This window comes from Roseovarius marisflavi (assembly GCF_900142625.1).
GTDB classification, from domain to species: Bacteria; Pseudomonadota; Alphaproteobacteria; order Rhodobacterales; family Rhodobacteraceae; genus Roseovarius; species Roseovarius marisflavi.
Genome location: NZ_FRBN01000008.1, coordinates 1 through 113575, shown reverse-complemented (window position 1 = coordinate 113575; position 113575 = coordinate 1). Strand labels below are relative to the sequence as shown.

110 protein-coding genes and 1 pseudogene (1 of these 111 cut by a window edge) are annotated in these 113575 nt (G+C 59.6%); 55 read left to right on the top strand and 56 right to left on the bottom strand.

Features of this window, described 5'->3' with window-relative positions; all coding sequences use genetic code 11:
- Positions 1-353 carry the start of a cyclase family protein gene (locus BUB78_RS09475; RefSeq protein ID WP_073197436.1) on the bottom strand. It extends 460 nt beyond the left edge of the window, so the window shows 353 of its 813 coding nt (coding positions 1-353); the start codon lies at positions 351-353; its stop codon lies off the left edge, out of view.
- A 117-nt stretch (positions 354-470) separates the two neighbouring features.
- Between BUB78_RS09475 and BUB78_RS09470 the strand changes: the two genes are divergently transcribed.
- Entirely contained in the window at positions 471-737 is a 267-nt protein-coding gene (locus tag BUB78_RS09470) for a hypothetical protein (protein ID WP_073197434.1), read from the top strand.
- Positions 738-747: 10 nt separating this feature from the next.
- Positions 748-1329: a DUF1523 family protein gene (locus tag BUB78_RS09465; protein WP_073197432.1), complete on the top strand. Its 582-nt coding sequence runs from the start codon at positions 748-750 to the stop codon at positions 1327-1329.
- A 46-nt stretch (positions 1330-1375) separates the two neighbouring features.
- Here BUB78_RS09465 and BUB78_RS09460 read toward each other — a convergent pair whose 3' ends face one another.
- The 12 genes from BUB78_RS09460 to BUB78_RS09405 all read right to left on the bottom strand — a co-directional run bounded on the left by BUB78_RS09460 (position 1376) and on the right by BUB78_RS09405 (position 15905).
- A complete protein-coding gene (locus BUB78_RS09460; RefSeq protein WP_073197430.1) occupies positions 1376-2248 on the bottom strand; it encodes a dimethyl sulfoxide reductase anchor subunit family protein in 873 nt (290 codons plus the stop codon).
- 1 nt (position 2249) lies between these two features.
- Positions 2250-3032, bottom strand: coding sequence for a 4Fe-4S dicluster domain-containing protein (locus BUB78_RS09455; protein WP_073197428.1), 783 nt, complete (start codon positions 3030-3032; stop codon positions 2250-2252).
- Positions 3033-3141: 109 nt separating this feature from the next.
- Positions 3142-5967, bottom strand: a complete 2826-nt coding sequence (locus BUB78_RS09450; protein WP_073197426.1) for a molybdopterin oxidoreductase family protein — start codon at positions 5965-5967, stop codon at positions 3142-3144.
- 127 nt (positions 5968-6094) lie between these two features.
- A complete protein-coding gene (pta, locus tag BUB78_RS09445) occupies positions 6095-7108 on the bottom strand; it encodes a phosphate acetyltransferase (protein ID WP_073197424.1) in 1014 nt (337 codons plus the stop codon).
- 22 nt (positions 7109-7130) lie between these two features.
- Positions 7131-8906, bottom strand: coding sequence for a sulfoacetaldehyde acetyltransferase (gene xsc, locus BUB78_RS09440; protein WP_073197422.1), 1776 nt, complete (start codon positions 8904-8906; stop codon positions 7131-7133).
- Positions 8907-9138: 232 nt separating this feature from the next.
- Positions 9139-10623, bottom strand: a complete 1485-nt coding sequence (gene pdxR, locus BUB78_RS09435; RefSeq protein WP_073197420.1) for a MocR-like pyridoxine biosynthesis transcription factor PdxR — start codon at positions 10621-10623, stop codon at positions 9139-9141.
- Between the two features lie 86 nt (positions 10624-10709).
- Positions 10710-11324: a tetratricopeptide repeat protein gene (locus tag BUB78_RS09430; protein WP_245813430.1), complete on the bottom strand. Its 615-nt coding sequence runs from the start codon at positions 11322-11324 to the stop codon at positions 10710-10712.
- The gene (locus BUB78_RS09425; RefSeq protein WP_073197523.1) at positions 11275-11982 is read right to left on the bottom strand and encodes an ABC transporter ATP-binding protein; all 708 of its coding nucleotides are present in this window, start codon (positions 11980-11982) and stop codon (positions 11275-11277) included. Before BUB78_RS09425 ends, BUB78_RS09430 begins: the two co-directional genes overlap by 50 nt.
- Positions 11972-12739, bottom strand: coding sequence for an ABC transporter ATP-binding protein (locus BUB78_RS09420; RefSeq protein ID WP_073197416.1), 768 nt, complete (start codon positions 12737-12739; stop codon positions 11972-11974). Before BUB78_RS09420 ends, BUB78_RS09425 begins: the two co-directional genes overlap by 11 nt.
- Entirely contained in the window at positions 12736-13689 is a 954-nt protein-coding gene (locus BUB78_RS09415) for a branched-chain amino acid ABC transporter permease (protein ID WP_139279300.1), read from the bottom strand. Before BUB78_RS09415 ends, BUB78_RS09420 begins: the two co-directional genes overlap by 4 nt.
- Positions 13682-14551, bottom strand: a complete 870-nt coding sequence (locus tag BUB78_RS09410) for a branched-chain amino acid ABC transporter permease (RefSeq protein ID WP_073197412.1) — start codon at positions 14549-14551, stop codon at positions 13682-13684. Before BUB78_RS09410 ends, BUB78_RS09415 begins: the two co-directional genes overlap by 8 nt.
- Before the next feature lie 64 nt (positions 14552-14615).
- Positions 14616-15905 (bottom strand): ABC transporter substrate-binding protein, encoded by a 1290-nt coding sequence (locus BUB78_RS09405; RefSeq protein WP_073197521.1) that lies wholly within the window; start codon positions 15903-15905, stop codon positions 14616-14618.
- A gap of 374 nt (positions 15906-16279) precedes the next feature.
- Between BUB78_RS09405 and BUB78_RS09400 the strand changes: the two genes are divergently transcribed.
- Positions 16280-17008: a FadR/GntR family transcriptional regulator gene (locus BUB78_RS09400; RefSeq protein WP_073197410.1), complete on the top strand. Its 729-nt coding sequence runs from the start codon at positions 16280-16282 to the stop codon at positions 17006-17008.
- Positions 17009-17015: 7 nt separating this feature from the next.
- Here BUB78_RS09400 and BUB78_RS09395 read toward each other — a convergent pair whose 3' ends face one another.
- Positions 17016-18317, bottom strand: a complete 1302-nt coding sequence (locus BUB78_RS09395) for an ABC transporter substrate-binding protein (RefSeq protein ID WP_073197519.1) — start codon at positions 18315-18317, stop codon at positions 17016-17018.
- A gap of 157 nt (positions 18318-18474) precedes the next feature.
- On the opposite strand from BUB78_RS09395, the gene BUB78_RS09390 reads away from it, so the two are divergent.
- Positions 18475-19824 (top strand): flavin-containing monooxygenase, encoded by a 1350-nt coding sequence (locus tag BUB78_RS09390; protein WP_073197408.1) that lies wholly within the window; start codon positions 18475-18477, stop codon positions 19822-19824.
- A gap of 110 nt (positions 19825-19934) precedes the next feature.
- Here BUB78_RS09390 and BUB78_RS09385 read toward each other — a convergent pair whose 3' ends face one another.
- From BUB78_RS09385 to BUB78_RS09365, 5 genes are all read right to left on the bottom strand, one after another.
- Positions 19935-20663, bottom strand: a complete 729-nt coding sequence (locus tag BUB78_RS09385) for a DUF1194 domain-containing protein (RefSeq protein WP_073197406.1) — start codon at positions 20661-20663, stop codon at positions 19935-19937.
- A gap of 5 nt (positions 20664-20668) precedes the next feature.
- Complete coding sequence (locus BUB78_RS09380; RefSeq protein WP_073197404.1) at positions 20669-21736, bottom strand: heme-dependent oxidative N-demethylase family protein; 1068 nt, start codon at positions 21734-21736, stop codon at positions 20669-20671.
- A gap of 63 nt (positions 21737-21799) precedes the next feature.
- Entirely contained in the window at positions 21800-22762 is a 963-nt protein-coding gene (locus BUB78_RS09375; protein WP_073197402.1) for a PDR/VanB family oxidoreductase, read from the bottom strand.
- The gene (locus BUB78_RS09370) at positions 22759-23355 is read right to left on the bottom strand and encodes a dimethylamine monooxygenase subunit DmmA family protein (RefSeq protein ID WP_073197400.1); all 597 of its coding nucleotides are present in this window, start codon (positions 23353-23355) and stop codon (positions 22759-22761) included. The genes BUB78_RS09375 and BUB78_RS09370 overlap by 4 nt, the downstream gene beginning before the upstream one ends.
- A gap of 53 nt (positions 23356-23408) precedes the next feature.
- Complete coding sequence (locus tag BUB78_RS09365; RefSeq protein WP_073197398.1) at positions 23409-24557, bottom strand: aminomethyl transferase family protein; 1149 nt, start codon at positions 24555-24557, stop codon at positions 23409-23411.
- 254 nt (positions 24558-24811) lie between these two features.
- Here BUB78_RS09365 and BUB78_RS09360 point away from each other — a divergent pair, with 254 nt between their 5' ends.
- A complete protein-coding gene (locus tag BUB78_RS09360; RefSeq protein WP_073197396.1) occupies positions 24812-26176 on the top strand; it encodes an ammonium transporter in 1365 nt (454 codons plus the stop codon).
- An 18-nt stretch (positions 26177-26194) separates the two neighbouring features.
- Positions 26195-26407 (top strand): hypothetical protein, encoded by a 213-nt coding sequence (locus tag BUB78_RS09355; protein ID WP_073197394.1) that lies wholly within the window; start codon positions 26195-26197, stop codon positions 26405-26407.
- 94 nt (positions 26408-26501) lie between these two features.
- On the opposite strand, the gene BUB78_RS09350 is transcribed toward BUB78_RS09355, so the two are convergent.
- Positions 26502-27584, bottom strand: coding sequence for a DMT family transporter (locus BUB78_RS09350; protein WP_342742314.1), 1083 nt, complete (start codon positions 27582-27584; stop codon positions 26502-26504).
- Positions 27585-27602: 18 nt separating this feature from the next.
- Between BUB78_RS09350 and BUB78_RS09345 the strand changes: the two genes are divergently transcribed.
- From BUB78_RS09345 to ade, 13 genes are all read left to right on the top strand, one after another.
- Positions 27603-29972, top strand: a complete 2370-nt coding sequence (locus BUB78_RS09345) for a trimethylamine N-oxide demethylase (protein ID WP_073197392.1) — start codon at positions 27603-27605, stop codon at positions 29970-29972.
- Positions 29969-30334 carry a hypothetical protein gene (locus BUB78_RS09340; RefSeq protein WP_073197390.1) on the top strand — a complete coding sequence of 122 codons (366 nt, stop codon included), beginning with the start codon at positions 29969-29971 and terminating at the stop codon, positions 30332-30334. The genes BUB78_RS09345 and BUB78_RS09340 overlap by 4 nt, the downstream gene beginning before the upstream one ends.
- The gene (locus BUB78_RS09335) at positions 30331-30741 is read left to right on the top strand and encodes a group II truncated hemoglobin (protein ID WP_073197387.1); all 411 of its coding nucleotides are present in this window, start codon (positions 30331-30333) and stop codon (positions 30739-30741) included. The genes BUB78_RS09340 and BUB78_RS09335 overlap by 4 nt, the downstream gene beginning before the upstream one ends.
- Positions 30742-31030: 289 nt before the next feature.
- On the top strand, positions 31031-31972 hold the full coding sequence (locus tag BUB78_RS09330) for an ABC transporter substrate-binding protein (protein WP_073197385.1): 942 nt from the start codon (positions 31031-31033) through the stop codon (positions 31970-31972).
- Positions 31973-32043: 71 nt separating this feature from the next.
- Entirely contained in the window at positions 32044-33066 is a 1023-nt protein-coding gene (locus BUB78_RS09325; protein ID WP_073197383.1) for a quaternary amine ABC transporter ATP-binding protein, read from the top strand.
- Positions 33063-35039, top strand: coding sequence for an ABC transporter permease (locus BUB78_RS09320; protein WP_073197380.1), 1977 nt, complete (start codon positions 33063-33065; stop codon positions 35037-35039). Before BUB78_RS09325 ends, BUB78_RS09320 begins: the two co-directional genes overlap by 4 nt.
- A gap of 149 nt (positions 35040-35188) precedes the next feature.
- Complete coding sequence (locus BUB78_RS09315; protein WP_245813429.1) at positions 35189-35662, top strand: hypothetical protein; 474 nt, start codon at positions 35189-35191, stop codon at positions 35660-35662.
- A 92-nt stretch (positions 35663-35754) separates the two neighbouring features.
- Positions 35755-36105, top strand: coding sequence for a RidA family protein (locus BUB78_RS09310; protein WP_073197378.1), 351 nt, complete (start codon positions 35755-35757; stop codon positions 36103-36105).
- A 155-nt stretch (positions 36106-36260) separates the two neighbouring features.
- Positions 36261-37607 carry a 3-phosphoshikimate 1-carboxyvinyltransferase gene (gene aroA / locus BUB78_RS09305; RefSeq protein WP_073197375.1) on the top strand — a complete coding sequence of 449 codons (1347 nt, stop codon included), beginning with the start codon at positions 36261-36263 and terminating at the stop codon, positions 37605-37607.
- 105 nt (positions 37608-37712) lie between these two features.
- The gene (locus tag BUB78_RS09300; RefSeq protein WP_073197373.1) at positions 37713-38861 is read left to right on the top strand and encodes a CaiB/BaiF CoA transferase family protein; all 1149 of its coding nucleotides are present in this window, start codon (positions 37713-37715) and stop codon (positions 38859-38861) included.
- An 82-nt stretch (positions 38862-38943) separates the two neighbouring features.
- Positions 38944-39609, top strand: coding sequence for a hypothetical protein (locus BUB78_RS09295; RefSeq protein WP_245813428.1), 666 nt, complete (start codon positions 38944-38946; stop codon positions 39607-39609).
- Between the two features lie 119 nt (positions 39610-39728).
- Positions 39729-41777: an ASKHA domain-containing protein gene (locus tag BUB78_RS09290; protein WP_073197369.1), complete on the top strand. Its 2049-nt coding sequence runs from the start codon at positions 39729-39731 to the stop codon at positions 41775-41777.
- A 102-nt stretch (positions 41778-41879) separates the two neighbouring features.
- Complete coding sequence (ade, locus tag BUB78_RS09285) at positions 41880-43574, top strand: adenine deaminase (protein WP_073197367.1); 1695 nt, start codon at positions 41880-41882, stop codon at positions 43572-43574.
- Here ade and BUB78_RS09280 read toward each other — a convergent pair.
- The 3 genes from BUB78_RS09280 to BUB78_RS09270 form a co-directional block, all read right to left on the bottom strand.
- Positions 43571-43807 carry an Lrp/AsnC ligand binding domain-containing protein gene (locus BUB78_RS09280; RefSeq protein ID WP_073197365.1) on the bottom strand — a complete coding sequence of 79 codons (237 nt, stop codon included), beginning with the start codon at positions 43805-43807 and terminating at the stop codon, positions 43571-43573. The genes ade and BUB78_RS09280 overlap by 4 nt on opposite strands.
- A gap of 72 nt (positions 43808-43879) precedes the next feature.
- Entirely contained in the window at positions 43880-44296 is a 417-nt protein-coding gene (locus tag BUB78_RS09275; protein ID WP_073197363.1) for a L,D-transpeptidase, read from the bottom strand.
- Positions 44293-44718, bottom strand: a complete 426-nt coding sequence (locus tag BUB78_RS09270) for a tellurite resistance TerB family protein (protein ID WP_073197361.1) — start codon at positions 44716-44718, stop codon at positions 44293-44295. Before BUB78_RS09270 ends, BUB78_RS09275 begins: the two co-directional genes overlap by 4 nt.
- A gap of 120 nt (positions 44719-44838) precedes the next feature.
- On the opposite strand from BUB78_RS09270, the gene BUB78_RS09265 reads away from it, so the two are divergent.
- Positions 44839-46413 (top strand): lysine--tRNA ligase, encoded by a 1575-nt coding sequence (locus tag BUB78_RS09265; protein WP_073197359.1) that lies wholly within the window; start codon positions 44839-44841, stop codon positions 46411-46413.
- A 124-nt stretch (positions 46414-46537) separates the two neighbouring features.
- Positions 46538-46939 carry a c-type cytochrome gene (locus BUB78_RS09260; protein ID WP_073197357.1) on the top strand — a complete coding sequence of 134 codons (402 nt, stop codon included), beginning with the start codon at positions 46538-46540 and terminating at the stop codon, positions 46937-46939.
- Between the two features lie 12 nt (positions 46940-46951).
- Here BUB78_RS09260 and BUB78_RS09255 read toward each other — a convergent pair whose 3' ends face one another.
- From BUB78_RS09255 to BUB78_RS09220, 8 genes are all read right to left on the bottom strand, one after another.
- Positions 46952-47803, bottom strand: a complete 852-nt coding sequence (locus BUB78_RS09255; protein WP_073197356.1) for an ABC transporter permease — start codon at positions 47801-47803, stop codon at positions 46952-46954.
- A 13-nt stretch (positions 47804-47816) separates the two neighbouring features.
- Positions 47817-48674, bottom strand: coding sequence for an ABC transporter permease (locus BUB78_RS09250; protein WP_073197354.1), 858 nt, complete (start codon positions 48672-48674; stop codon positions 47817-47819).
- A complete protein-coding gene (locus BUB78_RS09245; RefSeq protein WP_073197352.1) occupies positions 48674-49777 on the bottom strand; it encodes an ABC transporter ATP-binding protein in 1104 nt (367 codons plus the stop codon). The genes BUB78_RS09250 and BUB78_RS09245 overlap by 1 nt, the downstream gene beginning before the upstream one ends.
- Before the next feature lie 76 nt (positions 49778-49853).
- Entirely contained in the window at positions 49854-50933 is a 1080-nt protein-coding gene (locus BUB78_RS09240; protein ID WP_073197351.1) for an extracellular solute-binding protein, read from the bottom strand.
- Positions 50934-51344: 411 nt separating this feature from the next.
- Positions 51345-51962, bottom strand: a complete 618-nt coding sequence (locus tag BUB78_RS09235) for a hypothetical protein (RefSeq protein WP_073197349.1) — start codon at positions 51960-51962, stop codon at positions 51345-51347.
- Positions 51959-53914 carry a DNA topoisomerase IV subunit B gene (gene parE / locus BUB78_RS09230; RefSeq protein ID WP_073197347.1) on the bottom strand — a complete coding sequence of 652 codons (1956 nt, stop codon included), beginning with the start codon at positions 53912-53914 and terminating at the stop codon, positions 51959-51961. Before parE ends, BUB78_RS09235 begins: the two co-directional genes overlap by 4 nt.
- Positions 53911-54783 (bottom strand): glucokinase, encoded by an 873-nt coding sequence (locus BUB78_RS09225; protein WP_245813427.1) that lies wholly within the window; start codon positions 54781-54783, stop codon positions 53911-53913. Before BUB78_RS09225 ends, parE begins: the two co-directional genes overlap by 4 nt.
- On the bottom strand, positions 54773-55546 hold the full coding sequence (locus BUB78_RS09220; RefSeq protein WP_073197344.1) for an aldolase/citrate lyase family protein: 774 nt from the start codon (positions 55544-55546) through the stop codon (positions 54773-54775). The genes BUB78_RS09225 and BUB78_RS09220 overlap by 11 nt, the downstream gene beginning before the upstream one ends.
- Positions 55547-55653: 107 nt before the next feature.
- Here BUB78_RS09220 and BUB78_RS09215 point away from each other — a divergent pair, with 107 nt between their 5' ends.
- Complete coding sequence (locus BUB78_RS09215) at positions 55654-56541, top strand: DMT family transporter (RefSeq protein WP_073197342.1); 888 nt, start codon at positions 55654-55656, stop codon at positions 56539-56541.
- Between the two features lie 10 nt (positions 56542-56551).
- On the opposite strand, the gene BUB78_RS09210 is transcribed toward BUB78_RS09215, so the two are convergent.
- Positions 56552-57361 carry a division plane positioning ATPase MipZ gene (locus tag BUB78_RS09210; RefSeq protein ID WP_073197340.1) on the bottom strand — a complete coding sequence of 270 codons (810 nt, stop codon included), beginning with the start codon at positions 57359-57361 and terminating at the stop codon, positions 56552-56554.
- Positions 57362-57566: 205 nt separating this feature from the next.
- Between BUB78_RS09210 and BUB78_RS09205 the strand changes: the two genes are divergently transcribed.
- The 13 genes from BUB78_RS09205 to BUB78_RS09145 all read left to right on the top strand — a co-directional run bounded on the left by BUB78_RS09205 (position 57567) and on the right by BUB78_RS09145 (position 70525).
- Complete coding sequence (locus BUB78_RS09205) at positions 57567-58193, top strand: acyl-homoserine-lactone synthase (protein WP_073197338.1); 627 nt, start codon at positions 57567-57569, stop codon at positions 58191-58193.
- Between the two features lie 67 nt (positions 58194-58260).
- Positions 58261-59784, top strand: a complete 1524-nt coding sequence (locus BUB78_RS09200; RefSeq protein ID WP_073197336.1) for an AAA family ATPase — start codon at positions 58261-58263, stop codon at positions 59782-59784.
- Complete coding sequence (locus BUB78_RS09195) at positions 59781-60515, top strand: SDR family oxidoreductase (RefSeq protein ID WP_073197334.1); 735 nt, start codon at positions 59781-59783, stop codon at positions 60513-60515. Before BUB78_RS09200 ends, BUB78_RS09195 begins: the two co-directional genes overlap by 4 nt.
- Positions 60516-60674: 159 nt before the next feature.
- Positions 60675-61571, top strand: a complete 897-nt coding sequence (gene ttcA / locus BUB78_RS09190) for a tRNA 2-thiocytidine(32) synthetase TtcA (RefSeq protein WP_073197332.1) — start codon at positions 60675-60677, stop codon at positions 61569-61571.
- A gap of 42 nt (positions 61572-61613) precedes the next feature.
- Complete coding sequence (locus BUB78_RS09185; RefSeq protein ID WP_073197513.1) at positions 61614-63137, top strand: putative bifunctional diguanylate cyclase/phosphodiesterase; 1524 nt, start codon at positions 61614-61616, stop codon at positions 63135-63137.
- Between the two features lie 112 nt (positions 63138-63249).
- Complete coding sequence (gene yidC / locus BUB78_RS09180; RefSeq protein WP_073197330.1) at positions 63250-65076, top strand: membrane protein insertase YidC; 1827 nt, start codon at positions 63250-63252, stop codon at positions 65074-65076.
- Positions 65076-65822, top strand: coding sequence for an MOSC domain-containing protein (locus BUB78_RS09175; RefSeq protein ID WP_073197328.1), 747 nt, complete (start codon positions 65076-65078; stop codon positions 65820-65822). Before yidC ends, BUB78_RS09175 begins: the two co-directional genes overlap by 1 nt.
- Positions 65822-66475 (top strand): ribosome biogenesis GTP-binding protein YihA/YsxC, encoded by a 654-nt coding sequence (gene yihA, locus BUB78_RS09170; RefSeq protein WP_073197511.1) that lies wholly within the window; start codon positions 65822-65824, stop codon positions 66473-66475. The genes BUB78_RS09175 and yihA overlap by 1 nt, the downstream gene beginning before the upstream one ends.
- Positions 66476-66545: 70 nt before the next feature.
- Positions 66546-67406 (top strand): acetylglutamate kinase, encoded by an 861-nt coding sequence (argB, locus tag BUB78_RS09165; RefSeq protein WP_073197326.1) that lies wholly within the window; start codon positions 66546-66548, stop codon positions 67404-67406.
- A gap of 69 nt (positions 67407-67475) precedes the next feature.
- Positions 67476-68270 carry a sterol desaturase family protein gene (locus tag BUB78_RS09160; RefSeq protein WP_073197324.1) on the top strand — a complete coding sequence of 265 codons (795 nt, stop codon included), beginning with the start codon at positions 67476-67478 and terminating at the stop codon, positions 68268-68270.
- A 2-nt stretch (positions 68271-68272) separates the two neighbouring features.
- On the top strand, positions 68273-68908 hold the full coding sequence (locus tag BUB78_RS09155; protein WP_170865047.1) for a ferredoxin: 636 nt from the start codon (positions 68273-68275) through the stop codon (positions 68906-68908).
- Entirely contained in the window at positions 68905-69396 is a 492-nt protein-coding gene (locus BUB78_RS09150; protein ID WP_073197320.1) for a SixA phosphatase family protein, read from the top strand. The genes BUB78_RS09155 and BUB78_RS09150 overlap by 4 nt, the downstream gene beginning before the upstream one ends.
- A gap of 13 nt (positions 69397-69409) precedes the next feature.
- Positions 69410-70525, top strand: coding sequence for an acetoin utilization protein AcuC (locus BUB78_RS09145; protein WP_073197318.1), 1116 nt, complete (start codon positions 69410-69412; stop codon positions 70523-70525).
- On the opposite strand, the gene BUB78_RS09140 is transcribed toward BUB78_RS09145, so the two are convergent.
- The gene (locus BUB78_RS09140; RefSeq protein WP_073197316.1) at positions 70522-71502 is read right to left on the bottom strand and encodes a GlxA family transcriptional regulator; all 981 of its coding nucleotides are present in this window, start codon (positions 71500-71502) and stop codon (positions 70522-70524) included. The genes BUB78_RS09145 and BUB78_RS09140 overlap by 4 nt on opposite strands.
- A gap of 117 nt (positions 71503-71619) precedes the next feature.
- Between BUB78_RS09140 and BUB78_RS09135 the strand changes: the two genes are divergently transcribed.
- Complete coding sequence (locus BUB78_RS09135; RefSeq protein ID WP_073197315.1) at positions 71620-72000, top strand: RidA family protein; 381 nt, start codon at positions 71620-71622, stop codon at positions 71998-72000.
- A 138-nt stretch (positions 72001-72138) separates the two neighbouring features.
- Here the strand turns inward: BUB78_RS09135 and BUB78_RS09130 are convergent, their stop codons facing one another.
- From BUB78_RS09130 to crcB, 8 genes are all read right to left on the bottom strand, one after another.
- Positions 72139-72906 (bottom strand): amino acid ABC transporter ATP-binding protein, encoded by a 768-nt coding sequence (locus tag BUB78_RS09130; protein ID WP_073197313.1) that lies wholly within the window; start codon positions 72904-72906, stop codon positions 72139-72141.
- Between the two features lie 14 nt (positions 72907-72920).
- Positions 72921-74210 (bottom strand): amino acid ABC transporter permease, encoded by a 1290-nt coding sequence (locus tag BUB78_RS09125; protein ID WP_073197311.1) that lies wholly within the window; start codon positions 74208-74210, stop codon positions 72921-72923.
- Between the two features lie 3 nt (positions 74211-74213).
- Complete coding sequence (locus BUB78_RS09120) at positions 74214-75428, bottom strand: amino acid ABC transporter permease (protein WP_073197309.1); 1215 nt, start codon at positions 75426-75428, stop codon at positions 74214-74216.
- 120 nt (positions 75429-75548) lie between these two features.
- Positions 75549-76568, bottom strand: coding sequence for an amino acid ABC transporter substrate-binding protein (locus BUB78_RS09115; protein ID WP_073197509.1), 1020 nt, complete (start codon positions 76566-76568; stop codon positions 75549-75551).
- Between the two features lie 175 nt (positions 76569-76743).
- The gene (locus BUB78_RS09110) at positions 76744-77484 is read right to left on the bottom strand and encodes an ATP12 family chaperone protein (protein ID WP_073197307.1); all 741 of its coding nucleotides are present in this window, start codon (positions 77482-77484) and stop codon (positions 76744-76746) included.
- Between the two features lie 4 nt (positions 77485-77488).
- Positions 77489-78163, bottom strand: coding sequence for an HAD-IA family hydrolase (locus BUB78_RS09105; protein ID WP_073197305.1), 675 nt, complete (start codon positions 78161-78163; stop codon positions 77489-77491).
- Positions 78160-79203, bottom strand: a complete 1044-nt coding sequence (locus tag BUB78_RS09100) for an RluA family pseudouridine synthase (RefSeq protein ID WP_073197506.1) — start codon at positions 79201-79203, stop codon at positions 78160-78162. The genes BUB78_RS09105 and BUB78_RS09100 overlap by 4 nt, the downstream gene beginning before the upstream one ends.
- A complete protein-coding gene (gene crcB / locus BUB78_RS09095) occupies positions 79200-79577 on the bottom strand; it encodes a fluoride efflux transporter CrcB (RefSeq protein WP_073197504.1) in 378 nt (125 codons plus the stop codon). Before crcB ends, BUB78_RS09100 begins: the two co-directional genes overlap by 4 nt.
- 201 nt (positions 79578-79778) lie before the next feature.
- Here crcB and BUB78_RS09090 point away from each other — a divergent pair, with 201 nt between their 5' ends.
- Together BUB78_RS09090 and BUB78_RS09085 are read left to right on the top strand one after the other, a co-directional pair.
- Entirely contained in the window at positions 79779-81047 is a 1269-nt protein-coding gene (locus BUB78_RS09090) for a glycerate kinase type-2 family protein (RefSeq protein ID WP_073197304.1), read from the top strand.
- A gap of 94 nt (positions 81048-81141) precedes the next feature.
- On the top strand, positions 81142-81525 hold the full coding sequence (locus BUB78_RS09085) for a hypothetical protein (RefSeq protein ID WP_073197302.1): 384 nt from the start codon (positions 81142-81144) through the stop codon (positions 81523-81525).
- A 40-nt stretch (positions 81526-81565) separates the two neighbouring features.
- Here the strand turns inward: BUB78_RS09085 and BUB78_RS09080 are convergent, their stop codons facing one another.
- Positions 81566-82309 (bottom strand): SDR family NAD(P)-dependent oxidoreductase, encoded by a 744-nt coding sequence (locus BUB78_RS09080; RefSeq protein WP_073197300.1) that lies wholly within the window; start codon positions 82307-82309, stop codon positions 81566-81568.
- 121 nt (positions 82310-82430) lie between these two features.
- On the opposite strand from BUB78_RS09080, the gene BUB78_RS09075 reads away from it, so the two are divergent.
- On the top strand, positions 82431-83597 hold the full coding sequence (locus BUB78_RS09075; RefSeq protein ID WP_073197503.1) for a M20 aminoacylase family protein: 1167 nt from the start codon (positions 82431-82433) through the stop codon (positions 83595-83597).
- Positions 83590-84735 (top strand): M24 family metallopeptidase, encoded by a 1146-nt coding sequence (locus BUB78_RS09070; protein ID WP_073197299.1) that lies wholly within the window; start codon positions 83590-83592, stop codon positions 84733-84735. The genes BUB78_RS09075 and BUB78_RS09070 overlap by 8 nt, the downstream gene beginning before the upstream one ends.
- A 70-nt stretch (positions 84736-84805) precedes the next feature.
- Here the strand turns inward: BUB78_RS09070 and BUB78_RS09065 are convergent, their stop codons facing one another.
- Complete coding sequence (locus BUB78_RS09065; protein ID WP_073197296.1) at positions 84806-85381, bottom strand: TlpA family protein disulfide reductase; 576 nt, start codon at positions 85379-85381, stop codon at positions 84806-84808.
- A 24-nt stretch (positions 85382-85405) separates the two neighbouring features.
- Between BUB78_RS09065 and argH the strand changes: the two genes are divergently transcribed.
- From argH to BUB78_RS09040, 5 genes are all read left to right on the top strand, one after another.
- Entirely contained in the window at positions 85406-86797 is a 1392-nt protein-coding gene (argH, locus tag BUB78_RS09060) for an argininosuccinate lyase (protein WP_073197294.1), read from the top strand.
- Positions 86794-86979, top strand: coding sequence for an argininosuccinate lyase (locus tag BUB78_RS09055; RefSeq protein ID WP_073197292.1), 186 nt, complete (start codon positions 86794-86796; stop codon positions 86977-86979). The genes argH and BUB78_RS09055 overlap by 4 nt, the downstream gene beginning before the upstream one ends.
- Positions 86976-87296: a DUF2834 domain-containing protein gene (locus tag BUB78_RS09050; RefSeq protein ID WP_073197290.1), complete on the top strand. Its 321-nt coding sequence runs from the start codon at positions 86976-86978 to the stop codon at positions 87294-87296. Before BUB78_RS09055 ends, BUB78_RS09050 begins: the two co-directional genes overlap by 4 nt.
- Positions 87297-87371: 75 nt before the next feature.
- Positions 87372-88637 carry a diaminopimelate decarboxylase gene (lysA, locus tag BUB78_RS09045; RefSeq protein WP_073197288.1) on the top strand — a complete coding sequence of 422 codons (1266 nt, stop codon included), beginning with the start codon at positions 87372-87374 and terminating at the stop codon, positions 88635-88637.
- 37 nt (positions 88638-88674) lie between these two features.
- Positions 88675-91272 (top strand): TIGR02302 family protein, encoded by a 2598-nt coding sequence (locus BUB78_RS09040; protein WP_073197501.1) that lies wholly within the window; start codon positions 88675-88677, stop codon positions 91270-91272.
- Positions 91273-91359: 87 nt separating this feature from the next.
- On the opposite strand, the gene BUB78_RS09035 is transcribed toward BUB78_RS09040, so the two are convergent.
- The 4 genes from BUB78_RS09035 to BUB78_RS09020 all read right to left on the bottom strand — a co-directional run bounded on the left by BUB78_RS09035 (position 91360) and on the right by BUB78_RS09020 (position 95004).
- Entirely contained in the window at positions 91360-92301 is a 942-nt protein-coding gene (locus BUB78_RS09035; protein WP_073197286.1) for an ABC transporter substrate-binding protein, read from the bottom strand.
- Positions 92302-92493: 192 nt separating this feature from the next.
- Complete coding sequence (locus BUB78_RS09030) at positions 92494-92703, bottom strand: type I restriction enzyme endonuclease domain-containing protein (protein ID WP_245813426.1); 210 nt, start codon at positions 92701-92703, stop codon at positions 92494-92496.
- 164 nt (positions 92704-92867) lie between these two features.
- Positions 92868-93788 carry a LysR family transcriptional regulator gene (locus BUB78_RS09025; RefSeq protein ID WP_245813424.1) on the bottom strand — a complete coding sequence of 307 codons (921 nt, stop codon included), beginning with the start codon at positions 93786-93788 and terminating at the stop codon, positions 92868-92870.
- A 91-nt stretch (positions 93789-93879) separates the two neighbouring features.
- Positions 93880-95004 carry a zinc-dependent alcohol dehydrogenase family protein gene (locus BUB78_RS09020; RefSeq protein ID WP_073197281.1) on the bottom strand — a complete coding sequence of 375 codons (1125 nt, stop codon included), beginning with the start codon at positions 95002-95004 and terminating at the stop codon, positions 93880-93882.
- 375 nt (positions 95005-95379) lie between these two features.
- Between BUB78_RS09020 and BUB78_RS09015 the strand changes: the two genes are divergently transcribed.
- From BUB78_RS09015 to BUB78_RS08985, 7 genes are all read left to right on the top strand, one after another.
- Complete coding sequence (locus BUB78_RS09015; RefSeq protein ID WP_245813423.1) at positions 95380-96651, top strand: ABC transporter substrate-binding protein; 1272 nt, start codon at positions 95380-95382, stop codon at positions 96649-96651.
- Between the two features lie 121 nt (positions 96652-96772).
- Positions 96773-97678 carry a branched-chain amino acid ABC transporter permease gene (locus BUB78_RS09010; protein ID WP_073197275.1) on the top strand — a complete coding sequence of 302 codons (906 nt, stop codon included), beginning with the start codon at positions 96773-96775 and terminating at the stop codon, positions 97676-97678.
- Between the two features lie 14 nt (positions 97679-97692).
- Positions 97693-98649 (top strand): branched-chain amino acid ABC transporter permease, encoded by a 957-nt coding sequence (locus BUB78_RS09005; protein ID WP_073197273.1) that lies wholly within the window; start codon positions 97693-97695, stop codon positions 98647-98649.
- The gene (locus tag BUB78_RS09000; RefSeq protein ID WP_073197271.1) at positions 98646-99392 is read left to right on the top strand and encodes an ABC transporter ATP-binding protein; all 747 of its coding nucleotides are present in this window, start codon (positions 98646-98648) and stop codon (positions 99390-99392) included. The genes BUB78_RS09005 and BUB78_RS09000 overlap by 4 nt, the downstream gene beginning before the upstream one ends.
- A complete protein-coding gene (locus tag BUB78_RS08995) occupies positions 99392-100072 on the top strand; it encodes an ABC transporter ATP-binding protein (RefSeq protein ID WP_073197270.1) in 681 nt (226 codons plus the stop codon). The genes BUB78_RS09000 and BUB78_RS08995 overlap by 1 nt, the downstream gene beginning before the upstream one ends.
- On the top strand, positions 100072-101523 hold the full coding sequence (locus BUB78_RS08990) for an aldehyde dehydrogenase family protein (RefSeq protein WP_073197499.1): 1452 nt from the start codon (positions 100072-100074) through the stop codon (positions 101521-101523). The genes BUB78_RS08995 and BUB78_RS08990 overlap by 1 nt, the downstream gene beginning before the upstream one ends.
- 10 nt (positions 101524-101533) lie before the next feature.
- Positions 101534-102283, top strand: coding sequence for an SDR family oxidoreductase (locus tag BUB78_RS08985; RefSeq protein ID WP_073197497.1), 750 nt, complete (start codon positions 101534-101536; stop codon positions 102281-102283).
- A 22-nt stretch (positions 102284-102305) separates the two neighbouring features.
- Here BUB78_RS08985 and BUB78_RS08980 read toward each other — a convergent pair whose 3' ends face one another.
- Together BUB78_RS08980 and BUB78_RS08975 are read right to left on the bottom strand one after the other, a co-directional pair.
- Positions 102306-103796, bottom strand: a complete 1491-nt coding sequence (locus tag BUB78_RS08980) for a fumarate hydratase (RefSeq protein WP_073197268.1) — start codon at positions 103794-103796, stop codon at positions 102306-102308.
- On the bottom strand, positions 103793-104578 hold the full coding sequence (locus tag BUB78_RS08975) for an HpcH/HpaI aldolase/citrate lyase family protein (protein ID WP_073197266.1): 786 nt from the start codon (positions 104576-104578) through the stop codon (positions 103793-103795). Before BUB78_RS08975 ends, BUB78_RS08980 begins: the two co-directional genes overlap by 4 nt.
- Positions 104579-104774: 196 nt before the next feature.
- On the opposite strand from BUB78_RS08975, the gene BUB78_RS08970 reads away from it, so the two are divergent.
- Both BUB78_RS08970 and BUB78_RS08965 read left to right on the top strand, forming a co-directional pair.
- On the top strand, positions 104775-105899 hold the full coding sequence (locus tag BUB78_RS08970) for a CaiB/BaiF CoA transferase family protein (protein WP_073197264.1): 1125 nt from the start codon (positions 104775-104777) through the stop codon (positions 105897-105899).
- Between the two features lie 192 nt (positions 105900-106091).
- A pseudogene (locus BUB78_RS08965) lies at positions 106092-106238 on the top strand (transposase); the annotation flags it as partial.
- Positions 106239-106362: 124 nt separating this feature from the next.
- Here the strand turns inward: BUB78_RS08965 and BUB78_RS08960 are convergent.
- The 7 genes from BUB78_RS08960 to BUB78_RS08930 all read right to left on the bottom strand — a co-directional run bounded on the left by BUB78_RS08960 (position 106363) and on the right by BUB78_RS08930 (position 112347).
- Positions 106363-106560 carry a hypothetical protein gene (locus BUB78_RS08960; RefSeq protein ID WP_073197260.1) on the bottom strand — a complete coding sequence of 66 codons (198 nt, stop codon included), beginning with the start codon at positions 106558-106560 and terminating at the stop codon, positions 106363-106365.
- Positions 106561-106628: 68 nt separating this feature from the next.
- Positions 106629-106991: a terminase small subunit gene (locus BUB78_RS21555; protein WP_073197258.1), complete on the bottom strand. Its 363-nt coding sequence runs from the start codon at positions 106989-106991 to the stop codon at positions 106629-106631.
- 1013 nt (positions 106992-108004) lie between these two features.
- Positions 108005-109381: a DUF3987 domain-containing protein gene (locus BUB78_RS08950; RefSeq protein ID WP_170865046.1), complete on the bottom strand. Its 1377-nt coding sequence runs from the start codon at positions 109379-109381 to the stop codon at positions 108005-108007.
- Between the two features lie 106 nt (positions 109382-109487).
- Complete coding sequence (locus tag BUB78_RS21550; RefSeq protein WP_425442166.1) at positions 109488-110186, bottom strand: DUF7146 domain-containing protein; 699 nt, start codon at positions 110184-110186, stop codon at positions 109488-109490.
- 297 nt (positions 110187-110483) lie between these two features.
- Entirely contained in the window at positions 110484-110672 is a 189-nt protein-coding gene (locus BUB78_RS08940) for a helix-turn-helix transcriptional regulator (protein WP_073197252.1), read from the bottom strand.
- Between the two features lie 84 nt (positions 110673-110756).
- Positions 110757-111350: a hypothetical protein gene (locus tag BUB78_RS08935; protein ID WP_139279299.1), complete on the bottom strand. Its 594-nt coding sequence runs from the start codon at positions 111348-111350 to the stop codon at positions 110757-110759.
- A gap of 373 nt (positions 111351-111723) precedes the next feature.
- Positions 111724-112347, bottom strand: coding sequence for a dienelactone hydrolase family protein (locus BUB78_RS08930; protein WP_073197248.1), 624 nt, complete (start codon positions 112345-112347; stop codon positions 111724-111726).
- 581 nt (positions 112348-112928) lie between these two features.
- Here BUB78_RS08930 and BUB78_RS08925 point away from each other — a divergent pair.
- A partial coding sequence (locus BUB78_RS08925; protein ID WP_170865045.1) for a helix-turn-helix domain-containing protein occupies positions 112929-113575 on the top strand: 647 nt, incomplete at its 3' end.

Genomic DNA, 113575 nt, shown 5'->3' with positions numbered 1-113575 from the left:
AGAGTGCCAAGGGGGATTTCATCGACCGAGGCGCCATCGGCCGAGAAATGCAGCGGCGCATCGACATGGGTGCCGGTATGTTCGTTCACCGTCAGCGTCATCAGGTTGAGCCCGTGTTCGGCGAAATTGAAGTTTTGTTCGGTCGAAATGCCGGGCACGCCGAAATAGGTTGGGAAATCGGCGTCATAGGTATGGGTCAGATCCTCGACGCTGCCGTGACCGGCGGCCATGGCCGGGGGCGCCGTGAAGGGCCCGAGCGCGGTCGCGGCGCCAGCGGCGGCAGTTGCGGTGAAAAAGGCGCGGCGCGACAGCATCCTGTCTTTGACCGCGTTGATGATGCATGCGTCACACATGGAAGTCTCCTTTTTAGCTGGTGCAGGGTGCACCCTAGCATGATTCTGCGTTAAGACGCGTCAGGATTGCTGCGACTTTGGTCGCGAGTCGCGGTTTTGGATCGGGGAAACACAAAGATGTTGGCATTGCTGCGTTTGGTTATCTTTGGCTTTATCATCCTGACAGTGATTTATGTCAGCATTTCCCTCTATTCGCGATCGGTGCGGCGGCGCAAATTACTGAAAGACTGGCAGGACACGGGTAGGCCCGGCGACAAGGATGCCTATATAGAGACTGGAATGGCGCAATATCAGCACTCGCTCAGGCGGCGTTTGATCTGGCTGGTCTATATCGTGCCGATCACGATGATCGCGGCGATCATCTATTTTACGAATTTTATGTAAGGGGGCCGCAATGGGCTATGTGAAATGGACGATACGAGGGCTGTTCTGGCTGCTGGTGATTGCGTTTCTGCACTATACGTTGCCACAGCACGATGTGGCGCGGATCACCGACACCTATGAAAAGCGGGTCGATCCGGGCAGCAATGCGATGTTCTGGTCCAATGCCGACACCGGCGAGGCCACCGATGTGACCGTGCGCGATGTGTTTTTCATTCAGGCCTTTCGCACCAATGACAAGCCGATGATCTATCGAAACGAGGATACCGGCTGGGGCTGGCCGCCCTATTTCAAGTTCGACACCAGCAATCTTCAGGCCGAAGCATCGGATCTTATTTCCAAGAAGAACGATGCCAAGCCGCAATGGGTGGTGGTGCGCCACTATGGCTGGCGCAATGAATTCCTGTCGATCTATCCCAATGCGGTCAGTGTCTGGGCGGTGGATGGTCCGGATGTCAGGATCATCCCGTGGTTCAAGATCGTGTTTTTGACGGTTCTGGCGGCGCTTTTCTGGGCGATCCGGGTGCGTTGGATGCGGTTTCGCAAGCGGCGGATCGAACCCAAGGTCGATGAATGGACGGATGGCTGGGCGTGATCGGCCCGCTCATCCGCCCTGACAGGCGGCCTCGCGTTCGGGCCGCCTAGCGCTTGCCGTAATAGAGGCCGACCACATGCTCGGCCTCGGCAAAGAACAACCAGCGTGAGGCGACGATGCCTGCCACATGGCTCGTGACGGCAAACAGAGCCATGGCATGTGTGAATGGCACAAGCAGCATCAGCACCGGCAGGATAAACCCAAGCCCAAGCGCGATCGCGCGCAGTTTCTGGGCATGTTTGCGCCCGACCTCATGCACCATTTCGCGCATGAGGTAATTGGTCCCGGTATGTGGCGCCTCGAAGGCACGCACGCTGCCGATGCTGCCAAGCCCGGTCGCGCTTGCCATATTGGTGCCGCTGGCGGCAAAGGCGCCGTCGCCACGCACCCACCAGAGCACCTGTATCACCCCCGCTACCGGCAAGAGGATCAGCGCGGCGCTGACCTGACCGGCCAGAAGCGCGCCGCCAGCCAGAGAGATTGCCACCAGCAAAGCGGGCGTCAGAGGGGTTTTCCAGCGCGGGATGGTCGTAAGCTGGGCATAGATCATCGAGGTGGTGAACACGGTGGCAAGCGACAAGAGCGCACCAAGCCACCCGAGGATCGCAATCCGGGTGTCGAGAAACACCAGGGCGGCGGCATAGAGCCCCATCACCAGAAGAGCACCCACGGCGCAGACGCCTTCGCGGCTAAGCCAGCTTGAGCGCCACTGGCTAAACGCCTTCATGGCGCGTTCGGGGTGGCCAAGGTGAAAGGTCGAGGCCAGGAGCCCGCCGACAGCCAAACCATAGGCGATGACAAAAAAGGCAAAAGCCACCCAGCCGGTGACCGCAGGCATGCCGAGCCCGAGCCATACCAAAAGGCCAAAGCCAAGACCGGAGAGGGTTGTGAAGACGATGACAGAAGGAGCGGGATGCATCTCAGATTCTCTCCAGAGCTTTGTCGAGCCAGCCAAGGAAGCCCTTGGGTTCGTCCATGACCGGGGCCAGGAAGGGGGCAAGAATGTCGATTTCGCCAACCGGTTTGGGTTGGTCGAGCTGATCCTTGGCGCGGGGTGGCAGGTATTGGTTAACGGGTTTGGTGCCCTGTTCGGGCATCAGATCCATGCCGCCACGCTCGGCCGTCAGTTTGCTGACATTGCTGTCGGGGTCGGCGAAATCACCGAAATGGCGCGCCCCGGCCGGACAGGTGCGCACGCAGGCGGGCTCGCGATCCACCTCGGGGAGGTTTTCGTTATAGATGCGGTCAACGCAGAGCGTGCATTTCTTCATAACGCCCTCGGCGGCATCAAGTTCGCGCGCGCCGTAGGGGCAGGCCCAGGCACAGAGGCCACAGCCGATGCAGTCGGTCTCGTTCACCAGAACGATGCCATCCTCGACCCGCTTGTAGCTTGCCCCGGTGGGGCAGACGGTGACGCAGGGCGCGTCTTCGCAATGCAGGCAGGATTTGGGGAAATGTACCAGTTGCGCGGCGGGGTGCGGCATGGTCGAGGTGGCCAGCGGCTGAACCTCGTAGCTGTGAACGCGGTTGAGGAAGGTGCCCGAAGGATCGGCGCCATAGGGGTTCTGATCGCTGAGAGGCGCACCGTAATTCTCGGTGTTCCAGCCTTTGCACGACACCACGCAGGCGTGACAGCCAACGCAGGTATCAAGGTCGATCACGAGGCCCAGCTTGCGGGTGGTTTGTGTGGGTAGGGTTGTCATTGGACCACCTCGGAATTGCGCGGTGTGAGCGGGGATTGGGGGCGCTGCCCCCGTCGCGCAGAGCGCGACCCCCCCGGGATATTTAGGGCAAGAAGAAACGTAGAGCCGGTCATTTGCCCACCTTCCATTCGAGGTGATCGGGGCCTTGGGGGACCGGGGATTTAAGCGGTTTCATCGCCGGTTGGCTCTCAGTCGGGGCATCGGTCTTTTCGACCTTCACGCGCAGGTCGAACCAGGCGGCCTGACCGGTGACCGGGTCGGAGTTGGTCCAGCGCAAGCCATCGCCCTTGGGCGGCAGGAGTTCATGGATCAGGTGGTTGAGCAGGAAGCCTTTGGTCGCCTCTGGCGCGTCCTCGGAGAGGGCCCAGGCGCCTTTGCGTTTGCCGATCGCGTTCCAGGTCCAGATGGTGTTTTCGTTGAGCGCCGCCATATGCGCCACCGGCACGGTGATCTCGCCATGCGCCGAGGTGACGCGCGCCCAATCGCCGTCGGCAAAGCCGTTCTTTTCCCACAGTTTGGTGGGCAGGTAGAGCGGGTTATGGCCATGGATCTGGCGCAGCCAGGCGTTCTGGCTTCCCCAGGAGTGATACATTGCCATCGGGCGCTGGGTCAGGGCATGCACCGGGAACTCGGTGGTGTCGACATGGTCATCCTCGAACGGCGGATACCAGATCGGCAGCGGGTCGAGCGTTGCCTTGATCCGCTCTCGCAGATGCTCGGGCGGCTGGCGCTCGCCATGGCCTTCGGCGGCGAGCTGAAACTTGCGCAGGGGTTCGACGTAGAGGTCGAAAATATAGGGCTGGGGCGCGTCATAGATGCCCATGCCGACGGCCCAGTCCTGATAGGCGGTGTTCCAGGGTTTGTAGTAATTCGCGCCCTCGGGGATGTGATTGACGAAAAAGCCGCCGTTTTCGATATAGCGGTCCAGCTGATCGGGGTTGGGCGCGCCGCGACCGGCTTCATCCCCCGCAGCGCCGCGAAAACCGGCGAGCGGGCCGATGCCGGGGCGGCGTTCGTGGCTGGTGATGTAATCGGCATAATCGGCGTATTTCTGGCCGCCATCGGCGTTTGTGAAGGCGGGCAGGCCAAGCCGCGCGCCAAGATCGCAGAGCACCGACTGGAACCCGCGCACATTGCGGTCGGGTTCGATCACCGGCCAGCGGATCGCGTCGGCGGCGGCGTCGGCCTCGCAGATCGGGCGATCCAGCAGCGAGATGCAATCGTGGCGTTCAAGGTAGGTGGTGTCGGGCAGGATCAGGTCGGCATAGGCGACCATCTCCGAACTATACGCATCCGAATAGATAATGCGCGGGATCACGTAATCGCCATTCTCGTCGGTATCGGTCAGCATCTTGATCACGCCGCCGGTGTTCATCGACGAGTTCCACGACATATTGGCCATATACATGAACAGCGTGTCGATCTTGTAGGGATCGCCGGCATGGGCGTTGGAAATCACCATATGCATCAGACCATGCGCCGACATCGGGTTTTCCCAGGTATAGGCCTTGTCGATGCGCGCGGCGCTTCCGTCGTCTTTCAGGCATAGATCATCCGGCCCCTGCGCATAGCCAAGATGCGGCCCGTCAAGCGGCGCGCCGGGCTTGACCTTGCAATGCGGTTTGGGGTGGGCGCTGACCGGTTTGGGATAGGGCGGCTTGAAGCGGAAACCGCCGGGCACCTCGACCGTGCCGAGAAGGATTTGCAGCACATGCAGCGCACGGCAGGTCTGAAACCCGTTCGAGTGGGCCGAGATTCCGCGCATGGCGTGAAAGCTGACCGGGCGACCGGTCATGGTCGCGTGCTTTTCGCCGCGGAAATCGGTCCATTCATGATCAAGCGTGATCGCCTCGTCAAAGGCGACGCGGGCGATCTCGGCGGCGATGCGGTGGATTTTCTCGGGCGTGATGCCACACCGTTCGGCGACCGCCTCGGGGGCGTATTGCGGATCAAGGTAACGTTCGGCCATGTGATGCATGACGGGGCGATGGGTGACGCCCGCCGCACGGTGCGTGGCATGCAAATCAGGGCGGATGCCGGGCGTGTCGAACGCCGCAAGCTTGCCGGTGTTGCGATCAATCACCAGCGGTTTGCCATCATCATCGCGCAGGAACAGGCCGAATTCGGGCGAGGTTTCATCCCCGTTCAGAAGCACCGGCGCATTGGTATAGCGCGACAGGTAATCAAGGTCGATCTTGCCCGCGCTGATCAGCACATGCACCAGCGACAGAATGAAAAGACCATCGGTGCCCGGTGTGATCCCGACCCAATCATCGGCCACGGCGTTATAGCCGGAGCGGATCGGGTTGACGCCGATAACCCTGGCGCCGCGCGCCTTGATCTTGCCGATGCCCATCTTGATCGGGTTGCTGTCGTGATCTTCGGCGACACCGAAAATCATGAAAAGCTTGGTGTGATCCCAATCGGGCTGACCGAATTCCCAGAACGCGCCGCCCATGGTGTAGATGCCCGCAGCGGCCATGTTGACCGAGCAAAAGCCGCCATGCGCGGCATAGTTCGGCGTGCCAAAGCTCTGCGCCCAGAGGCTTGTAAAGCTCTGGCTTTGATCGCGCCCGGTGAAGAACGCCAGCTTTTCAGGGTGTTTTTTGCGGATCGGCGCAAGCCAGCCAGTCGCCATTTCAAGCGCCTCGTTCCAGCTTATTTCCTCGTATTCGCCAGAGCCGCGCGGCCCCACGCGCTTCAGAGGTGCGCGCAGGCGCGAGGGGGCGTTGACCTGCATGATGCCAGCAGAGCCCTTGGCACAGAGCACACCCTTGTTGACCGGGTGGTCGCGGTTGCCCTCGATATAGGCGACTTTGCCGCCCTTGAGGTGCACATTGATGCCGCAGCGGCAGGCGCACATGTAACAGGTGGTCTTGCGCACCTCGTCCGACACTTTCGGCGAGGTATCAATCGTTGGCTGGTGATGGGTCATACGAAATCCCTGTTCTTGCGGCCTTCACGCTAAGGCAGTTTCTGCGCCGCCGCGACCGTTTTCTCATTTGTTTGGCTTTTCCGAACACATGTCCCGGAAAAACCGAAATTCACCCGATGATATTCCGCTAGCCCTGCATGGCCAGTGCCTGAAGAGCGGTGACGGCAATCATTTGGGTCACGTCATTGACGACACAGCCGCGCGAAAGATCATTGGCGGGTTTGGCAAGGCCCTGAAGGATCGGGCCGATGGCGGTATAGCCCCCCAGACGCTGGGTGATCTTATAGGCGATGTTGCCCGCATCGAGGTTGGGGAAAATCATGACATTTGCCTGACCGGCAACGTTTGATCCGGGCGCTTTGCTGGCGGCGATGGCAGGCACAAAGGCAGTGTCGAATTGCAATTCGCCGTCGGCCTCAAGATCGGGGTGATCGGCATTCAGTCGTTCCAGTGCCCTAGTGACTTTGGTGACCATCTCGTGGCGCGCGCTGCCCTTTGTGGAAAATGACAGCATGGCGATTTTCGGCTCTTGCTGTAAAAGGGCGCGACATGAGGCAGCAGAGGCGGCGGCGATTCCGGCCAGCTCGTCAGAGGTCGGATCAATCACCAGTCCACAATCGGAATAGAGCATAGCGCGGGCATCGCCACCGGCGTTTTGCGGCGGATACATCAGGAAAAAGCTTGAGACCATGGCGGCGTCAGGCACCTTGCCGATCACCTGAAGGTTGGTGCGAACCACATCCGATGTGGTGGCAACAGCGCCGCCGACGGTGCCGTCGGCATGGCCTTCGCGCACCAGCATGGCGGCATAGATCAGCGGAGTTTCAACGGCCTTGCGCGCCGCGTCTTCATCGACGCCCTTATGGCGGCGCAGCGCATGAAAGGCCGCGGCAAAATCGGCGGTCAGCGGCGAGGTGGCGGGATCATGAATGGCGATCCCGTCGCCCGCACTCGCACCTTGGGCCTGTAATTCTGCGGTAACGGCATCGCCGCTGCCGACAAGGATCAGATCGGCGATCCCGGCATCGCGGGCGGCAAGCGCCCCCGCGACAACGCGGGGATCACTGCCTTCGCTCAAGGAAATGGTGGGGCGGGTGGCCGGTGCCTCTGACAGCAACAGATCAAGGGGTGCTTTTGTCATTGGCTCCGGCCCGCCCTCCCTATCAGACTTGCTGGGGGCGCATGTCGGCGGGGTCGATCCCGGCAACTGCAACCGGCTTCTTCATCGCGTCACGGCGGAAGGGATCACCAAGTTCCTGATTGATCATCGCCTCGATCAGGGTGGTCTTGCCGTTTTCCATCTGATCCTTGATCGCCTGGTTAAGGGCGGCGGTCAGTTCTTCCATGGTGCGCGCAACCACACCTTTCAGGCCACAGGCCTGGGCAATTCCGGCATAAGACACCTGTGTATCAAGTTCGGTGCCGACAAAGTTGTCGTCAAACCACAGGGTCGAGTTGCGCTTTTCGGCCCCCCATTGATAGTTGCGGAACACGACCTGCGTGATGGCGGGCCATTCGCCACGACCAATCGCGGTAAGCTCGTTCACAGCGATACCAAAGGCACCATCACCGGCAAAGCCGACAACCGGCACATCGGGCTGGCCGATCTTGGCACCGACAATCGCCGGGAGGCCATAGCCACAGGGACCGAACAGACCCGGCGCAAGGTATTTGCGGCCCTGATCAAAGCTTGGGTAGGCGTTGCCGATGGCACAGTTGTTGCCGATGTCCGAACTGATGATCGCTTCGCGCGGCAAAGCGGATTGAATCGCGCGCCAGGCCATGCGCGGGCTCATCCAGTCGGGCTTGTCGGCGCGGGCGCGCTGGTTCCAGTTGGTGCCGGGATCGTCTTCTTCGTGGTCCATGCTCGACAGTTGCTGTGCCCAGGTGGATTTGGTCTTGGCAATAAGGGCCTTGCGGTCTGCGCGACCTGCGTCACCGGCAGTGTCCGACAGTTTTGCAAGGATCGAGGTTGCAACTTTCTTGGCATCGCCAACGATGCCAACAGTGACCTTCTTGGTCAGGCCGATGCGGTCGGCGTTGATATCGACCTGGATGATTTTCGCGTCTTTGGGCCAGTAATCAATGCCATAGCCCGGCAGGGTCGAAAACGGGTTCAGGCGGGTGCCGAGGCACAGAACCACGTCAGCGTTGGAAATAAGCTCCATCCCGGCCTTGGATCCGTTATAGCCCAGAGGCCCGGCAAAAAGCGGGTGCGCGCCGGGGAAGGCATCGTTGTGCTGATAGCCAACGCAAACCGGCGCATCGAGACGCTCGGCCAACTCGCGCGAGGCGTCGATACCACCGGCCAGAACCACGCCGGCACCGTTCAGGATCACCGGGAACTTGGCGGTGCTCAAAAGCTCTGCGGCCTGCGCAAGGGCCATGTCGCCGCCAGCGGGGCGTTCGAATTCGACAATCGCCGGAAGTTCGATATCAATCACCTGCGTCCAGAAGTCGCGCGGGATGTTGATCTGGGCCGGGCCGCTGGCGCGCTTGGCCTGCATGATTACGCGGTTCAGGGTCTCGGCGATGCGGGTCGGGTCGCGCACCTCTTCCTGGTAGGCGACGCAATCGGCGAACAGGTTCATCTGTTCCATTTCCTGAAAGCCACCCTGACCGATGGTCTTGTTGGCGGCCTGCGGGGTCACCAGCAACAGCGGGGTGTGGTTCCAATAGGCGGTTTTCACGGCGGTGACAAAGTTGGTGATGCCGGGGCCGTTCTGGGCGATCATCATCGACATCTTGCCGGTGACGCGGGTGTAGCCGTCAGACATCATGCCGGCGCTGCCTTCATGGGCGCAATCCCAGAACGTGATGCCCGCTTTCGGGAAAATGTCAGAGATTGGCATCATCGCCGATCCGATAATGCCAAAGGCATGCTGGATGCCGTGCATTTGCAAGGTTTTTACAAAGGCTTCTTCGGTGGTCATTTTCATGGGCTACATCCTTGGGTCGCGGTGCTGAACGGCACCTGAAGGGGAAATCTGGGCTGAAACTAACCCCCGGAAGCCCGGGCTTCTAGGGCCAGAAAGGGTCCGAGAGTATATCCAGACGTCTTGGAAAATGAGAATACCGATCTCAATAATGAATAGCAAGAAAGGTTTGAATGGGGTCAAACTTGCGGTGATTGTGCGGTCAAGCCGTTTATTTCGCGAGATTTTCGGGTGATTATCCACGATCCGTACCGGTACCGCGTGCATTCTCCAATTCCCTCGCCAATCGCTGAATCCCCGGCGCAATGCGCTCTGCGGGGACCGAGGAATAGGCCAGACGGTAGTAATTGCGCGGACGATTGGTGCCATAAAAAAACGGATGGCCCGGCTCGATCAGCACGCCGACGTCACGCAGGCGCGGTTCGACTTCGGTTATATCCACATCCTCGGGGGCGCGCATCCAGATCGACGATCCGCCAAACACCCCGCGCCCGGCCACGCCAAGGCCGTGATCGGCAAGGGCGGTCTCCATCGCGTGACGGCGCTTGGTGAACACCTGACCCATACGGCGCACAAGGCTGTCGTAATGGCCAAGCGACAGAAAATAGGCCGCCGTGCGTTGGATATGGCCCGGCGGATGGCGCAGCACGCTCGCCCGCAGGGCACGGCATTCGCGGATAAAGGATTTGGACCCCACCAGATAGCCAAGCCGCAAACCCGGAAAGATCGACTTGGAAAAGCTGCCGACATAAATCACACGTCCTTCGGAATCGAGCGATTTAAGAGCTGGTAGGGGTGCGCGCAGGAACGAGATTTCAAACTCGTAATCATCCTCGACAATAAGCGCATCCATCGCCGCTGCCTTGGCCAAAAGCGCCTTGCGCCGCGCAAGCGGCATGGTGGCATTGGTCGGGGCCTGATGGCTTGGCGTGGTGAAGATCACATCGGCATGATCCGGCAACGCCTCGGGCGGCAGGCCGTCGCGATCCACATCAATCGGCGTAAGATGACAGCGCGATTGCACCAGAATATCGCGCAGAGCGTGGTAGCACGGGTTCTCGATCACCGCCGTGCGCCGCTGGGTCAAAAGAACCTGTGCCGTGAGCCAAAGCGCGTTCTGTGCCCCCATCGTGACAAGAATTTCATCCGATTGCGCCAGTATCCCGCGCCGCGGAAGGGTATGGCGGGCGATGAATTCGATCAGCTTGGGATCGTCCTGATCATAGTAATCCGAGGTCAGCGATTGAAAATCCTTCTGGCCCAGGGCCTGAAGCGCACAGTGGCGCCAGTTGGCATGATCAAACAGCGAGGGGTCGGTCTGGCCATAGATGAAGGGATAGGGATAGCTCGCCCAGTTCTGGGGCTTTTCCGGGGTGTCGCCACCGGTAAAGCGACGGCCAAGCGCACGTGACCAGTCAATCGTATCGCGTGCCGGGCCCGGGGCACCAAAGGCGGGCGGTTCCGGCGCGTTCTGCGACACGAAATAGCCCGAGCGATCCCGCGCCTCGAGGTAATCGTTGGCCTGCAATTCGGTCAGCGCCAGCGTCACGGTGATTCGGCTCACCCCGAGATGGCCGGCCAGTTTGCGCGAGGATGGAAGCTTTTCGCCCTTGCGAAACCGGCCCGACAGAATGCCCTGCGCGATCATCTGCTGGATCTGCGCCTGCAGGGTGCCCTGTGCGTCGGGAGCAAGGAAAAAGGTTTCGACCGGGATTGCCATGCTGACAGTCTAGACTGGACTTATTTCAAGCGCAATCTGGCATGACGATCCGGGCGCAAAAATCGGGCTGATTGCCTTTTACGCGCCTAGGGGTCCAATACCAGCAAGCATGCCCCCAGAACCTTTCGGGTATCATCATAGACGTTCGGCCGCTCGCCAAGCCAACGGGCATAAAGGCGGCAACCGACGGCCTGATCCCGCTGAAGGTTGTCAATGGCGCTGCGAATTTCGTCTGCGATCTTACCCACGCGCGCCCGGAAGTTGTCGTGGTAGGTGTCCCGGTGCAAAGCCTCCATCCGAAGGTGAAACAGTGAACTGCGTGCACGCGGCGCAATTTGCATCGCTGCAATGTTTGCCCCGGCATGAGTGTCCCAATGGTGGGCGGCTTTTTTGAGATAGCCCTGTGCTTTTTCGCTCTGCCCGGTTTTCCGAGCCAAAATGCCCAGGTTCAGCTGGACCGTGGCTTGCCGCAGATCGTTGCGCGCAAAGGCCAGCCTGGCGACCCAAAAGGCACGACGAAACATCTTTGCCGCAGCTTTCTGATCGCCTTTGAGCCAGGCGGTATTCGCGGCCTCCATCAACCCTTCCCAAAGGATATCGGCGCGGGTCCAGCCAGCCTGGCGGGCGACCTTTGCCTGGGTCGAGCCAAGATCAAATCCCCAGATACGCGGCACGAACATGTTCATTTCCGTGTAACTCATCTGCTGGTCCCTCCAGTGCAAGGTTGCCTGTCTCAAGAACATAGGCGTGGTCCGCCAGTTCAAGCGCCAGTTCTGCGTTCTGCTCGACCAGAACCACCGATAGGCCCTGGGCGTTGATCTCTTCGATGATGACAGCGATTTCCTCGACGATCACCGGGGCAAGCCCCATTGACGGCTCGTCCATCAACAACAGCTTGGGCGCGCTCATCAGGGCCCGGCCAATCGCCAGCATCTGTTGTTCGCCACCCGACATGGTCTTGGCCATCTGGCGGCGGCGTTCCTTGAGGCGCGGAAAGCGCGTGAACACCGATTCCAGGTCGGTCTCGACGGCAGCCTTGTCGCGACGCAGAAAGGCGCCGGTGCGCAGGTTTTCCTCGACGGTCATGTCCGGGAAAATGCGCCGCCCCTCAGGGACATGCGCGATGCCCTTTGCAACGATCTTGTCCGAGGTCAGACCGTCGATGCGCTCGCCCCTGAACGAGATCTCACCACCGACCAGCGGCACCATGCCCGACATCGCGCGCAGGGTGCTTGTCTTGCCCGCGCCATTGCCGCCGATGATGGTGACAATCCCGCCTTCGGGCACGTTCAGGGACAGGTTTCGCACGGCGGATACTTTGCCATAGCTGACCGAAACGTCCTTCATCTCAAGCAACATGGCGCGCACCCCCAAGATAGGCTTCGATCACGGCGGGATGATTGCGGATTTCTTCGGGACCGCCTTCGGCGAGGAACTTGCCAAAGCTCATGCAGGTGATCGTGTCGCAAAGGCCCATGATCGCCTGCATGTCATGTTCAACAAGCAGGATCGTAATGCCGTCATCGCGCAGCTTGCGCATCAACCCCATCATCTGGCGGGTCTCTTCCGGGTTCATGCCGGTAAACGGTTCATCCAGAAGCATCACGTCGGGGTGGCTGGCATAGGCGACGGCCATGCCAAGGGCGCGTTGATGGCCGTGGCTCAGGTCGCCGGCAAGATTGTCTTTCAGGTGCAGCAACCCAAAGAATTCAAGCGCCTCAAGCGCGCGCGCCTCGGCCCCCCTCCGATCCTCTTTGTCCCATCCCATGATGGCGGCAAAGATGTTTGGGCGAAACGGCATATGGGTACCAACCAGGGCGTTATCCAACACCGACAACTCGGCAAAAAGTGTCGAATGCTGAAACGTGCGCACCACGCCACGACGCGCGACCTCGTGCATCTTGAGGCCAGAAATATCCTCGCCCCGAAGCCTTACCTGGCCTTCGGTTGGCTTGTAAAAGCCGGAAATCATGTTGAAGGTTGTCGTCTTGCCCGCGCCGTTGGGGCCGATCAGCCCATGGATTTCACCGTGGTTCACCTTGAAACTAAGCCCATCAACCGCCGTCAAACCGCCAAAGCGCATTGTCAAATTATCAACTTCAAGAAACTGGGTCATGGCTTGGCCCTCCGGCTGAAAATCTTCTGCACCACGCTCTCAAGTCCTTTGGGCATGAACAGGATCGACAGGATCATGATCGCGCCGTAAATCAGCGGGCGCATCTGTTCGAACCCCAATTCGCGCAGGACGATTTCGTTCAGAACCGTCAGGACGATACAGCCCAGAATCGGCCCGTAAAACGTGCTGGTGCCGCCGACGATGGCCCACGTCAGGACAAACACCATGACTTCGACATCAAAGCTGTTGGGATTGATCGTACCGATATAATGCGCAAGCAGGCCGCCGCTGATGCCGGCAAAGCCGCTGGCAATCGAAAAGGCAAGGGTCCGATAAGCGCGCAGGTTCACACCCGAGGCCTCGGCCAGTTTATCCTGCCAGTGGACCGCGTGAAACGTCAGGCCGACCGGGCTTCGCTCGATCCGCCAGAGGATCCACAGGCACGCGGCGACAACCACGACCGCAAGGTAGTAATAGCTGACCGGCTCGAAGAAATCGAAATCATAGATGCCGATCGAGAAATCCGGCATCGGGTCGATTCCCTTGATGCCCTTGGCTCCGCCAAAGGGATCACGAAACCGCTTCCACAGAAGCCGAATAATCTCACCTGCGGCAAAGCTGCCGATGAGGAAATAGAACCCCTTCATCCGAAACAGAGGGAATGACAGAACGACGGCCAGCAGCGCAGAAATTATCCCGCCGAGCAAGATGCTGACAGGCACGTAAACCCCAAGCTTCTTGGTAAGAAGCGCCGAGGCATAGGCGCCGACACCCATGATCACGACATGCCCCAACGACCATTCACCCGTCAGGGTCAGCAACCGGTAGGACGAGACCAAGAGGATGTTGATCGTCAGGAAAACAAGAATTTCCTGTTGCGAAAAGCTAAGGCCGTGGGGCAAGGCAAGAAGGGCTGCAGCGCCGGCCAGAAAGATCAAAAAGTTACGCACGATCAGCACTCCCGAACAGGCCCGTCGGCTTGACGATGAGTACCAGCAACATCAGGCTCAACCCGGTGATGTCGGCAATCACCCCGTCAAAGAAGGTGGTCACGAAGGTATGCACAATCGCATAGACGACCGAGGCAATGACCGCCCCCTCCAATGACCCGACCCCGCCGACGATGATCACGATGAAGGCCGTGACGATGACCGAATGACCCATATGCGGATTGACCGAAACCAAGGGGGCCGTGAGGGCCCCGGCGATTCCGGCCAGCCCTGCGCCGATGAACATCGCGATGCGGGCGGTCTGATTGATTGAAATGCCCTGTAGTGCCGCCGCTTCCGGGTCTTGCGCGGCGGCCCTTAGCGCCCAGCCGAACCGCGTCTTCTTCAGGAATATCCAAAGCGCGCTCAGCAAAACCACTGCGGCGATGATCACGAACAGGCGGGCCATCGGCAGGCGCACGCGTTCGGAAAACTCGATGACATGCTGCGTGACCGGCGGAATATGCTCCATACGCACGCCGAACCCCATGCTGGCCAGGGCCTGCATGATCATCAGGAAACCGATCGAGGCCACCAAGCCGCCAAGCGGGTTGTCCTTCAACGGGCGGAAAAGCGTCCGCTCCATCAGCAAACCAAGACAGCCGACAAACAACAGCCCCGCCGCCACGGCAATCATGAACGGCAGTTCAAAATCGGAATAGAACAGCACGACCGAATAGGCGCCCGCCATGTAAAGCTCGCCATGGGCGAAGTTGATCACGCCCATAACGCCGAATATAAGCACGAGGCCCACGGCGATAAGCGAGATATAGCTAGCAGCGTACACAGCATTCAGGCCGGTCTGCGCGAGAAGGTCCAGCATCGTTTAAATCTCTTCATGTCAAGAAAACGCGGCGGCACAGACACCTGTGCCGCCGTTGCAGAAATCAGCCGCGCTGATTCCACATCTGGTCATAGGCCTGCATGTGCTTCACAAGAAGGTCGCCGTGCTTTTCGTACCACGCCGGAATATTGCGGAACTCCTTGATTGTGGCTTTGCCACCTTCAATCGCCACAACCGGCCAGTCACCGACAAGCGCGTTGTCGATCCCAAACAGCTCTTCACCCCACCAATCGGCGTCGCCAAAGGCGTGTTTGCCCTGGCCGTCCTTCATGGCGGTGATCACGGCGTCGGGCTCTGCCGATCCGGCCTTTTCGGCGGCGGCCTTCCACAGATCCATGATCGAGGCGTATTCCCAGCTTACCGCGCCCCATTGACCCGGAAAGCGCTTGTTGAACTCGGCGTAAAAGCCGTTGGGGTCGCTAAAGTTGATGTTATCCGCATTCAGCGCCGGATCGTCGAAATCAGGAAACTGGAAGACGAAGCCTTCCATGAACTCTTCCGAGGTCTTGGAAATCATCTGGTCATAGAAATCCGCGGTGCAGCTGATGATCTGACCTTTGAAGCCCTGCTGGAACAGCTGTTCGGCAATGGGATGCACGTAATCCGAATAGCACGTATCGAGGCACACGATATCGGGATTTCCGGCGATCAGCTTGGTCACGACCGGGGCGAAATCGGTGGTCGCGGGGTCAAACAGGAGGGGCTCATCCAGCATCTCGATGCCTGCCGCCTCGAACGCGGCAAGATAGGTTGCCACGGAGGGCAGGCCAAGCGCGTCATCCTGCGCGCACATCACGGCAGTTTTCAGCTCAGGTTTGTTCTCGGCCAGCCATTCAACACCGGTCACGTTATAGATCGGGTGAACTTCGGCCGGGGCAATGAGCGTTGTCGTGTCAGGCGACAGATCCGACGGAAGCAGGGTCGAGAACAGCATGCCTGTCTTGTCCGCCACAGGCTGTACGCCCGGCCATGTATCGCCGCCCAGCATCATGATAAAGCTGACGCCATCCTCGCGGATAAGCTTGGTGGCGCCGGTGCGCGCCTTGGCGGGGTCATATTCGTTGTCGTAACCGACGAATTCGACCATGTAGTCGCCGTCGCTCAACTTGATGCCACCCGCGGCATTGACCCGCTCGGCCCAGATTTCGCACCCGTCGAGACCCGGTTTACCCCAGGCCGCAACAGCACCGGTCAAAGGGGCCAGAAACCCGATCTTGATGACCTTGTCCTGTGCAAGCGCCATGCGCGGCAAAGAACTTGCGGCGGCAGCCGCCGCCGTTGATTGCAGGAAGGTTCGGCGCGTCAAACCCGACTTTACGATCTTGGATAGCATTTTTTCTTCTCCCATGTTGTCGCCATCTTTTTGGGCGATTCTCTTGAGGACCATTCTTAAATGCGTACCGGCTCAGTGAAAAATAGTACCGCTTAGTGAAAATTGGTCCTCTTTGGTTACGAACGCTAACAGACATTCTAGGTTCTGCAAAGAAAATCGGTCCTTAATTCACCATATCTCTTATTTTTGGTCTAAATTTGGTCCTTTTTCTTGAACCAATACTTTGTTTTCCCTTTTTTATTCCAAAGGTTATCCCTATTTTCAGGCAAATGAGACGGGTGACCAAAAATCCACCAGTCTTCGGTGCCAGGAATTTGCTCGGTGCAATCCAGACGTGAGAACGGCTATGATGCGTGCACTGACTCGAGGTGAAGATGAACAAGCCCATTGCTGACAAGACCGCCAGAATTGTCTCTGAACAGCCAATTGGCGCAACGGTGCAGACCGTTGTTGATACGCTGTTCGCGCGGATCAAGTCAGATGAATACACTCTGGACGCGCGCCTGCCGTCCGAACGCACCCTGGCCACCGAACTTGGCGTTGCCCGCAACACGGTGCGAGAGGCGCTTGATGTTCTGGAAACCCATGATGTCATCCGTCGGCGCGCCGGCTCTGGGAGTTTTGTCACGTACCAATCCAACGCGCCGCGCAATGTGGAGACCAATACCGTTGCCGATGATACCAGCCCGCTAAACCATCTGGTGGTGCGCGGTATTCTTGAGCCGGAAATCGTGCGCCTGGCCGTGATCAACATGACGCCCCGCATGATCACCGAACTGTCCAATACGCTATCGCAAATTGAGGCCGTTCAAACCAGTGTGGACGACTTCATCGAGCTGGAAGAGCGTCTCTACACCCAGATTGCCGAGGGTACGGGCAACCCGCTTCTTGCCTCTTGCTATAACCTTGCCATCGAGACCTATCGTCAGAGTTTTCGCAACAAACTGCGCCGTCGTGCTCTGACGCCCAAACGCATGCAGGATTATCAAAAGCGCTACAATACGCTGTTCAATGCCATCGCATCGCGGGACGTCGCATCGGCGGTAGAATTCATAAAGCTGCACCTGGTCGAAGAACAGCAACTGTTGCTACAGGACCTGTAAGGCGGCGTCAGACCTTGATGCTGCGGGTGCCAAGCGCGGGGCTTTGAACAGAGCGGCCGAGGCGTTGTTCCCACATCTGGCCCAGATTTGTCATCTCGGATTTCAACAGGTCGCTATGCGCGGCCAGCCATTTCGGGATCGACCCGAATTCGACGATCCGTGCCTTGCCATCCTGCACCGTGACCACCGGCCAATCGCCGATCAGGGCATTGTCGATTCCGAACACATCCTGCCCCCACCATTCCGCGTGGCCAAAGGCGTGGGTGACGTGGCCCAGCTGCTTCATCGCGGCCAGAACAGACATCGGGCTAACGGTATCGGCCTTTTCGACAGCGGCATGCCAGATGTCGAGAATCGCCGCATACTCCCAGCTCACCGCGCTCCAGCTGTTGGGAAAGCGGTTGTTGTATTCTTCATAAAACACGTTGGGCTGGTTGAAAAAGAACGCCTTTTCCCGAAGCGCCGGATCGTCGAAATCAGGAAACTGAAAGACAACGCCCTCCATGAACTCAGGGCTGGTTTTTGCAACAAGCGCTTCGTAGTGATCCAGCGTACAGGTCAATATCTGGCCTTTGTAATTGGCCGCAAAAGCATATTCCGTCATGGCGTGCACCATCGGCGTATAGCTTGTGCACCAGCACAGAATATCCGGGTTTTGATCCAGCATCGGCTGTACGATCGCGGCAACATCGCCGCCTTCGGCAGGGTATTGCGTTTCCTTGACGATCTTGATCCCGGCCGCCCTAAAGGCCGCGCGATAGGTCGCCAAAGACGGCAGGCCCATGCCATCCTGCTGAGCGCAAAGTGCCACGGTCTTTAGCTCGGGCCGCTGCCGCGCCAGCCAGTCAACCCCGGTCACCACATAGATCGGGTGCACCTCACTGGGCGCAATCAGATAGGGGGTGTCTGGCGACAGATCGCTTGGCAGGAGCGTCGATGTCAGGATACGCCGATCCCGCAGAAAGTTTGACACAGCCGCAAAGCTGTCACCGCCAAGCATCATCATCAGTTTGATGTCGTGGGTCTGCACCAGTTCCCTGGCGCCTTCGAGCGCCTCTTTGGGATCACTGCCACAATCATGGGCATGTATGGAAATCGGATACCGTCGCCCGCCAAACAAAAGGCCGCCTGCGTTGTTGATCCACTGTTCCCAAATGCGACACCCGTGAAGTCCGGGCAATCCCCAGGATTCAACCTGGCCAGAAAGCGGCGCGAGAAAACCGATATCAACAGTTTTCGCCATCCCCACCGACAATCGTGGCATCGAGCCGGAAACGGCCAGTCGCTGTGCAAAACTTGATGACTCCATATGCTCTTTTACACGCTCTTCGGTGGCGGCCAAGACAGAAATATCGCGGCAGGTGCTAATTGGTGTTGACATATTGGTATAGGAATCGGCTCAATGTTGGGAACCAAAAAGAACCACATAATAATTTTGGTTCCATTCAAACCAGGGAGACAACAATATGTCAAAGAAGCGTATCTGCATCATCGGGGCCGGACCGTCCGGCCTTGCACAACTTCGCGCCTTTCAATCGGCCGCGGCAAATGGTGCGGAGATCCCGGACATCGTTTGTTATGAAAAACAGTCGGATTGGGGCGGCCTGTGGAATTACACATGGCGGACCGGCGTAGACGAGCATTGCAACCCGTGCCACGGGTCGATGTATCGCTACCTCTGGTCCAACGGCCCGAAAGAAGGGTTGGAATTTGCCGACTATTCCTTTGAAGAGCATTTTGGAAAACCCATCGCAAGCTATCCCCCGCGCGCCGTCTTGTTTGATTACATCAAAGGCCGGGTGGAAAAGGCAGATGTCAGAAAGTACATTAAATTCAATACAGTGGTTCGCGATGTCCGGGCAATCGACGGTGGATTCGAGGTCACCTCTCGCGATTGCGAAGACGACAGCGAAACCCGTGAACATTTCGATCACGTGATTGTCGCGTCTGGTCACTTCAGCTTTCCGAATGTTCCCCACTATCCGGGGTTCGAAACGTTCCAGGGCCGCATCCTGCACGCGCATGATTTCCGCGAAGCCCGCGAGTTCGAGGGCAAGGATATCCTGATCCTCGGCACCTCATATTCTGCCGAAGACATCGGCAGCCAGTGCTGGAAATACGGCTGCAAGTCGGTCACGGTGGCCCATCGTACCGCGCCAATGGGCTATGATTGGCCTGAAAACTGGCAAGAGGTTCCTGCGCTTGATCACGTGGATGGACATACCGCGCACTTCATTGACGGGACATCCAAAGAGGTCGATGCGATCATTCTTTGTACCGGATATCGCCACCATTTCCCGTTCCTGCCGGACGATCTGCGCCTCAAAACCGCGAATCGGTTGGCGGCAAACGATCTCTACAAAGGCGTGGTTTATACCGGCAACCCCGACATGTTCTATCTCGGGATGCAGGACCAGTGGTACACCTTCAACATGTTCGATGCTCAGGCCTGGTGGGTACGCGATGCGATCATGGGCCTGATTGATTTGCCGGGTGCCGCCGAGATGGAAGCCGACTGGAAACGGCGCCAGGCAGAAGAAGATGCCCTGGAAGATGATTATGCATGTATCAAATATCAGGGGGGCTATACGGCTGAACTGATTGATGAAACCGACTATCCTTCCTTTGATATTGATGCGTCAAACGACGCGTTCTTCAAATGGAAGAAGCACAAGAAACAGGCAATCATGGAATTCCGGAACCACGGCTATGTCAGCCCGATGACCGGCACCATGGCCCCGGCGCATCACACGCCTTGGGTCGACGCGCTTGACGATAGTCTTGAGAGTTATCTTCAAACCGAAAAGCAAGCCTGAGGCTTCTTATCTGGGGTTGCACCGGCTAATGGCCTCCACGCTTAGCCGGTGCAGATCTGACGCGGTCGCCGCGTTGGATCTGAACCCCTCATCAGTCACACACAGCAAAGCTAGAAGTCAGCCCATCCAAGCACTGGCAAGGCCAGTTCCTTCATCAGCTTGCGGCGCATCGCGTTGGCATAATCCTCATACCCATTTGCCATCATTGCAAACGATCCCGGGCCGTGGATGACTTCACGTTCGTAATAGTCCAGCAATGCCTGTTTGGAATTGGCCCGAGGGGCATCTGATGGGTCACCTATAACCAGGGCATTCACGGTAATCCGCTCAAATTCTGGCAAGCGATATGCATCTGCTGGTGAGGGCCCGATATTGTTCTTGCCGTCGCCGGACACATCAATCGTGCTTTGCCAGCAATTGGTTTTGTCCTGCAACATCGTTGCCCCAACCGACAAAGCCGTGCCAAGTGCGGTTTTCAAACCGGCGCGTATTTTTCGATGCGACCGAATGCGCAGAATGGCGCGGTCCAAGGCAACATGGCTGTCCAAAGTGGTCCAGGGTTGGATGACATACCGGTGATTGCGCGAACTCCATTCAAACACAGCCAGTGACACTGCTGCGCCGGTTCCAGCTATGATCAACGCACGGACATCCGGATCATTCAGGGCCGCGGCTAATCCGTTGACCTGCTGAGCGTATTCTGCCGAATTAACAGATCCTGACACATCAAGCGCAAGAACCAAAGCAAGCCGACAGGGCTGTGCATGCGCCGATTGGCCCAGAGCGAGCAAGACCAGAAGAACACGCGCGCCTCGGATGAACTGCGTGACCCCCTGCATTTGCGCTATTTTTGCAGGGCAGGTTCAACATCCAGGTCAGGCCAGATTCCGGGCGATGTGGGCAAGCCATCATCAAATTTCGACAGGTAATCCAGCATCAACGGCCGATTGTCGATGAAACCTTTGTAGGTTGCCAGTTCATCGGGCAAATCCCGGATCACACGGTGAAGCCGACGCCCCCATTTGGGCACCGTCATCAGATCCTGAAAGCTGCAGAGGTAGCAGCGGATCGGAAACACCAGAGCGTTCGAGCGGGGCAGGCGGAAGAAGGTCTGCAATTCCACCCGCAAGTGTTGCTTTGCCCCGATGTTTTCAGGCGTCAGCGTCGTTTTTTGGATGCCCCATTTGTGATAGTTCTCCGGCGAGGTATCAAGCAGCGGATTGACCGTCATCGTCCAGTTGAGGCGCCGCGCGGGCGACCCTTGCTGGATGTTCAAAAGAAACTTGAGCGCCCGCACGAAGATACCCTTTTCATGGGCCAGCGGCACCGGGGCGTGCCATTCAAAGAAATTCATACCGATGTCGAAATCAAGCGACCAGTCGGCCTGGGTCGTCACCATGCCTGCGTCCATCCACAGGTTGTCATCGCGCTGGTCCAGCACGGCAAAGTCGCCCTGTGCCTGCCGTGTGATGTATTCCATCGGGCCATAGGGCAAGGTGGCCTCGTCAAGAAATGTGAAGCTGTGATCAATACCCAGGGGTTTATTGATCCACCGCCATGCGTTGCCGTCGCGATGCAACTCAAACAGGTCTGGATAATCCTCGGACTTGCTGACCATGATCAATTCAAGCAGGTCCCAGCCCGCCAATGTCATATGCGGCAATGATTGGCATCGCAGCGGATCATCTGCCAGAACCAGCGCGCGGTCTTTCATCTCGGAGACATAGTGTTCGTCGACATCGAACCGCTTTTCAAAGACCGATCCGTCTGGCCCGCCGCGATGTTGCTCCATGTTCACCGAATACATGTAGCTGTCTTCGTGGAACGGAAATGGAAACCGTTTGATGGCCCATTCCGAGTTATGAAAGGAGTAGTCATCGCGGAAGGTTTCGTCGTTGAATTGAATGGTCATGTATTTCTCTCCTGTCGCCTCAAAAATCCGAAAACCAGAGGCCACCTATCGCGGTATGGCGCGTTAGCGGTCCAATACCAGAGTTTTTCCTTCAAAGCGGCTGACGCAGGGCATGATCTTTTCGCCGCTGGCATGTTCGGCGTCGTCCAGCCAGTGATCGCGGTGGATGAAGTTTCCCGCGTAATCAATTACCCGCGTCTCGCATTGCCCGCAGGCGCCACCACGGCACAGATAGGGCGCGTCGACGCCCTCACGTTCCATAGCTTCCAGCAGACTTTCCTGTTCGCCGACCTGGATCACCTTGTTTGAAATGGCCAGCTTGACCTCAAATGGCTTGCCCGGTTTGGGTGCAAGGAATTCTTCATAGTGGATCGCTTCGCGTGGCCAGCCTTCGGCCTTGGCGGTGTTGCGCACCCAGTCGATCATGCCCTTTGGCCCGCAGACATAGACATGCGTTCCCAGCGGTTGGCCATCCAGAAGGTTGACCAGGTCAATGGCTTGCTTTTGATCGTCGTAGTAGATGTGGGTCTCATTCGGGTGGTGCGCGCTTAGCTCATCTGCATAAGAGCCAAGGTCTTTTGAGCGGCAGGCATAGTGCAGCTCCCAACGGCAGTTGAACCGTTCAAGCTGCTTGATCTGTGCCATGAACGGCGTGATCCCGATGCCGCCGGCAAGAAAAAGATGCTTTTTCGCGCGCAAATCAAGGCTGAAGAGGTTCACGGGGTATGAGATCACCATCTCATCGCCGACAGCCACCTTATTGTGCATGAACAGCGAGCCACCGCGCCCCTCGTCGTCGCGGCGCACCGAAATGCAATAGGCTGTCTGATCCATCGGATCAGACATCAGCGAGTAAGGGTTCATTCGGGTGATATCTCCGTCGCGCATTTCCACGACGGTATGTGCCCCGCCTGAAAACGTCGGCAGCAGGCCGCCATCCGTCCGCCTGAATTCAAACCGCGTGACAAGCTCGTTCAGCGGTACAATATCCGTGACAGTGACGGCAATCTTATCAGCCCCGCTCATTCGTAAATCCCCTTGGGTTCGGGCACGTTGCCCGGATCTTCGGCGTCGATGCACACGGCCTGATACGCGGCCAGACGGCGCGAATAGTGATCGCGTACAAAGAGGTTCAATCCGCAATGCGAACAGACAAACGGATCGGTTTCGACGTCTTCGGTGATCCCCTTGCAGTGTACGCATTGCATGCGGCGCGCCACACTCCCGCGATGTTCGGTCTGAATAGCGGTGTGCGGGATGCCCGCAGCCATCGCCGCGCTCTGAGCTTGCCCGATGAGGCCTTCGGTGCCGGCCAGATAGACCTGTAGGCCCATCTTTGCATCGGCCAGAAATTTGTGCAGGCGCGGTTGCGCCGCGGCATAGGATGGACCCGCATAAAACGAAGCCGGTTTCAACGCGCGAAGCCTGTCTTCGAAATCTTCGCCTTTCGGGATATAGATAATATGCGCTTTGGCCATCATTTCTGGCGTGGCGACATCAAGAATCGCCTCTGCACCCTCCGCGTCGGCAATCATAAGGTGAGCCGACCCTTCGCGGGGTTCAAGTGTGCCGTAAACGGGTCGGCTTGTGATACTTTTTGGAAAGGTAAACTTCGACATTTCAGTCCCTTGGAATGGAAGAGGGCGCGGTGGCTTTCCCGCGCCCGCAGGTCTCAGCCTTTGGCGGTGCGGATCGATTTGTCCTTGTCGTAGAATGGCATCTCTTCGGCCGTCGCGGCAAGTTCTGTTCCATCAAGTTGCACAACAGACAGTTTTGTGCCGGGCTTGGCCGCATCAGGTGCGATGCGTGCGATCGCAACGCTATAGCCGTTCAACTCGGATGACAGGCCATAGGTGATCACACCAATGTCCTTGCCGTCCCGCATCACGCGCGCGCCCATATCCATCTGTGCCATGCTGTCGCTCAGCTGAATGCCATAGATCTTGAACCGCTCCTTGCCTTCCATCGCATAGTGGTTCTCGGCTCCGACAAATCCGGTCTTGCCCGGGGATACGGTGAAGTCCAGACCAAGCTCCCACAGGGTGTCACCGCATGGTTCATCGTCGAACGGGAAGGTTTCAGAGTTGTCGCCGGGATAGAACAGCAGATAGCTTTCAATCCGCAGCATATCGAGGGTGCTGAACTGCACAGGACGCACGCCCATGTCTTTCCCTGCCTCCAGGATGTTGTCCCAGAGATGGGTTGCATCCTTGGCGCGGCAGAAAATTTCATAGCCCCGCTCGCCGGTGTATCCGGTACGCGAGATCATGACGTCGCGACCGTAAAGGCGGGTTTGCATCAGTCCGAAATAGGCCAGGTCACGGATGCCCGGAATTTCCTTGGCCAGCAGGTCAACGGCAACCGGCCCCTGCAAGGACATGTCGTGCAAGTCATCGTCAAACAGAATTTCACAATTCTTGCCAGCAGCCACACTTGCCAGTTGCTCCATTCCTATGCCGGTCCCGTGAACCACGAGCCAGGAATTGACGGCAATGTGATAGATGATGCAGTCGTCGACGAACTTGCCGTCGGCGTTGAGGATCGAGGCATAGGTCGAGCGGCCCGGTGCAATCTTTTCAACATTGCGGGTTGTGACGCGGTCAATGACATAAGCCGCGTCGGCACCGACAACATGCACCTTCTTGAGGCCGGAGACATCCATCAGGCCGGCCTTGGTGCGAACCGCCTCGTAATCTGCCTTGGCGCGTTCGGGGGTATGGTCATAAAACCATGCCGTGCCCATTCCGTTCCAGTCTTCCAACTCGCCGCCAATTTCTGCGTGCCGATGCGCTAACGCGGAATGTCTCCAAAGAATGGCCATGTGTTTCTCCTGTGTTTCCGACTCTGTTCTCTTGCCGGGTATTCAGCCTCAGGTCGCCACAAAAAGCAACAAATCAGTGCAACTTTTTTTCCTCACAGGTAAATATTTCTGTTCAAAACGTCATCGATAGCCTGAGTTGCGTATTAAATTTGCGTCAAAGTCGTTGACAGATGATCTTCCTCCGCAGCATTCTACATGAAAAAATTATTAATAAGAGGCAACAAGTGCCTCGAACAACGAAGGGAGAGTATGCTGTGGACGGAAACCTAAATGCACTAACGACAGTGTTTACCGAGTTCTACTATTGGGTGACGGTTGTTTTCATGTTTTTGATCCATGTTGGATTTTGCATGTATGAAGTCGGCGCCAGCCGCGCACGCAATCACATGCACACCTTGATGAAAAACGTCATGATCATCCCATTGGTTACGGTTACGTTCTTCTTCTTTGGCTGGTGGATCTATTGGGCATTCCCCAATTTCTACATTTTCGGCGGATCAATCGATTTTGATGCTGGTGCCGCAAACACCCCCTGGTCACCGAATATGGCCACCAACCTCGAAGACCGGATCACAGGTGTCTTCTGGGCAGCCTTCCTTTTGTTTTCATGGACGGCGGCGTCAATCGTGTCCGGCTCGGTCATCGAACGGATACGGTCTTCGGCGCTATGGGTTCACGCGGTTCTGATTGGTTCAGTATTCTGGATCATTGACGCGGCATGGGGTTGGCACTGGGATGGCTGGATGGTCAAGGTTCTGGGGTATCACGATGCCTATGCGTCGGGCGTGATCCACGCAATCGCGGGTGGGTATGCTCTGGGTGTGATCATGGTGCTTGGTCCACGGATCGGCAAGTTTGCCTCTGATGGAACCCCGCGCGATATCCCTCCGCATAATCCGTGGATGCTCACGATTGGTATCTTCCTGATCTATACGGGCTTCTGGGGTTTTTATGCGGCGTGTAACGTCCCGATCATTTCACCCGAAGTGATTGACGGCCAGATTGTCGGAACAACATGGACCGCGACCAATATCTATCTGGCGCCAACCACCCTGTCGGCCATCACCTTTAACTTCCTGATGTCACTCTCCGGTGGCCTGATGGCGGCTTATGTGGTGTCCAAAGGCGATGCGTTCTGGACCTTCTCGGGCGGTCTTGCCGGGATCATCACGGCCTCGGCCGGCAATGACCTTTATCATCCGGTTCAGGCGATGATCGTTGGCGCCGTCGGCGTCGTCATTGTTTATAAATTGCACTACTGGGTTGAGCGAAAGTTCAAACTGGACGATGCAGTTGGTGCTGTGGCGGTTCATGGGTACTCCGGCGTTGTTGGTTTGATCATCGCCGGCTTTGTGCTTTGGGGCGCACCAAGTTCGCCCTATGAAGGCTATGCAACGGTCAACCCGCTGGGTCAGGCAATCGGTGCCTTCATCATGTTCTTTGTTCTGGGCTTTGCGCCGGGTTGGGCCGTGTCCAAGATTCAATCTGCCATGGGCGTGTTGCGCATCCCCGAAGAGGTGGAACTGCAAGGCCTCGATTACGCCGAGCACCATGCCTATGAGGATGCCAAATCCGAGATCATCGCGGCTGATAAAGCTGCGCTGGCCCAGAAAACCTGAACAAAGGAGTAAGCAGATATGTCGATTGGTTATGATAGCTGGGCGGTTGATCTGGCTGAAGTTGGCCCGGTTTACCCGATGCAAGGCTGGGAGATCCCGATGGTTATCGTGGGGGTTATCTTCTGGATAGGGTGGCACCGCATTCAGTTTGTCCGCGAAGGCGAGCATCTGGAGAAGGCCAAAAAGATTGGGGATGCCGAAAAGGTCGCCAAGACTCTTGAACGATACTAGGGTCCTATTCCCTTAAACGACAGAAGGGGGCGGCTCAGGCCGCCTCCTTCGCATTTTAGATGGCTGCAGTGTGCGACACGTGCTTGCCTGCGGACTAAAGCGCCAGATATCCAACGCCTGCGAATGCAATAAGGCAGCCTGCCCATTGTGCCGTGTTCATGCGCTCTTTCAAGAAAGCCCAGGCCAGCAAGATCGTCAGCAGCCCGAAAAGAGACGACGAGACAGCCGCGTATTTGGCGTCAGGCAGTCGCCCTGCGGACAGGACACATAGCAATGCAATGCCATCGGCTATCCCCATGGCGACAAGCCAGGGCAAGGCACGTTTGCCCGGCCAGAAAGGGTGTTTGAGCATCAGCAGAATCCCAACAACCAGCCCCAAAGCCATCAGTCGCGACACAAGAGTGCTTGGCATTTCGTGGCTTATTTCGGCGGCTTTCTGACCAAGGGCGAAGGTGCCTGCGAACCCAATGGCAGCTATGACGGCATAAAGGATGGTCGGGCCTTTGGGCGGGCTTTCGTCGGTGCTGGTATCTGACAGCGCTGCAACGATGGCGACGCCTGTGACGACTGAACCCACTGCGGCCCATTGAAACAGGCTGATTGGCGTGCCCTGAGACGCGGCCCAACTAACCGATAAAATCGGGTAGCCTGCAATAAGCGGGGCGACAAGCCGCACCGGTCCGCGCTGGAAAGCGTGGTACAATCCGTATGTCGCGACCACAAAGAAGACGCCCGCACCGAGGGCAAAAGACACGGCTCGTATCGGTAGCATCACGAGTGTGCCTGTTGTGATCGTCAATCCGGCGTGAAGCACGAGACCCGTCAGCAGGACGGTGAAGATACAAGCGCTAATGGGAGATCTTTGGCTGAGAAAGCGCGCGCAAATATCGTGAAATCCCCAACACAGGGCTGCGACCAGGCCGAGGGTAAGCGAGCTCACGGTTCCTTCCGAAACAGGCGAATCATGAGCGTTGAAAATGAGATAAAAATAAAAACCACTCCAAAAATTCCCCGCAATCTGCCGATAAAGGCAGGGCAAAACCCGATTGCCGATCCTCCAAACGGGACCCAGAAAGCAAAATTCATCTGATGGGTGTTCATTATGTCCGAATTCGTTTGCTGTACGGGTCTGGCGCTGTATTCTTACGGTTAAACAATTATTCCAATCATGCAACATGCATCTGGGAGGAACAAAGTGCTTGATAGCTATCCTACGGTTCGACCGGGTCCGCCAAAGCCCAGTTCGATCATCAAACCCTCGGTCTTTTCGCTGCCCCGCGGCACCGAACGCTATGTTGTCGAAGGGCAGGGCGCCGTGCTCATCGCAGTTGATGCGGGGGATCGACTGACCGTCACGAATGACGAAGGTGGCCAGCGCTGCGAGATCGTGGCGAGCGATGACAAAGGCGGGATCGATGCCGGTATTATTGGCGCAACTGCCAATGGTGACGCGCGCGGGCTTAAGGCGCTTTTGACATCGCAGGACAGATCGCTGCGCGGTCTGCGCATGGGCCTTGAGGCGCGCGGCATTGATCTTGCCTCGGCGCCGGCCGTGCATCTTTTCGAGGGTACGACGCCTGCCAAAACGAGCGCCGAATTTACTGTGTCCCGCAAAGGTGCCGTCATCATTGCCGCCCCCGCCGCAGCGATGGATCTTGAGCGACAGGACACAGCATCGCCGCTGACTGTGATGATCAGGCGGGCGGTATTTAATCCGCAGATCCGTTTCGAACTGCCCGATCCTCTGGCCGAGCCGGTTGCCGATATCCGGGTGCATAGTCAAACGGCTGAAGCTTATTTTGTGAAAGCCGGAGACTACATCCAGATTCTGGATGTGGACGGGCGCCAATGCACGGATTTTGAGTGTTTCTCGGCGCGCAAGCTGGATAAGGGTATCGAACATGCCCTCGACGTAACAACGACCCGCACTCTGATGGGGCACGCCTATCCCATGCCGGGATTGCATGCAAAATACTACGATCAGGAAATGGTCCCGCTTGTAGAGGTTGTGCAGGACACCTGCGGGCGACATGACGCCTTTGCGTTGGCGTGCAGCGCGAAATACTATGATGACATTGGCTATCCGGGGCATGTGAATTGCTCGGACAACTTCAACCACGCGCTGGCAGAGTACAATGTGTCCGGGCGTCCGGGCTGGATGGCAATCAACTTCTTCTTCAACACATTCCTTGATGATCACGGGGTGATGTATGCCGACGAGCCCTGGAGCCGCCCGGGCGATTATGTCTTGTTGCGCGCCTTGACCGACATCGTCTGCGTCTCAAGCGCCTGTCCCGATGACACTACCGCAGCGAATGGTTGGAACCCGACCGATATTCACGTCCGTACCTACAGCGGCAAGGAAACGTTTCAGCGCGCCATTGCGATCCGCGCAACCCCAGATTCAGAGGCAAAAATGACGAAGCAAACCGGTTTCCACGATAGCTTTGCAAAACACACCCGGAATTTCATCGAGTATAACGGCTATTGGCTGGCAAATTGTTTTGCAACCGCAGGCCCAATCGCTGAATACCACGCTTGCCGGGAAAAATGTGTGATCCTTGACCTGTCACCTCTGCGCAAGTTCGAGATTACAGGCCCCGATGCAGAGGCGCTGTGCCAATACGCCTTTACGCGCAACATGAAAACCCTGCCGGTTGGCGGCGTAGTCTATACAGCGATGTGCTATGAGCATGGCGGCATGATCGACGATGGCACGGTGTTCCGCCTTGGCAAAGACAACTTCCGTTGGATCGGTGGGTCGGATTATGGCGGAGAATGGCTGCGCGAACTGGCGGATAAGAATGGCCTGAAGGCTCTTGTGCGCTCGTCAACTGATCAGCTGCACAATGTCGCGGTGCAAGGCCCCGAAAGCCGCGATTTGTTGCGCAAACTCGTATGGACCGCGCCGCATAACCCCGAGTTTGATCAGCTTGGCTGGTTCCGCTTTACCCCCGCGCGTCTGCGCAACGAAGCGGGCACGCCGTTTGTGGTGAGCCGGACAGGGTATACTGGCGAGCTTGGCTATGAAGTCATGTGTCACCCCAAGGATTGCGCCGAAATCTTTGATGCCATCTGGGAGGCGGGGCAGGAGCATGGGCTGACGCCGATGGGATTGGAGGCGCTTGATATGGTCCGAATCGAGGCGGGTTTGATTTTCGCCGGCTATGATTTCTCTGACCAGACGGACCCGTTTGAAGCGGGGATCGGTTTCACCTGCCCGCTCAAGTCGAAAACGGATGATTTTGTCGGGCGCGATGCCCTGATTCGACGCAAGGAACATCCGATGAGAAAGCTCGTCGGGCTGGAAATTGACGGCAATGTCGATGTGGCGCATGGCGATTGTATTCACATCGGACGCGCGCAGATTGGCGAAGTCACCTCTTCGATGCGCTCGCCCTTGTTGAAAAAGAACATCGCGCTTGCGCGGATTGATGTGGCCCATGCCGATGTCGGGACCGAAGTGGAAATTGGCAAACTTGATGGCCATCAAATGCGTCTGCCTGCCAGGGTGGCCGAGAACCTCGCGGCTTATGACCCCATGAAAGAACGCCCACGCTCATGATCCGCTTTGCCTTGATATTTGCTCTTCTGGCAGGGTCGACTGAGGCACAGTCGGTCAAGCTCCGTGGCGCCGAGATCGAGATTCTTTTGTCAGGCAATACCGCGGTGGGTGTTTGGGACGGTATCGGATACCGGCAATACTTCGGCACAGACGGCATCACGATTTTCGCGCAGGATAACGCAAGGTCAGCGCGTGGGGACTGGCGGGTCGAAGGCGAGGAATATCAAAGCCGATGGCCCGGTAACACTGAGTGGAAGGGCTGGTTTGTCATGGAATATGGCGGGCAATGGTTCTGGGTCAGTAAATCAACCCCTCCCACGCCTTTCGAGGTGCGCGATGGCAATCATTTGGTTGCCCAATGAGCGCGCTTGATGACTTTGGCGGAGAGGCCCGGCTGCGCGAGCTTGTCGAGGCATTCTATGACCTGATTGAAACTTTGCCAGAGGGGTCAAATCTGCGCAGGCTTCATGCCCGTGGTCACGGTGTGGCCCACGCCAGGGTGGAACAGTTCAATTTCTTGTCGGGGTTTATGGGGGGGCGTGCCTATTACAAGGAAAAGCATGGACACATGGATGTGAAGCTGATGCACGCCCATGTCCCCATTCGTAAGGCCGATGCGGAAAACTGGCTGTTTTGCATGAACAAGGCTCTCGATGATGAAGGCCACAAGGGCCCACATATCGACAAGCTTCGCATGGTTTTTACGAGAGTCGCGACCATTTTGATCAATAACGTGCCCGACTGGGAAGACGATCTCAGACGGCCCTGATATCTGTCACATCTGCGATCTCTTGATCCCTAAAATGAGCGGCGAATTAAATGAACGGCGAAAAAGATGGACAGACAACCCTGGTCGGACATTTACGTCCAGTATGGGGATGGAACGGTTAAAATTTAGGCCTTCGTAAGAAAAAAATTTGATCCCCAGGAAAATTGTGCGACACTCTGTCCAGCCGCAAACAGCGGTCCATGGAATCGCTGAGTTTGGATTCAAACGCCGGTCTTGAAGGAGGGGAAACACCGCCTGAGGCCAAGAGTGAACAACAGGGAGATAAAAAATGAAAAAAATTTCAACAACTTTGACAGTCGGAGTGCTTGCGATGGCCCCCTTGGCCGCACTCGCCGCGGACAGTAGCGATCCGATCGTGATACCGGTCCACAACTGGTCAAGCCAAATTGTGATGTCCAACGTCGTCGGGCAATTGCTTGAGGAGAATGGCAACTACGTTGAATACGTCACAACCGACAGCCAGGCGGTTTACGAATCCGTCCGTCTGGGCGACGTGACCCTGGAAATGGAAGTCTGGGAAGGCGCATTTGGCGCATCGTTCAATGCCGCAATGGAAAAAGGCGGGATCGTCGATGTTGGCGACCACGACGCCGTGACGCGCGAAGACTGGTGGTATCCGATGTGGACCAAGGAGGCCTGTCCTGGCCTGCCTGATTGGAAAGCGCTCAATGACTGCGCCGCCGTGTTTGCAACGGCTGAAACGGGCGACAAGGGCCGTTATCTGGACGGCCCGGTTGACTGGCTCAAGCATGGTCAGGAACGTGTGGCGGCGCTCGACATGGATTTTGTGGTGGTGAACGCAGGCTCGGCGGCCGCGCTTTGGGCCGAGATCGGTGCGGCGGAAGCAGACAAGAAACCAATCGTTGTGTTTAACTGGACGCCCAATTTTGCCGAGGCTGTTTGGCCCGGCGAATTCGTGGAATTCCCGGAGTGGGTTGAGGGCTGTGACAAAGATCCATCCATCGGCCCCAATCCAGACGCTCTTTATGACTGTGGCAATCCAGCGAACGGCTATCTGAAAAAAGCCGCTTGGGATGGCATGGCCGACAAATGGCCAAGCGCCTATTCCGTGCTTGAAAAAATCAGCTTCACCAACCCTCAGATCGCTGAAATGGCCAAGTTCGTCGACATTGACGAGATGGAGCCGGCAGAAGCTGCTGAAGCATGGCTGGAAGCCAACAAAGACGTTTGGGCCACCTGGCTCAACTAAGCTCATCTTCGGATGTTTGACCAAACCCCGTCCGGCCCGCCGGGCGGGGGAATTCATCTGAAAGGATTGCCATGCCAGCCGATACGCCCGTTATTTCGTGTAAGAATGTCTGGAAGATTTTCGGCCCTGATCCCAAGGGGTTCCTGAAATCCATGCCCGCCGGGATGACTTTTGATGAGATCCGCGCCGCTGGATACATCGCTGGCGTAAAAGACGTGTCCATTGATGTCCACAAAGGCGAGATGCTGGTGATAATGGGCCTGTCCGGCTCGGGAAAATCCACTCTGGTAAGGTGTTTCTCGCGGCTGCACGACATCACCGGCGGGACAATTTCCGTCGAAGGGCAGGACATCATGTCCTTGGCAGAAAAGGATTTGATTGAATTGCGCAGGTCCAAAATGGGCATGGTGTTTCAATCCTTTGGCTTGTTGCCGCATCGCAGTGTTCTGGAAAACATAGCCTTTCCGCTAGAAATGCGTGGCCAGGACAAGCACACCCGGCGCGAACGTGCGCTTGAGGTTGTGAAACTTGTCGGCCTTGAAGGCCGCGAAGATTATTTCCCGCGCGAACTTTCCGGGGGCCAGCAACAGCGTGTCGGCATCGCCCGCAGTCTCGCGATTGAACCGGATATCTGGTTCCTGGATGAGCCATTCAGCGCGCTGGATCCGTTGATCCGCAAGGAAATGCAAAACGAATTTTTGCGTCTCCAGAAATTGCTCAACAAGACGATTGTTTTCATCACACACGACTTTGACGAGGCGCTTCGCCTTGCCGATCGTATTGCCATCATGAAGGACGGCGCCGTCGAGCAATGCGACACGCCCGACCGGATCGTGCAGCATCCAGCGACGGATTATGTCCGTAAATTCACCGAAGACGTCGACAAAGCCCGCGTTGTCCACGCGGGCGTTCTGGCACTGGCGAACGAAACCGGCGAAGGCACCCCCGTTGATGCTTCGGCAACCGTGCACGACATGGCCCGCATGCTGGTAAACGATGCGCGCGATATGATCCCGGTAATGCAGAACGAAATCATCATCGGTGCCATGCCACGCAAGGACGCCCTTGATATCTTGCTCGGGTCAGAGACATGAGCGCCGAAGCGACAACTTTGCCAACCGAGCGCCGTTCCTTTAGAAACGGTCAAAATGCGGCGGCTCTCGTTGGTATCGCCATCGTCCTGACGGCTCTGCAGTATTCCGGCCTACTTCCGGGCTGGCTGCATCGGCTGCCCGAAGCTGTGATCCCGAATTTCGCCCAATGGCTGGACGCCGCTTTCACGTTCATCAAGGATGATCTCGGGCTTCTGGCGCTCACCCGATTTTTGACAGAAGGCCTTGAATGGTTGCTGGACGTTTCCGGTAACCTTTTCTTTGGCAAACGCCGTTTCCCGAATCTTGGACCGATCCCTTGGACTGCGCTGGCTGCTGTGATCGCCGTGATCGGTTATTATCTCGGTGGCTGGAAATTGGCGCTTTTAGGCGGCGGCACAATGGTCTGGACGGCCCTGATCGGGCAATGGAAAATTACGATGCAAACCGTGTCGGTGCTGGCAATCGCGGCGCCGCTTGCCTTTGTCATCGGCTTGTCCCTCGGTATCGCCGCATGGAAATATGCCTGGGTCGACCGGGTGGTCAAACCTGTTTTGTCTGTGCTGCAGACACTCCCTTTCTTTACGTATCTTTTGCCGGCAGTGATCTTCTTTAAGGTGGGCCCAACGGCAGGAGCGGTCGCGACGACCATCTATGCCATACCCCCGATGATTTTGATGACCTCCCTCGGTCTCAAAAAGGTGTCGCCCGAAGTCGTCGAGGCCGGCAAGATGAGCGGCTGCACCAGATTCCAGATGCTGCGTCACGTCTATATCCCTTCGGCCCGAACCGAGATTCTTGTCGGGGTTAATCAGGTAATCATGCTTTGCCTTGCGATGGTCGTTCTGACGGCCTTCATCGGGATGCCCGGGTTGGGTGCGAAACTGTTGGCGATGATGGGCAGCTTCAAGCTGGGGCGTTCGTTCGAGATCGGCGTGACGATCGTGTTGCTTGCTGTGATGCTTGATCGAATGTCAAAGGCCTGGGTTGTCAAACAGCCCGAGCATTTTGAACGCGGAACGCCCTTTTGGAGGCGGCACCAGATGCTGATTGTTGGCGCCTCCCTTTTCGGGGGGCTTACGTTGATTTCAATGGTAGTCCCTCTTTTTGCCGAAATTGGGCGGGGCCAGGACTTTAGCCAGGGCAAGGAACTCGACACCTTGATCAAGGCGTTCCTCAACATTGAGTGGGTGAAAGCAACGACTGGGTTTCTGCGCGCTTTCCTGAATGTGCAGGTGCTGATCCCGTTCCGAAATTTCATGCTGTCTATTCCGACGCCTGCATTCATCCTTCTGGTAGCCGCTTTCGCGGCGGCACTGGCGGGGCGCAGAGAAGCGATTTACGCTGTCGTCTTCTTTTCGTTTGTCGCGCTTTCGGGATGGTGGGATCGGGCGATCATCACACTTTACTCGGTTGTTTCGGCTGTAACGCTTGCGGCGTTGATCGGTCTGCCGATCGGGATCATCGCGGCCCGAAAAGAGAAATGGGCAACCCGCATTCTGCTGGTCTGTGATACGGCGCAGACATTCCCCAGCTTTGTTTACCTTATCCCTGCAATCATGTTGTTTGGGATCACTGACGTTGCTGTGATTTTCTCGATCCTGATCTTTGCGATGGTGCCGCTTATTCGCTATACGATTGAGGGGCTTCGCTCGGTCCCTGAGGAAATGACCGAGGCTTCGGATATGGCCGGCGCCACCCGCATTCAAAAGCTCTGGAATGTGCAATTGCCGCTTGCCTTGCCGACAATGGCAGTTGGGTTCAACCAGGCAATCATGTTTGCCTTTTTCATGGTAATCATTGCCGCGTTCATCGGCACGCAAGATCTTGGGCAGGAATTGCAGCGCACTCTGGCCGGAACTGATCTTGGTAAAAACTTCGTTCTGGGGATTTGTGTATCCTTGATGGCGCTGACCTTCGATATGACGATCATGAAGTGGGCGCATAACAAGAAACGACTTCTTGGCCTTGCCTAGGGCCGCCGAGGGCGGTGCCAAAGGGTCACCCGGCTGGATCACGAGATGCGCGAATGAAGCACTCTCTCGCCAAGCTGTGATTTGCTTGTATCGCGTGGCCTCGATAGGGCTGAGGGCAGCATAGCGCAGATATCAAGAGAGTGATCGTCGTGGACCCAAAGGCCATTTTATCGCCGCAAGACAAACTGGACGCGCTTGCCCTGCTTATCCTTCGGCTTGGGCTGGCGTGGTTCATTTTTCTCTGGGCGGCGCATAAGATCATCACGCCCAAGCAATACCAGAACCTTGCGCGGCATTTTGACGGTGTCGATGTCAGCCTGACGCAGGTTCATGTAGGCGGCGGGGTTCAGATCGCGCTGTGCTTGTTGGTGGCATTTGGCGTGCTGCGGTATTTCTCTTACGCAAGCCTGCTGATCATGCACCTGTTCACGGTGCTGCGCCGCTGGGAAGGGTTCTTTGATCCCTTCGCGATCAATGACCGCGGCTTTCCCATCAATCGCAACCAGGTGATTGACCTCGCGGTGCTTGGCGCCTTCATTGCCTTGCTGCTGCTGATCCGGCGGGATCACTTCAGCATCGGCGGCTGGATGGCGCGCCACGACCGCCCGCGGTGGTGGAACTAGCGCAATAGCGCGGCCTTGCGTCGTTTTCCTGTGGCGCGGGCCGGGTGGCCTGCCTAGAAAGGGCAAAGCACACCAACCGAAAGGACCGCCCCATGAGCGATATCACCCGCCACCACACCGGCGACCGCATGAGCCAGATCGTCACCCACAACGGCACCGTCTACCTTGCCGGACAGGTCGGCACCGCTGGCGACAATGTGGTCGATCAGACCAGGACCTGCCTTGAAAAGATCGATGCCCTTCTGGCCGAGGCCGGATCCGACAAGACCCGCATCCTGCAGGCGGTTGTCTGGCTGGCGGATATGGCTGATTTCGCCGAGATGAATTCGGTCTGGGATGCCTGGGTTGCCCCCGGCCACGCCCCCGCCCGCGCCTGTGGCGAGGCCAAGCTGGCCACCCCCGACTACAAGGTTGAATTCATCATCATCGCCGCGCAGGCCTGAGCCTACGGGGGGGGGCGTAACTTTCATCGTTCCCTAAATACTCCCGCCGGAGGCATCCCTTCGGCGGGCCGAAACCGCGGCGCTCACGGGTCATGGACGCCGGGCCGTGATTGCGCTATCAGGCGCTTAACCCAACGTTTCCAAGAGGCACACCCATGTTTGGCCACGCCACCCCCATTCGTATGACATCGCACAAATCCGGGCCGTTAAGCGGTCAGGCGGATGTGCCCGGTGACAAATCCATCTCGCACCGCTCGCTTATCCTTGGCGCTCTGGCGGTCGGCGAAACCGTGATCACGGGTCTGCTGGAAGGCGAGGATGTGCTCGACACGGCCCGCGCGATGCGCGCCTTTGGTGCCGAAGTCACCCGCGACGAGGCCGGAACATGGCATGTGCACGGCGTTGGTGTCGGCGGGTTCTGCGAACCTGAAAATGTGATTGATTGCGGCAATTCCGGCACCGGCGTGCGCCTGATTATGGGCGCGATGGCGACCTGTCCGATCACGGCCACCTTTACCGGCGATGCCAGCCTCAACAAACGCCCGATGGCGCGGGTCACCGATCCGCTGGCGCTGTTCGGCGCGCAGGCGGTCGGGCGCACGGGCGGGCGGCTTCCGATGACGATTGTCGGCGCGGCCAATCCGGTGCCGGTGCGCTATACCGTGCCGGTGCCCTCGGCGCAGGTAAAATCGGCTGTGCTTTTTGCGGGTCTCAATGCGCCGGGCCAGACGGTGGTGATCGAACAGGAGGCAACCCGCGACCACACAGAGCGGATGCTGGCCGGGTTCGGGGCCGAGATCGTCACGCAAGAGACGGACGAAGGTCGCGTCATCACCCTGACCGGCCAGCCCGAATTGATCCCCCAGACCATCGTGGTGCCGCGCGACCCAAGCTCGGCGGCCTTTCCGGTCTGTGCGGCGATCATCACGCCCGGCTCGGATGTGCTTGTGCCCAATATCGGCCTTAACCCGACGCGCGCGGGCCTCTTTACCACGCTGCGCGAGATGGGGGCTGACCTTAGCTATGAAAACCCCCGCGAAGAGGGCGGCGAGCCCGTCGCCGATCTGCGCGCGCGCTTTTCGCCCGACCTCAAGGGCATCGAGGTGCCGCCCGCGCGGGCGGCCTCGATGATCGACGAATACCCGGTCCTGTCGGTTGTGGCCGGCTTTGCCCAAGGCAAGACCGTGATGCTCGGCGTCAAGGAATTGCGCGTCAAGGAAAGCGACCGGATCGAGGCGATGGCCGCAGGCCTGCGCGCGGGCGGCGTTGAGGTTGAGGATGGTCCCGATTGGTGGATTGTCACCGGCCTTGGCCACGGCAATGTGCCCGGCGGCCAGACCTGCGCCAGCCATCTTGACCACCGGATTGCCATGTCGTTCATGGTGATGGGCATGGCCACGCAAAGCCCTGTCAGCGTCGATGACGCCGGCCCGATCGCCACCTCGTTCCCGATCTTCGAGGATCTGATGGCCGGGCTTGGGGCCGATATCCGCCGCGATTGAGCGGGGCGAGGTCAGGCCGCCTTCGGCGAGAGTATTTTTGCCAAGAAGAAGATGAGGGGTCTGCGAGATTGATCCCTGTCAGCGATCGTTGAAGGAGAGCCGCCGATGAGCGCACCGTTGCAGGATTTGATCGTGTTGGATCTGACCCATGTTCTTGCCGGGCCATTCGCGTCCATGACCCTCGCCGACCTGGGGGCGCAGGTGATCAAGGTCGAGCGGCCCGAAACTGGCGATGACACCCGCAGCTTTCCGCCCTTCAAGGGTGGCCAGAGTGCCTATTTTGCTGCCATCAATCATGGCAAGCAGTCGATTGCGCTTGATCTGAAAGCCGAAGGAGATCGCGCGATTTTTGACCAGCTTCTGGCGCGCGCCGATATTGTGCTCGAGAATTACCGCCCCGGCGTGATGGAAAAGCTCGGGCTTGGCTGGGAGGCGCTGCATGAGCGGTTCCCGCGTTTGATTTATGGCGCGGTCAGCGGGTTTGGACATACCGGCCCGGATGCGCTGCGCCCGGCCTATGACATGGTCGTGCAGGCGCGTGGCGGTGTGATGTCGATCACCGGCGAGAAGGATCGTGATCCGGTGCGCGTGGGCGCCTCTATCGGGGATATCGTGGCGGGCATGTTCCTGGCGCAGGGTGTGCTGGCGGCAGTGATTGATCGCGCCAATACCGGTCTTGGGCGCAAGGTGGATGTGGCGATGCTTGACAGCCAGCTTGCCATCCTGGAGCACGCGATTGCGCTGACCACGGTCACCGGCACGCCGCCTGTGCCATCGGGCGCGCGGCATCCGTCGATCACCCCGTTTGAAACCTTTCACGCCGCCGACGGTCTGTTCGTGATCGCGGCCGGCAATGACGCGCTTTTTGCCCGGTTGTGCGAGGTTCTCGGCCTGCCTTTGGCGGATGATCCGCGCTTTGCCACCAATCCGGCGCGCTGTGACAACAACCGTCTTTTGAAGCGCTTGATCGAGGCGGTCACTCTGGGAGAGCCAAAGGCGTATTGGATAGCGACCCTGGAGGCGGCGGGCGTGCCGACTGGGCCGATCCAGAACCTGACCGAGGTGTTGCAGGACCCGCAGATCCTCGCGCGCAACATGGTCGTTGACGTGTTGGATCACGCTGGAAAACCGGCCTTCGTGACTGCCGGAAATCCGATCAAGATCAGCGGCTTGAATGATCCCAAGACTCGCGCACCGGCGCCCGAGCTGGATGGCGATCGGCAGGCGGTTCTCGATTGGTTGAAAAGACCGTGATCGCCTTGTGATTTACTTGGTCAAGCCGGGGCAATGCGCCTAGAGTTGGGTCATGGATGAACACCCCCCTTCCCGAAAAGTGATGCCTGAGCCTCCCCCGGTCAAACTGGGCCTCATGCGCACGCTTGTGCGCCTGCTTGTGGTTGTTGTGGTGGTGATCGCATTGCATGAGGTGTTTAACCGCGCAGAGGCATGGATTTCGGCAAGTCAGTATAGCTGGGCGATGCCAGGCCTCACGCTTGCAGTGTTGTTTCTCTATGCGCTGATGATTGCCATTCCCTTTGTGCCAGGGGTCGAGATCGGCCTTTCGGTTCTGGCGCTCAGCGGGCCGAGCGTGGCGCCGATGGTGTGGATAGCCACCACTCTTGGCCTTTCGCTTGCCTATATGGCGGGGTGCAAGGTGCCTTATCGGTGGTTGCACCGGGTGTTTCTGGATCTGCATTTGACTGGGGCTTGTCGGTTGCTCAAGCGGTTCGAGGATCTGCCGCCCAAGGGGCGGGTGGTTTTCCTGCAATCGCAGCTGCCGACGCGGTTTGGCCCTTATGTGCTTCGGTTTCGCTATCTGGGGCTTGCGATATTGATCAATATTCCGGGCAATTCAGTGATTGGCGGCGGCGGCGGGATTGCGCTTTTGGCGGGCGTGTCTGGGCTTTTCCGGGTGCCAGCCACTGTTCTGACGATCGCGCTTGCAACGGCGCCGGTGCCGCTGGCGATCTGGCTTTTTGGCTGGGAAATTCCATGGCGTTAGGCGCCGGGGGCATGGGATGCCGCCAAGGGGATATTTTCTGACGGTTGCGGGCTGTTCGCGGCGCGCGAATGGCTTATGTTCAGGCCGCATGACGCAGGCCAATGAACAGGATTCTCCAAATGTCGAATGATCCCCTTGTCGTTTTTACCCCCTCGGGCAAGCGCGGGCGGTTCCCAAAGGGAACGCCGGTCTTGACGGCAGCGCGGCAATTGGGCGTTGACCTTGATTCTGTCTGCGGCGGGCGCGGGATTTGTTCGAAATGCCAGATCACGCCGGGCTATGGCGAGTTTTCCAAGCATGGCGTGACGGTGCAGGATGGGGCGCTGTCGGACTGGAACAGTGTCGAGCAGCGGTATCAGGACAAGCGTGGCCTCAAGGCCGGTCGTCGCCTTGGCTGTCAGGCACAGATCATGGGCGATGTGGTGATCGACGTGCCGCCCGAAAGCCAGGTTCACAAACAGGTGGTACGCAAAGCCGCCTCGGCCCGGGTGATCGAGATGGACCCGGCAACCAAGCTATACTTCGTCGAGGTCGACGAGGCCGATATGCACGAGCCGACCGGCGATCTGGAACGGCTGGCGCGGGCGCTGCGCGAGCAATGGGAAATCCCCGAAATTCACGCCGACCTTAGCCTGCTGTCCAAGCTTCAGCCGGTGCTGCGCAAGGGCAAGTATCAGGTGACAGTGGCGCTTCACAAATCGCACAATGACACATCGGCGCGGGTGCTTGAGATATGGCCGGGCCTGCATGAAGGCGGGCTTTATGGGCTTGCCATCGATCTTGGCTCGACCACGGTTGCGGCGCATCTGACCAATCTTGAAACCGGCGAAGTGGTGGCAAGTTCGGGCATCATGAACCCGCAGATCCGCTTTGGCGAAGACCTGATGAGCCGGGTCAGCTATGCGATGATGAACCCCGGCGGCGACAAGGAAATGACCGCCTCGGTGCGCGATGCGCTGAACACCTTGGCCGAGGAAATCGCCAGGGAGGCGGGTATTGCCCCGGCGTTGATCGTCGAGACGGTGTTCGTCTGCAATCCCGTCATGCACCACCTTTTGCTTGGGATTGATCCGGTCGAACTTGGACAGGCGCCGTTTGCTCTTGCGACATCGGGCAGCCTGTCGATGGATGCCAGAGAGCTTGATCTTGGCGTGATCAATCCGCGTGCGCGGGTCTATATCCTGCCGTGTATTGCGGGGCATGTGGGGGCCGATGCCGCCGCCGTGGCGCTGAGCGAAGAGCCCGGCAAATCCGAGGATCTGGTGCTTATTGTCGATGTGGGCACCAATGCCGAGATCCTGCTTGGCGACAAGACACGCGTGCTGGCCTGTTCTTCGCCCACCGGCCCGGCGTTCGAGGGCGCGCAGATTTCAAGCGGACAGCGCGCCGCCCCCGGCGCGATTGACGCCATCCGGATTGATCCGGTCACCAAGGAGCCGCGGTTTCGCGTGATCGGAAGCGATCTTTGGTCAGACGAAGACGGCTTTGATTCGGCCACCGAGGGTAGCGGCATTACCGGCATTTGTGGCTCTGGCATCATCGAAGCGGTGGCGGAGTTGCGCATGGCCGGCTTGCTCGACGAAAGCGGGCTTATCGGTTCGGCCGAGGCGGCAGGCACGGACCGGATGATCGCCGAGGGCCGCACCCATGCCTATCTTATCTGTGACGCCACCGATCAGGGCGGGCCGCGCATCACCGTGACCCAAGGCGATATCCGCGCCATTCAGCTTGCGAAATCGGCGCTTTATGCCGGCGCGCGCCTGTTGATGGATGAACGCGGGGTCGACAAGGTCGATCGCGTCGTGCTGGCCGGGGCGTTTGGCGCTCATATCAGCAGCAAACATGCGATGGTTCTTGGCATGATCCCCGATGTGCCGCTGGACAAGGTCACCAGTGCGGGCAATGCGGCGGGCACCGGGGCGCGGATCGCGCTTTGCAATGTCGCCGCGCGCGCCGAGATCGAGCGGGTGGTCGGGGAGATCACCAAGGTCGAAACCGCGATCGAGCCGAAGTTTCAGGAGCATTTCGTGGCCGCCAATGCGATCCCGCACAAGACCGATCCGTTCCCGGAGTTGGCCAAGATCGTCACCCTGCCGAACCCGAGTTTCAACACGCGTGGCGAGGATGGCGAGGGCGACGGCGGACGGCGCAGGCGGCGGCGCTCGTAAGGGGCACCGGCGCTCGCCAGCCCTGACGGGCTGTCTCGCTTTGGGGTTGTGGCGGTGACGGTGCTGCGCGACACTTGACGCGAGACAGACGGAGGGCGACCCATGGCAGAGCTGGAAGCGCGGATTGCACAGGGGCGGGGCGATGCCCCGGCCGATCTTGTGTTGCGCGGGGGCACGGTGTTTGACCTTGTGACCGGCGCGATGATCCCCGGCGATGTGGCGATATGCGGTGATACCATCGTGGGCATCGGCGCGGTTTACGAGGGGCGCGAGGTGCTGGATGTGACTGGCATGACCTTGGTGCCCGGCTTTATCGACACCCATCTGCATATCGAAAGCTCGCTTGTCACGCCGTTTGAATTTGACCGCTGTGTCACGCCCCACGGGGTGACCACCGCGATCTGTGATCCGCATGAAATTGCCAATGTCATCGGCCTTGACGGCATCCGCTATTTTCAAGAGGCCAGCACCCGCACGGTGATGGATATCCGGGTGCAATTGTCGTCTTGTGTGCCCTCGACCGACATGGAAACGGCGGGCGCCGAGATTGACGCAGGGGCCCTTGCTGAGGTGATGGGGCATCCTTCGGGCATCGGGCTTGCCGAGTTCATGAATTACCCCGGCGTCATTCATCGTGATCCCGGAGCGATGGCCAAGCTGGCGCTGTTTGAGGGCGGTCATATCGACGGGCATTGCCCGCAACTCTCTGGTCGTGACCTGAATGCCTATTGTGCGGCGGGTATCCGCACCGAGCATGAGGCAACCACCGCCGAGGAGGCGCGAGAGAAGCTTCAGAAAGGCATGCGCGTGCTGATCCGCGAGGGATCGGTGAGCAAGGACCTGATCGCGCTTCAGCCGGTTTTGACAGATACTACAGCGCCTTACATGTGCCTGTGTACCGATGACCGCAACCCGCTTGATATCGCGGAAGAAGGCCACCTTGATCACATGATCCGAACCCTGATCGCACGCGGCACGCCGGTTCTGGCGGCTTACCGCGCGGCGTCTTTGTCGGGGGCCGAGGCGTTCGGCCTTAAGGATCGCGGCGTGATCGCGCCCGGCAAACGCGCCGATATCGTTGCGGTCAAATCGCTTGAGGCCTGCGATGTGCAACTTGTGCTCTGCGCCGGGCAACTGGCCGATCCGGCGGCCTTTGAGGCGCGCGCCACGCTGGCCCCGGTGGCGCGCGGGTCGGTCAAGGCCGCCAAGGTGAGCGCAGAGGATTTTCGTAGCGCGGGCAACCGCGAGGAAACCCATGTCATCGGCATTATCGAAGGCAAGATCATCACCGAACACCTGAATGAGGACATCGCGATCAAGGACGGTGACAAGCGCCCCGATGTCGCGCGTGATCTGGCGCGGATCGCGGTGATCGAGCGGCATGGCAAGAACGGCAATATCGCCACCGGCTTTGTGCGCGGCTTTGGTATCAGGGCGGGGGCGATTGCCTCGACCGTCTGTCACGATCACCACAATATCGCCTGCGTCGGCGTCGATTACGGTGATATGGCGCGCGCCGCCAACCGCCTTGGCGAGATCGAAGGCGGGTTTGTCGTGGTCCGCGATGGCGAGGTTCTGGCCGAACTGGCCCTGCCGGTGGCGGGGCTGATGAGCCTTGAGAGCTTTGAGGTGGTGCGAGACCGTCTGATTGACCTGCGCGCGGCGGCCAAATCGCTTGGGGTCGGTTTGCAGGAACCGTTCTTGCAACTGGCGTTCCTGGCCTTGCCGGTCATTCCGGCGCTCAAGATCACCGATCGGGGGCTGGTCGATGTGACCCGCTTTGAGATAATAAGCTAGAACGCCTTGAAGGTCAGGGTGGTCTCGGTCCGCTCGATCCCGTCGATATCAAGCAGGTTCTCATTGATGTAATGCCCGACATCCGCGTTTTCCGGGATATAGAGCTTGAGCAACAAATCAAACGGCCCGCTGATCGAATAAAGCTCGGAATGGATCTCGCGCAGGGCGATCTCTTCGGCAACGCGATAGGACGTGCCGGGCTTGCAGCGGATATTCACGAAGACACAGCGCATCTGAAAACCTCTTTTGGTGTATTGGCATAGTTAACCACCGAATGCCCCGAAAGGGAAACCGGGAAATGCGCCTTAATCCTCGATCCGGATCACGGTGTTCGCGCGGCCATGTTCAAGCACCATGTCAAACAGCGTTCTGGCACTCTCGGGGTGCAGGCGCACACAACCGGCAGAGGCCGGGGTGCCAAGGCGGTCGATCTGGGTGGTGCCATGGATGGCGTAATTGCCGTTGAAAAAGATCGACCACGGCATCGGCGCGTTTTTGTAGAGCGTTGAATAATGCATGCGCTTCATCGATTGCACGCCATAGGTGCCGATGGGCGTGCATTTGCCCGCCCGCGCGGTCGAGACCGGCCAGACATATTGCGGCTGATCATCAAGCGAGACGGTCATTTCCTGATCCGAAAGATCAATGCGCACATCAACCCTGTCGGCCCATGCGGCGAGCGGCAGCAGAGCAACGGCAAGCGTAGCGAGCGCGCGGATCATAAGGTCATATGACGTGCCCGTGCACCGCGCTCGATGGCGGCGGCATGAAGCCGGTCGATGTTGAGCTCATAGCGCAGCTCTTCCAGAAGCCGCAGCTCGCGTTCATTGAGGTTGCCATCCGCCGCACCCACGTCACAGGCCAGAGCATAGGCCGTTTCGTTAAGCCGTTCCGGCAAATCCGAGCGGATGAGACCAAACAGCGCATCAAGCCCGTCTTCGACGCTAAAGAGGTCGAACACGGTCCGTGAGACCACGCCAACCCGGTCCATATCGTAATCCGCAAAAATCGGCAGATTGTTGACGGCGCTTTCGATTTTTACCAATTCGGCGGTGCGGATGTCTTCATCAGAGGCCGAAACGGCAATCATGACGGCCACAAGGCAATCTTGCGGGGTAAGAGAATGTTCGATCTGCTCGGTCATTGGGTGGCCTTTCAGGCTTGCGCTGTTGCGGTGCAGAATATTGACTGTTGCCCGCCCCGGCAATAGGTAGCGGTGATGCCTTGTCGGTGTTTCGGCAGGGCGAATCCTGGAGAATACCCGATGTCTGATCTGCGCGACGCTGCTATGAATTCGAAAGCCTGGCCTTTTGAAGAGGCGCGCCGCGTGCTCAAACGGTATGAAAAGGCGCCGCCGGAAAAGGGCTATGTGCTGTTCGAGACTGGCTATGGCCCGTCCGGCCTGCCGCATATCGGCACCTTTGGCGAGGTGGCGCGCACCACGATGATCAAGCGCGCCTTTGAGGTCATAAGCGATATCCCGACGCGGCTTGTCTGTTTTTCCGACGATCTTGACGGCATGCGCAAGGTGCCCGGCAATGTGCCCGACCCCGAGGCACTTGCCGAGCATCTGCAAAAGCCGCTGACAAGCGTACCCGATCCCTTTGGGACCCACGACAGTTTTGGCGCCCATAACAACGCCATGCTGCGCCGGTTCCTTGATACCTTCGGGTTTGAGTACGAGTTCATCTCGGCCACCGAATTCTACGGCTCTGGCCGCTTTGACGAGGTTCTGCTGCGCGCCGCGCGCGAGTATGACAAGGTCATGGCGATCATGCTCAAGTCGCTGCGCGAAGAGCGCCAGCAGACCTATTCGATCTTCCTGCCGATCCACCCCGAAACCGGTCGCGTGCTTTATGTGCCGATGAAAGAGGTGAACGCCGCCGAGGGCACCATCACCTTTGATGACGAAGACGGGCGCGAATGGACTCTTCCGCTGACCGGCGGCAACGTCAAACTGCAATGGAAGCCCGATTTCGGCGCGCGTTGGGCCGCGCTTGGTGTTGATTTCGAGATGTACGGCAAGGACCATTCCGCCAATACCCCGATCTATGACGGGATTTGCCGGGTGCTTGGTGGCCGCGCGCCCGAGCATTTCACCTACGAGCTGTTTTTGGATGAAAACGGTCAGAAGATTTCGAAAAGTTCGGGCAATGGCGTGTCGATCGACGAATGGCTGACCTATGCCGCCACCGAGAGCCTGTCGTATTTCATGTACCAAAAGCCCAAAACCGCCAAGCGGATGCATTTCGATGTGATCCCCAAGGCGGTCGACGAATATCACCAGCAATTGCGTGCCTACGCGACGCAGGATACGGCGGCGCGGCTCAACAACCCGGTCTGGCATATCCACGGCGGCGACGTGCCCGAAAGCCATATGGTGGTGTCGTTCTCGATGCTGCTCAATCTGGCCTCGGTTGCCTCGGCGCATGACAAAGAGGCGCTTTGGGGCTTTATCCGCCGCTATGCGCCCGATGCCAGCCCCGAAACCCACCCCGATCTGGATGCGGCGGCGGGCTATGCGGTCAAATATTACGAGGATTTCGTGGCGCCTGCGAAAACCTATCGCGCGCCGAATGACCTTGAGCGCGAGGCGCTGATTGATCTGCGCGATCAGCTGGCCGCCTATGACGGCCCGCTTGACGACGAAGCCCTGCAAAGCATCGTCTACGGTGTTGGTCGTGACCGGTTCGATCCGCTGCGCGACTGGTTCAAGACGCTCTACGAGGTGCTCTTGGGTGCAAGCCAGGGCCCGCGCTTTGGCGGCTTCATCGCGCTTTACGGGGTCAAGGAAACCGTCGCCCTGATCGACCGGGGCCTGGCAGGTGATCTGTCCTGAGCGAGGCGGCCTTTCATTGCGCCTGTTTCATCGCAGGGCTAGACTGCGGGTAACGCCCGTTTGCTTGCGCGAGATCAATGCGATGCGATGACAGGGCGGTTATTAAAATGGCAGGGAGAGCGTGATGAAATATCTGATCGGATTTGGATTGATTGCGGCGGTCGCCGCATGTGTGCAAAGCGCCTCAATGCCCGACGCCAGCGAGGGCGCCGCGATTTTCGCCGAGAACTGTGCGCAATGTCATGGCACAGGCGGCAAAGGCGACGGGCCTTGGGCCAAAGGCATGACCCCGCCGCCTGCCGATCTGACCCAACTGTCGCCCGGCGGAGAATTTCCGCGCGCGCATGTGCTCTCGGTCATTGACGGTTATGACCGCACCGGCCTTCCCGGTCAGGAGATGCCGGAATTCGGCCTGTTGCTTAAGGGCGAAACCGTGCCGGTGGATGTGGGTGACGGTGTGCTGACCCCGACCCCGCGCCCCTTGGCGGCATTGATGGCCTATTTGCAGAGCATTCAGCAGGGCTAGGGCGGCCGAGGTTCAGGATTTGCGCTGAAACGCGATCATCACCAGCGCAAGGCAGGACGAGCCGAGCATCAGCAACAGCGACACGGCATTGAGAAGCGGAGTAGAGCCTTCTTTCAGCCGGTCAAACATCGCGATGGTCAGCGGCGCGTCAGAGCCGACAAGCATCAAGGTCGTGTTGAAGTTCTCGAAACTCATCAGGAACGCCACCACAAACGCCCCGATCATCGCGGGCATGAGATAGGGCAGGGTGATCGTGCGAATGGCCGTCAGTCGATCCGCGCCAAGGTTCAACGCCGCCTCTTCCAGCGTACGGTCAAACTTTTGCAGCCGGGCGGCGATCACCAGCGTGGCAATCGTGGTGATAAAGGAAAACTGCCCCAGAACCACCAGAACAAGGCCGGGGCGCAGGGCGGTGATATCCCACTTCACGGCGTCCCATGCACCGTTCGCAACCGTGCTTGAGAACACCAGGATCGAGATGCCAAGGACAATGCCGGGAATGACCAGCGGCAAGAGCATCAGAACGTATAAAAGGCCACGCCCGCGAAACTGATACCGGTTGAAGAGAAACGCATTGGTCGTTCCCACCGCCAGCGACAGCGCCGAGACAGACAAGCCCACAAAGGCCGAGGTGGCAATCGCGCGCAGGATCGGGCGTTCGTGAAACGCACCGATCTGCGGGCGCGCATCGCCAAAGAACCAGTTCCAGGTAAACCCTTCCCAAGGCAGCGAGGGAAACTGGCTATCGTTGAAGGCAAACACCGCAACCACCGCCAGCGGCAGGCCGAGATAGACGAAAAACAGCACGATATACCCGGTATAGATAAGCCGGTAGGCGCGCGGTTGCGGCATCGAAGGTATCATCGCATCGCCCCCCTCAACCCATTGTCTTTTCAAGCGTCTGACCGGTCACGCGCAGCATGCCCCAGACAATCACCGACGACAGGATCAAAAGCATGAACCCAAACGCCGCGCCCAATTCCCAGTTAAAGCGCACGATGAATTGCGAATAGATCAGCTCGGTGAACCAGAGGCTATCCTTGCCGCCAAGCATGGTCGGCGTCAGGTAATTGCCGAGGCTAAGCATGAAAACCACGATCGACCCGGATACGATGCCCGGCGTGGCATGCGGGATAATGATCTCGCGCAGCACGCTTATGCCGCTGCCGCCAAGGTCATAGCCCGCCTCGATCACCGCGTCGTCAAGGCTTTCAAGCGTCGTGACAAGCGGCACGACCATGAACAGCATCGAGGTATAGACAAGCCCCACCATCATCGCCGCATCATTGTAAAGCATCTCGACCGGCCCCGAGGCGAGGCCAAGATATTGCAGCAAGGTCGAGATCAACCCGGTTTCGCGCAACAAGATCATCCATCCGAAGGTGCGCACAAGCTCCGACACCCAGAACGGCACGAGACAGAGCAGAAACAACGAAGATTGCACCCGCCCTTTGGCAATCTTGGCGATGTAGAAGGACACCGGAAAGGCGATCAAAAGGGTAATCACCGTGGCCAGCACCGACATCACCGCCGTGCGCATGAAGGTGCGCAGGTAAAGCGGCTCGCCAAAGAAGGTCAGGTAATTGGCCGGGCTGGTGGCATATTGCCCGACGCCGACCCTTTCGCGCAGTGACAGCAGTAGCATGTCGATATGCGGGATGATGATCAGCAGTGTCAGCCACAGCAAAAGCGGCGTCAGCAAGAGGATAAAGCCAAGGCGGGTCCCGGCCTGCATCACGCGGCCCCGCGCAGGGCAAAGCAGTTGCTCTGGTCCCCGGACCAACCGATATGCACCGCGTTGCCGCGTCCAACATCGGAAAACTCGCCCGATTGCGGCAGGGTCACTTCGATCTCGGGGCCGCCTTGCGTTGATTGCACAAGGATACGGCTGGCCGCGCCATTGAACAAAAGGCTGGTCACCTGACCGCTTAACCGGTTGTCAAAATGCGCAAGATCGGCGTCAGAGCGCGCAAGGCGGATCGCCTCGGGGCGCACGAATATCTCGGCGCGATCCCCGGTTGCGAGGGGCCGTTCATGGGCCGTGGCGCGCATCAAAAGCCCGCCATCGGTGCGCAGCGCAAGCGTGCCACCCTCAACCGTTTCAACCTTGCCGGCCCACCGATTACTGTCGCCGACAAACCCCGCGACAAAGGCGGTGTCGGGACGATAGTATAGCTCCTGCGCGGTGCCGATCTGTTCAAAGCGCCCGGCGTTCATCACCGCGATCTGATCGGACATCACAAGCGCCTCTGACTGATCGTGGGTGATATAGACAAAGGTCGTGTCAAACGCCGCCTGAAGCGCCTTGAGCTCGATCTTCATATGCTCGCGCAGCTTGAGATCAAGCGCGCCAAGCGGTTCATCCAGCAGCAACACATCGGGTTCAAGCACCATGCAGCGGGCAATCGCCACGCGCTGTTTCTGCCCACCCGAAAGCTCGTCAACCTTGCGGTTGGCAATATCCGGAAGGCCGATACGATCCAGAACCTCGCCGACCTTGCGGGTGATCTCTGTCTTGGCCATGCCCTTGCGGCGCAGGCCATAGCCGATGTTGTCGGCAATGTTCATCATCGGGAAAAGCGCAAGATGCTGGAACACCATGTTCACCGGCCGCTTGTTGGGCGGCACATCAAGCACCGATTTACCCTTGATCCGGATGTCGCCGCTGGTCGGGGGCAAAAACCCGGCAATCATCCGCATGATCGTGGTCTTGCCACAGCCCGACGGCCCGAGAATGGAAAAGAACGACCCCGGCGGCACCGAGAACGAGACGTCATCAACGGCAAGGCTTTGGTCGAACCGCTTGGTCAGGGCGCTGCATTCCAGATCGGGGGTCATGGCATTTCCGGGGGGATGAATCAAAAAGGAACGGCACCCGCGCGAAAACGGGTGCCGCAAAGGGATGGCGCGCGCCTTAGTTGGCGGCCTGCACCCGGTCAAGAACGCCACCTTCGATCACTTCAAGACCGGCGGGGACGGGCGGATACCACTTGATGTTATCCACCGCTTCGGGCGGAAAGCTTGCCTGATAGCGGGCTTTCAACTCGTCCGAGGCAAATTCATCCGCGCCTTTCGAGGCGGTGAAATTGCCGGCGACGGCGGTGATCTGCGCGGCGACTTCGGGGCGCATCACAAAGTTGATCCAGTCATAGGCGGCCTGATCCGCGCCACCCTTGGCCGGCAGAACAAAGGTATCGATCCAGCCAAGCGCCCCCGAGGCAGGCGCGACAAAGGTGATGTCGGGATTGTCGGCATTCAGCTTCCAGCCGCCGGTATCCCATGCCATCGAGGCCACCACTTCGCCAGAGCGCACGAGGTTCATCAACTCGTCACCGCCACCCCAATAGGTCTTCACATTGGGTTTGCAGTCCTTGAGCTTGGCCTCGACCTTTTCCATCACGGCGCTGTAGGCGGCCTCGTCGCCATAGGCGGCAAAGGGATCAAGCCCCATCGCAAAGGCAAACCCGATAAGCGTCGGGCGTTTGAGGCGATAGGAAACCTTGCCCGCCACATCGGCGTTGCAGAGGTCGGTGTAATCCTTGACGCCGGGCGCCTTGGCGGTGTCGACCACAAGGCCGCTGGTGCCCCAGACATGCGGCACGCCGTAAACCTCACCATCGACGGTGGTGTTGCCTTTGGTGGCGGCAAGCATCGAGGGGATGAATTGGCTCTCGTCGATTTTCGACAGGTCCATCGGCTTGTAGATGCCAAACTCGGCCTGCGGGCCGGCGATGCGGTCCTGGCTCGGCTGGGCAAGGTCAAAGCCGCCGCCGCCGGTGGCGCGCAGCTTGGCGATCATTTCCTCGTTGTTGGATTTGGTCACCTCGACGGTGTGGCCGGTTTCGGCCTCAAAGGCCGCGACCACGTCTTCGGGCGCATAGCCGCCCCATGTCAACAGGCGCAGCGTGTCGGCGCTGGCGGTTTGGGCAAGCCCTGCGATGGTCAAGGCCACCACGGAAGTGGCCAGTTTAAGACGGTTTGCGAGCAGTGTCATGACATCCCCTTTTGGTCAGATTGATTCCGGTTTTCGTATTTCGGCATAGCTTGCGGTTTATTTTCCGATTGGTCAAATTTAATGTTCGGCGTGCGCGCGACAATGTTCGTTTATGTGCGCACCCGCAGAGCCTCGCGCAGGGACTACCCGCCTTTGATGAGGGTTTTGTGACAGCCTATTCCACAAGGCGGATGCCCCACGCCACGCGCACCAGAGGGCCGCGGTCTGGCGATGCAACGACAGTGAATGCCGCTTTATCCCTGCAAAACCTGTGAGCCCTCTCGACGGAGCGCAAGCCCTCAATATCGCCAGGCCGTCCGGGCGGCCCGGCGATCGCGCGGCACCTCCGGTGCTATTCGCGCGGGGTATTGCAGGTGAAGCGAGTTGGGTGTGATAATGCCAGAGCGGAAATCAAAGACCAACGAAATAGGAAAACGCTGCTGTAACTAGCGCAACTATGACACCCACCGCAATCTGCTCTTTATGGCGTCCCCAGAAACCATTCGTTGAGCTATAAAGTTTTACCCTAGTCCAGTGAAACATATAAAGCATTGACACAGCAACGGCTGACAGGAGATTTAAACAAACTTGCGCAATGTCCGTTAAATTAGCTCCAAAGAATTTTGTTGAGCTTTCAAAATCAAAATAATCAAAGAGCCACAGAAGCCCAAATGGGATGAAGAACATACCCACCAACAAGGTAATTACTGGACGTTTAGATAGCAGCGGAACGTAGGCCTCCAATTCCTTTGATAACGCTTTCTGTCGATGTGATGAGCTCGATTTGCCGGAAATAGAAACCTCGAAAGGATCAAAGCTGATGGTTGTTCCGTCGCATTCAACCCTAAACGGAATAACAATTGCGGATTTGTTAAACTTTATCTCTTCAAGGGATTCATAAATTGTGTCGCCACATTCCAATGTGATTGACGTTTCTCCTGTTGAATCGAGAATACTAACAAGTCGATCAATTTCAATTTTAACATTACTTATTCGAAAATATTCGAATGTATCGACTTTCTGAATCATACATCCAGCTCCACCACAAACCGTGCATTTTCCTGGATATACTGGAACCGCAATTCCGGCTTTTTCCCCATCAGACGCTCGACAAGGTCGCCGGTTTCGCCCGGTTCGTCCTCGTCTATCGTCACCCGGATAAGCTTGCGTGACCTCGGGTCCATCGTGGTTTCCTTGAGGTCCTTCGCGTCCATCTCGCCCAGACCCTTGAACCGGCTGACGTCGATCTTGCCCTTGCCGCCAAGGCCCTTTTCCAGCCACTCGTCGCGCTCTGCCTCGTCAATGCAATAGACCCGCTTGGCCCCCTGCGTCAGCCGGAACAGCGGCGGGCAGGCAAGATAGAGGTGGCCCGCGTCGATCATTGGGCGCATCTGGGTAAAGAAAAACGTCATCAAAAGCGCCGCGATATGGGCGCCGTCGACGTCGGCGTCGGTCATGATGATGATCTTGTCATAGCGCAAATCGTCAAGGTTGAACTTGCTGCCAAGACCGACGCCAAGCGCCTGTGTCAGGTCGGAAATCTCGGCATTGGTGCCAAGCTTGGAACTGGCCGCGCCAAGCACGTTGAGGATCTTGCCCCTGAGCGGCAGAAGCGCCTGATTGACCCGGTTGCGCGCCATCTTGGCAGAGCCGCCCGCGCTATCGCCCTCGACGATGAACAATTCGGTGCCGTCGCGGGTGTTGGACGAGCAATCAGTGAGCTTGCCCGGCAGCCGCAGCTTTTTGGTGGCGGTCTTGCGTTGGGTTTCTTTTTCCTGACGGCGACGAAGCCGTTCTTCGGCGCGCAGCACCAGAAAATCAAGGATCGCCCCCGCCGATTTGGTATCGGCCGCAAGCCAGTTGTCAAAGTGATCGCGCACCGCGCCCTCGACCATGCGGGCGGCGTCGGTGGTGGCAAGCCGGTCCTTGGTCTGGCCGACAAATTCCGGCTCGCGGATAAAACACGACACAAGCGCACAGCCCCCGGTGGCAAGGTCTTCGCGGGTGATCTGCGCCGCCTTGCGGTTGTTGGCCAGTTCGCCATAGGCCTTGATGCCCTTGAGGATCGCCGCCCAGAACCCGGCCTCGTGGGTGCCACCCTCGGGGGTGGGCACGGTGTTACAGTAGGACTGAATGAAGCCATCGCGCGAGGGGGTCCAGTTGATCGCCCATTCGACCTTGCCGGGGACGTTGTACTTGTCCTTGAAATCAACCGTGCCGGCAAAGGGGCGCTCGGCATAGGTGGTGGCCCCGTTCAGGGTTTCGCCAAGGTAATCGGCAAGCCCGCCGGGAAACTTGAACACCGCCTCTTGCGGGGTCTCGCCATCGGCAATCGCCGATTTCCAGCGAATTTCGACACCGGAAAACAGATAGGCCTTGGACCGCGACATCTTGAAAAGCCGCGCCGGTTTGAGCTTGAGAGAGCCAAAGATTTCCGGGTCCGGGTGGAACGTCACAGAGGTGCCGCGCCGGTTTGGTGCCGCGCCGATCTTGGCCAGAGGCGCCTGCGGGATGCCGCGCGAAAACTCCATCATGTAAAGCTCGCGATTGCGCGCCACCTCGACCCGAAGATGATCCGACAGGGCATTCACCACCGAAGAGCCAACCCCGTGCAGACCGCCCGAGGTTTCATAGCTGTCGCCGGAAAACTTGCCACCCGCGTTCAGAGTGCAAAAGATGATCTCAAGCGCGGTCTTGCTGGGGTCCTTGGGATGCGGATCAATCGGAATGCCGCGGCCATTATCGCGCACGGTGACATGGCCGTTTTCATGCAGTTCGACCTCGATCCAGGTGGCATGGCCGGCGACCGCCTCATCCATCGAGTTGTCGATGATTTCGGCCACCATATGATGCAGCGCGCGATCATCCTTGCCGCCGATATACATGCCGGGGCGCAGGCGCACATGCTCCATATCCTCGAGTACCTGGATCGAGGAGGCATCATAATCGGATGTGGTGGCGGAGGAGAGAAGATCGTTCATGCCGCTGCTCTTTTTTTGTTGGTTGGGGGCATTATGGCAGAGCCGGGACCGCTGTGGAAGTGGGCCAATGGCGAAGATGTCCTAGCTTTTGCGCTGCCGCCGATCAGGTAAATCCCACCCATCGGCAGGTGACTGAGCGCCAGATCGCCAAGCACCGTTCCCAACAGCCGCGCAAAGGCCGTGAGGCTGGCGCAGGCCCCGGCATCGCCTGCCCGATGCGCCGCGATGATCTCTTTCGGGGTGAGGGTGTCACCGCTAAAATGGGCATGCAGGCGGGTAAGGCCCGGCCCGGAAAGCAGCGCCTCAACGGGGCGGTGTGCGTCCTTGCCTGCAAGCCCGGCGATCAGGGCGCCGATGGCGCCGTCACACTGCGGAAGGCTGCTGTGACCGGCCTCGGCGGGGGGTATGAGCAGGCCTTGGGGCGTGCGATGCACCACGGCGATATTGCTGCCGGTGCCAAGACCCATGACCATGCGCGCGCTATCTGGTGGCGGCGTGGTCCCGTCGATCAGCGGCGTGATATCTGCCGGGTCCAGATCATCCAGCGCATAACCCTGCGCCGCCAGATCGTTGATCAGGTGAATATCCCGCGCGCCGGTCACGTTTACCAGCTCGGCGCTGTCGATGAACCAGTCAAGATTGGTCAGCTGCGCCGTGCCGCGCCGCACCGGCCCCGCAACCCCGGCACAGAGTGCGCTTGGCGGGGTCGGGTGGCGGTTCAGGTAGTGATCAAGGATATCGCAGAGCCCCGAAAAATCGGCATTGCGAAAGCTGTCCGTGCTGTCCCGGTCAAGCCGCCCGTCGCGCGCAAGGCCGACACGGGTGGTGGTGCCGCCGACATCGGCCAAAAGCCAGAGGTCAGCCATCATCGCGCCATTTCGCCATTGTTGCGCGCGCAGTTTGCGCAAGCATCACGACGTCGATCCCGACCGCCAGAAACTGTGCGCCGCAACCGGCATATTTCTGTGCCGTGGCATGATCGAGCGCAAGGATACCAGCAGCCTTGTCCGAGGCCGCAATCCGGCTGAGTGCGTCCTTGATGATGCGCGCCACCGGCGGCGCGCTGCTGTCGCCCAAATGGCCCATGTCGGCGGCAAGGTCGGAGGGGCCGATAAAGACGCCGTCAACGCCTTCGACCTCTAGAATCTCGTCCAGAGCGGCGATGCCGTCAACGGTTTCGACCTGCACCAAAAGGCACATCTGCGCGTTGGCGGTGGCGATGTAATCGGGAATTGTCGAGAAATGCGAGGCCCGGGCAAGCGCCGCGCCAGAGCCACGAATGCCCTCCGGTGGATAGCGCATGGCGCGCACCAGGGCGCGGGCCTGATCGGCGCTTTCGACCATCGGGATCAGCAGGGTCTGCGCGCCCGCATCAAGCACCTGTTTGATCGCCCAATCCTCGCCCATCGGCAGGCGCACAACAGGGTGGCTGTGCTTGCCCGACAGCACGGCGAGCTGAGCGCTGATGCTGCGCAGATCGTTCGGCGCATGCTCGCCGTCGATCACAAGCCAGTCGAACCCGGCAGTGGCCAGCACCTCGGTCGCGTAAGGATCGCCAAAGCCCGCCCAACATCCATAGAGCATCTCGCCGTTTGCGAGGTCGGCCTTGAAGGGATTTTTGGGGGCGGGCATGGGGCGGCTCCTTTGCTGAGGCCTCGCCAGCATAAACCGGGTTGCCCCGGCTTGGCGAGGGGGCGGCAGGGTTTACTTTGGCAGAAATTGCCGCCACTCATTGGGCCATGAATGAGCATCTCAAAGGCCTCTTGATCACCGCGCTTGGCGTTCTTTTCGTCGTGCCGGATTCGCTTTTCGTGCGGTTGATCGCGGCGGATGCGCCGACGATCTCTTTCTGGCGCGGGGTGACGGCGGGCACGGTGATCCTGATCGGGGTTCTGGCGCTTGAGGGCACGCGCGGCTTTGCGAGTGTTGCACGCACCGGCGTTCCGGGGCTGATCTATACCGTTCTTATCGCGGCCACCGCGCCCGGGTTTGTGCTTGCGGTGAGCTGGACCAGCGTTGCCAATGTGGTCTTCATCATCGCTTCGATGCCGGTTTTCGCCGCCGTGTTCAGCCGGGTGTTCCTGGGCGAGCCGATCAGCCGACGGATGGTGTTCACGATGATGGGGGTCTTTGTGGGCCTTGGCATCATCGCCTGGGGATCGGGCGAGACCAAGGGCGCGAGCTGGCAGGGGGATCTGGTGGCGCTGGCAGTCTCGGCGAGCTTTGCCGCCGCGATGACCGCCGCGCGACAGGTGCGCGCCACCTCGATGATCCCGGCCATTCCGCTGGCCTTTCTGGGCGCGTCGCTTGTGATGTGGCCGATGGCCACGCCGGGGCCGGTGTTTGCAAACCAATGGCCCCTGATATTGGCGCATGGCGCGTTCATCAGCGTCTCGACCTGTCTTTTGACCCTCGGCCCGCGTTACATAAGCTCGGCCGAGGTGGCGCTTCTGATCCTGCTGGAATCGGTGCTTGCGCCGCTTTTGGTCTGGTGGGTAGTGGGCGAAGACCCCGGCCCCTGGGCGATCACCGGCGGGGTGGTGGTGATCGGCGTGCTGTTCGTGTCGAATCTGATCCTTCTGCGCTCTCGCAAACGCGCAAGACTCGCAGTTCAGCCGCGCATCTAGGCCGGGTCGATCAGAACGTGACCTCGACCCCCGGCAGCTTCAGCGCCTTGATCAGGTCGCGCAATTCCTGGCGCGCGGCGATGTTCGAGATGTTAAGCCCCTTTACCCCGATATCCTTGAGGTCAAGCAGGGTAAGGCCGCGCGGAAACAGCTCGCGGAAGATGACCCGCTCGTTGAAGCCCGGCGCCACGCGAAAGCCGATGCGCTTGGCCAGATTATCAATCGCCTCGCCCATCTTTTTCTTGTTCACCATCTGTTGCGCGCCCATGCGATTGCGCACCACGATCCAGTCGATGGCCTTGAGCCCCGCCTGCGCGCGCAATTGCCGGGCATTCCAGACCATTTCGGAATAAACCGAAGGGCCGAGGATTTTCTTGCCGTCGCTGTCGATATGGGCCAGCAGGTCGAAATCAATAAAGCTGTCGTTGAGCGGTGTGATCAGGGTGTCGGCAAGGCTATGGGCGACCTGGCTTAGCCGGGTATGCGAACCGGGGCAGTCGATGATGATGAAATCGCTGTCGGTTTCAAGCTCGGCCACGGCGGCCGAAAGGCGGCGATCATAGACGTTTTCGCCGGGCTTGAGCTGATCCTGATCCACCTCGGGCAGGTCGTGATAGCGCGGGCTCGGCAGGTCGAGCCCGGATTTTTCGATAAACTTGGCGCGGTTCTCGGAATAGCGGCCAAAGGTCTTTTGGCGCAGGTCAAGATCAAGCGCACTGACCTTGTGGCCCATGCGCGCAAGCGCGGATGCCACATGCATCGACACCGTTGATTTGCCCGCGCCGCCTTTTTCGTTTCCGACGACAATAATATGCGCCATGTGCCGCTTCCCCTGATGTCGGGGGTGCTGCCCAAAAGGCACCCCCCGGTATTTTTGCCAGACAGTATCTGTTGGTCCTGCAATAGGGAAGGCCCCGGCGCGAGGTCAAGGCCCTTTAAGAGCCAGGGTGTTGCACCGCACGCAGGGGCAATCGGCCCTTAAGAATTGCGCGCTAGCCCTATTGCAGACAAACGAGGGGGCTTTCATGCTGCGTTATATTTTTGCGAAGGATCTGGATCAGTACCCACGCCTGCGCGACACGATGTTTCGCGACCGCGCGGATCAGTTCAGGGAACGCCTTGGCTGGGATGTCTCGGTGACCCCCTCGGGCGAAGAGCGTGACGAATACGATGCGTTGAACCCTCTTTATGTGATCTGGCAGGGGACGGATGGGCGCCATGGCGGATCAATGCGGCTTTTGCCCACGACTGGCCGGGTGATGGTGAACGAGTATTTCGGCCATTTGACCGGGGGCAAAAAGATCTCGGACCCTGAGATTTGGGAATGCACCCGCTTTTGCCTTGCGCGCGGCGCGGCGCCGTATGTGGCCGGCGCGCTCATGCTGGCGGGCGGCGAGGTGATGCGCGGCTTTGGCATCAAGCAATACGTCGGCGTGTTCGATGCGCGGATGGTGCGGATTTACCGGATGATTGGCGCATCCCCGACGATTGTCGGCTCAATGGGCGAAGGGCGGGATCAGATCAGCGTTGGCCTCTGGAGCTTTCGCGATGACTCGCGGTTGCGAGTGGCTCAGCGGGCGGGCCTCTCGCCCGAGGTATCGGAGCTTTGGTTCCGGCGCGCGGTCGGCGCGACGCCGGCGCTGTCCGCCTGAGGCAAAGCGCGCCCTAAATCTGCGTCTTTCGCTGGTGCCGGGCGGGGCGTGACGCTAGGGTCGCGCCATGACAAATCAGGCGCTTACATACTCTCCCGATCAGGCCGAAGCGCATGACCGCATTTCCCAGATGCTGCGCGGCGCAGGTGTCGATCTTGACGACTCGATGCTGACCCCGCTGCAAGAGGGAAAACAGGCCGTGATGGCCGTTGTGGGCAAGGCCGGATCGGGCAAGACCCTGCTTCTCGCGGCGCTTTATCACGCGCTCGAAGAGGCGGGTGTTGATATTGTTTCGGGCGATTACGAGGGGCGCAAGCGCCCGGATCGGCGCACCCTTGCCATTCTTGCCCCGACCAACAAGGCGGCCAGCGTTCTGCGCCTGCGCGGGGTGCCGGCCACCACCATTCACCGCATTCTTTATACCCCGGTCTATCACCCCGAATATGAAAAGATCGCCGAGTGGCTGGCGGGGCAGGGCGAGCGCCCCGAGATCGAAGGGCTGACCGATCTGGCGCTTGACCGCGCCTTGGCGTTTTATCAGGGGCAGAAATCCATTCCCGGCGCCCTTGCTGCGGCTGGCTTGCGCGGCTCGGATTTCATTACCGGCTGGAAGCGGCGCGAAGACCCTCTGGATATTGGCTTTGTCGATGAGGCAAGCATGCTTGACCAAAAGCAGCTTGACGATCTCAAGGATATTTTCCCGACGCTTTTGCTGTTTGGCGATCCGGCACAGCTTGCCCCGGTGAAATCCGAGGGCGGGATGGTGTTTGAAAAACTGCCTGCGCCCGCGCGCCTCGAGTTGAGCCGTGTTCATCGTCAGGATGCGGATAATCCTATCCTTGATCTGGCGCATGCGCTTGCCGACCCGGCCCTTGAATTTTACGATTTCGAGAGGATGATCGAACAGGCCGCCGCGCGTGACGAACGCGTGCAATGGGCACAGCGTGTCGAGGTCGATCTTATGGCCCGGAGCCCGGTTCTTGTCTGGCGCAATGCCACCCGCATCCGCCTTATCAATGCATTCCGCGCCGTTCATGGCGCCCCCGAGACCGAGCTTTTGCCCGGCGAGCCGCTGATTTGCGACGGCATCGAATTGCCCCTCAAACACCGCAAGAAACGCCTCGATCTTGAGGCGCGCGGTCTCATCAAGGGCGCGCAGGTTGTCTATCTCGGGCCAGGTCGGCGCACGGGGTTTTCGCGCCTGCATGTAGTCGGCGCCGAAGACCCGCAGGTCAGCGCCGCCAGCATCATCAAGATCGAAAAGCCCGACGAGGAAGAGCCCTTTATCCCCTTTGCCGCCAATATGGGGGCGACCTTTTTGCATGGGGCGGCGGTGACCATCCACAAGGCCCAGGGCAGCCAGTGGCGCGATGTTCAGGTGTTTTCCCCCGATATCTATGCCGCCGCGCGCATGGGCCGGTCCGAGGCCGGTCAGCCACTTTGGAAGCGCCTTGCCTATGTGGCGATCACCCGCGCCGAAGAGCGGCTTCATTGGGTGGTGCGCAATCGTTTGTCAAAACCGAGTGTTCCCCTGGGCGTGGACGATCTTAAAACTGCACCTGTGCCGCTGAAACTGGAGGAAGAAGAATGAAATCCATCGTGATCACCGGGGCAAGCTCGGGTATTGGCCGGGCCACGGCAGAGGTGTTTCTTGACGCGGGATGGCAGGTCGGCCTTATCGCGCGCCGCGCCGACGTGCTTGAAGACATCGCTGACCGCCATGAAAACGCCACCGCCCTGCCATGCGACGTGACCGATCCGGGCGCTATGCAGACCGCCTTTGACGGCTTTACCGCCAAGGCGGGCCGGCTTGATGCGCTGTTCAACAATGCCGGCATGTTCGGCCCTTCTGCGCCGATTGACGAGGTCGATGTCGACGCCTTTGACCAGGTGATCAACGTCAACGTCCGGGGCATGTTCATCGCCGCGCGGCTGGCATTCGCACAGATGCGCCACCAGGACCCACAGGGTGGGCGGATTATCAACAACGGCTCGCTCTCGGCGCATAATCCGCGCCCCGGTTCGATCTGTTACACCACCAGCAAACACGCGATCACCGGCATGACCAAGAGCCTCTCTCTTGACGGGCGCGCCTTTGATATCGCCTGTGGTCAGATCGACATCGGCAATGCCCGGACCGAATTGGTCGATGACCTGAATGCGCGCATTCTGGCGGAAAACCCCGAGGCGACCTTGATGCCGATGATGGATGTCAATGAGGCCGCGCGTTCGGTCCTGCACATGGCGCAGATGCCGCCCGAGGCCAACGTCCAGTTCATGACCGTGATGGCGACCAAGATGCCCTATATCGGGCGGGGGTGACGGACAGCAGCAATGCCCACCAAGGCCGAGAGCGCCTTTGTGCCGGTGGGATTTGCTCACCTGACCCGGTCGCCGGCCCCGCACTGGGCCAGAGCGGGTACTGTCTGGCATGCCGCAACACCTCTTGCCCGGCGCAGGCAAAGCCTCTAAAGCCTCGCTATGCTTGATGATCATGACGATATTCACCCCCTTTTTTCCGGCGCTCCGTCTAGCACCGAGTTCAAAAAGCTGCGCAAGCGCATTGTCCGTCAGACCCGCGAGGCGATCGAGCAATATGGCATGATCGAGCCCGGCGCGCGTCAGGCCGACGGCGGGCAAACACCGAAGTGGCTGGTCTGCCTGTCGGGCGGCAAGGACAGCTATACCTTGTTGGCGGTGCTCTACGAGCTGAAATGGCGCGGTCTTTTGCCGGTCGATCTTTTGGCCTGCAACCTTGATCAGGGCCAGCCCGGCTTTCCCGCGACAGTTCTGCCAGCGTTCCTTGAGGCGCGCGGCGTGCCCCACCGGATCGAGTATCAGGACACCTATTCCATCGTCATGGACAAGATTCCCGCCGGGCGCACATTCTGCGCGCTGTGTTCACGGTTGCGGCGCGGAAATCTTTACCGCATTGCCCGCGAAGAAGGCTGTTCGGCGGTGGTTCTTGGCCATCACCGCGACGATATTCTTGAAACCTTCTTCATGAACCTCTTTCACGGCGGGCGCTTGGCGACGATGCCGCCCAAGCTGGTCAATGAAGAGGGCGACCTGTTCCTCTATCGCCCGCTCGCGCATGTGGCCGAAGCCGATTGCGACCGCTTTGCCCGCGCGATGAACTATCCGATCATCCCCTGCGATCTCTGCGGAAGCCAGGACGGCCTTCAACGCCAGCAGGTCAAGCAGATCCTTGACGGATGGGAGGCCAATTCACCCGGTCGCCGCCAGGTAATGTTCCGCGCGCTGATGAATGCGCGCCCCTCGCATCTTCTTGATCCGAAGCTGTTTGATTTTGCAGGACTCGAGACCAACTCGATAAAACTTGACGCAAATCCCGAGGCGATGCCCAAACTTCATTAACCGATGCACGCTAACCTGATCTGCAAAAGCTCAGGATCCGCGATGCACATCTATCTCAAGTCCCTGTTTCACAACGCAAGACTCGCGTTTTCGCAGGCCTCTCGCGGGCCGCAATCGGTGGCCTTTTTATCCGCCTCTGTCTTGGCCGCCTATTGGCTTGGGGCGGCGGCGATTGTTTTGGCTATACCCCTGATACTATTGGTATTTTACCCCAGACATCGCACGGTCGGCGAGACAATTGAGCTTCAGGTGCCAGATAGCGGCGACACCAACCTGATGCGAAACGAGCTTGACCGTGTTCTGGCGCGGGCGCGCAAGAAATCGCTTCAATCGGCATGCATGGCCATTCAGATAGACGACTTTGATATGCTGCTGAACCGCTATGGCCGCGCCACAGCCGATATGATCACCACCCGCTGTCTTGACCGGCTGGCCCGCGCGCTGCGCAGCTCTGATCAGCTGTTCAACCTGGCAAACGGCCAGATCGGCATTCTGCTTGCCCCGGTGCGCCAGTTCGGGCTTGAACCCGCCCTGGAACTGGCCGAGCGTCTGCAATCCACGGTCGAAGAGCCGATTTCGATCAGCACCACGACCGCCTATATTTCGGTCTCCATCGGTCTTTGCCTTGACGGGCACGCCCCAAACAGCAGCGGCAAATCGATGTTTGATGCCACCATCACGGCCCTGAAAGACGCCTCGCGCCACGGCCCGTCAAAGGTGCGTGCCTACAGCCGGGGCATGCGCGGCACCGCGCCCCACCGGATTGCCGATGAATTGGAAAAAGCCCTTGAAAGCGGCCAGTTCGTAAGCTGGTTTCAGCCTCAGATTTCCACCGACACCGGCCAGATCAGCGGCTTTGAGGCACTGGCGCGTTGGGTTCATCCGCGGGCTGGCCTGATGCTGCCGGCGGAATTCCTCCCGGTGCTTGCCTCTACCGGGCGGCTGGAACAACTTGGCGATGCGATGTTGCGCAATGCCCTCAAGGCGATCCAGACCTGGGACAACATCGGCTTTGACATTCCCCATGTCGGCGTGAATTTTTCGCCCGACGAGCTTCGCAATCCGCGTCTGGCCGAGAAGGTCGAATGGGAACTTGACCGCTGCAACGTTGCGCCAAAGCGTCTGACCGTAGAGATTCTGGAAACTGTTGTGGCCACATCGCCGGATGACACGGTTGCGCGCAATATAAATGCCCTGGCCGAAATGGGATGCTTGATCGACCTTGATGATTTCGGCACCGGTCATGCGTCAATCTCGTCAGTGCGCCGGTTTCCGGTGCACCGCCTCAAGATCGACCGGTCGTTCGTGATGAAGGTCGACCGCGACGTCGAACAACAGCGCATGATTTCGGCGATCCTCTCGATGGCAGAGCGTTTGGGGCTGGAAACGCTGGCCGAAGGTGTCGAGAGCGCGGGCGAACACACGATTCTGGCGCAGCTTGGTTGTGGCCACGTCCAGGGCTATGGCATTGCCCGCCCGATGCCGCTTGATGAAACCGCCGATTGGATCGCCACCCATCAGGCCAAAGTTCACGCGCCGCCGGTTATTGGCCGCATCACCGGCTAAAGCCTGCGATGAATCCCCGCGCATTCGGCCCAAAACCCGGAATCCGCTTGACCTTTTGATCCGCACTCTGTTGAACCGCCCCTGACATGCAACAAAGAAGTGGTCAGTGGACATGGATGATCAGAACAAGAACCTAATCCTTGCGACTGCGCTAAGTTTCATCGTTATTCTGGTGTGGTTCGTGGTGTTTCCCCCGCCCGAAACACCGGTAGTCGATCCGAACGCGCCAGTCGCCACCGCCCCTCAGGACGCCACCGCACCGGTGGCCGCCGCAGGTGACGTGACCACGGCCGATGCCACAAGCACCGAAGCCGTCGTAGCCGAGGCAAGCGCGCCGCGCCTGACCATCGACACGCCAAGCCTGCAAGGCTCGATTTCCCTTCAGGGCGGGCGCATCGACGAGCTGTTCCTGAAAAACTATCGCGAAACCATCGAGCCCGACTCTGACATCGTCAGCCTGCTGGCGCCGGTGGGCAGCGATGAACCCTTTTATGCGCTTTATGGCTGGGCGCCCGGCGCCGGCCTGACCGGCGAGAGCGTTCCCGGTGCCAACACCATCTGGAGCGTCGAGAGCGGTGAAACCCTTGCACCCGACAGCCCGATCATCCTGACCTGGGACAATGGCGCGGGCCTGAAATTTCGCCGCGAGCTGAGCGTCGACAAGGATTTCATGTTCTCGGTCCGCCAATCGGTTGAAAACACCGGTAACGCCCCGGTCAGCCTTGCCCCCTATGGCATTCTCGCGCGCCATGGGATTCCCGCGGACATCAAGAAATTCTTCATCCTGCATGAAGGCCTGATCGCCTTGTCCGATGGTGAGTTGAGCGAAATCGATTATGACGATGTCGAGGACTATGCCTTCAACCCGCGCGAAGGTGCCCCGGCCAGTGTCACGCAAGTTGCCGAAGGTGGCTGGATCGGGTTCACCGACCACTATTGGATGGCCACGCTTATCCCGAGCCCCGGCAACCCCTATAAAGCCGTCAGCAAATTCGACCCTCAGCGCGGGATTTATCAGACCGAGACCGTGCTTGCGACACAGACCGTTGCACCGGGCGCAACCGCAAGCGCCGATAGCCGCCTGTTTGCCGGTGCCAAGGAATGGGCGACGATCAAGCAATATCAGGACGAGGAAGGCGTTGACCGTTTCCTCGATTCGATCGACTGGGGCTGGTTCTTTTTCCTGACCAAGCCGATCTTTGCCGTGCTGCACTGGCTCAATGCACTGATCGGCAACATGGGCTGGGCGATCATCGCGCTGACCCTTCTGATCAAGGCGCTCGTGCTGCCGCTGGCCTATAAATCCTATGTCTCCATGGCGAAGATGAAAGAGCTTCAGCCGCAGATGGAGAAGATCAAGGAAACCGCGGGTGACGACCGTCAGGCCCTGCAAAAAGAGATGATGACGCTCTACAAGAAGGAAAAGGTGAACCCCGCCTCGGGCTGTTTGCCGATCCTGTTGCAGATCCCGATCTTTTTCTCGCTCTACAAGGTGATCTTCGTCACGCTGGAACTGCGCCATGCGCCGTGGATCGCCTGGATCAAGGATCTCTCGGCGCCCGACACCTCGTCGCTTTATAACCTGTGGGGCATTCTGCCCTGGGCCGCGCCAGAGCCGGGCTCGATCCTCGCGCTGATCTTCATCGGCATCCTGCCGCTTTGCCTTGGTGTGTCGATGTGGCTTCAGCAAAAGCTGAACCCGGCCCCGACCGATCCGACGCAAAAGATGATCTTTGCCTGGATGCCTTGGGTGTTCATGTTCATGCTCGGCAGCTTTGCCAGCGGGCTGGTGATCTACTGGATTGCCAACAACACGATCACCTTCACCCAGCAGTACCTGATCATGCGCAGCCAGGGGTATAAGCCGGATGTGTTTGGCAATATCCTGTCCAGCTTCAAGCGCGGCGGGGCCAAGGCCGAAGCGGACAAGAAGAAGTAATGGCAAAGGTCAGCGCCCTTTGGCGCCACCCCATCAAATCGCATGGGCGTGAGGCGCTGACCACCGTGACCCTGACCAGGGGGCAGGCGATGCCGTGGGATCGCCGTTGGGCCGTGGCGCATGACGCCGCTAATGTGCCCCCCGGCGAATGGGCCGCCTGTGTCAACTTTTCGCGCGGCTCGAAAACCGCTGGGTTGATGGCCATCAATGCCAGCAGCGATGAGGCGACCGGCACACTGACCCTTAGCCACCCGGACCGCCCCGACCTGACCTTTCGTCCCGATGACGAAGAGGACAGGCTTCTCGATTGGGTGCGCCCGTTGATGGATGCGAACCGCGCACAGCCAGCGCGCCTTTATAAACTCGAGGGTCGCGGAATGACCGATACCGATTACCCCTCGGTGAGCCTGCTTAATCTGGCGTCCAACACGGATTTGGCGGAGAAAATGGGCGTGGATGATATCTCTGCCCTGCGGTGGCGCGGCAATCTGCACCTTGAGGGTCTTGAGCCTTGGCAGGAATTTGACTGGATCGGTAAAACCATCAGGATCGGCACCGCAGAGCTTACGGTGAAAGAACCCATCAAGCGCTGCCTTGCCACCACCGCGAACCCCAAGACCGGCCTGCGTGATCTGGATACGCTGGACGCGCTGAACACGTATTGGGATCATCAGAACTTTGGCATTTATGCCGAGGTCACGACCACGGGCCGGATCACCGTGGGCGACAGCGTTAAGGTGCTATGATGCAGAAGCTTCCCTTTCCCATCGCCGACGAGCCCGATCACGCCACATCCGAGCTTGGCCGCAAGATGTTTGCCGGCGAGATCAACTTTCTCAAGGGCGTGGTTGATATGTCCGGCCTGCCGCCCGCTGACCGGCTTGAGGTGTGTTTTGCCGGACGCTCGAATGTCGGGAAATCGACGCTGATCAATGCGCTGACCGGGCGCAAGGCGCTTGCGCGGGCCTCCAACACCCCCGGCCGGACCCAGGAAATCAACTATTTCACCATGGGCGAGAGCCACTATCTTGTCGATTTGCCGGGCTATGGCTTTGCCAATGCGCCGGTTGCGGTGGTTCAGAAATGGCAGGCCCTGCTCAAGCAATACCTGTCCGGTCGCCAGACCCTGCGCCGCGCCTTCGTGCTTGTCGATGCGCGCCACGGCATCAAGCCCGTTGACGAAGAGATCATGAGCCTGCTCGACAGCGCCGCCGTGACCTTTCAATGCGTTTTGACCAAGACCGACAAGATCAAGGACGGTGACCGCGAGGCGCTTTTGGCGCAGGTGCGCAGCCGTCTTGCCCCGCATCCGGCGGCCTTTCCCGAACTTATCCTGACCTCCAGCGAAAAGGGCGAAGGCATCGCCACCCTGCGCGCCACCATCGCTACGCTGGAATAGCGCTCGCACGCGGGCACTTGCATGAGGGTCGACTTGCGGGGATAACCGCAAGGGCCAAGGGACAACAGAGATGAAGACCAGAGATATGAACCGCGATTGGATCGCCACCGCCCGCACCCTGTCAGAGGCGCTGCCCTATCTGCAGCGCTACACGGATGCGATTGTCGTCATCAAGCTTGGCGGTCACGCCATGGGCAGCGACGAGGCGATGGATACCTTCGCGCGCGATGTCGTTCTGATGCAACAGGTCGGCGTGAACCCGGTGATCGTGCATGGCGGCGGGCCTATGATCAACCAGATGCTCGAAAAGCTCGATATCAAATCCGAGTTCGTCAACGGCAAGCGTGTCACCGATGAGGCCACGATGGAAGTGGTCGAAATGGTGCTCTCCGGGCGGGTGAACAAACGCATCGTTCAGGCGATCAACCGTCAGGGCGGCAAGGCGGTCGGCCTCTCGGGCAAGGATGCCAACATGATCACCTGCGACCCTGCCAGCCCCGATCTTGGGCTTGTGGGTGACCCGAGCGAGATCAATGTCGATTTCCTGCATACCCTGTTCAACGATGATGCGATCCCGGTGATTGCGCCGCTTGGTGCGGGGCGGGGCGGCGAAACCTACAATATCAATGGCGACACAGCCGCCGGCGCGATTGCCGCGGCTCTCAAGGCGGACCGGCTTTTGCTGTTGACCGATATCGACGGGGTGCGCGATGCCTCGGGCCATGTCGTGACCGAGCTTACACCGGGCCAGATTCGCCAGATGACCGCCGATGGCGTGATCGCCGGCGGCATGATCCCCAAGACCGAAACCGCGCTTGCCGCGATTGCGGGCGGCGTGCGCGCCGTGGTGATCCTTGATGGCCGTGCGCCCAATGCCACGCTTCTGGAACTGTTCACCGAACATGGTGCCGGCTCGCTGATCCGCGCCTGAACCGGACATTTGCGCGACGGCGCACGCCGCGGCCTTGTGCGGCGGCGCAATTGCGCTAGGCTCTGGATCATGGAGCACGAAGCCCTCATTCGCCTGTCTGCCTTTACCGGCCTCTTCACCCTCTTTGCGGTGATCGAGGCCCTTGTGCCGCGCCGCGCCCGGACGCAACCGCGCAGCACCCGCTGGATCACCAATTGGGCCATGACCCTTCTTGATTCACTCACGCTGCGCCTGTTGGCGCTCGCGCTGCCCCTTCTCGCCGTGGGCGCCGCAGTGGACGCACAAACCAATGGCTGGGGCCTGATGAACGCGCTTGATCTGCCGCTCTGGCTGACGGTGGTGGCGACGGTGCTGATCTTTGATTTCGCCATCTGGGCGCAGCACCTGATCACCCACAAGGTGCCGCTTCTGTGGCGGTTTCACCGGGTGCATCATGCCGATCGCGATATCGACGTGACCACCGCGATCCGCTTTCACCCGGTCGAGATCGCCTTTTCCATGCTGCTTAAGATAGGGCTTGTTTATCTCCTGGGGCCGCCCGCCATCGGCATCATCCTGTTCGAGATCATCCTGAACGGCACCGCCATGTTCAACCACGCCAATATCCGCCTGCCGCTCTGGCTTGATGCGATCATGCGCCGGGTGCTGGTCACGCCGGATATGCACCGCGTCCACCATTCCGATATCCGCAACGAACATGACAGCAATTATGGGTTTTCCCTGTCAATCTGGGACCGGATGTTCGGCACCTATATCGCCCAACCGACCAAGGGCCATGACGCCATGACCATCGGCCTGCAATGGCAGGATGACCGCCCCTCACGGCTTGGCTGGTCGCTGACCCTGCCGTTTCGGAGTAAATGACAATGCATGACAGGCTAAGCGCCCTTGCCGCCGCCGTGCATCTTGCACCCTTCGGCGCGCTGCACCTGCGCCCCGGTGAACTGCCCGGCATGCAGAGTCTGATCCTGCTCGGGCCCGACGAGCCCGGCTTTTGGACGCATTTCACCGCCTCGCCCGAATACAGTGACGGCGCGCCTGACCCGATGAACCGCTGGTCAGAGCGGGTGATTGGCGATCTGGCCCGCGCTCTTGACGCAAGGGCCGTTTTTCCCTTTGGTGGCCCCCCCTATCAGCCCTTCATCGACTGGGCCAAACGCAGCGGGCGCGCGCATCTTTCGCCTGTAGGCCTTCTGGTGCATGACCGCGCCGGGCTGATGGTATCCTATCGCGGGGCACTGGCCTTTGCAGAGCGCATCCCGCTGCCGCCCGCCAGCCCTTCGCCCTGCGATACCTGCGCCACACAGCCCTGCCGTGACGCCTGTCCCGTGGACGCGTTGCAAGGCGATCATTATGACGTGCCGCGCTGCAAGAATGATCTGGACCGGCGCGAAAACGACTGTATGGATCAAGGGTGCGCGGTGCGCCGTGCCTGCCCCCTTAGCCAGAGCTATGGGCGACAGACGGCGCAATCCGCCTTTCACATGAGGGCCTTTCGATGACACGTCACCTGATCCTGATGCGGCATGCAAAATCCGACTGGGGAAGCGCCGGACAGCGCGACCATGACCGCCCGCTAAACGCTCGCGGCAGGGCCTCGGCCAAGGCGCTTGGGAAGTGGTTAGAGGCGCGCAAGCTCCTCCCCGACGAGATCCTGTGTTCCTCAGCCAAGCGCACGCAGGAAACCTGTGGCCTTATGGGGCTTTCGACGCCGCCCACACTCCTCAAATCGCTTTACCTTGCCGAAGCGCAAGAGATGCTTGCCGAATTGCAAGGCGCAATCGGCAAGACCGTCCTGATGATTGGCCATAATCCCGGCATCGCGGAATTGGCCGAAGATCTTGTGGCCGATCCCCCCGACCACGAGCGCTTTAATGATTATCCCACCGGCGCGACCCTTCTAGCGCGGTTTGAGATTGCCGATTGGGCCGACCTCAGGCCCGGCACCGCAGAGGTCGAGGCCTTCGTGATCCCCCGCGACCTGATCTGAGATCCCGCGCGCGATGCAGGCCCCACTGTTCATCGGATCAGAGATTTATCGCGGCTCAAGCTATGGCGCTCGCCATCCGCTCAGCATCCCGCGCGTGCCCACTGTCATTGACCTGAGCCGGGCGATGGGCTGGCTGACGCAGGCACAATATATCAACAGCCCCCGCGCCAAACCCTCCGCCCTGATGGCCTTTCATACTCCGCGCTATATCGCGGCCCTGCAAGCCGCCGAGACCGATGGCGCCGTCGGCCCTGAAACCCGCGCGCGCCATCAGCTGGGTACGCTCTCAAACCCGATCTTTGGCGAAATGTTTCGCCGACCCGCCACGTCGGCGGGGGGCTCTCTGCTGGCCGCAGACCTATTGGCGCAAGGCGGTGTGGTCTATAACCCCGGCGGCGGCACCCACCATGGCATGGCCGATCACGCTGGCGGGTTTTGTTATCTCAACGACCCGGTTCTGGCGATCAAGGCCTTCCTCGCGCAGGGGCTGGCACGTGTGGCCTATGTGGATATCGACGCGCATCACTGTGATGGTGTGGCGGCGGCCTTTCACGGCGAACCGCGTGTTTTGATGATCTCGACGCACGAGGCCCGCCGCTGGCCCTTTACCGGCGCGCTTGACGACCGCGCGGGCGCTCAGGCAATCAACCTGCCGCTGGCGCGCGGAACCAACGACAGCGGCTTTGCCATGGCCCTGCATGAGGTGATCCTGCCCGCTCTTCAGGCGATGCGGCCAGAGGCGATCGTGCTGCAATGCGGGGCCGATGCGGTCGCTGAGGACCCGCTGGCGCGGCTGGAGCTGTCCAACAACGCCCATTGGGCCACGGTCAAGGCGCTGCGTGCGCTCGCCCCGCGCTTTCTGGTTCTGGGTGGGGGCGGTTATAATCCCTGGACGGTGGGGCGGCTTTGGGCCGGGGTCTGGGCCACGCTGAACGGGCATCAGATACCCGCCCGCCTGCCCGAACCCGCCCGCGCGGTTCTCGCCGCCCTAAGCTGGACACGCCAGGGTGGCACGCGCCCCGATCATCTGGTCGATACCCTGCGCGATGCCCCACGCAACGGCGCGATTGACGATGATCTGCGCCACCAGATTGCACAGCTCAGGGCGCGCCAGAAGGCTTGGGTTTAATCCGCCTCTACGCCCCGCCCGCAAAAGCGATCACGGTAGGCCCCCGGAGGCATGCCAAGCGCCTGTGAAAACGCACGATGCATGGCCTGCTCGTTGCGAAACCCTGCCGCACGTGCCACCTGCGCCAGATTGCGCGCACCCTGATCAAGAAGGCTCCGGGCAAGATCAAGACGCAAGGTCATCACATAGGCTGACGGGCTTTGACCAAGATCACGCAGGAAATGCCGGTGCAACGTGCGATCCGTCATATTGGCGACCTCGGCCATGCGCCCCACCGTCCAACCGGCAACGGGATCATCGGCGATAGCCGCGCAAAGCGGCGCGATGCGCGGCCCGGTGCACTGTTGCGCCTGCAGCGGGCGGGAGTATTGCGTCTGGCCCCCCGAACGGCGCAGATAGACAACCATCTCGCGGGCAATATCAAGCGCAAGGGCGCTGCCATGGTCACGCTCGACCAGCGCAAGGATAAGATCGATCCCCGCCGTGACCCCGGCCGAACAGCAGATCGCGCCGTCAATGGTAAAAATCGCATCGGGGCGCCAGCGAACCGCCGGAAACCGCGCGCTCAGGTCAGGGCCGCGCACCCAATGGCTGGTGGCCTCCTTGCCATCCAACAGGCCCGCCGCCGCACTCAGCAGGCTCCCCGAGCAGATCGAGACAAGCCGGGTCTGGTGCGCGGCCTGTCGGGCCAATGTGGCGGGAAAGGCGGCGTCGCCAATCAGCGTATCCACCCCCGGCCCGCCCGGCACCAAAAGATCGCCGCGCGGCAAGTCCCCGGTGAAATCCAGCGTCGGCGACAGGCACAGGCCACTATCGGTGGCAGGGTTTGGCATATCCGGCATGGCCGCAAGCTGCACCCGGTAGAGCGGCTTTCCCGCAAGCGTGTTCGCAGTGGTATAGACTTGCACCGGCCCGGCAATATCCAAAAGCAAAGCCTGCGGAAATGTAACAACCGTAACAGGATAGGCGTCATGCATCAGATGCTGTCCGATTTTGATATCTTTACGTCATTCCGCCATCACCTGATTTCATCCAGACTAGCGCTGTCAAGCGCCGGAATGTCCGGCGCCCTCTAAAAAGGTAACCCAAAGAGCATGGCCAAACACTATATCACTCAGGTTCCCGGCACGCCGGTGCCACCCTCGCCAATTTCTCAGGCGGTGGTGGTTGGCAACACCTGTCACATCTCGGGACAGCTCGCGACCTACGACGACGGCTATCGCCCCGGCAGTGCGCACGAAGAGGCCGAGCGCGCGTTCGAGCTGTTGTTCCGCATCGTTGAACATGCGGGCTTTGAACGCTCTGATATCGTTTATGTCGACATCGCCTTCATCGACATGACCCGCGATGTCGCGGCCATAAACGCGCTTTATGGCGCGCTGTTCACAAACCCGCCCGCGCGCACGATTTATCAGGCCGCGGCATTGCCCTATGGCGCAAAGATCAAGGTGCAGGCCGTGGCGATGCGTGGCTGAAAAGCCGCAGACGGCTACGCGCCCACCAAACCCTATAACGCAGGCAACAGAAAAGGGACCGGCATGAAAACCGGTCCCCTGTTTCTTCTTGGCAAACATACTCAATCCCACATCGACAAACGGCGCAGGAGTGTCGGTTTAATGCCCCAGAATCTGGCTCAGGAACAACTTGGTCCGCTCGGATTGCGGGTTGTTAAAGAACTCTTCGGGTTCGTTCTGCTCCACGATCTGGCCCTGATCCATAAAGATCACACGATTGGCAACCTTGCGCGCAAAACCCATTTCGTGGGTCACGCAAAGCATGGTCATGCCCTCTTCGGCCAGCTCGATCATGGTGTCGAGCACCTCCGAGATCATTTCCGGATCAAGTGCCGAGGTGGGTTCGTCAAACAGCATGATGCGCGGACGCATGCACAAGCTGCGAGCAATCGCCACGCGCTGTTGCTGACCACCAGAAAGCTGACCGGGATACTTGTCGGCCTGCTCGGGGATCTTGACCTTTTCAAGGAAATGCATCGCGATTTCCTCGGCCTCTTTCTTGGGCGTCTTGCGCACCCAGATCGGGGCCAGGGTACAGTTTTCAAGGATCGTCAGATGCGGGAACAGATTGAAGTGCTGAAACACCATGCCAACCTCTGACCGGATCTTGTCGATATTCTTGAGGTCGTTGGACAGGATCGTGCCATCCACCGTGATCGAGCCTTTCTGATGCTGCTCAAGCGCGTTGATACAGCGGATCAGCGTCGATTTCCCCGAGCCTGACGGCCCGGCGATCACGATGCGCTCGCCCTGATAGACGGTCAGGTCGATATCGCGCAGCACGTGAAAGGACCCGTACCACTTGTTCATCTTGTTGATCTCGACGGCGACCTCGTCCGAGACGTTCAGTTGTTTTTCTGCGGCCATGATACTGGGCCTCCTTAACGATGATCGGTCTGAAGCTGACGCTCCAGCCACTGAGAATATTGCGAGATGCCGTAGCATGTGATGAAGAACAGAACGACGGCAAAGCCGAACAGTTCCCAATAGACGCCGTTCCATTCGGATGACGACAGGATCGGGCCACGGATCATCCCCACGATGTCGAACATCGAGATAACCGAGACCAGCGTCGTATCCTTGAACAGGCCCACCGCCACGTTGACGATCCCCGGGATCGAAATCTTGAGCGCCTGGGGCAGAATGATCAGCTGCATGGATTGCGCGTAATCAAGCCCCAGACTGTCGCCGGCCTCGTACTGGCCACGCGGCAGGGCCGCAAGACCGCCCCGGATCACCTCGGCGATATAGGCCGAAGAGAACATGGTGATCATGATGATCACCCGCAGGATCAGGTCAAAGTTTGTGCCTGGCGGCAGGAAATACGCCAGCACGACGTTCGCAACAAACAGCAGCGTGATCAAAGGCACGCCGCGAATGAACTCGATGAAGACCACGCAGATCCATTTGATGATCGGCATCGACGACTGACGCCCGAGCGCCAGCAGAATACCGAGGGGAACCGACAGCGACACACAGATCACGCCCAGCATCAGGTTGATCATAAAGCCGCCCATATCCCGCGATGGGATCGCCTCAAGCGCCATGATGTTTTCGAACGGTCCCGAGAGATATCCCGACACGATCCAGAATACCAAGGCCGCGACGAAGGACACGATTACCGCGATCCCGGCACTGGTCTTGACCATCTTGGTGTAAACGAAGGCACCGAACAGAACCCCCAGCAGGGCAAAGACCGGCGTGGACACAGGCCCGCCCCAGATAAGCCAGAAGGCGATGAACGGGTAAAGCCCGGTAAAGATCAGCATCTTGCGCGGAAACACCTTGCCGAACAAAAGCGGCGCGGCGGCAATGAACAAAAGCACAAAGGCCAGCCCCGGACGCCAGTAAAGCTCAGAGGGGTATTTGAAGCCGAAGAGCAATTGATTCCAGCGCTCGCTCAGCACCGCGAAACAGCCGCCGGTCTTGCCGTCAAGGATCTCGCGGCAAGCCGTCAGGCTCGGGCTGTCCCAGACGCCGTTAAAGAACCATGGCGCCGCAGAGGTGACGATCTGATAGACGACCAGAACGGAAACCACGGTCAGAAGGCTGTTGGCAGGAGACGAGAAAAGGTTCTCGCGCAGCCATTTCACAATCCCGGTGGACGCCAGCGGCGGCGCCGATTCCGGAAGCATTTCGGTGCGCACGAATCCGATTTGTTCATGTGACATGGCTCAGCGCTCCTTTAGTTTCATGCTGTTGTTGTAGACGTTCATCACCGCCGAAATCGCAAGGCTGATGGTGAGATAGAACAACATCAAAAGCAAAACCGCCTCGATCGCGCGACCGGTCTGATTGAGGGTGATCCCCCCCAGTGTGCCGGTCAGGTCCATATAGCCAACGGCGATGGCCAGCGACGAGTTCTTGGTCAGGTTGAGGTACTGAGAGATCAGCGGCGGGATGATCACCCGAAGCGCCTGCGGCAGGATCACAAGGTTCATGATCCGCTTGGGCCGAAGACCCAGCGACGCCGCCGCCTCGGTCTGGCCTTTTGACACCGCCTGAATACCGGCACGCACGTTTTCTGCGATAAAGGCCCCGGTGTAGATCGCCAAAGCGAACCACAAGGCAATCAGCGAACCGCGAATATGCAAGCCACCCTGAAAGTTAAAGCCCTTGAGTGCGGGATAGTCGAGCGAGATCGGCTGACCGAGGATGAAGAACATGATCAGCGTCGGCAAAACCAGAATGGCCAGCGATGGCCAGCCTGTCGGCAAAAGCTTACCGGTGTCATACAAAAGCTTGGTGGCATAGCGGCGGTACATGAAAATTCCGACGATCGACGCCAGGAAGGTCAGCACCACCACAAGCGATCCGCTGCCCCAGATCGGGGTCGGGGTATAGACGCCGCGATTGGTAAAGGCGACCGCATCCATGAACATGCTGGACGTCGCATTGTCGCCCCGAAACGCATTTGGCGGCGGCAGAACCGCCGTCATGATGGTGAAAATGATCAGGATCCAGATCAGAATCGGCACATTGCGGAATGCCTCGACATAGATCGCCATGAGCTTGCGAACGAGCCAGTTGGGCGACAAACGCAAGATACCTGCGGTCACACCAAAGATCGTCGCGGTGATGCAGCCGAGAAAGGCAACGATCAGCGTGTTGATCATCCCGACAAGGGCGGCGCGCATGTGGCTGGATTGGCTATCGTATTCAATCGGTCGCTGGTTGATGTCATAGCCTGCCGGCTCGCCAAGGAACGAATAAGAGATGTTCTGACCTTGCTCGGCAAGATTCTTGACAAGGTTGATGCCCAAAAACGCCATAAGCGCAATCAGAAGGGCAAGAGCGATAAATTGAAATGTGTAAGAGCGATACCGGGTGTCGTAGATCAGCATAGATAGCTGAAACGACGCCTTGGGAGGGTCGGTCATCGTTGTCATCTGGGATTTCCCTGTTGGTCGACCCTGATTTTTATCGGCATATTATGCCGTGGGCCGATTTTTAACTGGTCGCATAGTAAAAGAGGGCGCGGAATGTCCGCGCCCTCTTCTGGTCAGGTCTTAGCGGAAAGGCGGCGTGTAGAGAATGCCGCCATCGGTCCACTGAGCGTTCAGGCCACGGGCCAGACCGATCGGGGTTTTCTCGCCGATGTTCTTTTCGAACAGTTCGCCATAGTTGCCGCCAGCGGCAATCGCGCGCATGGCCCACTGGGCGTCAAGGCCGATCATCTCGCCAAGGTTGCCCTCGGTGCCAAGGATACGGTTCACTTCCGGGCTGCCGCCAGCGGCTGCGCCGAGTTCAGCGACGTTCGCGCTTGTGATGCCCATTTCTTCGGCCGCGATCAGAGCGTTCAAAGTCCAACGCGCGATATCACCCCATTCGTTGTCGCCGTGGCGCACGAGCGGGCCAAGCGGCTCTTTCGAGATGATTTCGGGCAGAATGACGTGCTCGGTCGGGTTTTCAAATGCCGCACGGGTCGAGGCAAGGCCCGACGCGTCTGTGGTATAGGTGTCGCAGGCACCGGCAAGGTACTGCTGCTGACCTTCAGCATTTGTTTCGATCGGAACGGGCTCGTATTCCATGTTGTTCTTACGGAAGAAGTCCGCAAGGTTAAGCTCGGTGGTGGTGCCGGTCTGGATACAAACGGTCGCGCCGTTCAGATCCTTGGCCGATGTCACGCCAAGCGCCTTGGGAACCATAAAGCCCTGGCCGTCGTAATAGTTCACGCCGACGAAATCGAACTTGAGGTCCGTGTCGCGCGAGAAGGTCCAGGTGGTGTTACGCGCCAGCATGTCGATTTCACCCGACGCCAGAGCGGTAAAGCGGGTCTTGCCGGTTGTCGGCACGAATTCGACGGCTGTGGCATCGCCCAGAACGGCGGCGGCAACGGCGCGGCACACGCCAACGTCAAAGCCTTCCCAAACGCCGTTGGCGTCGGGGGCTGCGAAGCCAACCAGACCTGTGGTCACGCCGCAGTTCAGCTTGCCGCGCGCTTTCACGTCATCCAACGTGCCGGCAGCAGCGGCGCCAGCAGCAAGGCCAGCGACAGTCAGCGCACCCAAAAATACGGTTTTTTTCATGTTTACCTCTTCCTGATTGTCCACCCTTCAAGAGTGGTTCGTTCGGCCCTGATTGGCCGGTGTCATACTGTTAATGGGGTGAGTGCCCCTATCAGTGCCCGCAAGTTTGTGTGGATTCATCACGAAACGTCAAGTCATAGTTCACGAAAAACACTGGCAAAACCAAGTGTTTCCCCTAGGTAAACCTCGGCTGGCGTGGCGCGGCACCGGCCCGCGAAATGTCATAAAAGCGCTTGGCGTGCAGAAAGTCACTTTCTTTCCGTGACGCCATGAAGAGCGCCTCTTCATCGCTACCCCATTGCTCTTGCTGCCAGGTTTCGTCCACCCGGGACAGCCCCCAGAGCGTTTCAGCCGGGTGCAAATCATGCAGGGCGGCAAAGCCGATCACCAGTGATCCGCTCAGACTCACGAGATCGTGAAACGCGGTAAGTGCCCAAGAATCCAGCGCTTCGACACGGTGATGCAGATGCGCAAGCGCCACCGGATCCTGGGGGAAATGCACAACTCCTACAACCGGAAGGAGTTTAACCCTAAGGGCCGAATCGGCCCAATCCAAGAGCGGGTCCCAGGCCTCGGCCTGACGCTGTCTCAATTCCTGGGGCGCTTCGGCCCGGTAACAGACAAGATCGGCATCGCCGTAATCGGCAATCATCCGGGCCACTTCGGCGTGCTGGCGGACGACCTTGTCGATCGCCGCATTGGCCGAGCGGGTATAGGGCATTTTCGACGGGTCGATCTTGTCGTCCACGCTGTCCCATTCCCGCGCGATTTCCTCGGCCAGGGCGCGGGTCGGCACCACCAAGGGCGCCTTGGCCGGGGTGCGCACGGGGCGCGCGTCAAGCTCTACGCCATAGCCGTCCGCTGCCTCGGTCACGGTTGCGGTTTTCCAGAACCGCTTGGCTTTCCATGCGCTCATCTCGTTATCTCCAAAGCTGATCAAGCAGGCCGGGCAAATCGCGGAAGTCGTTCAGGATCGCGCTCGCCGCGCCAAGCGCCTCGGGGGCGTGATAGCCCCAGCTTACGCCGATTCCCCGCACCCCGGCGGCACGCGCCATTTCCATGTCGAAACTGGTATCGCCGATCATAACCGCGTTTTCCGGCGCGACGCCGGTCTCGGACAGGGCCGCTTGAATCATCGAAGGGTGCGGTTTTGACGGGTGGTGGTCGCTGACCTGACGGGTGACGAACAGATGGCGAAGCGCGTGACCGTCCAATAGCTTGTCCAGCCCGCGCATGGATTTCCCCGTGGCCACGCCAAGCAGGGTTTCGGGCACCGCATGCAGCGCCTCAAGCGTGTCGCGCGCATGCGGATAAAGCGGTGAAGATGCCGCCACGCCCGATTGCGCCCGAAGGCCCATATAGGCATCCTTATAGGCCTGCACGATCTCGGCATGGGTCGTATCGGGCAAACCCGGCGCCAGACGCGGGATCGCCACGTCAAGCGACAGCCCGACAATCCCCAGAACCGCAGAATGATCCGGCGCCGGGTGATCCGCGCGCGCGAACGCATGGGTCATCGCCGCGACGATATCGCCCTGGCTATCGACCAGAGTGCCGTCGACATCAAAGATGACAAGCCGCAGCGGTGCCGTCATGCCATATCCTCAAGCGGGTCATCGGGGGCTTCGCTCGGGATCCATTGGAACATGTCCCAGGTGCGCTGCATATGCTCGGGCAAAGGCGCCGTGATATGCAGGACCGCCTTGCTGACCGGGTGCTCGATGGTAAGCGAGCGGGCATGCAGGTGCAATTTGCGGCTGATGTCGCCGCCAAGCTGTGCGCCCCAGCCATCACCAAGGTTTTCCTGCCCCGAGCCGCCGTATTTGCCGTCGCCGATGATCGGATGCCCGATCTCGGCCATATGCGCGCGAAGCTGATGGGTGCGCCCGGTGACCGGAATAAGCGCCATCCAGGCGGTGCGCCCGCCTGCGGCCTCGATCACCGCGTAATCGGTGGTGGCCGTCTTGGCGCCGGGGGTGGCGTCGACATCGCGCGGATGCACGCAGATCATCTTTTCACCCTCGCCCTTGGCACCATGACCGGGCGCCTTGACCAGGGCATAGCGGATCGTGCCGATCCGCGGGTTGGGCACGCCTGCGACAGCGGCCCAGTAGATCTTGCGCGTGGCGCGATGCCGGAACGCCGCCGTCAACCCGCGCGCCGCCTCGCGGGTGCGCGCCAAAAGCAGAACGCCCGATGTGTCCTTGTCGAGCCGATGCACCAGTTTCGGCTTTTCCTCCATCCCGAAGGTCAGTGCCTCGGCCATGCCATCGACATGGCGCGACTGCTTGCTGCCGCCCTGCACCGGCAGGCCGGGGGGTTTGTTCAGCGCAATGATGTGATCGTCGCGATAGATCACACAGGACTGGATCATCCGCGCGTCTGCGGCACTGACCCGCGAGATATAAACCTCGGGTTTGTCGCCCGGTCTTGGCAGCGGCGGAATGCGCACCTGCTGGCCCGCCACAAGCCGCGTGGCCGGTTTGACCCGCCCGCCATCGACGCGGAACTCGCCCTTGCGGCAAAGCTTTTCGATCTGGACCTGCCCCAGATGCGGGAATATGCGCCGCAACCAGCGGTCCAGCCGCTGATCGCCATCATCCACCGCGACCGTTAATATCTGTACGCTGCTCATGCCCATACCATCCGTGCCAGCCATACCCCGAGAACGAGCGCCGCCAGAGACAGCGTGACCGACAACAGCACATAGGCCGCCGCCGCGCCGAACTGTCCCCGCTCGAAAAGGGTATAGGCCTCAAGTGAAAAGGCGGAAAACGTTGTGAAACCGCCAAGAATTCCGGTCATCACAAACGGATTGAGATGACCAAGATCGCGGTGGAAAGAAAGGACCATGAAAACCCCCATCAGGAAAGAGCCCAGAACATTGACAGTGATCACGCCCAAGGGAAAGCCGGGCCCGTTCACGCGCAACAGCGCAAGGGTCGCACCATAGCGCAGGCTGGCACCGAGCGCACCGCCAATCGCCACCTGAAGAAAGCTTGTCATCATGGCCGCGTCTGTCGCGCGCGCGCCCTTGATTGTCAAGCTGAACGCGCCCATAGCGCAGCGTCGCGCGAATGGCAGGGGCAGGATGCCTCCGGCGGGAGTATTTCGGGAAAGATGAAAATGGGCCCGGGGTCGAGCAGGGTCTTTTGCCCATGACCCAAGGCCGCTAGGGTGCGCGTGATCAAATGCCGTTGAGGACATGACATGACCAAGCTGCCCGAGCCGCTGACATTTTTGCGCGACCTGTTTGACCGGGCCGTGGCCGTGGCCGATCCGATGCAAAGCCTGCATCGCGCCCTGCCGCCACGCCCCGAGGGGCGACTGGTGGTGATCGGTGCCGGCAAGGCCAGCGCGCGCATGGCCGAGGCGGTCGAGGCCGTCTATGGCCCCTGCGAGGGTTTGGTGATCACGCGCTATGGCTACGCGCGCCCCTGTCAGGGGATCGAGATTGTCGAGGCCGCGCATCCGGTTCCGGATGAGGCCGGGCTTGCCGCGACCGCGCGGATGATTGGTCTGGTGGCGGGGCTTGGTGAGGGCGACATGGTGCTTGCACTGATCTCTGGCGGGGCCTCTGCGCTTTTGGTGCAGCCTGCGGGCGAGATGACATTGGCCGAGAAACAGGCGGTGAACGCAGCGCTTCTGGCCTCGGGGGCGCCGATTGGCCAGATGAACGTGGTGCGCAAGCATCTGAGCCGGGTCAAGGGCGGGCAGCTGGCCGCCGCCGCCTATCCGGCGCGTCTTTTGGCGCTGATGATTTCGGATGTGCCGGGCGATGATCCGGGCCAGATCGGATCGGGCCCGACTGTGGGCGAGACCAGCACCCCTGCGGATGCGCGCGCGATTCTCGAGCGGTTTGGGATCGAGGTGCCAGAGGCAGCGCAGGCGGCATTGGCGGGGCAAAGCGGGGTGATCGCCCCGGAAGACATCCGCCTGAGCAAGGTTGAGAACGTGATTTACGCCGCGCCCTCGCAATCTCTGGCCGCCGCCGCCGATCTGGCGCGCGAGCACGGGATCACGGCGCAGAGCCTCGGCGATGCGCTTGAGGGTGAAGCGCGCGACGTGGCGCGCACCCATGCCAAAGCAGCGCTTGCGGTGCAGGCGAGCCTTGGCGCGGGGGCCACGCCGGTGCTTTTGCTATCCGGCGGCGAGTTGACCGTAACCCGGCGCGGCGACGGGATCGGCGGGCCAAACGCCGAATATGCGCTTGCATTGGCACTGGCGCTCGACGGCGCGCCGGGCATTCATGCGATTGCCTGTGACACAGACGGCGTTGATGGCGCCGCAGAGGTGGCCGGGGCGGTGATCGGGCCGGATACGCTGAGCAAGGCGCGCATGGCGGGATATGATCCGCAAAAGGCGCTTGCCGCGAATGATGCACACGGATTTTTCGGGGCCATCGGTGATCAGGTGGTGACCGGCCCGACCCTGACCAATGTCAACGATTTCCGCGCCATTCTGATTTCACCGGCCTGACGTCAGATCGCGGTACGCGAGACCCGGTAAAATTGAGTCGCGTCTCGTTGCGGGATTTGCAACACTGGGGGTAGTCTAAGCAAGAGGACCACCCATGCGCCGAAGATGTTTCATCGCCGCTGTTTTGGCAACCACGCTGGGGCCCTGCCTGCCCGTCGCGGCGAGCCCCACCTCTGCCACGGCAGAGGAGATTTCCACCCTTCTGACCGGCAACACGATTGTCGGCACATGGTCCGGCACCCGCTATCGCCAGTATTTCGATGCCAATGGAACCACGGCCTATGCAACCGAAGGCGGGCGCGCCGATGAAGGTCGCTGGCGGGTAAATCAGGACACCAACGAATACGAAAGCTGGTGGCGCAGCACCGGCTGGACGCCCTATCTTTTGGTGCGCACCGATGACGGCGGCTATGCTTGGGTGAACGGTGACCGGCTTGAATCCTTCGAGGTCCTGAAGGGCAAGCAACTCGACTGGTGACGCCGCCGCGAGGCGTGCTGTCGCGCGCGAACAGCCGCCCCTAGCGCAGATCGGGCAGGCCGATTCCGGTGGATTCGAACCCGCCATCGACGGCGATGATCTGGCCGGTCACATAGCTGGCCTTGTCCGAACAAAGGAAGGTGATCACCGAGGCGATTTCATCCTCGGTGCCATAGCGGTTCAGCGGAATGGCATCGTGATAGGCCGCGATGATCGCGGGGCTGTGCACGGCCATGGCAAGCTTGGTCGCGACCGGCCCCGGACAGACGCAATTGGCGCGCACACCGAATTCGCCCAACTCCGCCGCCTGCTGCTGGGTCAGGTGCTTGACCGCCGCCTTAGAGGTGCCATAGGCCACCCTGAGGGTCGAGGCGCGCAGACCCGAAATCGAGGCTATATTCACAATTGCGCCGCGCGCGGCACACAGCCCCTCGCGCAGGGCCTGACTTGTCAGGAACACCCCATCCAGGTTGGTCTCCATCACCGTGCGCCAGCGGGCAAAATCGGTCTCGGCAATCGGGCCGAAATCGGCAACGCCGGCATTGTTGACCAAAGCATCGACGCTCTCGCTGGTGGCGGTGACATGCGCCGCCATCTGCGCCACCTGATCGGGCTGTGACACATCGCACACCACCGGATCAACCCCCACAAGCCCAAGCGCGGCCTGTTCAAGCGCCGGTTCGTCCCGGTCGACCATAACCACGCGCCAGCCCTGATCGAGGAACTGCTTGGTGGTGGCAAGGCCGATCCCGCGCGCGGCCCCTGTGACGATGACGGTTTTCATGGCTGGCCCCTCCGGTGGTCTCATTGCCCCGGAGCTTACGCCGGATTTGCAGGTCTTGACCATAAGGCTTGAGCGGAATTGCAAATTCCGACAGGGTGGCGGGAAAAAGGGTGGCCCCGTGATGCATAAAACCGAAAACCTGCGCGATCTGATGACCGGCTGGCGACACGATTTCCATCGCCACCCCGAGCTTGAGTTCGATCTCGGCCATACCGCCGCGCGGGTCGCGGACTTGCTGCAAGGCTTTGGCCTTGAGGTGCATACCGGGATCGGCCAAAGCGGCGTTGTCGGCGTTTTGCAAAAGGGCAATGGCACCCGCAGCATCGCCATTCGCGCCGATATGGATGCCCTGCCGATCACCGAGGCGAACGGATTTTCCCATCGCTCGACCAACCCCGGCAAGATGCATGCCTGCGGTCATGACGGGCATATGGCGATGGCCCTTGGAGCGGCGAAATACCTTGCCGAAGCGGGGAATTTCTCGGGTCGCGTTATGTTTGTCTTTCAGCCCAACGAAGAATTCGGTGAAGGCGCCGCCGCAATGATCGCCGACGGCCTTTTTGACCGTTTCCCGGTGGATGAGGTCTATGGCATCCACAATATTCCGGGGCTGGCGGTGGGCACCTTCGCCACCCGCGCCGGGCCGATCACCGCCGCTGAATCGCTGTTTGAAATCGAGATCACCGCGCGTGGGGGCCATGCCGCCCTGCCGCATATGGGCGTCGATGCGATCACCGTGGGCGCCGAACTTGTGACCGCGCTGCAAACCATCGTAGCGCGCAAGCTTGACCCGGCGCAAAACGGCGTGGTTTCGGTCACCGAATTCGTCACCGACGGGCGGCGCAATGTCTTGCCCGGGCGCGCCACGCTGCGCGGGGATTGCCGCGCGCTGACCCCCGCCACCAACACCGCGATCGAGGCCGCGATGCGCCAGATCGTGGCGGGCATTGCGGCCGCGCATGGCGTCACCGCCACGGTTTCTTATAACACGTTGTTTCCGCCCACCATCAACGCGCCGCAAGCGGCCCGCGCCGCCGCCGAGGCCGCAAAGGGTGTCGCCGATGCGGTGGATGGCGATTGCCCGCCCAAGCTTTTCTCGGAGGATTTCGCGCATATGGCGGCGGCCGTGCCGGGGGCTTTCGTGCTGATGGGCAACGGGGGTGAGGAGGGCCATGCGCAACCGCTGCATTCCGCTGATTACGATTTCAACGACGCGGCTCTCGTGCCGGGATCCTCCTTTTGGGTGGCCTTGGCCGAGCAGCAGCTGAAAGGAGCCGCCGATGTATAGCGCCCGCATGAACGCGCTGCGTGCGCGCATGACCGAGGCCGGGATCGACGTGGCGCTGATCACCGATGATGACAACGTTTATTACCTCAACGGGTATTACGACTATCTGCATATGGAATTTGGCCGCCCGACGATTTTGATCGTGCCGCGCGAGGGTGACACCCTTTTGATCACGCCGGTGATCGACCTGGCGATGGCCGAAGCCGCCGCAAAGGTGGATCGGATAGCGGCCTGGAATGATGGTGCGGGCGAGGAGTGGCGCGCCGAACTGCCGGGCGCCCTGAAAGGCGCGGCCTCTGTGGCGATTGAACCCGATCACATGCCGCCGCTTGTGCGCGGTTACCTCGGTACGCTGGTCGAGGGCACGAGGCTGGGCAATGTCACGCCCTTGCTCGCCGATATGCGGATGATCAAGACGCCGCAGGAATTACAGCCTGCCCGCCACGCCGGAGAGGTCGCCACCGCGATGATGGCCGCCGGGCGCGCCGCGATTGGCGCGGGCGTGGCGGAATTCGAGGTCGCCCTTGCCACGACGCAGGCGGGCACGCGCAAGGCCGCCGCCTTGCTGAGCGCGCATTATGACGATGCCGATATGTCGCCCAACACGCATTTCCTGCAGATCATGGCCTCTGGCCCCGAGATCACCAAAACCCACCACCGCGCCAGCACGCGGGTGATGCAGCGCGGCGAGCCGGTGTTTTTGTGCTTTTGCGGCATGACCAATTTTCACCGCTTCAAGCTTGGCTTTGACCGGACCTTCTGGATCGGCGAGATCGCGGATACATCACAGGCCGCCGTCTATGAGGTCGCCCTTGCCAGCCAACAGGCCGCGCTTGCCGCCCTGCGCCCCGGTGTAAGCGCCGAAAGCGTGCACGCCGCCTATGCAGAGGTCATTCAGGGCGCGGGATACGACTATCCCTTCCGCTGCGGGCGCGCGACCGGGTACAGCTTTCTGGAAAAGCCACAGCTTGTGACCGGCGATAGCACGATCCTGCAACCGGGCATGGTGCTTGCGGTCGATGGTTCTGTCAGCGTCGCGGATTTCCGCGCGCAGGTCGGTGACAGCTTTATCATCACCGAGGGTGGCTATGAGCCAATCACCGAGCACCCCAAGACGATTGAGGATGTCATTCTTTGAGGTTAAGCGGCCAAGGCCGACCTGCGGCGCGGCGAATTCTTGCCCCGGTGTCGTCAACGGTCGGCCGGTGCTAGCTGGCCCCGGCACCGTCGATGAGGGCCTGAAGGATCGCCTTGGCGCTATCCGAATCCCAATGCGCATCCCCTTGCAGGCGGGCGATTTCGCGCCCTTCAGGGTCGATGATCAAGGTGATCGGAAGGCCGAAAATCCCCATTTGCCGCGCCAGGGCGCTTTTGGGGTCGCGGTGCAGCGGCAGGTTGTCGACACCTATTTCGTCAAAGAATTTCTGCATCGCCGTGGGCGCGTTGCGGCCCGTGGCAATGGTCACGACCTTGAAGTCGTCTCCGCCCAAAGCGGTTTGCAGGTTGGACAGCATCGGCATTTCAACCCGGCAGGGCGCGCACCATGTGGCCCAGAAGTTCAGCAGGATATATTGCCCGCGATAATCGGCCAGCGTGCCGGTGCCGCCCTCGCCGCGTTCAAAGGCGGTGTCGGGCACGGTTTCGGGCGCGCTGTGGAAGTTCAGCTTTTTCATGTCGCCATCGCGCAAGGCCTCAAGCGTTGCGGTTGTCGGGCTTTCGGCAAAGCCGGCATTTGCACCAAGGGCGAGGGCCATATAAAGGACGATCTGACGAATGATTTTCATAAATCCCTCCGAAGGGCGTGAACGATGACTGACAAGACCTCGAACCAGATGTGGGGCGGCCGCTTTGCCGCCGGACCGGATGCGATCATGGAGGCAATTAATGCTTCGATCGGATTCGACAAGCGGATGGCGGCACAGGATATCGCCGGCTCCAGGGCCCATGCCGCAATGCTGGCGGCAACAGGTATCGTCAGTGATAGTGATGCAAACGCCATGAGGGAAGGCCTTCTCACGGTCTTGTCAGAGATCGAGGGCGGAACATTCGAGTTTTCGACCGCGCTTGAGGATATTCACATGAACGTCGAGGCGCGTCTGAAGGATATCATCGGTGAACCGGCGGGGCGGTTGCACACAGGCCGCTCGCGCAACGATCAGGTGGCGACGGATTTCAAACTCTGGGTGCGCGATCAGCTTGATGCGGTGGCCGCTGCGCTTGAGGCGCTGATCCGGGCGCTTTTGACACAGGCCGAGGCGGGCGCCGATTGGGTGATGCCGGGGTTCACCCATTTGCAGGTGGCCCAGCCGGTGACCTGGGGCCATCACATGATGGCCTATGTCGAGATGTTCGGTCGTGACCTGAGCCGGATTCGCGACGCGCGCGCGCGGATGAACGAATGCCCGCTCGGGGCGGCGGCCCTTGCAGGCACGTCGTTTCCGATTGATCGCGAGATGACGGCGCGCGATCTTGGGTTCGACCGGCCGTCGGCGAATTCCCTTGATGCGGTGAGTGATCGCGACTTCGCGCTTGAATTTCTGGCTGCGGCCAGCATCAGCGCCATGCACCTGAGCCGGATGGCCGAGGAATTGGTGATCTGGTCAAGCGCGCAGTTCCGCTTTGTGATGTTGTCGGACCGGTTTTCGACCGGGTCAAGCATCATGCCGCAAAAGAAAAACCCCGATGCCGCCGAATTGATCCGCGCCAAGGTGGGCCGGATTTTCGGGGCCAACGTGGCCTTGATGATGGTGATGAAGGGCCTGCCGCTGGCCTATTCCAAGGACATGCAGGAAGACAAAGAACAGGTGTTTGACGCTGCCGACAACCTTATGCTGGCGCTCGCGGCGATGGAAGGCATGGTCAAGGATATGGCCGCCAACCGCCCCAGCCTTGAAGTGGCGGCGGCCAGCGGGTTCAGCACGGCTACCGATCTGGCGGATTGGCTTGTGCGGGTGCTGGATATGCCGTTCCGCGACGCCCACCACGTCACCGGAAGCCTCGTGGCCATGGCCGAGGCCAAGGGCTGTGATCTGCCGGACCTGAGCCTTGAGGACATGCAATCGGTGCATGGCGAAATCAGCGTATCGGTCTATGATGTGCTTGGGGTGCATAATTCGGTGGCCTCGCGGCAAAGCTATGGTGGTACCGCGCCGGTGCGGGTGCGCGAACAGATCGCCCGCTGGAAAGAGAGGTTGGGATGATAAAACAGGTTCTGGCAGTGCTTGCGCTTTTGATCGTGGCAGGCTGTGGTGTTGACGGCGAGCCGGTGCGCCCGTCGCTTGGCACCAACATCGGCGTCAGCAGCAACGGCGGTGTGCGCGCCACGACCAGTGTCGGCGCGGTGCTTGGCAATGTGAATGTCGGCGTGGGCCTTGGGCTTTGAGGTGGATTTTTCTGGCCCTCGCGGTTTGGGGCACGATTCATCCGATGGCCTATTTCCTGCAGTGGTTCGGCGAGAATGGCTATGACCTCATGGGCATGGTTGGTGCATGGCACGCGAATGCGGCGTCAAGCGGGCTTGTCTGGGATCTGACAATTGCGGCGATTGCGCTGACGGTGTGGATTGCGGCGGAGGTGGTCAAGCGGCGCATGTGGCTTGGCCTGATCGCAATTCCGGCGACGTTTTGCATCGGCGTCAGCTGCGGCCTGCCGCTCTATCTTTATTTGCGCGCACGTCCGGGTGGGCAGGGCGGAATTTGAGTATTTTTGGAAAGATGAAAGTCGGTTTTTGTATCCATGTCATTGGGTCAAGCCGACGGAGTTTGGGGTAGGTCGATGGATCATTTCAATTATCAAGGCGGCGAGTTGTGTGCCGAGGATGTGCCGGTGGCCGAGATCGCGGCCGCGGTGGGCACGCCGTTTTATTGCTATTCGACGGCCACCCTGACGCGGCATTTCAGGCTGTTTGACGAGGCATTGGCCGGGATGGATCATCTTGTGTGCTATGCGATGAAGGCCGCCAGCAATCAGGCGATCCTCAGGACGCTGGCAGCACTTGGGGCCGGAATGGATGTGGTGTCGGGCGGCGAATATGCCCGCGCGCGCGCCGCCGGTGTGCCCGGCGAGCGGATCGTGTTTTCCGGTGTCGGCAAGACCCGCGACGAGATGCGCATGGCGCTCACGGGCGGCATTCGCCAGTTCAACGTGGAAAGCGAGCCCGAGATGACGGCGCTCAATGCCGTGGCGCTTGAGCTTGGGGTGAAGGCGCCGATCACCATTCGCGTGAACCCGGATGTCGATGCCAAGACCCATGCAAAGATCGCCACCGGCAAGTCAGAGAACAAGTTCGGCATTCCGATTTCGCGGGCCCGAGAGGTCTATGCCGAAGCCGCCGCGATGCCGGGGCTCGAGGTGATCGGGATCGACGTGCATATCGGCAGCCAGCTGACCGAGCTTGAGCCGTTCCGGCAGGCCTATGAGAAGGTGGCCGAATTGACCGAGACGCTGCGCGCCGAGGGGCATGATATCCGGCGGCTTGATCTGGGCGGGGGCCTTGGCATTCCTTATACCCGAAGCAACGATGCGCCGCCCCTGCCGACCGATTATGGCCGGTTGATCAAGGAAACGCTGGGCCATCTTGGCTGTGAGATCGAGATCGAGCCGGGGCGTCTTGTGGTGGGCAATGCCGGCATTCTGGTCAGCGGTGTGATCTATGTGAAATCCGGCGAGGGGCGCGATTTTCTGATCCTCGACGCGGCGATGAACGATCTCATTCGCCCGGCGATGTATGACGCGCATCACGATATCGTTCCGGTGGTTGAACCGGCCCCCGGCGTCGAGCAGGTGCCTTATGACGTGGTTGGCCCGGTCTGCGAATCAGGCGATACCTTCGCCAAGGGGCGGATGATGCCGCCGGTCAAGGATGGTGATCTCGTGGCGTTTCGCAGTGCCGGAGCCTACGGCGCGGTGATGTCGAGCGAGTATAATACGCGGCCTCTGATCCCCGAAGTTCTGGTGCATGGGCGTGAATTTGCCGTGATCCGCGCAAGACCAACCTTTGACGAGATCATAAATCGAGATACCATCCCTGAATGGCTTTGACGCGATGGGCGCGTCGGGCCGAGGAATGGTGCGGCGCATGCCAAAGACGCAAAACCCCCTGACGCCGGTTCTGGCCCGGTTGCGGCGGCCCCTTAGCCTGACGTGGGCGGGGCTGATCGCAGAGCGGCTTGTGCGGGCATTCTGGCCGGTCTGGAGCCTTTTGGCGGCGGGCGCGGCGATGCTCATGCTTGGTCTTCAGGACATTGCGCCGGTCGAGGTGGTCTGGTCGGTTCTCATGCTGGGCGGGCTGGCGGTTCTGGTATTTGCATTGCAGGGCGCGCGGCGGTTTCGCTTTCCGCGCCGGGCCGAAGCGCTTGCGCGACTGGATGAGGCCCTGCCGGGGCGACCCTTGGCGGCGCTGGCGGATGAACTGGCGATTGGCGCGGGTGATCCCGGATCGCAAGCCTTGTGGCAGGCGCATCTGGCGCGGATGGCGACGCGTGCCGCAGAGGCGAAAGCGGTCGAACCCGACCTGAAACTGTCACGACAAGACCCGTTCGGTTTGCGTTACATCGCCCTCTTGGGGCTGGTGGTGGCGCTTTTGTTCGGCTCGGTCTGGCGCGCCGGATCGGTGGCGCAGATGGTGCCGGGCGGCAGCAATGGCGCGGCGCTTGCCGGCGGCCCCACGTGGGAGGGCTGGGTTGAGCCGCCCGCCTATACCGGCCTGCCGAGCCTTTATCTCAACGATCAGGACGAGACCTTGCGCGCGCCGGTCGGCAGCCGCATCACGCTAAGATTTTATGGCGAGGTCGGCGCGCTGAGCCTTGCCGAAACGGTGTCGCAGCGGACCGAAAATATCGGTGCGGCAACCGATGCGGAGCATCGCTTTGATCTGCGCCAGAGTGGCGAAATGCGGATTGATGGCCCCGGCGGGCGCCGCTGGCAGGTCGAGGCCACGCCGGATATGGCGCCGATGGTGAGCCTGTCGCAAGAGGGCGCAAAGACCGCCTTTGACGGGCAGATGAGCCAGCCGTTTCAGGCCAGCGATGATTACGGCGTGACCGGCGGCCGCGCGGTTTTTGCGCTTGATCTGGCGCAGGTCGATCGCCGCTACGGGCTTGCCGTCGTACCGGAACCGCGCGCGCCGATCGAGCTTGACCTGCCGATGCCGATTGCAGGCGACCGCGCCGAGTTTGTCGAAACCCTGATCGAGAACCTGTCAGAGCACCCTTGGGCGCATCTGCCGGTGGTGCTTGATGTGCGGGTCGAGGATGCGATCGGCCAGCAGGGCATGGCAGAACCGATGCAGATGACACTTCCGGCGCGGCGGTTTTTCAATCCGCTTGCTGCGGCGGTGATCGAACAGCGCCGTGATCTTCTGTGGTCGCGCCAGAATGCCCCCCGCGTGGCACAGGTGTTGCGCGCGGTTTCGTACAAGCCGGGCCCGAACCTGTTTCGCTCCGAGGCGGCCTATCTGCGGATGCGGGTGATCCTGCGGCGGCTAGAGGCGATGACGGCGAGCGATGGTCTTGACGGCGATGAGCGCGACGAGATTGCACAGGCGCTCTGGGATCTGGGCGTGTTGCTTGAGGATGGCGATGTCGGTGACGCGCTGGAGCGGATGCGTGCGGCGCAGGAACGCCTGAGCGAGGCGATGAAGAACGACGCCAGCGAAGAGGAAATCGCCCGCCTGATGCAGGAATTGCGCGATGCCACGCAGAATTATCTTCGTCAGAAGATGCAGCAGGCACAGCGCGAAAACCCCGAACAGGGTGATCAGCAGAGCGCCGAGAACACCATGCAGATGACCCAGCAGGATCTGCAGGACATGATGGACCGCATCCAGGAATTGATGGAACAGGGCCGCATGGCCGAGGCGCAGCAGGCGCTGGAAGAGTTCCAGCAGATGATGGAAAACATGCAGGTCACCCAGGGCCAGACTGGCCAGTCGCCGGGGCAAGAGGCGATGGAGGGGCTGGCCGATACGCTGCGCGAGCAGCAGGGCCTGTCGGATCAGGCGTTCCGCGATTTGCAGGAACAGTTCAACCCCGGTGCGCAATCGGGTCAGTCGCAGGGCAATGAGGGCCGCAATGGCGGTGAGGGCCGCGGCCAGAGCCATGACGGCCGGCAAGGCCAGGGCGGCGGCGAAGGCGGCGAACAACCGGGGCAGGGCGGCGGCGAACAGGATCATGACGGCGAGGGCGAAGCCGGATCGCTGGCCGAGCGGCAAGAGGCGCTGCGCCAGGAGTTGGAGCGCCAGAGTCAGGGCCTGCCACAGCTTGGCGGCGAGGCCGGAGAGGCCGCGCGCGAGGCGCTTGAACGCGCCGGTCGCGCCATGGAAGGCGCCGAAGAGGCGCTGCGCAATGACGATCTTGCCGATGCCATCGACAATCAGGCCGAGGCGATGGATGCGCTGCGCGAGGGCATGCGCAACATGGGCGAGGCGATGGCCGAACAGCAAAACCCCGGCGGGCAGGGCGAAGCCTTTGGCGAGGCGGGCGAACAACAATCTGACCCCCTGGGCCGCAACCCCGGTCAGGGCCGTCAGGCGGGCACGCAGGATGATCTGTTGCAGGGCGAGGATGTCTATCGGCGCGCCCGCGAATTGCTTGACGAAATTCGCCGCCGCTCTGGCGAGGGTGCGCGCCCGGATGTCGAGCTGGAGTACCTCAAGCGGCTGCTGGAGCGGTTCTAGCACCGCGCGATTACCGCAAACCGGGCGCTAAAACGAAAACGGCCGCGCAATGATATGCGCGGCCGATGTCTTTTGCGATCTCGGGGTTTACTGAGTGGCGGTGTCGACGATGGAGCGCCAGCTTTCTTCGTTGGCAGCGATCCAATCGGCAGCCACATCGGCCACCGGGCGGCCATCACGCTCGACTTCGACCATCAGCGCCTGCTGTTGCTCGTTGCTGATCTGATAGGCTTCGAGGATTTTGTAGGCGGCGGGCCATGTGCGCTTGAAGTCCTTGACGACGGCCTTGACCACCTCGGTGCTGACGAAATCGCAATCCCCAACCTCGTTCGGGTTCGCGCCCCATGCCGGGTTCTCATGGCACTCGGCCTCGCCTGCGGGCATTTCGACAAAGCGCAGGTCATAAGCGGCAACGGCCCAATGCGGGCTCCAGAATGTCGCCAGAATCGGCGTTTCATTCTTGCTGGCGTTGACCAGAGCATCGACAAGCGCCTCTTCCGAGGCTGCAGGAGTGGCGGTAAAGGGCAAATCGAACGCCGTCATCAAATCGGCGCCGGGGCCTTCCCAATCTTCGGGGTAGTCGAGCAATTCCGCCGCGCCATTGGTGGCAAAGGCATCGGCGCAGCTGCGCAGCGCTTCCCAATTGGGCAGGCCGGGGCATTTTGCCTCCATATGGGCGGGATAGGCCAGACCCTCTTTCGGGGAAATGCCAAGGTCGCCGATCTCGACGATATCCTTCGAGCGCAGGTAATCGGTAAAGCGGATCACCGCCGTGGCCCGCCAGATTTCAAGCGCGCCGTCGACGTTGTCCTTGATCATTTCGCGGAACATCGCGTCGTATTCGACAGGCACATATTCAACTTTGTAGCCAGCGGCCTCAAGCATATCTCCTGCGATATGGGTGGTGATCTGTTGCCCGGTCCAATCATTGATCGCCAGTTTGATCGCCTTGTCGGTAGCGCCCAATTCAACCGCAAAGGCGGGCAGGGCAAGGCCGGTAAGGGCAATCGCTAGACAGGTGGATTTCATTATACGCTCCAAATAAAGTTATAAATAACTGTTAATAAAAGATATTAATTTTTACCCTTAACGCAACCCGCCCAAAAACCCGCCATCTGGATTGCGCTTGCGTGCTACGGATTACGACACGTTTACGTATGCCATTAAACGATTCACCATCACCCGAGCAACTGCCAATGAGCCAGAATCACTCAGATGTGACTATGTGATTTCCCTTAGCAATGTTTCGACCTGCTCCAAAACTGTTTGGACGGCCTCAAGTGAAAGATCGGGCGGATAGCCGTATTTCTTGAGAATGCCTTTTACCAAAATGCGCATCCGTGCCCGGGCGCTCTCTTTCTTGTGCCAGTCGACAGTAGCATTTTTGCGCACCTGCTCCAGCAGCTCATGAGCGATGAGGCGAGCGGTCATTCGCTGCATCCACGAACTGAACCTATGTCGGAGCTGGAAGCTGTCATTCGACCGGCGTGATTACAGGATACCTTATGCGTGGTCGCATGACCGTGATGCCGCTATAGGGTCTGGTTGGTCTGTCTTACCCAAACTAGGCACAGACTCATCGGTTACCACTTGCGCTATGCCTCCAACTCGCCTTCCCAGATGCCGCGCCGGACCAGATCCCGCGCGACGTCCAGCGTCACTTGGGCGATGGCGCGGCAGGCCCGGCTGCTTTTGCGAGCGGGGTTACTAGCCAGATAGACGGGGCGCACCATGTCCGGATCGCATATCGGCGATTTGACGAGATCGCCACGCGTGGCGAAATCATGTGCAGCGGCGGGGGCAAAGATGGCATAGCCTGATCCGCGCGCGACCAACTCCTTAATCTGGGTCATCGCGTCCATTTCGACCGTCACGTTCAGCTTTACACCGCGCGGTTGGGCGTAATCCTCGATCGTCTTTCGCAGGCCGTGCAACGGACTGGGAAGGATCAGCTCCAGCTTTTGCAGGTCGCGCAGGCGCACCGGCGTTCCGGGGGGCGTATCCAAGGGCCATGCATCCGGGGCAGAAAAAAAGAACAAACGCTCATTCAGGACATGGATTGTACGGAAATGATCGGCCCTCGCCAAGTCGTAGATAAAACCGATATCGACTGTCCCGTCATCGATCCACGTCTTGATGTAGCCACTCATCGCTTCGATCGCGCGCAGACGAAGATCCGGGAATTCGACGCGCACAGTTTCGGCCAGAGGCACGGACATGACCATCGAAACGGATGACGGCATCCCAAAGCTGACCTTGCCACGCAGGGCACCACCGGCCTCGCGCATTTCGTCGAGGCAGTTCTCGAATGCGGCGCAGACTATCCGCGCATGTTTGAGAAAGAGGGTGCCGTCGTCGGTCAGGACCGTGCCGCGCGGGCTCCGCTCGACCAGGCGCACGCCAAGTTCCTCTTCCATGCGCACGACATTCTGCGACAGAGAGGGTTGGGCCACACCCAGAGTATTGGCAGCCACCGAGAGAGACGGTGACTCGGAAATCGCGATGAAGTATCGCATTTGACGGATGTCCATAGGCGAGCCTTTGCGCAGAATGGGTTCAGCTAGAAGGCCCGCCTATGGGAATGTCAAGTTGGCGCATGGGCGGACCCTAGTCGAATTCAACGATCTGGCGGATCGCGGTACCATCATTCAGCCGGTCCATTGCAAGGTTTATATCGTCCAGCCTGACCCGGTGGCTGAGCATCTTTTCCACCGGCAGTTTGCCCAGTTCGTAGAGGGCGAACATGCGCGGCAGATCGCGTTGTGGCACGCAGGACCCGATATAGCTGCCTTTCAGGGTGCGTTCTTCGGCCACCAGTTTTAGCGCGGGCAGGGCCATACGCTGATCTGGGTGAGGCAGGCCCGCGGTCACGGTCAGGCCGCCACGCCGGGTGATCTCATACGCCGTCTCGAGCGCCTTGACCGAACCCGCGAGTTCGATGGCGCAGTCGACGCCGCCATTGGTCAGATCGCGCACGGCCTGAATTGTATTCTCATCTGCCGTGATGCAGTCGGTCGCGCCCATGGAACGCGCGGCGTCCATCTTGGCAGCGAAAGGGTCGATGGCAATGATGCGCCCCGCGCCCGCCGCCGCCGCACCAAGGACTGCGGCAAGGCCGACGCCGCCCAGCCCGATGACCGCGACGCTCTGGCCGGGGAGAATGCGTGCGGTATTGAACACAGCGCCTGCGCCAGTCAGCATCGCGCAGGAAAACAGGGCCGAAACACTAGCGGGCAGTTTATGATCCACCTTCACCAGCGAGCGGCGGTCCATCACCGCATGGGTGGCGAATGCCGACACGCCAACATGGTGATTGATCGGCTGGCCATTCATCGAAAGGCGCCGCGCAGCTGTCATCAACTCGCCCGCGCCATGATGCTTGGCCGCGCGCTCGCACAGGGCCGGGCGGCCCTCGGCGCAGGGATTGCAGTTGCGGCAGCCGGGGGCGAAAATGCACACGACATGATCGCCCGGTTCCAGATCATCAACGCCCTCGCCGACTTCCTCGACATAGCCTGACGCTTCGTGCCCAAGCACCATCGGCAGAGGACGGGGGCGGGTTCCGTTGATCACGGACAAATCCGAATGACATACACCGGCAGCGGCCACGCGGATCAACACCTCGCCGCGTCCCGGTGGGGCGAGGTCGATTTCGCGCACCTCCAGCGGGCTCTCTTTGGCAAAGTTCGATGTAATTCCGTCGCGCATCAGCACGGCTGCGGTGATTTTCATGTGGTCTCTCCCATATCGCGTCCGACGCGTGATCCGGTGCCGGATTAGAATATACATGCTTTCAACAAGTGTACTGCAAAAGGGTTCTCCGCTCCGCGGACTATAGGCGTGCGCTATGGCGGGCTAAGGCACAAACTATTAGTCGCGGCCCTCCGATCATGCGTATGCTATGGTATATTCTGCGTAATCCAAAGTGTTTCATGACTTTAGGGAGGACGATTGATCATCATCTGATCCATGCGCTCATCAAGGGTATGGTAGAGAAGATCATCAATCCGATCGAGACAAACGGATCGAAAATCAGGCCAGCCCGCCTGACGGAATGGCCAATAAACTTAAGCTAACAGGGGAGAGACACCAATGAAGAAACTACTGATGGCAACCGCAACATGCGCGTTGATGCCGCTTGCGGCACTTGCACAGGACAAGCCCGAGACGCTCAAGGTGGGCGTGACCGCGTTCCTGACCGGCCCCGCTTCGGTATTTGGCGTGCCCGCTAAGGACGCGGCCGAGATCATGGCCGAGGATATCAATGCCAATGGCGGCATCCAGGGCGTTCCGCTCGAGCTGACGTTCATCGACGAGGGCGCCGGTGCCGAGGTGCTGACCACCGAATACCGCCGCATGGTCGAAAATGGCGCGGATGCGATGTTGGCCTCGATATCGTCGGGAAATTGCAAGACGATTGCGCCGCTGGCCGAGGATCTCAAGGTGATCAACATCATGTGGGATTGCGGTACGCAAAAGATTTTCGAGGCCGAGAAGTACAACTATGTCTTCCGCAGTCAGGCCCATGCCGGCACCGAGATGCTGGCCACTGTCGCCTATCTGCTCAAGGTCGCGCCCGACTTCAAAACCATCGCCGTCGTCAATCAGGACTATGCTTGGGGCCGCGACAGCTGGGACATCTTCAGCGCCGCACTGAAGGCGCTGCGACCGGATGTCGAAGTTGTCGGCGAATTCTTCCCGAAATTCGGCTCGCCCGACTTTTCGACCGAGATTTCTCGTCTTCAGGCGCTGCAACCGGATATCATCCTGTCGACGTCCTGGGGTGGCGACCTGGACACCTTCGTCCAGCAGGCCTCGCAGCGCGGCCTGACCAATACTTCGACCTTCGTTCTGCCGCTGGCCGAAAGTTCGCTTGAGCGTCTGGGCAGCAGCCTGCCATCGGGCCACATAATTGGCGCGCGCGGCGATCACTACTGGAACCACCCCGAACGGCGCGATGATGCAGACTTCCAGGCGTTTATGGCCAAGTTCGAGGCAAAGACTAGCGCCAAGGCGATCTATCCCGTCTTTCACATGAGCCAAGGCCTCGCCGCATTGCAGGCCGCCTACGATAAGGCCGCCGAGGCGAATAGCGGCAACTGGCCAACCGAGGATCAGGTTATCGCGGCTTTCGAAGGGTTGGAGTTCCAGGGTTTGGGCCGTCCGGTGTCGCTGCGCTCGGATCATCAGGGCATTGAGGCCCAGCTTCTTGGCATGTCTGTGCAAGGCGGTGATCTTCCGTTTGCCACGCTTGAGAATATTATGATCTTCGACGGTGCCGAACTGACGGCGCCAGTGGGCGAGGAATCAGTCGCTTGGGTGAGCTCGCTCAAGCCGGGCTGGGTTGATACCCTGACCGTCGACATATACGAGAACTGATCTCGCCACGTGCAATGCCGGGGCCTCCGCTGGTCGGAGGCCCCGTTTGCGCCGCCGCCTGACCTTTTCCTGCGGCGCGCGTCAAGACAGAACCTGCCGCCATGAAACAGTGTGGATCCAAATGAATCTGACTTTGTTCCTGCTCGCCTTGTTCGACGGCATCGCCTATGCGGCGCTCGTCTTTATCGTCGCCGTCGGCCTAACGCTGATCTTTGGGGTAATGCGCATACTGAACGTTGCGCATGGCTCTCTCTATGCAATGGGGGCTTATCTGACCGCCTCGCTTACCACTTTCATCGTGTCAGCCGGATTGCCGCCTATCTTTGCCTTTCCGTGCATGCTGGTTTCGGCTGTCCTGATCGGCGCTGTGATCGGCGGTCCGCTGGAATGGCTGCTTCTACGGCGCATCTATCATAAGCCCGAGGTGTTACAGTTATTGGTCACTTTCGCTATCTTCATGATCCTCGAGGATGTCCAGCGCCTCGTCTGGGGCACGCAGCCTATTTTTCAGTCCACGGCACTGCAACTCTTGGGCAATGTGCGGGTGTTTTCCGTTAACTACACTGTCTATCAGCTCATCCTTTTGCCAATCGTAGCGGTCGTACTGCTCTTAGGGTTGCGCTTTTTCCTCCGTCGTACGGTGGCGGGCAAGGTGATCCTGGCCACTACAGAAGACCGCGAGGCGGCGCAGGCCATTGGCATCGACGCCGACAAGGTGTTCCTTCTGACCTTTATCGTGGGGGCTGGGCTTGCGGGCCTTGGCGGCGCTCTGGCCTCGCCCACCACATCTATTCTGCCTGGCATCGGGGCAGACATGATCGTGCTGTCCTTCGCCGTGGTCGCGACCGCCGGTCTGGGTCAGATCGAAGGCGCGGCGCTAACCGCCCTTATGATCGGCCTTGGCCGGTCCTTTGCTGTCTATGTATGGCCTGAAACGCAGGTGCTTGTCCCATATGTGATCATGGTTGCCGTGCTTCTGGTTCGCCCCGAAGGCCTCTTTGGCAGCCCGTCGGCGCGCAAAATCTGAGGAGGGATAAGTATATGTCTATCCGTATCATAATCCCCATCATTCTTCTGGCCCTGCTGGCGCTGGTGCCGTTCGCGACACCCGGCCTGCAAGTATTGCTGACGCTGGCCCTCGCCAAGGGCATTGCCGTCATGGGCATCACCGTTCTGTTGCGCAGCGGTCAGGTGTCCTTTGGTCACGCGCTCTACTTTGCCATTGCGGCCTATGGCGGTGCGTTCACGCTGATGCTTTTGCCGGGGGCCGATCTGGTTGTCGTGCTGTTGCTTGGCATTATCGCTGCCGCCCTATCGGGCGTCATCGTTGGCCTCTTTGTGACGCGCTACCGCTTTATATTCTTCGCGATGCTGAACCTTGCATTCTCGATGATCTTTTGGTCTATCCTCGAGAAATTCTATCACTATACGGGCGGTGCAGATGGCATGCGCCTGCCGCGGCCTACGGTCCTGTGGATGGAGCTTGAGCGGGGCGCATACGAGTTGGTCATGTTTTACCTTGCGCTGGTGTTGGCGCTTGGCCTTGGCTGGTTCTCGATGCGCTGGCTTGAATCGCCCAGCGGGCAGCTTTTCCGCACACTCAAGACAAATGAGACCCGGCTGCAATATCTGGGCATGTCGCCCCAGCGTGTCATGCTGACGGGCTATGTGCTGTCGGCCTTTCTGTGCGGCGTTGGCGGTATCATCATGGGGTTGGTGCAGGGTGTCGTCACGCCTGAATATGCGTTTTGGGTCCGCTCGGGCGAGATGGTGTTCATCGCCGTTCTCGGTGGTGCAGGCTCGGTGCCGGGCGCGCTTGTGGGCGCGGCAATCTATGAGATCGTGCGCACGTATGCCTCGGCCTTCGCTGGCGATATCTGGCAGATGGTGCTGGGTATCTTCTTGCTGGTCATCATCCTGTTCGCGCCCGGAGGCATCGCCGGCATCTACAACGGCCTGATGGACCGCGCCGCGGGTAAGAAGGAGGAGGGCGAATGACCCATCTGTTGGAAACCAAGGGACTTGAGATCCGCTTTGGCGGGGTCGTCGCCGCAGATAACGTCACACTACAAATTGATGCCGGTAAGAACCTTGCTATCATCGGCCCCAATGGTGCGGGCAAGACTACGTTTCTTAACATTTGCACCGGCTGGATCAAACCCGCCAAGGGGAAGGTCTATTTCGAGGGCCGCGACGTCACGCCGATGTCACCCCGCGACATCACGCGCCTCGGTGTTGCCCGCGCGTTCCAGATCCCACAGCTCTTTACCGAGCATACAGCTCTGGAGAACCTGCTGATCGCCGTCGCCGCTCGCGATCGGCTGAAAAACCCGATCCGTGCGCTCAATGATGTCGCCCAATGCACTGAAATGATGCATCTGCTGGAGATGATCAACTGCGCCGACGTCGCCCACCAGCAGGTGGATGAGCTTTCAGAGGGTCAGCGCAAGCTGATCGACATCGCGGTCGCACTGGCGCTCAAGCCGCGGCTTTTGTTGATGGACGAGCCGACATCGGGCGTCGCGAGTTCGGAAAAGTTCGAGGTGATGGAGATTTTGGTCAGGGCCTTGACCGAGGCAGAAGTGACCGCCGTCTTTGTCGAGCATGACATGGGCATCGTCGAGAAATACGCCGACGAGGTTGCCGTCTGGAACATGGGCAAGATCGAAATGCGCGGAACACCGCAAGAGATTCTGGAGCATCCCGATGTAATCCGTGACGTTATCGGAGAGGTGGTCTGATGTTGAGCTTTCACAATGCGAACGCGGCGATCGGGAATATCCCTATTTTGCGCGGTCTGGATTTCACTATTCCCGCATCTGGCACGGTTGCCCTGATCGGACGCAATGGCGCAGGCAAGACGACTCTGCTGCGCTCGGTGATGGGATTTACCAACGTTAGCGGCGAAATCCGCTTCGACGGACAAGACATATCCGAGATGACCCCGGCCAAGCGTCCTGGCCTTGGTATTGGCTATGCGCCGGAGGATCGCCGCCTTTTCTCGGCCTTCACGGTCGAGGAAAATATCCTGCTGCCTGCGCAGGTCGCCCGGCTTGACATCGCCACGACGCAATCACGTCTCGACCGGGTCTATCATATCCTTCCCGAACTGCGCGAGATGGCAGACCGCCCTGCCGGCAACGTGTCGGGCGGGCAGGGCAAGATGGTGGCCCTCGGGCGTGCGCTGATGCTGGGAACCAAGCTGATCATGCTGGACGAGCCGTTTCAGGGCCTCGCCCCGGCACTGGCCAAGCGATATGCCGATGCGCTTCGCGATCTGCGCGACACCGACAGGAATGTCACCCTGATCATCACTGAATCGAACCCAGAATTGCTGCGCGGTTTTGCCAGCCATACGTTCGTCATCGAACGCGGCGCCGTGGCCGAGGGGTCGCTTGACCAAAAGAAGGAGTCGGCATGATGTCGAACGAGATGACCCTGCCCAAACCGTTTAACCTTATCGGCGGCAAATGGATGCCTGCCGCCTCTGGCGATGTGATGGATGTCCGCTCGCCAATTGACGGCGAGGTATTTACCACGATTGCGGCCTCTCAAGCCGCTGACGTGAATTCCGCCGTTCAGTCCGCCCGCGCGGCATTTGATCACGGCGAATGGGGTCGGCTGACCGCCGCTGAACGCGGTCGACTGATGCAGAAAATGAGCCTGCGTATTCTGGATGAGGCCGAAGCACTGGCGCAGCTGGAGAGCCGGGACAACGGCAAGCCGCTAAAACAAGCGCGCGCCGACATGGTCGCCGCTGCGCGCTATTTCGAATTCTACGGCGGCGCAGCCGACAAGGTGCATGGCGAGGTGATCCCCTTCCTGGAGGGCTATAACGTGCAGGTCGTGCGCGAGCCTTATGGCGTCATAGGCTGTATCATTCCGTGGAACTATCCGTCGCAAATGTTCGCACGCTCCCTTGCGCCGGCGCTGGCAATGGGAAATTCTACAGTGCTGAAACCGGCCGAGGATGCGTGCCTGTCTTGCCTGCGCCTCGCAGAGCTGGCGGGCGAGGTCGGGTTTCCCGATGGCGCGATCAACGTGGTAACGGGGCGCGGTGATGTTGCGGGCAAGGCGCTGTCAGAACATCCGGGCCTTGATTTCATCGCCTTCACCGGCTCGCCCGAGGTCGGGCAGATGATCCAGATCGCGGCGGCGAAAAACTACATCACCTGTACACTGGAGCTGGGCGGAAAATCCCCTCAGATCGTGTTCGAAGATGCCGATATCGAGGCCGCGCTGCCTTTTCTCGTTGGCGGGGTCATCACCAATGGCGGTCAGACATGCTCGGCCGGCAGCCGCATCCTGATTCAGGAGGGAATCTATGACAAGGTCGTAGCGGGCCTCAAACAGCGTTTTGAGGCCATTGAGGCGTCCGACTACGTAGAAGAGGCGGCGTTGGGTCCGTTGATATCGGCCCGGCAGAAAAAGCGTGTCGAGGCCTATATAGACGAGGCCAACGCGCCGCTGATTGCGCGCGGCACCGTGCGCCCGGGTGCACCTGAGGGTGGCTATTATGTTGCGCCCGCGCTATTTGGCCCGGTCGATCCGCAATCGAAAATCGCTCAAGAAGAGGTTTTTGGTCCCGTGCTTTGTGCCATGACTTTCAAGGATGAGGCGGATGCGATCCGTATCGCCAATGATACAGATTATGGCCTAATGGCCTCGGTCTGGACGCGCGATGGCGCGCGCCAACAGCGCGTTGCCAAAAGGCTGCGCGGGGGGCAGGTCTATATAAACGGGTTTGGCGCCGGGGGCGGGATCGAATTGCCCTTCGGGGGCGTGCGCAAGTCGGGCCATGGCCGCGAAAAGGGCTTTGCGGCCTTGTTGGAATTTTCGCATATCAAGACAATCATTAACAAGCATGACTGAGGATTCGAGTATGAGACTGAAGGGTAAGACAGCACTGGTGACGGGGGCAGCCTCAGGCTTTGGCAAGGGGATCGCAGAGCTGTTCGTTGCCGAAGGCGCCAAAGTGGCGATCGTCGACCTGAACGAAGATGGTGCGAAGGCCGTGGCCGATGGCCTCGGCGATGCGACTATCGCAATCTGCTGCGACGTGTCGGACGGCGCGCAGGTGGCAAATGCGGTCGCGAAAACAACCGAGGCATTCGGCAGTCTGGACATCGTGGTTAACAACGCCGGCTGGACCAACGCCAACAGCCCCCTGATGGAAACCGACGAGGCGACATTCCGTAAGATTTACGACGTAAACGTGCTGTCGATCTTTCATATGACCAAGACCTGCGTGCCGATGTGGCGAGCCCAGGGGGGCGGCGTGATGATCAATATAGGGTCGACCGCCGGCATTCGTCCACGCCCGGGGCTGACGTGGTACAACTCGTCTAAGGGCGCGGTGAACCTGATGACCAAGTCGCTCGCGGTCGAGCTAGCGCCGGACAACGTCCGCGTCAACTGTGTGGCGCCGGTGATGGGCGCGACCGGCCTTCTGGAGCAGTTCATGGGCATGCCCGACACACCCGAGAACCGCGCGAAATTCATCGCGACGATCCCGATGGGGCGCCTGAGCGAGGCGCGCGACATCGCAAATGCAACGCTTTATCTGGCCTCTGACGATGCCGATTTCATCACTGGTGTAGTGCTTGAGGTCGATGGCGGGCGCACGATCTGATCTCTGCTGAGCGCAGGTAAAGTCAGGCTCGTGCCCATTGGCGCGGGCCTGTTTCGTGGATCGAGTTGCCTTGTGTATCGACAGCGACGGTTACTGGCATATCTTCGACCGTGAATTCGCGGATAGCCTCCATGCCGAGATCGTCATAAGCCACGATCCGAGAGGCCTTGATCGCCTGTGACACCAGATAGGCCGCGCCACCCACTGCAATCAGGTAGACCGCGCCATGGCGGCGGATAGCCTTTATGACCTCGGCGCCGCGCTCGGCCTTGCCGATCATCACCTTGAGGCCCGTCGCTTCCAGAACCTCTTCGGTAAACTTGTCCATGCGGGTGGATGTGGTGGGACCAGCAGGGCCTATAACCTCTCCGGGAATGGCATCCACCGGGCCCACGTAATAAAGCGCGCGGCCCTTTAGGTTGACAGGCAATGCGCTACCGGCGCGCAGGGTTTCGACCATGCGCTTATGCGCGGCGTCGCGCCCGGTAAAGAGCTTGCCGGATAACAGCAGCGTCTCGCCCGGCTTCAGGCTGCCCAAGACGTCGTCGCCCAGATGATCCAGGCACAGGCGTCGCCCAATCGGGCCATTGCCCTCGATTTTCGGCCAAAGCGATAGGTCAGGCGCGGTAAAATTGGCGGGTCCGTCGCCCGTCAGGGTGAACTGCACATGGCGCGTCGCGGCGCAATTAGGAATCAGAGCGACAGGCATCGAGGCGGCATGGGTCGGATAGGTCGCGATCTTTACGTCCAGAGCGGTTGTGATGCCGCCCAAACCCTGCGCCCCGATGCCAAGGGCGTTGACCCGGTCGAGGATGTCCAGCCGCATCTCTTCGATCCTGTTTTGTGGTCCGCGCGCGCGCAGATCGGTGATGTCTATCGGCTCGTTCAATACGGCTTTGGCCATTGCCATCGCCTTGTCCACGCTGCCGCCGACGCCGATGCCAAGCATGCCGGGCGGGCACCAGCCTGCGCCCATTTGCGCTACGCGCTCGACCACCCAATCGGCGAGGTTGGCCGATGGGTTCAGCACGGCGAACTGGGTCTTGTTCTCCGACCCGCCGCCCTTGGAGGAGACTGTCACATGCACGTTGCGACCGGCAACCAGCGTGGTTTGGATCATCGCAGGGGTGTTGTCACCGCTGTTGCGTCGGGTGTCTAGCGGATCGACCACGACCGAGGCGCGCAGCGGGTTCGTTTCCAGCGCCCACGCCCGGCGCACGGCGTCGTCGATCATCTCCTGCAACGGGCGGGTCCAATCGGTCTGCGCCTCGACGCCCACCTCGACAAAGACATTGGCAATGCCCGTGTCCTGACAGATCGGGCGATGACCAACGGCGCACATGCGCGAATTCACCAAGATCTGGGCGATGGCGGCCTTGGCAGACGGGCTTTGCTCGCGTGCATGTGCCTCTGCCATTGCGGTGATGAAGTCGGGCGGGTGGTAATAGGATATGTATTGCAGGGCGTTCGCGATACTGTCTATCAGGTGGGATTCAAGGATGCGTCGGCTCATGCTAGTCCCTCGGCGCGGGCGACCAGCGCCTTGGCGCGGACAATTACCGGCGCGTCGACCATGGCGTCGTCTATCTGTACCGCCGCGCCGCCCTTGGCTGCGTCAAGAACGCGTCGCGCCCATGAGAGCTCGTCCGGCGAGGGGGCAAAGCCACGCCGCGCCGCGGTCAACTGCGCGGGGTGGATGATAAGCTTGCCACCCATGCCCAATTCGACGGCGTGGCGGCAGTCATCTTCGATCAGGGCATCATTATGGATGGCGGTCGTCACCCCGTCCAACGGGGCAGGTTGACCTGCCAGTCGCGCGGCCAGCACCAGCGCCGAGCGCGCGCTCAGAAGCGATTGCCGGGTGTGGCCCATACCCAGATCGGCGGCATAGTCGATGGATCCAAAGGCCAGCCGAAACGACGCGTCTGCAATCTCGTTGAGCTGCTCTATACCGCGCGCGGTTTCGACCAGAGCTATCACCGGCGTGAGCGTGGCGCTGGCGACATTTGCACAGGCAGCTGCGCTTTCGGCCTTGGCCAGCATGATGGCGCTTAAGGGCAGGTTGGCGGCAATGTCCAGATCGGCCTCGTGCCATTTGGTCCTGACGGCATTGATACGCAGGACAATAGCGCAGGTCACTCCCTGCAACGCATCGGTCAAGCCTGCGCGCGCGCTCTCGCGGGCGCTTGGCGCTACCGCATCCTCCAGATCGACGATAATGGCGTCGGCGCCTGCGGCAGCCGCCTTTGCCACGCGTTCGGGCCGGTCAGCGGGCACAAAAAGGGGCAGGTTCATCTGGACTGGCAGGGTAGGCATGGGAATACTCCGGCAATCGGGCGTTACGTTATAGTACATGGCGTAGCGTCATCCGGCCAGCAACCTTGCCTGGCGGGCATAGCCCAGGCCTATGACACTCCTTGCGCAGGACTATTTCCGGACGGCCCCGCGATAAGGCATCATCGGGGCTGGCATTGGACAGGCGGATAATGGAATGGCGGATGATCTTGCAGGAGTGACGGTGCTTTCGGTCGAACAGGCAGTGGCTGCGCCCTATTTGTCCGGTCGTCTTGCCGAGGCGGGCGCGCGGGTGATAAAGGTGGAGCGTCCAGAGGGCGATTTTGCCCGCGATTATGACCACCTTGTAAACGGTGAAAGTGCGTATTTCGTATGGCTGAACCGGGGCAAAGAATCGGTCTGCCTTGATCTGCGTGATCCGGGAGATCACGCGCTGATGGGGCGGATGCTGGCCAAGGCAGATGTGTTTATTCAGAACCTTGCGCCCGGTGCCGTCGCACGTCTGGGCTTTGATCAGAGCGAACTGCGCAAACGCTATCCGCGTCTGATCACGGTCTCGATTTCCGGCTATGGCGAAGACGGCCCTTGGAAGGATCTCAAGGCATATGATCTTCTGGTGCAGGCCGAAAGCGGGCTGTCGCAGATCACCGGCACTGAGGACCGGCTTACCCGCGTAGGCGTGTCGGTCTGCGATATCGCAGCAGGCATGACAGCCTATCAGGCGGTGCTTCAGGCATTGATCGGTCGGGGCATTACCGGGCAGGGGCGGCACCTTTCGATCTCGCTGTTTCATGCGTTGACCGACTGGATGAACGTGCCCTATCTGCAATATGTATACGGTGGCAAAGAGCCTGTGCGCAACGGTCTGCATCATCCGACAATTGCGCCTTATGGCGCCTATACCGGCGCCGACGGGAAGGATGTGCTGATTTCGATCCAGAATGATCGCGAATGGCGCGTGTTCTGCGCAGATATTCTCGGCCTGCCTGATCTCGCCGGGGATGAGCGTTTTGATACCAATTCGCACCGTGTTGAGCATCGCGCCGCATTGGACGCGGTGTTACGCCCGATCTTCAGCAGCATGCCCCGCGACGAGATGGCCAAGCGGCTCGAATCTGCGCGTATCGCCTATGGCCGCGTCAGCACGATGGACGATCTGGCCAGCCATCCGCAGAACCGCTATGTTGAGGTGGACACCCACTCTGGCCCTGTGCGCATGTTGGCACCTGGCGCGCTTGCCGATGGTGTGGTGGAGCAGCCCGGAGCTGTGCCCGTTCTGGGCCAGCATACCGATGCCGTGCGCACCGAATTTGCGGGCTGACGGGGTATTGTAATTTGTGGACGGCTCCTATTTTTTAGAGGAATTATTTTGCGGTACGTATAGAAGTATGTTGCGGTCATTTGTCCAGCCTTTGTGGGCTGTGCATCCGATCGCTGTGCGGGACGAAGGTGGATCTGTCGCGGTTTGAGGCCGCGCCTTTGATAGTATTTACTGCGACAAAGAAGACAAACTATGGGACTGAAACGGACGGACGAATTCCGCCAAGATGCGGTGCGGATCGCGTTGAAAAGTGGGCTGATGCGTAAGCAGTTGGCGTCAGATTTAGGCGTCGGGTTGTCGACGCTGAACAAATGGATCACGATGCATCAAGACGCAGACGCAACCTTAGGCTACCAGAATCTCGTCTGACTTCGCCTTTTCAGTTCTTCAAATTGCGCGCACATAGGGGGTGGTGGTGTAGCACCTGATTGATGGTAGTTTGCTTCACCCCGCTTGGTCGCCATCAGTCGCCGTGTTCAACAAGTCGCGCGGCGTTCTTGGCCATGTAACCGGGATCGAGAGGCGGCGAGCTGGCATTGATCCGGCGCGCGGCATCAAGAAGCTCCTGCGAGGCTGTCAGCTCCAGCTTGTCGTTGTAGAAGCCCAAAATGCGCGCGAGCTGGTCGAGAGCCTTGCCCCGGTCAGCGATTTTGATTTCCACGCCCTCTTTCGTCTGCTTGGCACCGTCATACAGCGGGTGAGACAGAGCTAGGCGCGTGTCTGAGACATCTAGGGTAGGCTGACCTGCACCAGATCGTTCACGTCGCCTGTGACTGTGCGCCAGAGGCGGTCGGCAATCTGATCCTGCTCGATTTGCAGTCGTTCTGCGCATTCTTTCTGGAGCTTCTGTATGAGCCGCTGAATGTGAGTATTTGTGAGGAGGTCGTATGCCTGCTCTCTGGCCGTGTTCGCACTGTAGCCTGCGTCCCTTGCGGGCCTAGCCCCATTGTGATGCACGACATAGGACCGGCAGAAGTGTTCTTGCTGTTTTGTGAGGCCTGTGGGCGCCTTTTGAGCCGCCTTTCCGGCGGGCGCTTTTCGTGTTTGCTTTTTGGCTGGGGCCTTTTTTGGGGCCGCTGGTTTTCTCGCCATCCTGCTCGCTCACCAGAAAAAGTATGCAATAGGCAATAATATATCACATGATGGGACAATACGTCGAGACCCACAATATCTTGTGTCGGCTGGCCTATTTTGTGGGCCGTCTAGGTTGCCTTCTAATCTTCAAAAATTTCAAATTTTCAAATCTCCCCAGCGGTGGGTTAGGGGGGATATATATGGTTATGGTTGGCAGAACTTTGCCAGCGTTTTGCCATGGCAAACGGGCGGTTTTTCCAGACTAACATTGTTTGTTGTCAATGACTTACAGGACATTAGCGAACATCATTTGTTGCACGTAGCGAACATCATTTGCGTACACTTAAACGACCGCTATCGAACACTCTAACGACAACTTCGGATATTTCGGGCCTGTGTGTGTTTGAGCTTGACCCGCCTGATATTTTATTGCGTTTTGCAATTAAACCAAACGATACAGCAGCGATTATAGGACTTGTTAGAAGACAAAGCCCTATCAACCAATCGCCCCTGTAAAGGTATAATCCTGTGAAAACCTTTAGATCGCACCAAACGGTTGATTGAACATCAAAGATCCGCGCCACACCGTCAGTTCTAGCGATGAGTTTAACGATTGTCTGACGTCAGACACCAATCACCAAGGCATCAATATTGGTAACCAAGGATTGCCGCCTGTCACGCTTCGTCCTCCCATGCGCGCTTGATGCCGCACCAACGCCGTCCACCGGGTCCATTGCGTTCCCAGTGTGTCAGTCGGCGCCACTCCTGGAGCGATACAACGCGACCCGTCCAAGTGAGCGGCCTGCCCGCGACTGAAACACCATGTGGGAAAGCCTCTGTCTCTGCACTCTCGGCCTGAGTGACTTTTGCTGCTGTGGTCTCGTTTGCCTCAGACAAAACTGACAAAACTGACAAAACGTCATTTTTGGTAGTATCCTCCCCCTTATCTTTCTGCCTTGGGTTGGGTTTTGTCGGTTCTGTCAGTTTTGTCTCGGCCTCGCTTGCGCGCTTCGCGGCTGCCAGCCATTGTGTCATTTTCCGCCCCCATGAAGCGCCGGGTTCACAAGAAAGAGCCGCTGCGGTCTGCCGCCTTGCGGGGGGGCTGGCTGGGAAATGGCGCGGATACAATCATCCTCTTCCAGCATTGCCAGCGCCGGGTCGATTTCCGCTATCTTTTGTAGTCCCAAGCGATCGAGGCGCTGCACGTCACGCGACGTGAACCGCGCCCAACCTTTTTCCCGAATGCTTGCGACGATGCGACGTGCCGCGCGTTCGTCTTTGGACACCGCTGCGTCGGCATATGCCCGGCGCGCCATGGGCACGAAGTAGGCTTCAACAAGATGAGCTGCGCGCCCGAAATTCTCGACCGTGATTTCGTGAGGCTCCTCAGCCCCTTCGGCAGCCCAGTCGAGATAGGCCAAAACCAGCGCCAGCCGTGCAGCCAGTCCGGGCAACTTGCCAAGGAAGGACAGCATCAGCCCTTCGGCTTGTTGCTCCCAGCCTCGCGCCGCAGCCCGGAAATCATCCATCAGGTTTTGCGCGCCATCCGTGAAATGCAGGAAGCGTGGATTTGTCTCGCCCATTTCATCGGCCACAAAATCAAGCGTCAGAAGGCGCTCCAGTGTGGTTTCCATTAAACTTTCATCGACCCAGATAGCTGGACGGCGCAATGGCGCAGGGTCTGGCCAGATGGGGAGAAAGCGCGCCAAAAGCCCGTCATCAGCCGACTTGAACAAGAGGCCTTTCAGCCGGTCGGGTTGGATGCCCCCCATCACGCCAATGCTGAGCCGGTCAATTGTCAGCGGTTCACGGCCCATGCGTTCGACCGTGAAACCGCGGCCACCATAGGCTTCCAACCAAAATGGACGATCCGAGCCGCCACCGGAATAACGCTGCATCCCTTCCAGAAAACCGGCCAGTTCGTCACGCATTTGCAGGGTGCCGCGTGGTTGCTGCGCCAGTATCGCGCCCAAGCGTTCAATAGTGGCGTCGTTCACCACCAGCCGGGGGGTATGCGGTGCCGGACCAGGGTCGCAGCCCTCTGGCCTGTCTGGCGGCGTAACGCCATCCTTGATCGCTTTTTTCACAGAGTCTTTCCACGCCTGTTCGCGCAGCGTGGCAACTTCGGCCTTTTCATCCCATGTCTTGTGCTTTGCTTCTGCCGCCTCGCGCAACGGGCGTTCGGCTTGTCGCAATGGCTGCAACATTGCGTCAATTCCCGGGCTTTTTCCGGCGCTGGGCAGGCCGATGCATATGGTCCAGATGACAGGCGGTTCGACCCAGCCCTTCCAGGGGGAAACCCAGCGGGTGTTGCCGATGATTGATGCTACTACTGTCAGCAGCGCCCCGAACACGTAGTCAGGTGGAGCACTCTTGGCTTCGGCGGCATTCAATACCCAATGTGCCATACGGGGCCCCAACACCTCTTGCAGAGGCAAGGCCGGGGCGGGGGGCAAATTGGAACGCAGAAGGCGCGGTGCAGGGTCGGGCCATTCAGGCTTGAATGGGATTGGTTCAGGAGCGGTCATGCAACTCGCCTTCCATTTTCAGAATATCGTTCCAGTCGCGGCCATCAGGGATGGGCAAAAGTGAAACCTGCCAGCCGAGGGCCTGCGCGCGCTCGGCCAGAGCATGGGCCGCGATCCGGCCCGGTTCATCGCCATCGGGGGCGATGGTCAGCCGCCCCGGTCGAGACGGAAGTCGCATCCCGCGAATGCCAGACGTCGAAAGCGCCGCCCAGATAGTCGCGGGGTAGCGCAGAAGTCCGCTTGCAAGGCTCAGAGCGGTTTCGATGCCCTCAGCCACTACAAGCGGCCCTGGCGCATCCGTGAGCCTCACGGCACCGCCAGCGACAGCTCCCAGCATGGCTTTGGCGGGTTCAACCGCCGCTTTGCCCGTACCATCAGAGCGCAGGTAGGTGCGGTGCACAGCTACTCGCTTGCAGCCTTCCACCCGTGCCACCATCGCGGGCAAACGCTTTGCGCTCGGGCCGTGCCAGCATTCCGGATGAAACCGTAGCACATCCGGAAGTTGGCAGACGATTCCACGTGAACGCAAATAGGTTTCGGCGATGGTGCCGTTAATCGGCAGCGCCTTACGCCACAGCCCAAGAGCTTGACCTTCACGCTTGACGGCCTTGGTTTCCTCTGTGGCACGGATTTTTGCCAGATTTGTGGTGCTTGGCGGAGTGTAGTTTCCGCTGCCCTCCACCATACCTGAGCCACGTAGGGCCCCCAGTATAGCCAAGAAGGCACAGCCAGCATGGCAGTGGGCCAGAAAGCGTCCGTCCTCGGCTTCTCTGATGCTTAGGGCTGGAGTGCGGGTATTACGATGAGCTGGGCAGAAGGCCACACCATAGCGGCCATACCAGTGTCCATTTAATGCGCGGGTAATTCGTTCAGCTTCAGTCACGGTTTTTCCTCTTTGATTGCGCCAGAGGACGGGAAAGGCTATCGTGAATTTGTTAGAAACAGATGCCTTAGCCCCGTCCAGAAATGGCGGGGCTTTTTCTTAGGCGACGCTGGAAGCCTTGTTGGCTTCCCACGTTTCAAGTTCAGACAGTTTCCAGCGCGTGCAGCCTGGCGACAGCTTCACTGGCTTGGGGAAAGTCTCGTCGTCGTTGTACCAGCGCCAAGGCGTTGTGCGATGGACGCCATAGCGGGCTGAAAGCTGAAGGTCGGACAGGTAGGTCTCGGGCATTACAATTCACTCCAATCGGTTGCGATTGAAGCCAACGTAAAACCCACTTTTGACGCTGTCGTTTGTAGTATCTACGACCTGTTTTTACACACGCTCGAGAGAATTGAATCCCGACAAGTCCTTTCGACGGCCCCAGATTTTTATTATCGACTCGTAGCTGTCGGGCTGAAGCCTAGACAACTGCAGACCGTCTGCGACCGCATTGCACGCGCTTTGCCCATGCTCACGTCGGCCGCTTGTCGGGCTGAGATTGGTTGCCTCCATGACATCTTTGATCAGCTGAACAATTAGCCTGTCACGCTTTTCAGTTGCCGATTTATATTTCCCATTCAGTTTCGGGCGTTTCAATTTACCGACAAGGACATCTGCGACCCAGTCGCGCAGCGCATAAGGAACCGCTTTGCCTAGCCTTATTTCCTCTGACACCAAATGAAGTGCAGCATCGAAACTGATGGGATCCGTTTCGACTTCATCAATAAGGGCTAATGCTGCTTTTTGAGCGTCAGGCTCAAACAAATAACCATAACTTTCGCCGCTGCGAAGTAAGCGACCAGACATGACCTGATCGGTAATATCAACCGCTGGCCCTTCTACGGGACAAAGCCAGATTGTTTTTAGAATTTGGCCTCGACTGATCCATCTTTGACGCGCGAGTTCCGCATGGGGTGCATCAGCCATCGCAAAAGCCGTGGCCCATTCATCTCGGATTGAACCACAACCCTTCCCGCAAAATGGCTTTCCTTGGCAAAAGCATTCGCAACCCGGATTCCACCCGATCTCATGGATAACGAACTCGACTGCGCACCGATAGCATTGCTGGTTTGATTGGCCGCAAGCACATTGAGAAAAGCGCGCCATTACCGCGGACTGATCGGCAAACTCGACAGGAGGGCAGTCGCTATTTCATATTTTACGCTAATTGTGCAATCTATAGTCATCTAGTCGCGCCCTTCTGTCCGTCGTTAGCCACATCGGATACCAGCTTGGCCTTTGCACGATTGCCTGATTGTGAAGGAATCTGACTATCAGGAGGCAGCAGAAACCATCAAATCTATATTTTCTTTTCGGGGTCCGTCCAGTCATCATCGGCACCGATCTGGATCAGGACTGGTATCCTCGGCAAGTAGTTGTCCATGCGGCTCAGGACGTCATTGCACAGGGGATAATATCCGACAGCCGTGCGGAAATCGGGCCCATCCAGCGCGGTGGCGGCGCTGGCACCATCTCTGACTGTCCAGAGCAAGCTGATCGCCCCGTTCGACCAGCCCATGATGGCGATTTTGTCGTCGATCACATCGGATCGCTCCTGCAAGAACTGGAGCCCGCCTATCGCATCCCAAGGCCGCTCAGCACGGGCGAGGACCGGGCGGTCTCTCTCCTGGCACAAGGAGCCTGCGCCCCGCGGTGTGTAGCTATCGACCGCAAGGACGACATAGCCGCCATCGGTCAGAATATCCGCCCATGCCTTATCATGGGCCGCCAGTTCGTCCGCCCCCTCAACTAGACCGAAGCAGCTATGCATCATCACGACGGCGGCATGCGGCCCGTCATCCTCGGGCGTTGCCAACCATCCGCGGATGATCGTGCCGTCGGCGGACCAAAACTCCTCCCACGCTCCACTCGCCCAAGCTTGTGGTGCAAGGAACAACCAGACCAGGATTACAAGACAGCGCATGCTCCGAAGCATAGATCAGCTATAGAGAGCTGGCAACAATGGTGGCGGACGTACCGTCACCCAGCAATTTCGAGTACAAAGCACCCAACATCGGGGATCATTAGATTGGCTGGGATAGACTGGTAGAATTGGCTTTAGCTCAAGCGCGATTAAGGGGAGTTATAGGCTGAGAGTGGCGCGCGGTCGAATTTGGCTGAGTGTCCACAAAGGGCTCGGAGCTGCCTTGCGGCGATGCAGCGGGTCGAGTTTGGACTGCGTTCCGGAAGCAGACATTCCTGAGGCGCAGATAATTCACCCGTTTCAGCAGGTTGTATTGATAGTTGGACATTCAACAGTCTGAAGCGGTCGTTGGTCAGCTTGAGGCGGAACGGCGGCCTCGAGCCCTTAGCGGAAGTGCTCCTGCGCTGACGCTCGCAAGTGCAGAAATGCGGTCGCCTAAAATCGTTAGCTGCGCCGCAGAACGAAAAGCGGCCGTTCATCCACAGCGCAGCAAGTTTATTGAAGCCGATGACCGAGTTGCGGGGCGGTTTCAACGGGTCGATGCAACACTTTAATCTTTTGAGAGAGATGGAGTGATCATCATGAAGTATCGTCGCCGCATATTCTTCACGGACAAACAGAAGTCAGATATCTGGGATCGCTGGCAACGCGGAGAGTCGATGAGTTCGATTGGGCGGCTGTTTGATCGCGAGTCGTCTTCGATCTATCCGCTCCTTGCTCGCAGTGGCGGCATTCGCCCGCCGGACCGCGTCCGGTCCCGGCTTGCTCTGACACTTGCCGAGCGAGAGGAGATATCCAGAGGCTTGCGTGCGCAGGCCTCCCTGCGTTCAATTGCCCAAGCATTAAAGCGACCTGCATCCACAATCAGTCGCGAGGTCAGGCGTAATGGTGGCGCCAAACTTTACCGTGCAGCGCCCTCAGATGCCGCGGCCTGGGACCGTGCCCACCGCCCAAAGCCCTGCAAGTTGGCAGGCAAAGTCTATCTCTGTCGGGCGATATCAGCCAAGCTGACGCGCAAATGGTCCCCGCAACAAATTGCAGGCTGGTTGATGCGCAAACATCCTGATGAGGAAGATAAACGGGTCTCACATGAGACGATCTATCGAAGCCTGTTTATCCAGACGCGTGGCGTACTTAAGAAGGAGTTGCTGGCACATCTGCGGGCGACACGGTCCATTCGCCGATCCCGTCACGCCACATTGAAGCGTAGCGGACTGGGACGGTTCAA

Bases quoted from the DNA above. Each gene is read 5' to 3' on its own strand.
- BUB78_RS09470 (WP_073197434.1), top strand. From the start codon at position 471: ATGTTGGCATTGCTGCGTTTGGTTATCTTTGGCTTTATCATCCTGACA.
- BUB78_RS09465 (WP_073197432.1), top strand. From the start codon at position 748: ATGGGCTATGTGAAATGGACGATACGAGGGCTGTTCTGGCTGCTGGTG.
- BUB78_RS09460 (WP_073197430.1), bottom strand. From the start codon at position 2,248: ATGCATCCCGCTCCTTCTGTCATCGTCTTCACAACCCTCTCCGGTCTT.
- BUB78_RS09455 (WP_073197428.1), bottom strand. From the start codon at position 3,032: ATGACAACCCTACCCACACAAACCACCCGCAAGCTGGGCCTCGTGATC.
- BUB78_RS09450 (WP_073197426.1), bottom strand. From the start codon at position 5,967: ATGACCCATCACCAGCCAACGATTGATACCTCGCCGAAAGTGTCGGAC.
- pta (WP_073197424.1), bottom strand. From the start codon at position 7,108: ATGACAAAAGCACCCCTTGATCTGTTGCTGTCAGAGGCACCGGCCACC.
- xsc (WP_073197422.1), bottom strand. From the start codon at position 8,906: ATGAAAATGACCACCGAAGAAGCCTTTGTAAAAACCTTGCAAATGCAC.
- pdxR (WP_073197420.1), bottom strand. From the start codon at position 10,623: ATGGCAATCCCGGTCGAAACCTTTTTCCTTGCTCCCGACGCACAGGGC.
- BUB78_RS09430 (WP_245813430.1), bottom strand. From the start codon at position 11,324: ATGAGTTACACGGAAATGAACATGTTCGTGCCGCGTATCTGGGGATTT.
- BUB78_RS09425 (WP_073197523.1), bottom strand. From the start codon at position 11,982: ATGTTGCTTGAGATGAAGGACGTTTCGGTCAGCTATGGCAAAGTATCC.
- BUB78_RS09420 (WP_073197416.1), bottom strand. From the start codon at position 12,739: ATGACCCAGTTTCTTGAAGTTGATAATTTGACAATGCGCTTTGGCGGT.
- BUB78_RS09410 (WP_073197412.1), bottom strand. From the start codon at position 14,551: ATGCTGGACCTTCTCGCGCAGACCGGCCTGAATGCTGTGTACGCTGCT.
- BUB78_RS09405 (WP_073197521.1), bottom strand. From the start codon at position 15,905: ATGCTATCCAAGATCGTAAAGTCGGGTTTGACGCGCCGAACCTTCCTG.
- BUB78_RS09400 (WP_073197410.1), top strand. From the start codon at position 16,280: ATGAACAAGCCCATTGCTGACAAGACCGCCAGAATTGTCTCTGAACAG.
- BUB78_RS09395 (WP_073197519.1), bottom strand. From the start codon at position 18,317: ATGGAGTCATCAAGTTTTGCACAGCGACTGGCCGTTTCCGGCTCGATG.
- BUB78_RS09390 (WP_073197408.1), top strand. From the start codon at position 18,475: ATGTCAAAGAAGCGTATCTGCATCATCGGGGCCGGACCGTCCGGCCTT.
- BUB78_RS09385 (WP_073197406.1), bottom strand. From the start codon at position 20,663: ATGCAGGGGGTCACGCAGTTCATCCGAGGCGCGCGTGTTCTTCTGGTC.
- BUB78_RS09380 (WP_073197404.1), bottom strand. From the start codon at position 21,736: ATGACCATTCAATTCAACGACGAAACCTTCCGCGATGACTACTCCTTT.
- BUB78_RS09375 (WP_073197402.1), bottom strand. From the start codon at position 22,762: ATGAGCGGGGCTGATAAGATTGCCGTCACTGTCACGGATATTGTACCG.
- BUB78_RS09370 (WP_073197400.1), bottom strand. From the start codon at position 23,355: ATGTCGAAGTTTACCTTTCCAAAAAGTATCACAAGCCGACCCGTTTAC.
- BUB78_RS09365 (WP_073197398.1), bottom strand. From the start codon at position 24,557: ATGGCCATTCTTTGGAGACATTCCGCGTTAGCGCATCGGCACGCAGAA.
- BUB78_RS09355 (WP_073197394.1), top strand. From the start codon at position 26,195: ATGTCGATTGGTTATGATAGCTGGGCGGTTGATCTGGCTGAAGTTGGC.
- BUB78_RS09350 (WP_342742314.1), bottom strand. From the start codon at position 27,584: ATGTTGCATGATTGGAATAATTGTTTAACCGTAAGAATACAGCGCCAG.
- BUB78_RS09340 (WP_073197390.1), top strand. From the start codon at position 29,969: ATGATCCGCTTTGCCTTGATATTTGCTCTTCTGGCAGGGTCGACTGAG.
- BUB78_RS09335 (WP_073197387.1), top strand. From the start codon at position 30,331: ATGAGCGCGCTTGATGACTTTGGCGGAGAGGCCCGGCTGCGCGAGCTT.
- BUB78_RS09330 (WP_073197385.1), top strand. From the start codon at position 31,031: ATGAAAAAAATTTCAACAACTTTGACAGTCGGAGTGCTTGCGATGGCC.
- BUB78_RS09325 (WP_073197383.1), top strand. From the start codon at position 32,044: ATGCCAGCCGATACGCCCGTTATTTCGTGTAAGAATGTCTGGAAGATT.
- BUB78_RS09320 (WP_073197380.1), top strand. From the start codon at position 33,063: ATGAGCGCCGAAGCGACAACTTTGCCAACCGAGCGCCGTTCCTTTAGA.
- BUB78_RS09310 (WP_073197378.1), top strand. From the start codon at position 35,755: ATGAGCGATATCACCCGCCACCACACCGGCGACCGCATGAGCCAGATC.
- aroA (WP_073197375.1), top strand. From the start codon at position 36,261: ATGTTTGGCCACGCCACCCCCATTCGTATGACATCGCACAAATCCGGG.
- BUB78_RS09300 (WP_073197373.1), top strand. From the start codon at position 37,713: ATGAGCGCACCGTTGCAGGATTTGATCGTGTTGGATCTGACCCATGTT.
- BUB78_RS09295 (WP_245813428.1), top strand. From the start codon at position 38,944: ATGCCTGAGCCTCCCCCGGTCAAACTGGGCCTCATGCGCACGCTTGTG.
- BUB78_RS09290 (WP_073197369.1), top strand. From the start codon at position 39,729: ATGTCGAATGATCCCCTTGTCGTTTTTACCCCCTCGGGCAAGCGCGGG.
- ade (WP_073197367.1), top strand. From the start codon at position 41,880: ATGGCAGAGCTGGAAGCGCGGATTGCACAGGGGCGGGGCGATGCCCCG.
- BUB78_RS09280 (WP_073197365.1), bottom strand. From the start codon at position 43,807: ATGCGCTGTGTCTTCGTGAATATCCGCTGCAAGCCCGGCACGTCCTAT.
- BUB78_RS09275 (WP_073197363.1), bottom strand. From the start codon at position 44,296: ATGATCCGCGCGCTCGCTACGCTTGCCGTTGCTCTGCTGCCGCTCGCC.
- BUB78_RS09270 (WP_073197361.1), bottom strand. From the start codon at position 44,718: ATGACCGAGCAGATCGAACATTCTCTTACCCCGCAAGATTGCCTTGTG.
- BUB78_RS09265 (WP_073197359.1), top strand. From the start codon at position 44,839: ATGTCTGATCTGCGCGACGCTGCTATGAATTCGAAAGCCTGGCCTTTT.
- BUB78_RS09260 (WP_073197357.1), top strand. From the start codon at position 46,538: ATGAAATATCTGATCGGATTTGGATTGATTGCGGCGGTCGCCGCATGT.
- BUB78_RS09255 (WP_073197356.1), bottom strand. From the start codon at position 47,803: ATGATACCTTCGATGCCGCAACCGCGCGCCTACCGGCTTATCTATACC.
- BUB78_RS09250 (WP_073197354.1), bottom strand. From the start codon at position 48,674: ATGCAGGCCGGGACCCGCCTTGGCTTTATCCTCTTGCTGACGCCGCTT.
- BUB78_RS09245 (WP_073197352.1), bottom strand. From the start codon at position 49,777: ATGACCCCCGATCTGGAATGCAGCGCCCTGACCAAGCGGTTCGACCAA.
- BUB78_RS09240 (WP_073197351.1), bottom strand. From the start codon at position 50,933: ATGACACTGCTCGCAAACCGTCTTAAACTGGCCACTTCCGTGGTGGCC.
- BUB78_RS09235 (WP_073197349.1), bottom strand. From the start codon at position 51,962: ATGATTCAGAAAGTCGATACATTCGAATATTTTCGAATAAGTAATGTT.
- parE (WP_073197347.1), bottom strand. From the start codon at position 53,914: ATGAACGATCTTCTCTCCTCCGCCACCACATCCGATTATGATGCCTCC.
- BUB78_RS09225 (WP_245813427.1), bottom strand. From the start codon at position 54,783: ATGATGGCTGACCTCTGGCTTTTGGCCGATGTCGGCGGCACCACCACC.
- BUB78_RS09220 (WP_073197344.1), bottom strand. From the start codon at position 55,546: ATGCCCGCCCCCAAAAATCCCTTCAAGGCCGACCTCGCAAACGGCGAG.
- BUB78_RS09215 (WP_073197342.1), top strand. From the start codon at position 55,654: ATGAATGAGCATCTCAAAGGCCTCTTGATCACCGCGCTTGGCGTTCTT.
- BUB78_RS09210 (WP_073197340.1), bottom strand. From the start codon at position 57,361: ATGGCGCATATTATTGTCGTCGGAAACGAAAAAGGCGGCGCGGGCAAA.
- BUB78_RS09205 (WP_073197338.1), top strand. From the start codon at position 57,567: ATGCTGCGTTATATTTTTGCGAAGGATCTGGATCAGTACCCACGCCTG.
- BUB78_RS09200 (WP_073197336.1), top strand. From the start codon at position 58,261: ATGACAAATCAGGCGCTTACATACTCTCCCGATCAGGCCGAAGCGCAT.
- BUB78_RS09195 (WP_073197334.1), top strand. From the start codon at position 59,781: ATGAAATCCATCGTGATCACCGGGGCAAGCTCGGGTATTGGCCGGGCC.
- ttcA (WP_073197332.1), top strand. From the start codon at position 60,675: ATGCTTGATGATCATGACGATATTCACCCCCTTTTTTCCGGCGCTCCG.
- BUB78_RS09185 (WP_073197513.1), top strand. From the start codon at position 61,614: ATGCACATCTATCTCAAGTCCCTGTTTCACAACGCAAGACTCGCGTTT.
- yidC (WP_073197330.1), top strand. From the start codon at position 63,250: ATGGATGATCAGAACAAGAACCTAATCCTTGCGACTGCGCTAAGTTTC.
- BUB78_RS09175 (WP_073197328.1), top strand. From the start codon at position 65,076: ATGGCAAAGGTCAGCGCCCTTTGGCGCCACCCCATCAAATCGCATGGG.
- yihA (WP_073197511.1), top strand. From the start codon at position 65,822: ATGCAGAAGCTTCCCTTTCCCATCGCCGACGAGCCCGATCACGCCACA.
- argB (WP_073197326.1), top strand. From the start codon at position 66,546: ATGAAGACCAGAGATATGAACCGCGATTGGATCGCCACCGCCCGCACC.
- BUB78_RS09160 (WP_073197324.1), top strand. From the start codon at position 67,476: ATGGAGCACGAAGCCCTCATTCGCCTGTCTGCCTTTACCGGCCTCTTC.
- BUB78_RS09155 (WP_170865047.1), top strand. From the start codon at position 68,273: ATGCATGACAGGCTAAGCGCCCTTGCCGCCGCCGTGCATCTTGCACCC.
- BUB78_RS09150 (WP_073197320.1), top strand. From the start codon at position 68,905: ATGACACGTCACCTGATCCTGATGCGGCATGCAAAATCCGACTGGGGA.
- BUB78_RS09145 (WP_073197318.1), top strand. From the start codon at position 69,410: ATGCAGGCCCCACTGTTCATCGGATCAGAGATTTATCGCGGCTCAAGC.
- BUB78_RS09140 (WP_073197316.1), bottom strand. From the start codon at position 71,502: ATGCATGACGCCTATCCTGTTACGGTTGTTACATTTCCGCAGGCTTTG.
- BUB78_RS09135 (WP_073197315.1), top strand. From the start codon at position 71,620: ATGGCCAAACACTATATCACTCAGGTTCCCGGCACGCCGGTGCCACCC.
- BUB78_RS09130 (WP_073197313.1), bottom strand. From the start codon at position 72,906: ATGGCCGCAGAAAAACAACTGAACGTCTCGGACGAGGTCGCCGTCGAG.
- BUB78_RS09125 (WP_073197311.1), bottom strand. From the start codon at position 74,210: ATGTCACATGAACAAATCGGATTCGTGCGCACCGAAATGCTTCCGGAA.
- BUB78_RS09120 (WP_073197309.1), bottom strand. From the start codon at position 75,428: ATGACAACGATGACCGACCCTCCCAAGGCGTCGTTTCAGCTATCTATG.
- BUB78_RS09115 (WP_073197509.1), bottom strand. From the start codon at position 76,568: ATGAAAAAAACCGTATTTTTGGGTGCGCTGACTGTCGCTGGCCTTGCT.
- BUB78_RS09110 (WP_073197307.1), bottom strand. From the start codon at position 77,484: ATGAGCGCATGGAAAGCCAAGCGGTTCTGGAAAACCGCAACCGTGACC.
- BUB78_RS09105 (WP_073197305.1), bottom strand. From the start codon at position 78,163: ATGACGGCACCGCTGCGGCTTGTCATCTTTGATGTCGACGGCACTCTG.
- BUB78_RS09100 (WP_073197506.1), bottom strand. From the start codon at position 79,203: ATGAGCAGCGTACAGATATTAACGGTCGCGGTGGATGATGGCGATCAG.
- crcB (WP_073197504.1), bottom strand. From the start codon at position 79,577: ATGATGACAAGCTTTCTTCAGGTGGCGATTGGCGGTGCGCTCGGTGCC.
- BUB78_RS09090 (WP_073197304.1), top strand. From the start codon at position 79,779: ATGACCAAGCTGCCCGAGCCGCTGACATTTTTGCGCGACCTGTTTGAC.
- BUB78_RS09085 (WP_073197302.1), top strand. From the start codon at position 81,142: ATGCGCCGAAGATGTTTCATCGCCGCTGTTTTGGCAACCACGCTGGGG.
- BUB78_RS09080 (WP_073197300.1), bottom strand. From the start codon at position 82,309: ATGAAAACCGTCATCGTCACAGGGGCCGCGCGCGGGATCGGCCTTGCC.
- BUB78_RS09075 (WP_073197503.1), top strand. From the start codon at position 82,431: ATGCATAAAACCGAAAACCTGCGCGATCTGATGACCGGCTGGCGACAC.
- BUB78_RS09070 (WP_073197299.1), top strand. From the start codon at position 83,590: ATGTATAGCGCCCGCATGAACGCGCTGCGTGCGCGCATGACCGAGGCC.
- BUB78_RS09065 (WP_073197296.1), bottom strand. From the start codon at position 85,381: ATGAAAATCATTCGTCAGATCGTCCTTTATATGGCCCTCGCCCTTGGT.
- argH (WP_073197294.1), top strand. From the start codon at position 85,406: ATGACTGACAAGACCTCGAACCAGATGTGGGGCGGCCGCTTTGCCGCC.
- BUB78_RS09055 (WP_073197292.1), top strand. From the start codon at position 86,794: ATGATAAAACAGGTTCTGGCAGTGCTTGCGCTTTTGATCGTGGCAGGC.
- lysA (WP_073197288.1), top strand. From the start codon at position 87,372: ATGGATCATTTCAATTATCAAGGCGGCGAGTTGTGTGCCGAGGATGTG.
- BUB78_RS09040 (WP_073197501.1), top strand. From the start codon at position 88,675: ATGCCAAAGACGCAAAACCCCCTGACGCCGGTTCTGGCCCGGTTGCGG.
- BUB78_RS09035 (WP_073197286.1), bottom strand. From the start codon at position 92,301: ATGAAATCCACCTGTCTAGCGATTGCCCTTACCGGCCTTGCCCTGCCC.
- BUB78_RS09030 (WP_245813426.1), bottom strand. From the start codon at position 92,703: ATGACCGCTCGCCTCATCGCTCATGAGCTGCTGGAGCAGGTGCGCAAA.
- BUB78_RS09025 (WP_245813424.1), bottom strand. From the start codon at position 93,788: ATGCGATACTTCATCGCGATTTCCGAGTCACCGTCTCTCTCGGTGGCT.
- BUB78_RS09020 (WP_073197281.1), bottom strand. From the start codon at position 95,004: ATGAAAATCACCGCAGCCGTGCTGATGCGCGACGGAATTACATCGAAC.
- BUB78_RS09015 (WP_245813423.1), top strand. From the start codon at position 95,380: ATGGCAACCGCAACATGCGCGTTGATGCCGCTTGCGGCACTTGCACAG.
- BUB78_RS09010 (WP_073197275.1), top strand. From the start codon at position 96,773: ATGAATCTGACTTTGTTCCTGCTCGCCTTGTTCGACGGCATCGCCTAT.
- BUB78_RS09005 (WP_073197273.1), top strand. From the start codon at position 97,693: ATGTCTATCCGTATCATAATCCCCATCATTCTTCTGGCCCTGCTGGCG.
- BUB78_RS09000 (WP_073197271.1), top strand. From the start codon at position 98,646: ATGACCCATCTGTTGGAAACCAAGGGACTTGAGATCCGCTTTGGCGGG.
- BUB78_RS08995 (WP_073197270.1), top strand. From the start codon at position 99,392: ATGTTGAGCTTTCACAATGCGAACGCGGCGATCGGGAATATCCCTATT.
- BUB78_RS08990 (WP_073197499.1), top strand. From the start codon at position 100,072: ATGTCGAACGAGATGACCCTGCCCAAACCGTTTAACCTTATCGGCGGC.
- BUB78_RS08985 (WP_073197497.1), top strand. From the start codon at position 101,534: ATGAGACTGAAGGGTAAGACAGCACTGGTGACGGGGGCAGCCTCAGGC.
- BUB78_RS08980 (WP_073197268.1), bottom strand. From the start codon at position 103,796: ATGAGCCGACGCATCCTTGAATCCCACCTGATAGACAGTATCGCGAAC.
- BUB78_RS08975 (WP_073197266.1), bottom strand. From the start codon at position 104,578: ATGAACCTGCCCCTTTTTGTGCCCGCTGACCGGCCCGAACGCGTGGCA.
- BUB78_RS08970 (WP_073197264.1), top strand. From the start codon at position 104,775: ATGGCGGATGATCTTGCAGGAGTGACGGTGCTTTCGGTCGAACAGGCA.
- BUB78_RS21555 (WP_073197258.1), bottom strand. From the start codon at position 106,991: ATGGCGAGAAAACCAGCGGCCCCAAAAAAGGCCCCAGCCAAAAAGCAA.
- BUB78_RS08950 (WP_170865046.1), bottom strand. From the start codon at position 109,381: ATGGCACATTGGGTATTGAATGCCGCCGAAGCCAAGAGTGCTCCACCT.
- BUB78_RS21550 (WP_425442166.1), bottom strand. From the start codon at position 110,186: ATGGTGGAGGGCAGCGGAAACTACACTCCGCCAAGCACCACAAATCTG.
- BUB78_RS08940 (WP_073197252.1), bottom strand. From the start codon at position 110,672: ATGCCCGAGACCTACCTGTCCGACCTTCAGCTTTCAGCCCGCTATGGC.
- BUB78_RS08935 (WP_139279299.1), bottom strand. From the start codon at position 111,350: ATGGCTGATGCACCCCATGCGGAACTCGCGCGTCAAAGATGGATCAGT.
- BUB78_RS08930 (WP_073197248.1), bottom strand. From the start codon at position 112,347: ATGCGCTGTCTTGTAATCCTGGTCTGGTTGTTCCTTGCACCACAAGCT.